At 67.2% G+C, this 92,811-nt stretch carries 72 protein-coding genes and 4 CRISPR repeat arrays; of the genes, 29 read left to right on the forward strand and 43 right to left on the reverse strand.

What is annotated here, in order from left to right; all coding sequences use genetic code 11:
* Window positions 1-59: 59 nt before the first annotated feature.
* Window positions 60-305, reverse strand: a complete 246-nt coding sequence (locus Amac_RS33350; protein ID WP_155358407.1) for a hypothetical protein — start codon at window positions 303-305, stop codon at window positions 60-62.
* A gap of 170 nt (window positions 306-475) precedes the next feature.
* Between Amac_RS33350 and Amac_RS33355 the strand changes: the two genes are divergently transcribed.
* Window positions 476-976 (forward strand): beta-class carbonic anhydrase, encoded by a 501-nt coding sequence (locus Amac_RS33355; RefSeq protein ID WP_155358408.1) that lies wholly within the window; start codon window positions 476-478, stop codon window positions 974-976.
* Between the two features lie 18 nt (window positions 977-994).
* Here the strand turns inward: Amac_RS33355 and Amac_RS33360 are convergent, their stop codons facing one another.
* Window positions 995-1,249 (reverse strand): hypothetical protein, encoded by a 255-nt coding sequence (locus Amac_RS33360; RefSeq protein WP_155358409.1) that lies wholly within the window; start codon window positions 1,247-1,249, stop codon window positions 995-997.
* A 166-nt stretch (window positions 1,250-1,415) separates the two neighbouring features.
* Entirely contained in the window at window positions 1,416-3,482 is a 2,067-nt protein-coding gene (locus tag Amac_RS33365) for a DNA gyrase/topoisomerase IV subunit B (protein WP_174900249.1), read from the reverse strand.
* 250 nt (window positions 3,483-3,732) lie between these two features.
* Here Amac_RS33365 and Amac_RS56585 point away from each other — a divergent pair, with 250 nt between their 5' ends.
* Window positions 3,733-3,963 carry a DUF7455 domain-containing protein gene (locus Amac_RS56585; RefSeq protein WP_155338533.1) on the forward strand — a complete coding sequence of 77 codons (231 nt, stop codon included), beginning with the start codon at window positions 3,733-3,735 and terminating at the stop codon, window positions 3,961-3,963.
* Between the two features lie 54 nt (window positions 3,964-4,017).
* Here the strand turns inward: Amac_RS56585 and Amac_RS33375 are convergent, their stop codons facing one another.
* On the reverse strand, window positions 4,018-4,740 hold the full coding sequence (locus Amac_RS33375) for a GNAT family N-acetyltransferase (RefSeq protein WP_155358411.1): 723 nt from the start codon (window positions 4,738-4,740) through the stop codon (window positions 4,018-4,020).
* A 53-nt stretch (window positions 4,741-4,793) separates the two neighbouring features.
* Between Amac_RS33375 and Amac_RS33380 the strand changes: the two genes are divergently transcribed.
* On the forward strand, window positions 4,794-5,543 hold the full coding sequence (locus Amac_RS33380; RefSeq protein WP_155358412.1) for a YaaA family protein: 750 nt from the start codon (window positions 4,794-4,796) through the stop codon (window positions 5,541-5,543).
* Here the strand turns inward: Amac_RS33380 and Amac_RS33385 are convergent.
* From Amac_RS33385 to Amac_RS33400, 4 genes are all read right to left on the reverse strand, one after another.
* Window positions 5,533-6,432 carry a hypothetical protein gene (locus Amac_RS33385; RefSeq protein WP_246268876.1) on the reverse strand — a complete coding sequence of 300 codons (900 nt, stop codon included), beginning with the start codon at window positions 6,430-6,432 and terminating at the stop codon, window positions 5,533-5,535. The two genes, Amac_RS33380 and Amac_RS33385, sit on opposite strands and share 11 nt — an antisense overlap.
* Window positions 6,433-6,630: 198 nt before the next feature.
* Window positions 6,631-8,316 carry an RNA polymerase sigma factor gene (locus tag Amac_RS33390; RefSeq protein ID WP_155358414.1) on the reverse strand — a complete coding sequence of 562 codons (1,686 nt, stop codon included), beginning with the start codon at window positions 8,314-8,316 and terminating at the stop codon, window positions 6,631-6,633.
* A 218-nt stretch (window positions 8,317-8,534) separates the two neighbouring features.
* A complete protein-coding gene (locus Amac_RS33395; RefSeq protein ID WP_155348728.1) occupies window positions 8,535-10,628 on the reverse strand; it encodes a SpoIIE family protein phosphatase in 2,094 nt (697 codons plus the stop codon).
* Window positions 10,629-10,819: 191 nt separating this feature from the next.
* On the reverse strand, window positions 10,820-11,383 hold the full coding sequence (locus Amac_RS33400; protein ID WP_155358415.1) for an HhH-GPD-type base excision DNA repair protein: 564 nt from the start codon (window positions 11,381-11,383) through the stop codon (window positions 10,820-10,822).
* Window positions 11,384-11,690: 307 nt separating this feature from the next.
* Here Amac_RS33400 and Amac_RS33405 point away from each other — a divergent pair, with 307 nt between their 5' ends.
* The 5 genes from Amac_RS33405 to Amac_RS33425 all read left to right on the forward strand — a co-directional run bounded on the left by Amac_RS33405 (window position 11,691) and on the right by Amac_RS33425 (window position 16,272).
* Complete coding sequence (locus Amac_RS33405; protein WP_307729787.1) at window positions 11,691-11,984, forward strand: hypothetical protein; 294 nt, start codon at window positions 11,691-11,693, stop codon at window positions 11,982-11,984.
* A 200-nt stretch (window positions 11,985-12,184) separates the two neighbouring features.
* The gene (locus Amac_RS33410; protein ID WP_155358465.1) at window positions 12,185-13,684 is read left to right on the forward strand and encodes a hypothetical protein; all 1,500 of its coding nucleotides are present in this window, start codon (window positions 12,185-12,187) and stop codon (window positions 13,682-13,684) included.
* A gap of 78 nt (window positions 13,685-13,762) precedes the next feature.
* Window positions 13,763-14,521, forward strand: coding sequence for a LamB/YcsF family protein (locus Amac_RS33415; RefSeq protein WP_155358416.1), 759 nt, complete (start codon window positions 13,763-13,765; stop codon window positions 14,519-14,521).
* Window positions 14,518-15,141, forward strand: coding sequence for a 5-oxoprolinase subunit B family protein (locus tag Amac_RS33420; protein WP_155358417.1), 624 nt, complete (start codon window positions 14,518-14,520; stop codon window positions 15,139-15,141). Before Amac_RS33415 ends, Amac_RS33420 begins: the two co-directional genes overlap by 4 nt.
* 231 nt (window positions 15,142-15,372) lie before the next feature.
* On the forward strand, window positions 15,373-16,272 hold the full coding sequence (locus Amac_RS33425) for a 5-oxoprolinase subunit C family protein (RefSeq protein ID WP_218041441.1): 900 nt from the start codon (window positions 15,373-15,375) through the stop codon (window positions 16,270-16,272).
* On the opposite strand, the gene Amac_RS33430 is transcribed toward Amac_RS33425, so the two are convergent.
* The 14 genes from Amac_RS33430 to Amac_RS33495 form a co-directional block, all read right to left on the reverse strand.
* Complete coding sequence (locus tag Amac_RS33430) at window positions 16,236-17,906, reverse strand: ABC transporter family substrate-binding protein (RefSeq protein ID WP_246268878.1); 1,671 nt, start codon at window positions 17,904-17,906, stop codon at window positions 16,236-16,238. The genes Amac_RS33425 and Amac_RS33430 overlap by 37 nt on opposite strands.
* Window positions 17,907-17,926: 20 nt before the next feature.
* Window positions 17,927-20,005: a dipeptide ABC transporter ATP-binding protein gene (locus tag Amac_RS33435; protein ID WP_155358418.1), complete on the reverse strand. Its 2,079-nt coding sequence runs from the start codon at window positions 20,003-20,005 to the stop codon at window positions 17,927-17,929.
* Window positions 20,002-20,313, reverse strand: a complete 312-nt coding sequence (locus tag Amac_RS33440; RefSeq protein WP_155358419.1) for a hypothetical protein — start codon at window positions 20,311-20,313, stop codon at window positions 20,002-20,004. The genes Amac_RS33435 and Amac_RS33440 overlap by 4 nt, the downstream gene beginning before the upstream one ends.
* Window positions 20,310-21,128 carry an ABC transporter permease gene (locus Amac_RS56590; protein ID WP_246268880.1) on the reverse strand — a complete coding sequence of 273 codons (819 nt, stop codon included), beginning with the start codon at window positions 21,126-21,128 and terminating at the stop codon, window positions 20,310-20,312. Before Amac_RS56590 ends, Amac_RS33440 begins: the two co-directional genes overlap by 4 nt.
* A 635-nt stretch (window positions 21,129-21,763) precedes the next feature.
* Window positions 21,764-22,732, reverse strand: coding sequence for an ABC transporter permease (locus Amac_RS33450; RefSeq protein WP_155358469.1), 969 nt, complete (start codon window positions 22,730-22,732; stop codon window positions 21,764-21,766).
* Window positions 22,733-22,799: 67 nt separating this feature from the next.
* Window positions 22,800-23,753, reverse strand: coding sequence for an ABC transporter permease (locus tag Amac_RS33455; RefSeq protein ID WP_155358420.1), 954 nt, complete (start codon window positions 23,751-23,753; stop codon window positions 22,800-22,802).
* 174 nt (window positions 23,754-23,927) lie between these two features.
* A complete protein-coding gene (locus Amac_RS33460; RefSeq protein WP_155358421.1) occupies window positions 23,928-24,866 on the reverse strand; it encodes an ABC transporter permease in 939 nt (312 codons plus the stop codon).
* Window positions 24,863-25,894: an ABC transporter ATP-binding protein gene (locus tag Amac_RS33465; protein ID WP_170322788.1), complete on the reverse strand. Its 1,032-nt coding sequence runs from the start codon at window positions 25,892-25,894 to the stop codon at window positions 24,863-24,865. Before Amac_RS33465 ends, Amac_RS33460 begins: the two co-directional genes overlap by 4 nt.
* Window positions 25,891-26,898: an ABC transporter ATP-binding protein gene (locus Amac_RS33470; protein ID WP_170322790.1), complete on the reverse strand. Its 1,008-nt coding sequence runs from the start codon at window positions 26,896-26,898 to the stop codon at window positions 25,891-25,893. The genes Amac_RS33465 and Amac_RS33470 overlap by 4 nt, the downstream gene beginning before the upstream one ends.
* Window positions 26,898-28,643, reverse strand: a complete 1,746-nt coding sequence (locus Amac_RS33475) for an ABC transporter substrate-binding protein (RefSeq protein ID WP_155358423.1) — start codon at window positions 28,641-28,643, stop codon at window positions 26,898-26,900. The genes Amac_RS33470 and Amac_RS33475 overlap by 1 nt, the downstream gene beginning before the upstream one ends.
* Before the next feature lie 72 nt (window positions 28,644-28,715).
* Window positions 28,716-31,058: an AAA family ATPase gene (locus Amac_RS33480; protein WP_155358424.1), complete on the reverse strand. Its 2,343-nt coding sequence runs from the start codon at window positions 31,056-31,058 to the stop codon at window positions 28,716-28,718.
* A gap of 96 nt (window positions 31,059-31,154) precedes the next feature.
* Window positions 31,155-32,114, reverse strand: a complete 960-nt coding sequence (locus tag Amac_RS33485) for an isopenicillin N synthase family dioxygenase (protein ID WP_155358425.1) — start codon at window positions 32,112-32,114, stop codon at window positions 31,155-31,157.
* Window positions 32,115-32,402: 288 nt separating this feature from the next.
* Window positions 32,403-33,110 (reverse strand): DoxX family protein, encoded by a 708-nt coding sequence (locus Amac_RS33490; RefSeq protein ID WP_170322791.1) that lies wholly within the window; start codon window positions 33,108-33,110, stop codon window positions 32,403-32,405.
* 67 nt (window positions 33,111-33,177) lie between these two features.
* Window positions 33,178-34,740, reverse strand: a complete 1,563-nt coding sequence (locus Amac_RS33495; RefSeq protein WP_155358427.1) for an MFS transporter — start codon at window positions 34,738-34,740, stop codon at window positions 33,178-33,180.
* 154 nt (window positions 34,741-34,894) lie between these two features.
* On the opposite strand from Amac_RS33495, the gene Amac_RS33500 reads away from it, so the two are divergent.
* Together Amac_RS33500 and Amac_RS33505 are read left to right on the forward strand one after the other, a co-directional pair.
* Complete coding sequence (locus tag Amac_RS33500) at window positions 34,895-35,914, forward strand: alpha/beta hydrolase (protein ID WP_246268882.1); 1,020 nt, start codon at window positions 34,895-34,897, stop codon at window positions 35,912-35,914.
* Between the two features lie 217 nt (window positions 35,915-36,131).
* Window positions 36,132-37,736 (forward strand): pyridoxamine 5'-phosphate oxidase family protein, encoded by a 1,605-nt coding sequence (locus Amac_RS33505; RefSeq protein WP_174900250.1) that lies wholly within the window; start codon window positions 36,132-36,134, stop codon window positions 37,734-37,736.
* Here the strand turns inward: Amac_RS33505 and Amac_RS33510 are convergent.
* From Amac_RS33510 to Amac_RS33525, 4 genes are all read right to left on the reverse strand, one after another.
* The gene (locus Amac_RS33510) at window positions 37,733-39,034 is read right to left on the reverse strand and encodes a GH1 family beta-glucosidase (protein WP_155358429.1); all 1,302 of its coding nucleotides are present in this window, start codon (window positions 39,032-39,034) and stop codon (window positions 37,733-37,735) included. The two genes, Amac_RS33505 and Amac_RS33510, sit on opposite strands and share 4 nt — an antisense overlap.
* Window positions 39,031-40,014, reverse strand: a complete 984-nt coding sequence (locus Amac_RS33515) for a LacI family DNA-binding transcriptional regulator (RefSeq protein WP_218041442.1) — start codon at window positions 40,012-40,014, stop codon at window positions 39,031-39,033. Before Amac_RS33515 ends, Amac_RS33510 begins: the two co-directional genes overlap by 4 nt.
* Before the next feature lie 14 nt (window positions 40,015-40,028).
* A complete protein-coding gene (locus tag Amac_RS33520; protein ID WP_155358430.1) occupies window positions 40,029-42,806 on the reverse strand; it encodes a glycoside hydrolase family 3 protein in 2,778 nt (925 codons plus the stop codon).
* 157 nt (window positions 42,807-42,963) lie between these two features.
* Window positions 42,964-44,175, reverse strand: a complete 1,212-nt coding sequence (locus Amac_RS33525) for an ROK family transcriptional regulator (protein WP_246268884.1) — start codon at window positions 44,173-44,175, stop codon at window positions 42,964-42,966.
* A gap of 226 nt (window positions 44,176-44,401) precedes the next feature.
* Here Amac_RS33525 and Amac_RS33530 point away from each other — a divergent pair, with 226 nt between their 5' ends.
* The 3 genes from Amac_RS33530 to Amac_RS33540 are packed head-to-tail and all read left to right on the forward strand — an operon-like array spanning window position 44,402 to window position 47,932.
* Entirely contained in the window at window positions 44,402-46,048 is a 1,647-nt protein-coding gene (locus Amac_RS33530) for a type 2 periplasmic-binding domain-containing protein (protein WP_155358431.1), read from the forward strand.
* Window positions 46,035-47,039, forward strand: a complete 1,005-nt coding sequence (locus Amac_RS33535) for an ABC transporter permease (protein WP_155358432.1) — start codon at window positions 46,035-46,037, stop codon at window positions 47,037-47,039. Before Amac_RS33530 ends, Amac_RS33535 begins: the two co-directional genes overlap by 14 nt.
* The gene (locus Amac_RS33540) at window positions 47,036-47,932 is read left to right on the forward strand and encodes a carbohydrate ABC transporter permease (RefSeq protein WP_155358433.1); all 897 of its coding nucleotides are present in this window, start codon (window positions 47,036-47,038) and stop codon (window positions 47,930-47,932) included. Before Amac_RS33535 ends, Amac_RS33540 begins: the two co-directional genes overlap by 4 nt.
* Before the next feature lie 15 nt (window positions 47,933-47,947).
* On the opposite strand, the gene Amac_RS33545 is transcribed toward Amac_RS33540, so the two are convergent.
* The 3 genes from Amac_RS33545 to fxsA all read right to left on the reverse strand — a co-directional run bounded on the left by Amac_RS33545 (window position 47,948) and on the right by fxsA (window position 51,043).
* Window positions 47,948-49,933: a tetratricopeptide repeat protein gene (locus tag Amac_RS33545; protein WP_155358434.1), complete on the reverse strand. Its 1,986-nt coding sequence runs from the start codon at window positions 49,931-49,933 to the stop codon at window positions 47,948-47,950.
* The gene (locus Amac_RS33550) at window positions 49,930-50,793 is read right to left on the reverse strand and encodes an SIR2 family NAD-dependent protein deacylase (protein ID WP_155358435.1); all 864 of its coding nucleotides are present in this window, start codon (window positions 50,791-50,793) and stop codon (window positions 49,930-49,932) included. The genes Amac_RS33545 and Amac_RS33550 overlap by 4 nt, the downstream gene beginning before the upstream one ends.
* Window positions 50,794-50,872: 79 nt before the next feature.
* The gene (fxsA, locus tag Amac_RS58115) at window positions 50,873-51,043 is read right to left on the reverse strand and encodes an FxSxx-COOH cyclophane-containing RiPP peptide (protein WP_155358436.1); all 171 of its coding nucleotides are present in this window, start codon (window positions 51,041-51,043) and stop codon (window positions 50,873-50,875) included.
* 232 nt (window positions 51,044-51,275) lie between these two features.
* Here fxsA and fxsT point away from each other — a divergent pair, with 232 nt between their 5' ends.
* Window positions 51,276-53,813 (forward strand): FxSxx-COOH system tetratricopeptide repeat protein, encoded by a 2,538-nt coding sequence (gene fxsT, locus Amac_RS33560; protein WP_155358437.1) that lies wholly within the window; start codon window positions 51,276-51,278, stop codon window positions 53,811-53,813.
* Here fxsT and Amac_RS33565 read toward each other — a convergent pair.
* The 3 genes from Amac_RS33565 to sthA all read right to left on the reverse strand — a co-directional run bounded on the left by Amac_RS33565 (window position 53,810) and on the right by sthA (window position 57,881).
* On the reverse strand, window positions 53,810-55,135 hold the full coding sequence (locus Amac_RS33565; RefSeq protein ID WP_155358438.1) for an HEXXH motif domain-containing protein: 1,326 nt from the start codon (window positions 55,133-55,135) through the stop codon (window positions 53,810-53,812). The two genes, fxsT and Amac_RS33565, sit on opposite strands and share 4 nt — an antisense overlap.
* Complete coding sequence (locus Amac_RS33570) at window positions 55,132-56,334, reverse strand: FxsB family cyclophane-forming radical SAM/SPASM peptide maturase (RefSeq protein ID WP_155358439.1); 1,203 nt, start codon at window positions 56,332-56,334, stop codon at window positions 55,132-55,134. The genes Amac_RS33565 and Amac_RS33570 overlap by 4 nt, the downstream gene beginning before the upstream one ends.
* A 143-nt stretch (window positions 56,335-56,477) precedes the next feature.
* The gene (sthA, locus tag Amac_RS33575) at window positions 56,478-57,881 is read right to left on the reverse strand and encodes a Si-specific NAD(P)(+) transhydrogenase (RefSeq protein ID WP_155358440.1); all 1,404 of its coding nucleotides are present in this window, start codon (window positions 57,879-57,881) and stop codon (window positions 56,478-56,480) included.
* Window positions 57,882-58,041: 160 nt separating this feature from the next.
* On the opposite strand from sthA, the gene Amac_RS33580 reads away from it, so the two are divergent.
* Window positions 58,042-58,389, forward strand: a complete 348-nt coding sequence (locus tag Amac_RS33580) for a peptidylprolyl isomerase (protein WP_155358441.1) — start codon at window positions 58,042-58,044, stop codon at window positions 58,387-58,389.
* 54 nt (window positions 58,390-58,443) lie between these two features.
* Here Amac_RS33580 and Amac_RS33585 read toward each other — a convergent pair whose 3' ends face one another.
* The 7 genes from Amac_RS33585 to Amac_RS33615 all read right to left on the reverse strand — a co-directional run bounded on the left by Amac_RS33585 (window position 58,444) and on the right by Amac_RS33615 (window position 67,807).
* Window positions 58,444-59,679: an FAD-dependent monooxygenase gene (locus Amac_RS33585; RefSeq protein ID WP_155358442.1), complete on the reverse strand. Its 1,236-nt coding sequence runs from the start codon at window positions 59,677-59,679 to the stop codon at window positions 58,444-58,446.
* Window positions 59,680-59,725: 46 nt separating this feature from the next.
* A complete protein-coding gene (locus Amac_RS33590; protein WP_218041443.1) occupies window positions 59,726-60,580 on the reverse strand; it encodes an alpha/beta fold hydrolase in 855 nt (284 codons plus the stop codon).
* Window positions 60,577-62,412, reverse strand: coding sequence for a dipeptide ABC transporter ATP-binding protein (locus Amac_RS33595; RefSeq protein ID WP_155358443.1), 1,836 nt, complete (start codon window positions 62,410-62,412; stop codon window positions 60,577-60,579). The genes Amac_RS33590 and Amac_RS33595 overlap by 4 nt, the downstream gene beginning before the upstream one ends.
* Window positions 62,409-63,281: an ABC transporter permease gene (locus Amac_RS33600; RefSeq protein WP_155358444.1), complete on the reverse strand. Its 873-nt coding sequence runs from the start codon at window positions 63,279-63,281 to the stop codon at window positions 62,409-62,411. The genes Amac_RS33595 and Amac_RS33600 overlap by 4 nt, the downstream gene beginning before the upstream one ends.
* Window positions 63,278-64,282 (reverse strand): ABC transporter permease, encoded by a 1,005-nt coding sequence (locus Amac_RS33605; RefSeq protein ID WP_155358445.1) that lies wholly within the window; start codon window positions 64,280-64,282, stop codon window positions 63,278-63,280. Before Amac_RS33605 ends, Amac_RS33600 begins: the two co-directional genes overlap by 4 nt.
* Window positions 64,279-65,820, reverse strand: a complete 1,542-nt coding sequence (locus Amac_RS33610; RefSeq protein ID WP_170322792.1) for an ABC transporter substrate-binding protein — start codon at window positions 65,818-65,820, stop codon at window positions 64,279-64,281. The genes Amac_RS33605 and Amac_RS33610 overlap by 4 nt, the downstream gene beginning before the upstream one ends.
* A 235-nt stretch (window positions 65,821-66,055) precedes the next feature.
* Window positions 66,056-67,807, reverse strand: a complete 1,752-nt coding sequence (locus tag Amac_RS33615) for a gamma-glutamyltransferase family protein (protein WP_174900251.1) — start codon at window positions 67,805-67,807, stop codon at window positions 66,056-66,058.
* A 190-nt stretch (window positions 67,808-67,997) separates the two neighbouring features.
* Between Amac_RS33615 and Amac_RS33620 the strand changes: the two genes are divergently transcribed.
* The 3 genes from Amac_RS33620 (at window position 67,998) to Amac_RS33630 (ending at window position 70,916) form a co-directional block, all read left to right on the forward strand.
* Complete coding sequence (locus Amac_RS33620; RefSeq protein WP_155358448.1) at window positions 67,998-68,441, forward strand: cupin domain-containing protein; 444 nt, start codon at window positions 67,998-68,000, stop codon at window positions 68,439-68,441.
* A 128-nt stretch (window positions 68,442-68,569) separates the two neighbouring features.
* Window positions 68,570-70,003 carry an MFS transporter gene (locus tag Amac_RS33625; protein WP_218041444.1) on the forward strand — a complete coding sequence of 478 codons (1,434 nt, stop codon included), beginning with the start codon at window positions 68,570-68,572 and terminating at the stop codon, window positions 70,001-70,003.
* A gap of 187 nt (window positions 70,004-70,190) precedes the next feature.
* Window positions 70,191-70,916: a GntR family transcriptional regulator gene (locus tag Amac_RS33630; protein WP_155358449.1), complete on the forward strand. Its 726-nt coding sequence runs from the start codon at window positions 70,191-70,193 to the stop codon at window positions 70,914-70,916.
* Window positions 70,917-71,814: 898 nt separating this feature from the next.
* Here the strand turns inward: Amac_RS33630 and Amac_RS33635 are convergent.
* Together Amac_RS33635 and Amac_RS33640 are read right to left on the reverse strand one after the other, a co-directional pair.
* Window positions 71,815-72,645, reverse strand: a complete 831-nt coding sequence (locus tag Amac_RS33635; RefSeq protein WP_155358450.1) for a phosphoribosylaminoimidazolesuccinocarboxamide synthase — start codon at window positions 72,643-72,645, stop codon at window positions 71,815-71,817.
* Window positions 72,642-73,406 (reverse strand): GntR family transcriptional regulator, encoded by a 765-nt coding sequence (locus Amac_RS33640; protein ID WP_155358451.1) that lies wholly within the window; start codon window positions 73,404-73,406, stop codon window positions 72,642-72,644. The genes Amac_RS33635 and Amac_RS33640 overlap by 4 nt, the downstream gene beginning before the upstream one ends.
* 268 nt (window positions 73,407-73,674) lie before the next feature.
* Between Amac_RS33640 and Amac_RS33645 the strand changes: the two genes are divergently transcribed.
* From Amac_RS33645 to Amac_RS33660, 4 genes are all read left to right on the forward strand, one after another.
* Window positions 73,675-73,920 carry a hypothetical protein gene (locus tag Amac_RS33645; protein ID WP_155358452.1) on the forward strand — a complete coding sequence of 82 codons (246 nt, stop codon included), beginning with the start codon at window positions 73,675-73,677 and terminating at the stop codon, window positions 73,918-73,920.
* A gap of 3 nt (window positions 73,921-73,923) precedes the next feature.
* On the forward strand, window positions 73,924-74,976 hold the full coding sequence (locus Amac_RS33650; RefSeq protein ID WP_155358453.1) for an ATP-binding protein: 1,053 nt from the start codon (window positions 73,924-73,926) through the stop codon (window positions 74,974-74,976).
* 904 nt (window positions 74,977-75,880) lie between these two features.
* Window positions 75,881-77,737: direct repeats of the CRISPR family, unit length 28 nt; unit sequence GTGCTCCCCGCGCACGCGGGGATGGTCC.
* Between the two features lie 395 nt (window positions 77,738-78,132).
* Window positions 78,133-78,405: direct repeats of the CRISPR family, unit length 28 nt; unit sequence GTGCTCCCCGCGCACGCGGGGATGGTCC.
* Window positions 78,406-78,818: 413 nt separating this feature from the next.
* Window positions 78,819-79,316, forward strand: coding sequence for a type IV toxin-antitoxin system AbiEi family antitoxin domain-containing protein (locus Amac_RS33655; protein WP_218041445.1), 498 nt, complete (start codon window positions 78,819-78,821; stop codon window positions 79,314-79,316).
* Window positions 79,316-80,215 carry a nucleotidyl transferase AbiEii/AbiGii toxin family protein gene (locus Amac_RS33660; protein ID WP_155358455.1) on the forward strand — a complete coding sequence of 300 codons (900 nt, stop codon included), beginning with the start codon at window positions 79,316-79,318 and terminating at the stop codon, window positions 80,213-80,215. The genes Amac_RS33655 and Amac_RS33660 overlap by 1 nt, the downstream gene beginning before the upstream one ends.
* 490 nt (window positions 80,216-80,705) lie before the next feature.
* Window positions 80,706-80,978: a CRISPR direct-repeat array (repeat unit 29 nt; unit sequence CGTGCTCCCCGCGCACGCGGGGATGGTCC).
* Window positions 80,979-80,990: 12 nt separating this feature from the next.
* Here Amac_RS33660 and Amac_RS33665 read toward each other — a convergent pair.
* On the reverse strand, window positions 80,991-82,346 hold the full coding sequence (locus tag Amac_RS33665) for an alpha/beta hydrolase (protein WP_246268885.1): 1,356 nt from the start codon (window positions 82,344-82,346) through the stop codon (window positions 80,991-80,993).
* Between the two features lie 38 nt (window positions 82,347-82,384).
* On the opposite strand from Amac_RS33665, the gene Amac_RS33670 reads away from it, so the two are divergent.
* Window positions 82,385-82,936, forward strand: a complete 552-nt coding sequence (locus Amac_RS33670) for a helix-turn-helix domain-containing protein (protein ID WP_155358456.1) — start codon at window positions 82,385-82,387, stop codon at window positions 82,934-82,936.
* 306 nt (window positions 82,937-83,242) lie between these two features.
* On the opposite strand, the gene Amac_RS33675 is transcribed toward Amac_RS33670, so the two are convergent.
* Window positions 83,243-83,653 carry a hypothetical protein gene (locus tag Amac_RS33675; RefSeq protein ID WP_155358457.1) on the reverse strand — a complete coding sequence of 137 codons (411 nt, stop codon included), beginning with the start codon at window positions 83,651-83,653 and terminating at the stop codon, window positions 83,243-83,245.
* Between the two features lie 383 nt (window positions 83,654-84,036).
* Here Amac_RS33675 and Amac_RS33680 point away from each other — a divergent pair, with 383 nt between their 5' ends.
* From Amac_RS33680 to cas5e, 6 genes are all read left to right on the forward strand, one after another.
* Window positions 84,037-84,306, forward strand: a complete 270-nt coding sequence (locus Amac_RS33680; protein WP_155358458.1) for an ATP-binding protein — start codon at window positions 84,037-84,039, stop codon at window positions 84,304-84,306.
* Window positions 84,307-84,954: 648 nt separating this feature from the next.
* Window positions 84,955-85,714: a CRISPR direct-repeat array (repeat unit 28 nt; unit sequence GTGCTCCCCGCGCACGCGGGGATGGTCC).
* A gap of 176 nt (window positions 85,715-85,890) precedes the next feature.
* On the forward strand, window positions 85,891-88,806 hold the full coding sequence (gene cas3, locus Amac_RS33685; protein WP_218041446.1) for a CRISPR-associated helicase Cas3': 2,916 nt from the start codon (window positions 85,891-85,893) through the stop codon (window positions 88,804-88,806).
* Complete coding sequence (gene casA / locus Amac_RS33690; protein ID WP_155358459.1) at window positions 88,796-90,496, forward strand: type I-E CRISPR-associated protein Cse1/CasA; 1,701 nt, start codon at window positions 88,796-88,798, stop codon at window positions 90,494-90,496. Before cas3 ends, casA begins: the two co-directional genes overlap by 11 nt.
* Window positions 90,493-91,143 (forward strand): type I-E CRISPR-associated protein Cse2/CasB, encoded by a 651-nt coding sequence (casB, locus tag Amac_RS33695; protein WP_155358460.1) that lies wholly within the window; start codon window positions 90,493-90,495, stop codon window positions 91,141-91,143. Before casA ends, casB begins: the two co-directional genes overlap by 4 nt.
* Complete coding sequence (cas7e, locus tag Amac_RS33700; RefSeq protein WP_155358461.1) at window positions 91,143-92,339, forward strand: type I-E CRISPR-associated protein Cas7/Cse4/CasC; 1,197 nt, start codon at window positions 91,143-91,145, stop codon at window positions 92,337-92,339. Before casB ends, cas7e begins: the two co-directional genes overlap by 1 nt.
* Window positions 92,336-92,811, forward strand: a 476-nt coding sequence (cas5e, locus tag Amac_RS33705) for a type I-E CRISPR-associated protein Cas5/CasD (protein WP_155358476.1), incomplete at its 3' end; no start/stop codon positions are given. The genes cas7e and cas5e, both read left to right, overlap by 4 nt.

Genomic DNA, 92,811 nt, shown 5'->3' on the forward strand with positions numbered 1-92,811 from the left:
GGCGGAGCCCGGGGGGAAACAAAGGGAGGGTGGGTGGGAGAACCACGCCACCCACCGGATCACGCCTCGGTCAGGAGTTGGAGGAGGTTGGACGGTTCCCCCCAAGGCCAATGGCGGAGAACCTCCTCGATTTCGGGCAAGTCAGGGAGGGGGTCGTCCGTGGGGAGGGATTCCACGTAGCAGGCGGCGTCGAGGAGGGCGAGGGCCAGGCGGGCGTTGTGGCCCTCGTCGCGGGGGTCGACGCGGTCGAGGCGGCGGCGGGCCTGGGTGCGGAGGTGGTCGGCCAGCGTCTCGGTGGTGGTCATGATTTTCTCCTTGGGACTCGGTGAAACGCCACCGTCATGGCGTACAGTCACCGATCTTGCACTTTGGGTCACGACATCATCACCCAAGGTAACCAGTGATCGTGCGATCTTCGGCGTATTGGTAGCCCCCAGAAAGGCCAATGAAATCGCCGTAAGGGAACATTAGGGTCATGACTGGTGCCTTCGATGACCTGCTAGCCGCCAACGCCACGTTCGCGAGCACTTTCGCCGGCTCCCAGCTGACCGGCCGGGCCGCCCGTGGCCTGGCGGTCGTGACCTGCATGGACTCCAGAATCGACCCGCTCGGGCTCCTCGGCCTCAAACCCGGCGACGCCAAGATCCTGCGGAACGCGGGCGCCCGGGTCACCGACGACGTGCTGCGCACGCTGGTGCTGGCCGTATTCCTGCTCGGCGTCACCCGGGTGCTGGTGATGCCGCACACCGACTGCGGGATGGCGAAGGTCACCGACGAGGACGTGCACGCGCTGGCCCGGGCGCACGACATCGACACCCGCAGCCTGGAGTTCCGCACCGTGCCGGATCAGGACGCGGCGCTACGCCACGACCTGACGCGGATCAAGGCCAGCCCGTTCCTCATCGAGGAACTCGCCATCGGCGGCGCGATCTACGACGTGCACACGGGCAAACTACAGCCTGTCGAACTCCCCTAGCATCGACCAAGCCGCCGGTTAGGAGCCGCTCAGCCGCGCTGCCCACAATGAACCCGCAGCGGGACAACCACACCACTTGTTGTGGTCCACCTCGGCCACGCCGCAGCGATGAACGCACGGCCGGGGCACCACGTCACCGCCCATCAACAGGCCGAATACGTCGATGCGGTCGCGGTCGACCTCAGCCGCGCTACTCACGATGAACTCGCGGCGGGGAGCCACATCACTGCGAATCAGCAGATCAAAGGCCTCAATGTGATCCACCTCGGCCACACCGCAACGATGAGCGCACGGCCAGCGCACCACACCACTGCCCACCAGCAGGCCGAAGGTGTCGATCAGGCGTCGATGTGGTCGCGGTCGACCTCGGCCGCGCTGCTCACGATGAACTCGCGGCGGGGAGCCACGTCACTGCCCATCAGCAGGCCGAAAGCGTCAATCAGGCGTCGATGTGGTCGCGGTCGACCTCGGCCGCGCTGCTCACGATGAACTCGCGGCGGGGAGCCACGTCACTGCCCATCAGCAGGTCGAAGATCCGCTCCCCGGCCTCGACATCCTCGATCCTGACCCGCCGCAGCACCCGGTGGCGCGGATCCATGGTCGTCTCGGCCAGCTGGTCGGCGTCCATCTCGCCCAGGCCCTTGTAGCGCTGCGGCGGCTCCTTCCAGCGCTTGCCCTTCTTCCGCAGCCCTTCGAGCACCTTGTGCAGCTCAGCGTCGGAGTAGCAGTAGACGTACTTCTCCTGCCCCCGCCCGGGATTGGTCAGCTCGACCCGATGCAGCGGCGGCACGGCCGCGAACACCCGCCCAGCCTCCACCATCGGCCGCATGTACCGATGGAACAGGGTCAGCAACAGGCACCGGATGTGCGCGCCGTCCACGTCGGCGTCGGCCATCAGGATGACCTTGCCATACCGGGCCGCGTCCAGATCGAAGGACCGGCCGGAGCCCGCGCCGACCACCTGGATGATCGCGGCGCATTCGGCGTTCTTGAGCATGTCGCTCACCGACGCCTTCTGCACGTTGAGGATCTTCCCCCGGATCGGCAGCAGCGCCTGGAACTCCGAATCCCGGGCCAGCTTGGCCGTGCCGAGCGCCGAGTCTCCCTCGACGATGAACAGCTCGCTGCGGTCCACGTCGTCGCTGCGGCAGTCGACCAGCTTGGCCGGCAGCGCGGAGTTCTCCAGCACGCTCTTGCGCCGCTGGTTGTCCCGGTGCTCCCGGGCCGCGATCCGCGCCTTGGCCGCCGCGACGACCTTCTCCAGCACCGACCGCATGGCCTGCTTCTGCGCCCGCTTCGGGGTGGCGAACAGCTCCTTCAGCTCCCGCGAGACCACGTGCGAGACGATCCTGGTCGCCGCCGAGGTGCCGAGCACCTCCTTGGTCTGCCCCTCGAACTGCGGCTCCGGCACCCGCACGGTCACCACGGCCGTCAGACCTTCGAGGATGTCCTCCTTGGTGACCGGATCATCCCCGTTCTTGAGCAGCCGCGTCTCCCGCAACTGCTCATTCACCGTACGCACCAGAGCCCGGTCGAACCCGGCCACATGGGTGCCGCCCTTGGGGGTGGCGATCACGTTCACGAACGACCGCACGGTCGTGTCATAACCCTTGCCCCAGCGCACCGCGACGTCCACGGTCAGCTCGCGCTCGACATCGGTGGGCGTCATGTGCCCCTGCTCGTCGAGCACCGGCACGGTCTCCCGGAAGTGCCCGACCCCCTGCAGGCGTAACACCTCGCACAACGCCTCGTCCCTGGCCAGGAACTCGGTGAACTCGGAGATCCCGCCATCGAAGTGGAAGGTCTCCTCGGTCACCTCCTCGGTACGGCTGTCGCGCACCATCAGCGTAAGACCGGGCACCAGGAAGGCGGTCTGCCGCAGCCGCACGTGGATCTCGTCCAGCGACACCTCGGCCTCGGGCAGGAAGATCTGGTGGTCCACCCACCAGCGCACCCGGGTCCCGGTGATCTTCTTGGTCAGGCGCCCGCCATCCCGCAGGCCCGACTTCTTCCGAAATTTCGCAGTCGGCCCGTCGCCCTCGAACACCCCGGGCACGCCGCGGCGGAAGCTGATCTCGTGCACCCGCCCGTCCCGGTCGACCTCGACGTCCAGCCGCGAGGACAGCGCGTTCACCACGGAAGCGCCAACCCCGTGCAGACCGCCGGAAGCGCCGTAGGACCCGCCGCCGAACTTCCCACCGGCGTGCAGCTTCGTATAGACGAGTTCGACCCCGGCCAGACCGCTCTTGGGCTCCACGTCCACCGGAATGCCGCGACCGTTGTCGCGGACCTCGATGGAGCCGTCCGCATACAGCTCGACCTCGATGCGGGAGCAGAACCCGGCCAGCGCCTCGTCCACCCCGTTGTCCACGATCTCCCAGAGGCAGTGCATGAGCCCCCGGCTGTCCGTGGACCCGATGTACATACCCGGACGCTTGCGGACGGCCTCAAGCCCCTCCAGCACCGACAGGTGACGAGCTGTGTAACCCGTCTCCGCTACCGTCACACCAGCTCCCACGCTCACGAGTCGAACACGCGTACGCAGCTTAGCGTGCGTCACGATTTCCCGACTACATAGCTTGCCAGGGATCCCGGCATGCACGTTACCTCGCGTGTGATCCGCATCACTTTTCGGAACATTCCGCTCTCGGCGTAGCCAGGGGGTGATTGGGAACGCCCTCATCGGGTTAGATGTTGTCCCAAGTGACTGTGACGCCAACATCCCCGCTCAGACGGGGTGACCCGAAAGGCGATACGTGACTGGAGCTCTCGCCCCCGCTAAGCCGCTGACCGCTCTGGACCGGTGTGACCGGTGTGGCGCTCAGGCCTACATTCGCGCGACGCTGCAGGTTGGTGCGGAACTTCTGTTCTGCGCCCACCATGGGCGTCAGCACGTGGCCGTCCTGCGCGACAAAGGTGCCGAGATCCAGGACGAGTCAGCACGACTCTCTGAAACCCCTGCGACGGCGATGGCCGACGAACGTTGATCATACGCAACGGCGCGACCGGGTTCACACCCGATCGCGCCGTTGTCCATATCTTTATGAGGCCACGCGATAGTGGTACCGGCCTGAGATGACGAATCCGGCTTGTTCATACATGGCCCGCGCCGCGGTGTTGGCCATGGTGACGACCAGATAGGCGCGCCGGGCACCGTTCTCGTGTCCCCATCCGAGCAATCCACGGAGTATGGCCGTCCCGTTGCCCTTGCGGCGCGCGGACGGCCGTACTGCCATGCAGTAGATCCCCAGCCAGTCGCCCTGGAGCACGCCTCTTCCCACGGCGTCGGGCCCGGCGGAGGCGTACCCGGCCGGAACCCCGGTCAGGATGCGCCGGCCCCAGTCCCGGGCGTCGGGGATGTCCGGATGGCGGCCGCCGTCCACGTCCCACCAAGTGCTCAGCCACTCCTCCGACGGAGTGTCCGCGATCTCCGCTCCCGCCGACGGCGAGATCTCCGCTGTCATGATCAGCGTCGGATCGACCACTTGGTAGCCACGCGCGTCCAGTTCCGCGTCCAGGCCCTTCTCCGCCCCGGGACCGATGGCGAACACGCTGGGCCGCCCCAGGCCGCGATAGAAGCGCTCAGCGTCGTCCACGCGGCTCCAGGAGCCCGTCCCGCCGAGCGGGAGGACGGAATTGGCGCGCTTTGTCACCCCGGCCGCGTAGCGATAGATCCAGGAGCCGGCAGATATCTGCTCAGGCGCGGGCCAAGCCTCATGGACCAGCCGATCGAATATCTGGTCTTCCCCGCCGAAGGTACCCATCCCGGGACTTTAACCCCTCCGGCCTGCGGGTTCCCTGGCGATAGGGTGAGCGCGTGCTGATCCTGCTGCCGCCCTCCGAGGCCAAGTCCGCCGCCAAGCGCGGGCCCGCGCTGGACCTGGCGGGCCTCAGCTTCCCCGAGCTGACCTGCCACCGCGAGAAGGTGCTCGACGCGCTCGTGCAGCTCTGCCACACCCCGGCGGCCCAGCAGGTCCTCGACCTGACCGACGGGCTGGCCGGAGAGATCACCAGGAACCGCGGTCTGCGGACGGCGCCCACGCTGGCGGCGGGAAAGCTCTACTCGGGGGTGCTCTACGACCATCTGGGACTGGCGAGCCTGCCCGCCGGTGCCCGGCGCAGGGCCACGCAGCGCATCGTGATCATGTCAGGTCTGTGGGGGGCGCTCCGGCTGACCGACCGCGTTCCGCCGTACCGGCTCTCGATGGGGGTCCGGCTGCCGCCGATCGGCGGGCTCGCCGCGTACTGGCGACCGGCTCTCAGCCCCGTCCTGGACGCGGAGCCCGGCTTGATCGTGGACCTGCGCTCGGCGACGTACGGCGCGGCGTGGAAACCCCGGCGCGAGGCCAAGCAGCGCGTGATCGCGGTCCGGGTGCTCCAGGAGGCGAACGGGAAACGCACGGTGGTCAGCCACATGGCGAAGGCGACGCGCGGTGCGGTCGCGCGCTCGCTGGTCGAGAACACCAAAGCTCCGGCCACGCCGGAGCAACTCGCCCAGGTGCTGACCGGACTCGGCTACCGCGCCGAACTCGCGCCTGGACGCCTCGACATCATCATCAGTTCGTGATCACGTTCAGCTTGCCGCAGGCCCGCTGAAACTGGCTCTCCGGATCCCCGAGATGGGCCCAGGGCACCCGGCTGTAACGCCCGCTGGTCCTGACCAGGTGACCGCGCGCGGGCCGCCGGAGATCGGCGACGTAGAAGGCCGCGCCGAAGGCGTTGTGCGCCTCGATCGAACGCGGGTGCGGGGGCCCGATCCGGCGTTCCGACCACTGGCCGGCCGCCGACACGATCTCCCGCTGCACATCAAAGGAAAACCAGCCGCCCCTGGACATCGGCGTGCGTTCCGCGGCGACATTCTCGAAATGCGCCAGCGGCAGCAGCGCCGGCAGCGGGCTGCCCTCCGGCGCCCGGGACGCGGTGGTCCTGGCGAATTCAAACATCTCCTGCGCGGTGCCGCCCCAGCCCGGGGAAAGCGTGACAAGCCTCGCCACATTCGCCGAATACAGCGTCGGCCACCGCCGCGCGCACTCGAACCACACCGAATCCTTGTCGGCCCTGGGCCGCTCAAGCCCCAGCGCCAGCCACAACATCGACTCCCACGGCACCGGATCGTTCGGCGCGAGCCCCGCCGCCGTCAGCAGCGGCTGCCTGGCCTGCTCCATCGCCGCGTGATAGGCCTCCAGCCGGTGCGCCTGCACCGCCCTCGCCTTCACCTCCGGCTTTATCTCCCAGGCTTCCTCTATTCTGGTGCGGCCCAGCCACAGCCACAGATCGGCGTTGGTCTGGTCTCTGACGATCAGGCTCTCGATGCCCTTGCTCATCCCCACGGCCGCGCGGGCGAGCGCTTCCACCCGGAGCGCCCGGACTTCGGGATCACCCCGGGTGGCCGCAAGCGCGGGCAGGCCCGCTTCGAGATTTCGACGATGGACGGCGGTTACCGTCTCATCCAGCATGATGTCCGCCCAAGGGCGGTCCGGGATCACTCGTGGCCCCCGAGCACGTGCCCGATCCACTTCGATAACTCCCACGGGGCGGAGCCTAGGCCCTCCCCGTGCTTCTGGCGCTAAAACCACGTTACGCACACGTTAACGGCCCCACTTTCGCCAAATCCAAAAGTGAGGCCGTAAAACGCTTTGCCCAGGTAATTCCTGTTAGTCCAGGTAATCCCGGAGGACCTGGGAACGCGACGGGTGGCGGAGCTTCGACATGGTCTTGGACTCGATCTGGCGGATCCGCTCCCGGGTCACGCCGTAGACCTTGCCGATCTCGTCCAGCGTCTTCGGCTGGCCGTCGGTGAGGCCGAACCGCATGGACACGACGCCGGCCTCGCGCTCGGACAAGGTGTCCAGAACGCTGTGCAGCTGCTCCTGGAGCAGCGTGAAGCTGACGGCGTCGGCCGGGACGATGGCCTCGGAGTCCTCGATCAGGTCGCCGAACTCGCTGTCGCCCTCCTCGCCGAGGGGGGTGTGCAGGGAGATCGGCTCGCGGCCGTACTTCTGGACTTCGATGACCTTCTCGGGGGTCATGTCCAGCTCGCGGGCCAGCTCCTCCGGCGTGGGCTCGCGGCCCAGGTCCTGCAGCATCTGCCGCTGGACGCGGGCCAGCTTGTTGATCACTTCGACCATGTGGACCGGGATGCGGATGGTCCGCGCCTGGTCGGCCATGGCCCGGGTGATCGCCTGCCGGATCCACCAGGTGGCATACGTCGAGAACTTGTAGCCCTTGGTGTAGTCGAACTTCTCCACGGCGCGGATCAGGCCGAGGTTGCCCTCCTGGATCAGGTCCAGGAACAGCATGCCGCGCCCGGTGTAGCGCTTGGCCAGCGAGACCACCAGGCGGAGGTTGGCCTCCAGCAGGTGGTTCTTGGCCCGGCGGCCGTCCTCGGCGATCCACTCCAGCTCGGCGCGGACGTCCACCGGCAGCTGCTCGCCGTCGGTGCCGAGCTGCTCCTCGGCGAACAGGCCGGCCTCGATGCGCTTGGCGAGCTCGACCTCCTGCTCGGCGTTGAGCAGCGGGACCTTGCCGATCTGCTTGAGGTAGTCCTTGACCGGGTCGGCGGTGGCGCCGGCCGCGGCCACCTGGGCCACGGGCGCGTCGTCATCGTCGTCGGTGAGGATCAGCACCTCTTCCTCGACCTTGGCGACGGCCTCCGGCTTGGGCTCCTCCTCGGCCTCCGCGTCCGCGTCGGCCTCCGCCTCTACCTCGACTTCGATCTCGACATCCTCGATGTCGAAGTCCTCGATCTCGACATCCTCGATCTCGATGTCGTCCTCGTCCTCGGGCAGGTCGGCCGACTTGGGCTTGGGCTCGGCCTTGGCAGCCCCCGCCGCCTTGGGCGCCACCGGCGCCGTCGGCTTCGGCGGACCGGGCTTCGGCGGGCCGGGCTTCGGCACGGCGGCGGTCTCGGCCTTCGGCTTGGCCGGAACCGGCTTCTTGGCCGGAACCGGCTTCTTGCCCACCGGCTTCTTCGCCACCGACGGAGCGTCGGACACCGGATCGTTCACCACGGCGGTGACGGTTTCCGGGTGCGACTCCTTGGCGGCGGCGGCCTTGGTGGTCTTCTTGACGGGCGCGGCCTTGGCGCGGCTCTTCGCCGGGCCCTTGGCCTTCTTGGGCGCTGCGGAGTCCTCAGCCGTGAGCCTCACGATGATGCCCTCTTTGCTGAGGCTGCGCAGGATTCCGGCGACTTGCGGCAGCGGGATATCCGCTTCCTCGACGGCCCGGCGGACATCCTCAGATTCGAGGAAACCCTGCGAGCGCCCACGCTCGAGGAGCTGCTGAATCACTGGCTCGTTCAGCTCCGACGGCTTCGAGCGAGTCGAACTTGCAGGCGACACGAACACCTCTCGAACGAACGCATGGCGAGAATGGACCCAGGTGGTTGCTTCTTTTCCGATGGCGTGGCCGCGCGGACCGCGACATGCCATTCTCGCACGCCACGACTGCCCGTACGGCCACCTCCGGCCGGTTGCTCTCCACCCTAGGCCGACCGAGACAGTAGTGCGTACGGAAGTCGGTCACCGATACCCGAAAGCAACCGTTATGACTGTTTCATTCAGTCACTCTTCGTGGCTGCGGGAACGTGGACCGCGAGCACCGTCACGTCGTCATCCTGCTCATACCCGGACAACATCCTGTCCACCAGGAAATCCAGCAACATATGCGGACTTGTCACAACTTCTTCGGGAGCTTCGGCCACGACGGCCGCCAGTTCCCTGAGTCCGGCGTCGAGTCCGCGCTTGCGGTTCTCCACCAGACCGTCGGAGTAGAGCACCGCGGTGTGCCCGGGCGGCACGGCGAAGCGGAACTGCTTGCGGCTGGTCGCCCAGCCCAGCGGCGTGCCGGGCTCGGTTTCGTAAAGGATCGCCGTACCTTGCGGGGAGACCAGCAGGGGCGGCGGGTGACCGGCCAGCGCCAGCGTGCCCTCCCCGGTGCCGGGCTCGACCACCATGTACGCCAGGGTGGTGACCTGCTCTTCCTCCTCGGTGGCCTCGAACACCCGGTCCAGGCCGGTGAGGACCGCCGCGGGCGGCGGGTTGGTCAGCGCCAGGGCACGCATGGCGTTGCGGATCCGGCCCATCCCGGCCGCCGCCTTGACGCCCTTGCCCATGACGTCGCCGACCACCGCCGCGACCCGCCCGTCCTGCAGGACGAACGCGTCATACCAGTCGCCGCCGACCTGCACATGCCGCGAACCCGACCGGAAACGCTGGGCCAGCACCAGGCCGCGCACCACCGGCAGCCGGTCCGGCAGCAGGCTGCGCTGGAGCGTTTCGGCGGTCTTGTGCTCCCGTTCGAACAGGGTGGCCCGCTCCACGGCGAGCGCGCACTGCCCGGCCAGGGCCTCCAGGAAGACGCCGTCCTCCTGGGAGATCTTCTGCGGCCGGGTGAAGGAGAACCGCAGCGCGCCGAGGGCTCGCCCGGCGGCCAGCAGCGGCAGGCCCACCCAGGCCCGCTCCTCGGTGTGCGAGAGGAACCCGTTGATCTGGGCCGCCTCGCCGCCGGCGTCGGTGAGCTGGGTGCGCAGGCTGTCCGGCGACTCGGCGAAGACCGGGCGGCGGCTGTTCACCGCCATGGTCATCACGCTGGACCTGGACAGCAGGATGTCCTCGCCCGGCGCGCTCGGCACGTCCGGGATGCCGCCGCTGTTGATCACTTTCAGGCTGGCGCGTTCCTGATCGAGCAGGGCCACCGCCGAGTGGTCGGCGGCCAGTGCCGTACGCCCCACGTCGATGATGACCTGGACTACCTGCTCCACGGTCAGCGCCTCGGCCAGCATGGCCGTGGCGCCCTGGAGGCGGGCGGTGCGCAGCGCCGCGGCGCCGAGCTGGTCGGTGAGGCGGCCGCGCATCTCCTCGGCCTCGCGCTGGGGCGTGACGTCGGAGTTGGCGCCGACCCACTCCACCACCCGGCCGTGCCGGATGATCGGGACGGCCCTGACCTCGAAGTGCCGGTAGCCGCTGGCCCGGGTGCGGACCCGGTAGCTCCACTCGAACATGGTCCGGCCGCGCAGCGCCTCCCGCCAGGCCTCCTCGGCGGCCGGGCGGTCGTCGGGATGGACCGCGTCCAGCCAGCCGTGCGCGAGGTATTCCTCCAGGCCCTGGCCGGTGATGGCGCGCCACTGCGGCGCGTCCTCGATCACGGCGCCGCTGGGCGAGGTGATCCAGACCAGCTGCTGCTGGGATTCCACCAGGGAGCGGTAGCGCTCCTCGCTGCGGCGCAGGTCCTCCTCGGTGAGCTGGCGCTCGGTCACGTCCACGCCGAACAGGGCGGCGCCCAGCGGCGCGCCCTCCTCATCGCGCATGGGGAAGAAGGCGACGGTCCAGTGCCGGGTGTCGCCGTTCTCCGCGCGGGTCCTGAGCCGCTGGTCGGTGACCGGGAGCCCCTCCTCCGCGATCCTGCGCAGCGCGGAGTCGATCAACGTGGCCAGATCCGCCGACAGAAGATCAGCGGGAATACGATCAATATGCCGCTCGACAGGGTGCCCGGTCAGCTCGGTAAAGGTTGAGTTGACACGGACGAACCGACCAGACGGGTCGAAAAACGCGAAGGCGAACGGCGCCTCCGACATAAGGCCTTGAAAGAGGCCAGAGTCTGAGATGTCCAAACCCGACTCCCGGGGACGGGGCACGGAGGTTTCGGCGCTCATGGTCGGCACCTCCGTCGCGTGCCAGGGTCTCCCACGAGGCACATCTCCATAACTGTGTTGAGTAGCGCAGGTCTGCCCTACATCATCGGCGATGGGCATGCGCGGACGGAAGCCCCGCCCGGCATGCGGTCAACGCATCCTGTCAAAAAAGCGCCACCTCGCGCAGCAAGATCTGACGGCTTACCCCACGACTACTTGGCAGCTCGCTTCGCTTCCTGCTTCGCCTCGCGCACTTTCGCCAGGCTGTCGGGGTCGACCACGTCGGCCACCGACCGGTGCACCCCCTCCTCACCGTACGGCCCGGCCGCCTCGCGCCAGCCCCGGGGACGGACCCCGAGCTGCTTGCCCAGTAAAGCCAGGAAGATCTGTGCCTTCTGCTTGCCGAACCCGGGCAGCGCCAGCAGGCGGCGCAACAGCTCGGCGCCGTCGTCGACATCGGTCCAGATCCCGTCGGCGGAGCCATCGTAGTGCTCGACCAGATAGGCCGCCAGCAGTTGGATGCGACCGGCCATCGCGCGGGGATAACGGTGCACCGCGGGCTTGGCGGCCAGCAGGGCCTCGAACTCCGACGGTTCATAGGAGGCGATCGCGGCCGCGTCCAGATCGCGGCCCATCCGCGCCTCGATCGTGTACGGCCCCGCGAACGCCCACTCCATCGGAATCTGCTGGTCAAGCAGCATGCCGAGGAGCAACGCCAGCGGGCTGCGACCGAGCAGCGCGTCGGCGTCCGGCTGCTGGGCGAGCTGGATGCGCATGGGTCCAGCTTCGCACGCGGCGGCCCGCCGGGGAGCGAGGACGGCCGATCGTGGGGAAAGATCACCCTTAATCCGGTCAGAACCAGACCACAATGAGGCTTGACACCAGCGCGGAAAGTTATGGAATGAGAGACGCACGACCCCCCATATCAATGAGAAAGTTGTGATCTGGACAGCCGCGGCCCTGCGGCTGGCTGCGGGACGGGTTTCTCGTTGATGACAGTGCCCCGTGCGAAGTTTCGGACATCTTCGGAAATCGAGCGCCTGTCGGCCATAGAGCCCCAACCAGCGAGGAGTGCATCTACCCATGCCGGTTCTCGCCCCACGCAGTCCCAATAATCCCAGCATTCCCGACATTCCCGGCAAAACCGATATTTCCGGCGTTTCGGGTGGGTCGGAGCAGCGGCTGACGCAGCCGGTCAGCGCCGTGCTCGCGGCCGAATTCACCGCCGTGCCCCGTCCGACCGTCGAGCGATGTGTCGCGGATGTGCTGGCTTGTGCGGAACACCTTGGAGTTGAGGTGACAACAGCTATTATCGAACGGATCGCTCGCGAGCACCTCCTCGCGATGATCAACTCTGCCCCGCCGAGCAGCAGATAACGGGGTAGTCACCAGCCCGCGTTCCGGATGCCGTTTCGCGCCATAATGCGAGAAGGTAGAGGCGTGAGTGAGCGGAACGAGCGAGCCGACTGGAACGGCAGTCGTGACGCGGGGAACGACGGGCGGACCGAGGAGCCCCCGTGAGTCGAAGACGGCGACGAGATCCCCGTGAGAATCCGCCCGACGACGTTTTCGCGGAGATGCTGCTGGCGGCGCGCGAACTACTCGCCGTAAGGAGCCCGCTGGACGCCGAGCTCATGGTGTCCGACATGCTGGGCGCCTGGTGGGGGAAGCGCCTGCGCGGCGGCGACGTCGAGCAGATCCTCGGCGAAGGGCTGGTCGACTACGCCGCCAAGGCGGGCAGCCCGGCCGCGCTCACCCTGCTGATCTCGGTGGCCTACCTGGGCACCGCGCGCCAGGCGGCCAAGGCCGAGGGCGCGGCGCTGGCGCTGATGGAGTCCGACGTGGCCAGGCCGGGCTGGGCCGAGCGGGTCGGCGCGGTCAAACCCGCGGGCTGCTTCGTCTCGCGCGACATCTACGGCGACCAGGACACCGTGGTGTGTACGTTCGCGTACAACGGCGAGGACACCCACGCGCTGGTGATGGTCGTGGACTACAACATGCGCGGGATGGCCCGGGACGCCTGGGTGTCCACCCAGGTCGACAAGCTGCTGGAGCAGGCGGGCCTGGAGGCGGCCGGCAATCCGATGCTGCGCTTCGAGGAGATCGAGCCGCAGCAGGCCAGGGCGCTGCTGGAGTTCGCGATGAAGGCGACCAAGGAGGCGTACGACCGGAAGGCCCCCAAACTGGTCAGCGACAGCTACAGCGCCTACCACGCGTTCGCCCGGTCCCGGATCAAGGCGTTACCGCCCGGCCGCAAGCGCCCGGCGCCGCCGCACAGCGAGGCCCCCTACACCCGGGAGCGGCGGGCCATGCTGGCCGCCGAGTTCCTCAGCTCGGACGCGGCCGAGAACCTGTCCGACCCGTCGGCGGCCTCCCGCTGCGCCGACCACATCATCGACTACGGCTGCGACCAGGACTTCGGCCGGCCGCGGCGGGTCAGCCCGACCAAGTGCGAGACGTTCCTGCTCGACTGGCTGCCGCGCAAGGTCATGCTGAGCCCTGCCGAGCAGGACGCGATGCCGCACGTGCTGTCCGCCTGGGTGCGGTTCGCCGGTTACCGCATCGGCCTGTCCGAACACGCGGTACGGGCGACGCTCGACGCGGTCTGGGAGGCCACCGGCCGTTTCACCGAGGCCTACCGCGACCCGACCACCTTCGGGCTGGATCGTTCGCTGGTCGAACGCCTGCTCCCGGACGGCGACCTGTCGGCGCTGGCCCGCCGGGCCTTCGTGTTCCCGATGTTGCAGGGCAAACACGGCGACATCGACCTGGACGCCCTGAACCCCGCCGACGAGGCCGACCGCCGGATCCTGCTGGAGATCGACCACGCCAGCGAGTTCGACCGGCCGGACTTCGCCGAGCACCTCGCCTGGCACCAGGAGATCGCCGGGCGGCTCTGGAACGGCGACCCGCCGCAGATGTGGGAGGCGGCCCAGCGCCTGATCGACCTCGGCCACGACCGCCACGACGTCCTGCACGTCCTCATCGAGATCGCCGAGCGCATCGGCGACCATCCCGACGAGCTCGCCGCCGCCCTGGACGACATCGCGGACATCCCGGACGAGCCTCCGACCTGACGGAACATCACCTTGACGGGTGCAAAGCCTGGGGAGTTCCTGAGGGCGGCGAGCTCCCGCGGCGGGCATGATGTGACGATGATCGATCTCAACGCCGACCTCGGCGAAGGGTTCGGCGTCTGGAAACTCGGCGACGACGCGGCCCTGCTGTCCGTCGTGACCAGCGCGAACGTCGCCTGCGGCTTTCACGCCGGCGATCCGGTCACGATCCGCGCCACGTGCGTGGCCGCGGTGGCCCGGGGGGTTGCCATCGGCGCCCAGGTCTCCTATCGCGACCTGGCCGGGTTCGGCCGGCGCGAGATGGACGTGCCGCCGGACGAGTTGCGCGCCGAGATCCTCTACCAGGTGGCCGCCGTCGACGGCATCGCCCGGGCGGTCGGCGGGCGGGTCTCCTACGTCAAGCCCCACGGCGCGCTCTACAACCGCGCCGTGCACGACGAGCGGCAGGCCGGAGCCCTGCTGGCCGCCGTCGCCGAATACCCGGCGCCCGCGCCGCTGCCCGTGCTCACCCTTCCCGGCTCGGTCATCCTCGACATCGCTCCTCGTTACGAGGTTCCGACGGTCACGGAATTCTTCGCCGATCGCACCTACACTCCGGCTGGCACGCTGACCTCCCGGCGGGAGCCCGGCTCGGTTCTGCATGACCCCGCCGAGGTGGCCGCCCGCGCGGTGCGCATGGCCACGGACGGCACGGTCGTGACCACCGACGGCGGCGAACTCCCCATGCGGGCGCGCTCCATCTGCGTGCACGGCGACACTCCCGGCGCGGTGGCCCTCGCCCAGGGCGTGCGAAGCGCGTTGACCGATGCCGGGATCGAGATCGGGCCCTTCGCATGACCGGCGCGATGCGGCGGGTCGGGGAGGACGCGCTGCTGGTGGAAACGGGTTCGCTGGCGGAGTCGCACCGGCTGGACGCGGTACTGCGAGGCCGGCGGCTCGCGGCGGTGGAGGAGATCGTTCCGGGCCCGGAGAGTGTGCTTGTCGTGGCTTCTGGTGGGAGTTTTGGGGAGATTTGGGCGCAAATTGAAGAGGCGGTCTCGGAGCGGGGCACGCAGGGTCAGGCCGGTGCGCCCGGAGCGGCCGAGGTGGTTGTCGAAGTCGAGTACGACGGGGTGGATTTAGAGGTGGTCGCGGAGTTAACGGGGTTGCGAGTGGATGAGGTGATAGCGCGGCACTGCGGGTCGCCGTTCGTGGTGGGGTGGCTGGGGTTCGCGCCGGGGTTCGCCTATCTGGTGGGGCTTGATCCGGCTTTGGAGGTGCCTCGGCTGGAGGTTCCGCGCACATCGGTCCCGGCGGGGTCGGTGGCGATCGCGGGGGGTTATTCGGCGATATATCCGGCGGCATCGCCGGGTGGGTGGCGGCTGCTGGGCCGTACCCGGATGCGGGTCTGGGACGAGCACGCCGAGCCGCCGTCGTTGTTGCAGCCGGGGACGCGGGTACGGATGGTTCCGGCGTGATCGAAGTCGTGGAGCCCAGGCCCATACGCCACCGTTCAGGATCTAGAACGGCCGGAAACGCGAGTGCGGATGATTTCGGCGTGATCGAAGTCGTGGAGCCCAGGCTCATACGCCACCGTTCAGGATCAAGAGCGGCGGAAACGCGGGTATGGACGGTTTCGGCGTGATCGAAGTCGTGGAGCTGGGGCCATGCGCGATCGTTCAGGATCTGGGGCGGCCGGGGATGCAGACATGGGTGGTTTCGGCGTGATCGAAGTCGTGGAGCCGGGGCCGTACGCCACCGTTCAGGATCTGGGGCGGCCGGGGTATGCGCATCTGGGGGTGCCCCGCTCGGGGGCGGCGGATTCGCGTAGTGCGGCGCTGGCGAACCGGCTGGTTGGGAATCCGGAGTCCGCAGCCGTGATCGAGCTCACCTTCGGAGGGGCGGTCCTCCGGTTCGCGCGGGGGGTCTGGGTGGCCATCACCGGTGCGTTCTGTCCCGTCGAGGTTGAGGGGCGGACGGAGGGGATGTCGGGGCCGGTTTGGGTGCCCGCCAATGCTGAGCTCAGGATTGGGATGCCTTCTTGCGGGTTGCGTACCTATGTGGGGGTCAGGGGTGGGATCACCGTGGAACCCGTTCTGGGGAGCCGTTCCACGGATTCGCTTTCGGGGTTGGGGCCCCGGCCACTGCAGCGGGGAACGGTTCTCCCGGTGGGCAGCACCGGCGCGATGTTGTCGGTCGATCTCGCGCCGGTCGCGCCGTTCGCCCGGCAGCCGGTCGTCGGGGTGATCAGAGGGCCGCGGGACGACTGGTTCACCCCGGATGCCCTCCGTGACCTGTGCGCCGAACCCTACGAGGTGACCTCGGAGAGCAACCGGGTCGGGCTTCGCCTGTCCGGCCGCCCCCTGATCCGGAGCCGCCAGGGGGAACTGCCGAGCGAGGGCATGGTGTCGGGCGCGATCCAGGTCCCCCCGAACGGCCAGCCGATCGTCTTCCTGGCCGACCATCCGCCGACGGGCGGCTATCCGGTCATCGGGGTCGTCCGGAGCTCGGACCTGCCGGCCGTCGCCCAGTGCCGCCCCGGGACCCGGATCCGCTTCCGCCTCACCGGGGCTCAGGAATGGCCGCCGACGAAACCGATGTCCGCGTAGTCCAGGTCCCGGAAGCCCCTGGCGCCGACGTTGGCCAGGTTGGCGCGCACGGCCACGTTCTGCGGGCGCTGGTAGAGGGTGAGCACGTTGACCTTCTGCCAGACCAGCAGATCGGCGGCGTTCAGGTGCGCCCTGGCCCGGACGGGATCGAGTTCGGCCGCCGCCTGGCGCAGCGCGGCGTCGATCTCACGGCTGCCGCTACGGCCCAGGTTGGCGTTCCACACGATGTCGTCCCCAGGACCGATGACCCCATTCGCGTAGGTCCCATAAGCCGATGAAACCGGAAATGGCGTGCCTACGTAAGAGAAGGGCGCGATGTCATAGTTGCCGGGGATGACGTATTTGGTGAAGAAGTCGCCGCTCGGGACTGTCTGCAGGGTGATCCGTACGCCCAGCGGGCGCAGCATCGCCTGAACGAGCTCCCCCTCGGATTTCGCCAGCTGCAGGCCGGACGGGATGACGAACCGGATCGCCAGCTCCCTGCCGTTGCGGGCCCTGGTCGCGCCGCTCATCTTCCAGCCCGCCTCGTCGAGCAGCCGGGCCGCCCGCACCGCATCCGGCTTGCCGAGACTGCCCGCGTTCGCCTGGTACCCCTCCTGGCTGTTCATCAGGAAGTGGTTGTCCAGCAGCGTCGTCGGCCAGTTCAGCCCCTGCAGATCGGACTGCGCGATCACCCTGCGATCCACACTGAGCGCGATTGCCTGCCGAACCCGCACGTCGGACAGCATCGGGCTTTCCCCATTGAAGGTGAGATGCCGGAAATCGGGCGCGGCCGCTTGGCGTACGACACCGCCCTGGGTGCTTCTGGCGCGCGCGTAGTCAGGCGCCGAGGGCCCGATGTCGAACACGTCGAGTTCCCCGTTGGCGAAGGCCCCGATCCGCGCGTCGGATTCCAGCCCTCTGAAGATGATCTTGTCGAGCTTGGCCCGATCACCCCACCAGGCATTGTCCCTGGCGATCGTGACCGTCTTCGCGGTGTGGTCGAAGGCGGCGAACTTGAACGGCCCCGCCGTCACCGGGATCCTGCTGGTCCAAGCGCTGTTGAACGCCTCCGGCGTGGCGTTGGCCGAGGCCGGATAGAGCGGGGAGAACAGCGACCGCCAGTCCCCGAAGGGCCGCGCGAAGGTCACGACCACCTGGTAGGCGTTCTTGCCTTTCGCGATGCCGGTGATGTCCTGATATCCAGTGACAGTGGCCACCCGATAAGCGGTGTTGACCCCTCGCAGCGCCTGCCATTGCGCGACATAGTCCGTATACGTGATCGGCTTCCCGTCCGACCACTTCGCCGCCGGATTCAGCGTGTACGTGACGACCTGCCGCGGCGTGGTGGCCGTGACCTCAGCCGAGATCACGTAGTCCCGGTCGACCCGGATGTTCGCCCGCTCGTCCGACCGGAACGCATGCGGCAGCAACGCGTCCATCACGGTCTTCACGTCCGCGTGATTCCCGTCGATATGGTGCTGGTTCCACTGCACCGGATACTCCGTCAGCCCCCACCGCAGCGTCCCGCCGTCACTCACCCGATCCCGCGCGACCGGATTGATGTCGGACGCCTTGAGCGCGTCCCCCGCCCGCATCGTCGCGTTCGGCGGACCCCCACAGGCCGTCACCACCAGCAGCAGCCCTGGCAGCACTGCCCCGATCCATCGTGCTTTCAACGTGTTCCTCCAGAAGGGTGGTGGCAGGCGGCCCCATCCGCCCCGCCAAGCTCGGGCTCCTCGCTCACGCACCGGGATCCCAGCGCGCCGGACAGCCCCGCATACACGGGACAGCGACTCCGGAACCGGCAGCCGACCGGCCCTCCGGCCGGCCCACTAACCGGCCCTCTAGCTGGCCCTCTAGCTGGTCGGAGCGGATCATCTCCGGGCGGATCCCCGCTGAGCGGCACGCGCGTCCGGGCTCGCTCCCGCACCGGATCGGGCACCGGCACCGCCGCAAGCAAGGCCCGCGTGTACGGATGCCGAGGCTCCGCGAAAATCCGCTCGACCGGCCCGATCTCCACAATCCGCCCCGAATACATCACCGCGACCCGATCGGCGATCCTCCGCACAACGGCCAGATCATGCGCAACAAACAGGTACGAAATCCCCAGCCGCGCCTTCAACTCCGCCAGCAACTCGATGATCTCCGCCCGAATCGACACATCCAGCGCCGACACAGGCTCATCAAGCACCAGCAACCGCGGCGCCAACGCCAACGCCCGGGCGATAGCGATCCGCTGCCGCTGCCCCCCGGAAAAATCATGCGGATAACGCGCGGCATGCCCGGCCTCCAACCCCACCAGCCGCAACAACTCCGCCACCTGCCCAATCGGCAACCCATGCGTACGCAGCGGCTCGGCGACGATGTCATGCACCGTCATCCGCGGATCCAACGACGCCATCGGATCCTGAAACACCACCTGCACATCCCGCCGAAGCGCCAGCCGCTCCCGCCCCGTCAACTCCGCCGTATCCCGCCCCAGCACCACGACCCGCCCTCCCTGCGGCGGCGCCAGCGCGAGCAACTCCATCAACAACGTCGTCTTCCCACACCCCGACTCCCCCACCAGCCCCAGCGTCTCCCCCGCCCGCACCTCAAAACTGACCCCATCCACCACGGCCACACCCCGCCCATACCGCTTGACCAGCCCCTCCACCTCCAACACCAGCTCCCCCGACCGCTCAGCCACTCCCGGAGCAAACCCACCCTGACCGGTCTCGAAGGGCTGAACGGCATGCCGCGGCTGGGACCGGCTGAGGCGAGCGGATTGACCGAGCGGCTGCTGCCGAGCGTGCCGTCCGGGGTGCTCGGGATGGTCGGGGCGCTCGGGGTGCCCGGGATACTCGGGGTGCCCGGGATACTCGGGGCGCTCGGGATAGTCGGGGTGCCCGGGATGGTCGGGGCGCTCGGGACACTCGGGATACTCGGGGCGCTCGGGATAGTCGGGATGGCCGGGGTGGGGACGCGTCTGCGGGTCTGGGTCGTCGATTCGGGGTACGGCCGCGAGGAGGGTTCGGGTGTAGGGCGTGCGTGGCCGGTAGAACAGGTCGTCGACCGGTCCGGTTTCCACTACGTGGCCGGAGCGCATCACCAGGACGCGATCGGCGAGTCCGGCCACGATGCCGAGGTCGTGGGTGACGAAGAGGATGGCGGCGCCGGTCTCGTGGCGGGCGGTTCTGAGCACGTCGAGGATCTGGGCCTGGACTGTGACATCGAGGGCGGTGGTCGGCTCGTCGCAGATGATCAGATCGGGGTGGTTGGCGATGGCCATCGCGATCATCACGCGTTGGCGCATTCCGCCGGAGAACTCGTGCGGGAATGCGCGTGCCCGCCGCCCAGGCTCGGGGATGCCGACCAGGTCGAGCAATTCGATGGCACGTGCTCGGGCGTTCTTCCGGGACACGTCCTGATGCGCCCGAATCGCTTCGGCGACCTGATCCCCGACCCGATACACCGGCGTCAGCCCGGCGAGGGGATCCTGGAAGACCATCGCCATCGCCTTGCCACGCAGCGCGGTGAGCTCTTTCTCCGGCGCGCCGAGCAACTCGCGCCCATGCAACCGGACCGACCCGGTCACCACGGCCCGAGGCGGCAACAGCCCGAGCACGGCCAGCGCGCTCACCGATTTCCCGGACCCCGACTCCCCGACTATCCCAAGCACTTCCCCGCGCGCGACTTCGAACTCGACCCCCTGGACGGCCAGAACATCCCCGAAGCGAACCGCCAACTCGCGCACTTCCAGCACCGTCACCGCCGCCCCCCATTCGAGGTGGGGCCGAAGGCATCCCGCAACGCGTGCCCGCTCAGATTGACCGCGAGGATCATGAGCACCAGCAGCCCGACCGCGAACCAAAACGTCCCGGACGCGTACGACGCCGTCCTGGCGCCGTCCGCGATCAAACCCCCAAGGGACACAACAGCCAGGACATCCCCGAAGCGGACTGCCAACTCGCGAACCTCCACCACCGTCACCGTGGCCCCCATTCGAGGTGCTCCCAAAACGTCCAGCAGCGCGTCCCCGAAGCGAACCGCCAGCTCGCCCATTTCCAGCACCGTCACCGCCGCCCCCCGTTCGAGGTGGGGTCGAAGGCGTCCCGCAACGCGTCGCCGATCAGATTGACCGCGAGGATCATGAGTACGAGCAGCCCGGCAGCGAACCAGAACGTCCAGGGCGCGTAGAGCGCCGTTCTGGCGCCGTCCGCGATCAACCCGCCGAGGGACACGTCCGGCGGCTGCACGCCGAACCCGAAATAGGACAGCGACGTCTCGGTCAGGATGGCCGCGCTGACGTTGAGCGTCGCGTCAACGATCAGCAGTGACGCCATGTTCGGAATCACATGCCGGAAGATGATTTTGTAGCCGGGCACGCCCATGAATCGGGCTGCCAGCACATACTCCCGTTCCTTGATCGAGATGGTCATCCCGCGGACCACTTTCGAGGTGACCATCCACATGAACGCCGCCAGCAACACCACCAGCGCCGGCCACGCCCCCGGCCCCAGCGCCGGGGACAACACCGCCACGATCAGGAACGCCGGCAACACCAGCAGCAGATCCGTGACCCAGCCGAGCACCCGACCGGTCCACCCCAAGTAATAACCAGCAAACGCCCCCACCACGGCCGCCACCGCCGTGGAAACCACCGCGACCAGCAACCCGATCAGCAACGACTTCTGCATCCCCCGCAACGTCAACGCGAAGACATCGCCCCCGGTCTGCGTGGTCCCCCACCAATGCGCCCCCGAAGGCCCCTGCAGAAACGCCAGAAAGTCCTTGTCCTTATACGACCAATCCCCCACAACCGGCCCCACAAAGGCCAGCAGAAACAACCCCCCCACCAACAAAACCCCAACCCGCCCACCCCAAGACCCCACAAACCGCCCACAAACAACCCGCCACCGCGAAAGCACAAGGGGACCGGAATCCTCCCGGCACTCCACCTCGCCACCCGCGAAACCGTGGGGGCCACCCTCCGAAGTCACGCGACCATCACCGAGCGCGTGGGGCGCCCGAGTCTCGCTCACAGAGCCCGGGCCGAAAGCCGACGCCCCGGTCTCGGCTCCCCACCTCACGCACCCATTTCCAGATGGATCCGACGCAGCGGACACGATCCCCGGACCCACCTCCGGCCTCGACCGCCCATCGCCACCCGGATCAGGCGCAGCGGACACAGTCCCCGGACCCGCCTCCGGCCCCGGCCCACCACCAGCACGCGGATCCAGTGCAGCGGACACGATCCCCCGACCCACCTCCGGCCTCAACCGCCCATCGCCACCCGGATCAGGCGCAGCGGACACAGTCCCCGAAGCCGCCTCCGGCCCCGGCCGACCACCAGCACGCGGATCCGGCGCGGTGGACGAGGTCCATGGAGCCGCCTCCGGCATCGACCGTCCGTCGCCATGCGGATCCGGCGCGGTGGGCACAGTCTCCGGACCCACCTCCAGCCCCGGCCGGCTATCGCCACCCGGATCAGGCGCTGTGGACGCGGTTCCCGTGACCGCGTCCGACATCATGTCGTCCTCACACGTGGATCAAGCGCTGCCTGTAGAAGGTCGGCGGCAATGGCGGCAATCAGCAGGGCCAGGGCGGCCAGGCAGCTGATCGCGGCGACGGTGTTGACGTCGTTCGTGCGGATGGAGGCCACTAGTTGGTGGCCCAGGCCGTACCACCCGAAGATGGTTTCGGTGATTGTGGTGCCGACGAGGAGGGCGCCGAAGGTGAATGCGAAGTAGGTGACCACGGGGATCAGTGCGACGCGCAGGGCGTGGCGGGTGTAGGCGGTGCGGCGGGGGAGGCCTTTGGCGCGGGCGGTGCGGACGAAGTCGGAGCCTAGGACGTCCAGGAGCATGTTGCGCTGGTAGCGGGAGAAGATGGCGGCCATGCCGAGGGCGAGGGTGAGGGTGGGCAGGGCCAGGTGTTGGACGCGGTCGAGGGTCGACTCGACGCCGGGGGTGGCCTCGCCGCTGACCAGGAAGATCTTTATGCCGGTCAGCTCGTTGAACCAGACGGCGCCGATGATCAGCATGTTGGCCAGGACCACGGTGGGCACCGCCAGCACTCCGAAGGACGCGACGGTCGACAGGCGGTCGAACCAGCCGTATTGCCCCACGGCCGCGCACGCGCCCACCGCGACGCCGGCGATCGCCCCGAGCAGCAGACCTGCCACGACCAGGCGCAACGTCACCCCGGCCCGGCGGCCGAGGTCCTCGTTCACGGACGAGCCGTTCCAGGCGCGCCCGAAATCGCCGTGCAGCACTCCCGCGGCCCAGGTGAGGTAGCGGGCGACCAGGGGTTCCTTGTCGTTGAGGTTGTAGGCGGCGAGCTGCGCGTCGACCGCCGTCTCGGGCGGGCGCGGCATACGCTCGGCGTAGTTGGCGCGCGGGTTCAGCGCGGCGGCGGCCAGCAGGTAGGCCATGCTGGTGGCGACGGCCACCAGCACCACATACCCGATCAGCCGCCGGGCCAGGAACCCCGCCACCGAATCGCCTCCCGTCACCGAAGAAAATCAACAGTCCGCAACAGACTAGCGACTCTGAGTGACAGTTTCAGGCCAGCCGGACCCGCGGATCGAGGAAGGAGTAGGCGACGTCCACCAGGATGTTGGCGATCACGATGAACGCCGACGCCAGGATCGCCGCCCCGATGATCACCGGCAGGTCCCCGTTCCGGACCGAGCGGATCATGAGCTGGCCGAGTCCCTGCAGGCCGAAGACCGACTCGGTGACGACGACGCCGCCGAGCAGGGTGCCGATGTCCACGCCGAACTGCGTGACGACCGGGGTCAGCGCGGCGCGCAGCCCATGCCGGTAGGTGACCCGCCGCTCCGGCGCGCCCTTGGCCCGGGCGGTGCGAATGTAGTCCTCACCGAGCGTGTCGAGCATGGATCCCCGGGTGAGCCGGACGTAGACGGCGGCCTGCACGACGGCCAGGCAGATCCACGGCATGATCATGACCTGCAGGAACCCGGCGAAGTCCCAGAGCGGCGACACGTACGGCCCCGGCTGGAGCCCTGACCACGGGAACACCGACAGGGCCAGATAGATCATCAGCATGCCGAGCACGAACGTCGGCAGCGAGATCCCGGCCAGCACCAGCACGGTCGTGACCCGGTCCCGCAGCCCGCGCGGCTTGGTCGCGCTGAGCACTCCCCCAGTGATCCCGGCGGTCATCCACAACACCGCCGCCCCGAAGACCAGCCAGAGCGTGCCGGGCAGGCTCTGCGCGATCAGCGTGGTCACCGGAGTCTGGCTGATGAAGGAGACCCCCAGGTCACCGTGGAGCAGCTTGCCCAGAAAGGACAGGTACTGATCCCACAACGGCCGGTCGAGCCCCAGCGTGTTCCTGATCTGGTTGATCACTTCGATCGGGGCGCGCGGCCCGGCCAGCCGCCGGGCGACGGTGTCGGCGGGCCCGGCGAAGAAGAGCAGGAAGACCGTGGTGGCAACCAGCCAGAGGACGAGCACGCCGAACAGCACTCGGCGCAGAAGGAAACGCGACATCAGCGGCCACCTTCCCCACGCGAATCAAGGGCGTCAGTACCGAGCAGATTGAAGGCCAGCACGGTCAACAGCAAAAGGAAACGTGACATCAGCGACCACCCTCCCCACGCGGGTCAAGGGCGTCGCTACCGAGCAGATTGAATGCCAGCGTGGTTAGCAGCAAAAGGCGTGACATCAACGGCCACCCTCCCCACGCGGATCAAGCGCGTCACGGATCCCGTCGCCGAGCAGGTTGAAGGCCAGCGTGGTCAGCAGCAGCATGACGGCAGGGAAGATCAGCAGTCCCGGCGCCACCCGGTAGTAGTCCACCGAGTCGGACAGGATCGCGCCCCAGCTCGGTGTCCGCGGATCCACCCCCAGGCCGAGGAAGGACAGGGTGGCCTCGAACACGATCGAGGTCGGGATCAGCAGGGTGGCCAGCACGGTGACCGGCGCGATCAGGTTCGGGACCACGTCCACGAACATCGTGCGGGGCTTGCTCGCGCCCATCGATCGGGCGGCCTCGATGAACTCCCGTTCCTTGTAGGTGATGGTCTGCCCCCGTACGACCCGGGCCATCGCCGCGAACGAGAAGAACGCGATCACGAGGATCATCAGCGGCACGCTGGCGCCAAGCACCGCCACCAGCACGATCGCCACCAGCAGGTACGGAAAGCTCAGCACCACATCGAGCACCCGGGCCAGCACCCCGTCCACCCAGCCGCCGTAGAACCCGGCCACCATGCCGACCACCACCCCGAACAGCGTCGCCAGCAGGGTGGACAGCAGCCCGACCAGCAGCGAGATGCGCGCGCCGTACAGGATCCGGACGAACAGGTCCCGGCCGAGGCTGTCGGCTCCCAGCCAGAACCCGGAGCCGGGGCCGACGGGCAGCCCTTCCGGGGTGAGCCCGGTCGCCGGGAACGCCTCCTGCGGGCCGTGCCCGGTGATGGCGGCGAAGACCGGGGCGAGCAGCGCCAGCAGCACGATCACGGCGATCACCCCCAGCGACACCATGGCCGCGCGGTCCCGGGTCAGCCGTTCCCAGGCCAGCTGCCAGGGCCCTTTGCCGCGGACCGCTTCCGCCTGCTCGGGAATGTGCTCGGCCTCGGCCGACGCCTCGGTCAGGCTCATGTTCCACCCCCTTTCTCCAGGTGCGGCTCGGTGGATTCCTGCTCGATCTGGGCCTTCTCCGAGCCGAGACGTTCGCCCGGTTCCACCGGAAAATGACAAGCGGCGAGATGCCCGCCTTCGGGACGCCCTTGCGCGAGCAGCCGCGGATCATCGGTCACGCACTTCGGCATCGCCTTCGGGCAGCGCGGATGGAACCGGCAGCCCGATGGGGGCGCGATCGGGGACGGCACATCCCCGGTCAGGACAATCCGCTCGCGCCGGGCCGAGAGGTCGGGGTCCGCCACGGACGCGGCCGACAGCAGGGCGTTCGTGTACGGATGCCGCGGCAACTTGTACAGATCCTCCCCCGCCGCCGTCTCCACGATCCGGCCGAGATACATCACCGCCACCCGATCGCTCACATACCGCACGACCGACAGATCATGAGCGATGAACACGTAGGTCAGCCCCAGCTCCGCCTGCAGGTCCTTCAGCAGGTTGATGACCTGGGCCTGGATCGATACGTCCAGCGCGGACACCGGCTCGTCGCAGACCACCAGCCGGGGCCGCAGCGCGAGCGCCCGCGCGATCCCGATCCGCTGCCGCTGCCCCCCGGAGAACTCGGCGGGGAACCGGTTGAAATGCTCGGGATTGAGCCCCACCAGCTCCATCAGCTCCTGAACCCGGCGACGCCGTTCCGCCTTGGTCCCCACGCGATGGATGACCAGCGGATCCGCGATGATCGACCCGATCCGCCGCCGCGGATTCAACGACCCGTACGGATCCTGAAAAATCATCTGAACCTCGCGGCGCGGATCCCCATCGAACTCGATGGACCCCGACGTCACCGGATACAACCCGGTGATGCACCTGGCCAGCGTGGACTTGCCGCAGCCGGACTCGCCCACGATGCCGAGCGTCTCCCCCGCGCGCACCTCCAGGCTCACTCCGTCCACGGCGTGAACCCGCCCGACCTCCTTCTGGACGAACAGCCCCTCCCGGATCGGGAAATACTTCCGCACATCGGTAACCCGCAGCAGCGGCCTCACGAGGACTCCTCCTCCCGCCGCCGCGCAGCCTCGGGACCGAGCCCGACCACGTCCAGGGGCAGCCAGCAGGCCGATTGATGACCGGGTTCTCCCATCAAGGGCGGTTCCTCCCGCCGGCATCGGCTCATCACGTACGGACAGCGCGGATGGAAAGTGCAGCCGCTCGGCGGCCGGAGCAGGCTCGGCGGCTGGCCGGGCACCGGCTTGAGCCGCTCCTTGGCGCCGGTGGTGCTGGGAACCGACTCCAGCAGCCCCACCGTGTAGGGGTGGTGCGGCCGGTAGTAGAGGTCCCGCCGCCCGGCCCGCTCGACCGGCTTGCCCGCGTACATGACGAGCACCTCGTCGGCGATGTCGGCGATCACCCCCAGATCGTGGGTGATCATGATGAGCGCGGTGTCGAACTCCTTCTGCAGCCGCATCATCAGATCCAGGATCTGCGCCTGCACGGTCGCGTCGAGCGCCGTCGTGGGCTCGTCGGCGATGATCAGCTTCGGGTTGAGCGCCAGCGCCATCGCGATCATCGCCCGCTGCCGCATACCGCCGGAGAACTGGTGCGGATAGTCGTCCACCCGCCGCTCCGGCTGCGGAATCCCGACCAGCCCCAGCAACTCGGCCGCCCTCTTACGCGCCTGCGCTTTCCCCACAAAGGGCTCGTGAATCCGGATCAACTCCACGATCTGCCACCCGACCGTGTAGAGCGGATGCAGGCTCGACAGCGGATCCTGGAAGATCATCGAGATCTCGGCCCCGCGCAGCCGCCGCAGTTCTTCCGCCGGCATGCCGATCAGCTGGCGCCCCTCGAACAGCGCCGATCCGGCGACCTCGGCCCCCCGGACCAGGCCCATCAGCGCCTGCGTGCTGACGCTCTTGCCCGACCCGGATTCACCGACGATCCCCAGCGTGCGCCCCCGCTCGACATCGAAACTCAGTCCGCGTACGGCCTGCACCGCGCCGTCCGGGGTCGGGAACGACACGGTGAGCCCGGAGACCTCCAGGAGCGCCATCAGCCCAGCCACAGCTGCGTGTAGTCGAACTGCTGCGACATCGGCGAGTAGAGCGCGTTCTGCACCCGGCTGGAGTGGAAGGTCGGCACGTTCTGGGAAATCAGCGGCACGATCGGGGCATCAGCCATGATCATGGCGTTGGCCTGCTTCCAGGACGTCTCCGCCGCGCTCGCCGACCCGGCCGTCAGGGCTTTCGCGATGGTCGCGTTGACCGCGGGGTTGTTGTAGGCGCCATAGTTGGTGGAGCCCTCCGCGTAGTTGGCCCCGTAGAACAGCGGCACGACGATCGACCTGCCGTTGTTGCCGTACCAGTCGGGCAGCCACGAAGGCCCGCCGATATCCCATTTGCCCTCACGGCTCTTGGCCACGCTGGACAGGTACCGCCCGTAGAAGTCGTCCGGCGAGGTGGCGATCAGCGTGGTCGCGATCCCGCACTTGGTGAGATCGGCCGCGATCGCCTGCGCCACCTTCGGGTGATTTCCGGTGGTCCGGTAGGGAAACTGGAACGTCAGGCCGGACACTCCAGCCTCGGCCAGCATCGCCCGGCACCTGGCGGGATCGCCGACGTGCCCCGGCGTCGTATACGGCTTGACGTCGACGTCGAAGCCGATGCTGCCCGGCGGGATCGCGCCGTCCAGCACCGTGTTCAGCCTGGGCCCACCGTAGATCTGCGCGATCGCCACCTTGTTGATCGCGAAGTTGATCGCCTGCCGCACCTTCGCGTTGGCGAGCGCCCGGTTGTTGTTCGGGCTCTGCAGGTTGAACACCAGGAAGGGATTGAGCGAGGAGCCCTCGAACACGTGGAACTCCGGGTCGCCGTTCATCCGCTGGATCGCCGACGTCGGCACCGGCTGGTCCCAGGACAGGTCCGCGGTCCCCGCCTCCAGCTGCTGCTGCACGACGTCGGCGCTCTCCTGCCCGAGCATGATCTGGATGCGCTCGACGTGCTGGCGCCGGACCGGGTCGGCCTCCTGCTTCCAGGCGGGGCTGCGGTTCAGCAGGATCGCCCGCCCCGCCTGATAGGTGGTGATCTGGTACGGCCCCAGCGAGATCGTGTTCTGCCGGAACTCCGGCCCGTCGGGCACGTACTTCTCGTACTCCACCGGAGCGGGTGAGGCGAACGGCAGCGCCATGATGTTCAGGAAGTCGCTCGCCTTCGTGGTGAGCCTGATCTCCAGGGTCTTCGGGTCGACCGCGCGCACGCCCTTGATCTGGTTGCGCGCCATGAACTGCGCGATGCCGGCCGCGGTCTTGGGCGCCTTCTGGAACGCGGTGAAGAACTCCTGCATCCCCTCGATCGTCCCGGTGTAGTACGAGATCCCGCCGGACGGCTGCACCGGGTTGGCCAGCCGCTTGAGCCCGCGGACGAAGTCGGCCGCGGTCACCTGCCGGGCGGGCGTGGTGTTCCAGCGCACCCCGTCGCGGATCTTGAACGTGTACGTGCGACCGTCCGCGCTGATCTCCGGCAGCGCCTCGGCCACATCCGGCACGATCGTGATGGCCTTGTTGAAGTCATTGCTCGCCGGATAGGTCACCAGCTGCCGGGTCCAGGTCCGGTTCAGCGTGTAGGCCACGGTCGTATACGAGGAGGCCGGGTCGAGATGGTCCACATCCCCCGACCCGATGACCTTGAGCGTGCCGCCCTGCACCGGGGCCGTGCCGTCGCCGGGAGCGACGCCGGGGCCGCAGGCCGTCCCCACGAATATCAGGACCGTCGCGAGCGCCATGCCGTCGCGGATCTTCACCGAGCCCACCCCCCGGCATCAATAGTGTGATCCGGTGTGGAGCGGTAATGCCACGAACAGGCAAAACTCTGTTCAGGACAGCTCGTCGACCGCCGAGCGAACGTCCTGACTGGTGATGGTGACGAGCTCGGCCGCGCTGGCGCTGCTCTGCTCGGCCAGCCGCACGTCCCGCCGCAACGCGGCCCGCTCGTAGAGCGAGCGAGCGAACCGCCCGTTCCCGAGCCCGTCGATCAGCCGCTCCTGGCAGACCCACGCGAACACGTCGGCCAGGTCCCGGGTGGCCGCCAGGTCGAACCGGTCCCCCGCCGTCGCGGCGGTCATCGCCGCGATCTCGGCCAGCTCGTCCGGCGAGTACGAAGGGAACGCCACCCGCTGGTTGAACCGGCTGGCCAGCCCGGGGTTGGTGGCCAGGAAGCCGTCCATCTCCCGCTCGTAACCCGCCAGGATGATCACCAGCCGGTCCCGGTCGTCCTCGGCCCGCTTCAACAGCGTCTGTACGGCCTCCTGGCCGAACGCGTCCCCGCCCGAGTAGCCGGTGTTGGCCAGGCTGTACGCCTCGTCCACGAACAGCACCCCGCCGATGGCCCGATCCACCAGCTCGTTGGTCTTGATCGCGGTCGCCCCCAGGTGCTGCCCGACCAGGTCGGCCCGGGACGCCTCGACCACGTCGGACTTGGCCAGCAGCCCGAGCGCCGAGAAGATCCGCCCCAGGATGCGGGCCACCGTCGTCTTCCCGGTGCCCGGCGGCCCGGCGAAGACGAAGTGCCGCATCTGCGACTGCACCGGCAGCCCCTGCTCCTCCCGCATCCGGGCCACCCGCAGCTGCGCGGTGATCGCGTGCACCTGCCGCTTGACCGGTTCGAGCCCGGCCATCCGGTCCAGGTCGCGCAGCGCGTCCTCCAGCGTCGGCGTGGCCTGGTAGCCGCGGAAGCGCGCGGTGATCTCGTGGAACGCCTTGGTCACGTCGGCCGCCGTGGTGGTGACCAGGTCCTCGCCCCGGGGCGCGCCGCCGGCGCTGACCACCCGGACGTCCCTGGCCTGCGCGGCCGCCTCGGCGACGCTGCGGGCGAAGCGCGCGTTGCCCAGCTCGTCGACCAGGCCGCGCCGGTGCACGTCCTCGAACAGGCCGCGCAGCACCGGCCGCGCCTCGGGGTCGAGCCGGTCGCCGCGCCCGGCCTGGAGCGATTCGGTGATCGCCAGCAGCTCGTCGGCGTCGTAGCTGGGGAACCTGACCCGGCTGGAGAAGCGGCTGGACAGCCCCGGGTTGGAGCCCAGGAACGTGGCCATCTCCTTCTCGTATCCCGCCAGGATGATGATGAGCCGGTCCCGGTCGTCCTCGGCCCGCTTCAGCAGCGTCTGCACGGCCTCCTGGCCGAACCGGTCCGGCTGCCCGTCCCCGGAGTTGATCAGCCCGTACGCCTCGTCGATGAACAGCACGCCGCCCAGGGCGCGGTCGATCAGCTCGTTGGTCTTGATGGCGGTGGCCCCGAGATACTCGCCCACCAGGTCCGCGCGCTGCGCCTCGACCACGAACGGCGTCTCCAGCAGCCCGAACGAGTAGAAGATCTTGGCCAGGCTGCGGGCCACGCTGGTCTTGCCGGTGCCGGGCGGGCCGACGAACACGAAGTGGCGCATCGGCGGCTCGGTGTTGTAGCCCGCCTCCTTGCGCAGGCGGGCCGCTTCGATGGAGGCCGCGATCGAGCGCACCTGCTCCTTGACGGGGGCCAGGCCGATCATGCCTTCCAGCTCGCCGAGCGCCTGCTCTACGGTGATCGGCGGCGGCGGCTTCGGCCCTCGGTCGCCGGGAGCGGGCTGGAATCCGCCCGCGCGGCCGCGCTGCTGGACCGGTAGCTCCTCCACCGGCAGCTCCGCCTTCACGCGCCGGGCTTGGACGAACCGGAAGACCAGGGCGACGCCCGCGACGCCGTAGGCGCCACTGATGGCAGCTGTGAGGGAGATCGAGGAGATCGCGAAACAAACGACGGCGGCGGGTGCCAGCGCGGCGAGGGCGGTCAGCCAGGGCGGCACCCAGCGGATCAGGTGCGCCGCCGCCGCCACGAGGATGCCCAGCAGGAGAAGCATGAACAGTACGTAGGGGGTCGCGCCCTGGCCGCTGAGCGCGTGCAGCGCCAGGGGGGACACAGCGGTCCACCCGGCCAGCACCAGCGTGGTCGCGGCGGCGCGCGGGAAGCGCAGCGCCAGCGCGGCGTATGCCAACAAGATCACCGTGACGAAGAACGTGTTCCACAGATCCCAGCTAAACGCCACACCCAATGCGAGCGCGCCGATCAGCACGCCGATGAAGACCGCCCGTCTGGCGAACGGCGGGAGATGAAAATAGCGAAGTCGCACCTGTTCGAACAGGTTCCGTGCTGCCGCGCGTCCCGTGGGACGGGCCCGGCCATCCTCCCGCATGACGCCTCCCCGGTCCGCCCCCGGTTATATCGCACCGAAGCGCCGAATGGACGCCCCAGCGAGTTTCGGCGCGTCTTCTCCGCTGCCCCGAATCCGTCAGTCCAGTACGTCAGCCCGGAGTTGCGGAAATACCTTGGCGACTTTGGACAGAAGGTAGTCGCCATATGTGCCGGTGAAAGCCCTGAGATCCTGTCCGTCCCAGCGGGCTCTGCCCCCGTCCAGCCGGGGACGGGACGGCAGGGGTGGCACTTCGCTGTCCCAGCCGGGATCAAAAAAGAACGGGAAGGACAGCCGCTCCCGGCCGCTGGCGTTGCGGACCCGGTGCGGCGTGGAGCGGTAGTGGCCGCCGGTGAGCTTGTCGAGCATGTCGCCGATGTTGCAGACGAAGGTGCCGGGGATCGGCGGCGCGTCGATCCAGCCGCGCGCGCTGTGCACCTGGAGTCCCGCGTTGTCGTCCTGGAGGAGCAGGGTGAGCAGCCCGTAGTCGGTGTGCTCGCCGACGCCCCACCCTTCGTCCGCCGAAGCGGGCGGATAGTGAAATATCCGGAACAGGATGGTCGGGTCGGCCGTGTAGCCCGTCGCGAAGTAGTCCTCGTCCAGCCCCAGGCTCAGCGCGACTCCCCGCATGACCGCCTGGGCCACCTCGGTCATCACGTCCAGATAGCGCAGCACCGACGCCCCCAACTCGGGCACCTCATCAGGAAAGAGATTCCGGCCACTCAGCGGACGCCCATCAGGCTCCCGCTCCGCTCCGAAATAGATCCCTTCCTTGAGATCGGGCCGCCCCGAGGTGAGCTCCCCGCCCACCGGGAAGAACCCCCGCCAGGCCCGCCCTCCATGCGCCATCGAAATCTTCATCTTGGCGTCCAGCGGCAACTCGAAGAACCGCCGGGCACTCACGTCCATCCGGGCGATCAGATCAGCCGACACCCCATGGCCGCTGATGTAAAAGAAGCCACTATCCACGCAGGCCGCCTCAATCTGCCGAGCGACAGTCGCGGCAGACTCCCCGGCAAGCAGCGGCGAAACATCAATAACCGGCAGTTCGCTACCCATCACGCCATTCTCTCCGCTTCGACCACCAGCTGCCGCCTTCCGGGGTCGTCTAGAACGCCCAATGCCGGTGCCGCCTCAACGTCTCCACCACGACCCCCAGGTCCCTGACTAAGCCGCTTAGAACGCCTGATGCTGGTGCCGCTCTTGGCGCCGGTGCGGTGCGAACCATCACCTGCGTGAACGGCGCCGGATAACGGCGAGCAAGCCGACGACCTGCCATTCTGTTGGACGCATAGCCGTGGTGTGACCGCGCTGGTAGCCATCGCCGCCTTGGCGGAAAGAGCAGCCCTAGTCCGCCTTTCCGGTGCGGCGGCCGGCCACCAGCGTGTCGCCCGATTCGCCGCCGGTCGGGCGGGAGACCTCCGCCGGAGCCTCGGTCTTGCTCTCGGTGGTCTCCTCGGCCCGCTTGGAGCGCCGGGCCGTCCTCGGCTTCGGCAGCGCCTCGGTGACCTCCTCGGAGGTGCTTGAGGACGCGGGGAACGTGACCGGGCCCTTCGGGTCGGGGTCGGTCTTGGCGCGGGGCTCGCGGAGAGCGTTGATCACCGCGTCGGCCTCGGCCTCGGCCGCGAGGTCGTCCGCCTCCTCAGCGTCGCGCCGCTTGATGACCACCATGTGGTCCACCGAGAGCCGCCCGCCGCCGTTCACCGACAGCAGCACGGAGGCCGCGCCCAGGCCGACGATAAGGTTGATGTCGCCGCCGGTGAGCGGCAGCCCGGCGTCGCCGGCGGTCAGGATGAACACCGCGAGCGCCTCGGCGAACAGCAGCATGCCGACGAAGGAGACGGCGAGACCGGCGATGAGCAGGGTGCCGCCGACCAGCTCGATGAGCATCGTGGCGCCCGCCCATAACCGCGGGGCGGGCGCGCCCAGCTGGGCGAACTGGCCGCCGGTCTCGATCAGGCCGGCCTCCAGCTTCTGCCAGCCCTGGGCGAAGAAGATCCCGCCGACGCCCATCCGGGCCGCCAGCGAGGCGAGGTCGTGGAGTGTTCTGTTCACGGGGACCATTCTGGAGCTCCTCGGGGACGCTTCCTATGCATTTCTCCCCATAACCGGCACGGTCATGTCAGGCGGCGACGCGTTCACGCTCCCGCGCCGCGGCTCGCGCGGCCTGCCGCCGGGGCAGCAGCACCGCCACCGATACGGCCGTGACCAGCAGGAACAGCACGCTCACGAGCACGGCCGCGTGCAGCCCGGAGACGAAGGCCAGCCGCGCCTCGGCCAGCAGCGAGGCCCCGGCCGGGCCGCCGAGCTCGGTCGCCACGTGGGCGGCGGCGGCCAGCGACTCGCGGGCCAGCACGGCCAGATCGGGCGGCAGCTCGGCCGGCACCAGCAGCGCGGGCGCGTAGACGATCGTGGTGATGGTGCCGAGCACGGCGATGCCCAGGCCCGCGCCGAGCTCGTAGGCGGTCTCCTCGATCGCCGCCGCGCCGCCCGCCCGGGACTCCGGCACCGAGGCCATGATCGTGTCGGAGGCGGCCAGCAGCGCCACCTCGACGCCGAAGCCGATCCCGACGAAGCACAGCGCGAGCGCCACCGGGTGGTCCTCGGCCCCCCAGCTCAGCACCGGCATCAGGGCCAGCGCGGTGAGCGCCAGGCCGCCGCTCATGGTGGCGCGCAGGCCGATCAGGTCCAGCAGCCGGGCCGCGGTCAGGCCGCCCACGATGGCCGCGACCATCAGCGGCACCATCCGCAGGGCCGCGCCCAGCGGCGACAGGCCGAGCACCAGCTGCAGGTACTGGGCGAGCATCAATTCCAGGCCCACCATCGCGAAGATGGCCAGCAGCACGCAGGCCACGCCGGTGGCGAAGCCGCGCTGGGTGAACAGGCCGATGTCCAGCAGCGGCGTGGCCAGGCGGCGCTGCCGCCTGGTGAACCACACCAGCAGGGCGACGCCGAGCGCGAAGACCAGCAGGGCGGGGCCACGCCCGATCGTGTGGCCGTATCCGGCCTCCTTGAGGCCGAAGGCGAGGGCGAGCAGCCCGGCCACCGAGAGGGCGGCGCTGAGGGCGTCCCACGGGTGGGCGCGCCTCGTGGTCGGGGGCAGCAGGCGGATCGCCAGCGGGAGGGCGACCAGCAGCAGCGGCACGTTGATGAGGAAGACCGCGCCCCACCAGAAGTGCTCGACCAGCACCCCGCCGAGCATCGGGCCGACCGCCGCGCCGCCGGCCGCCACCGCGCCCCACACGCCCAGGGCGATCGCGCGTTCCCTGCGGTCGGTGAAGACCTGCCGGATGATGGACAGGGTGGCGGGCATGATCATCGCGCCGCCGACGCCGAGGCAGGCCCGGGCCAGGATCAGGGCGATCGGGGTGGCGGCGAACGCGGCGGCCAGCGAGGCCACGCCGAACACGACGTAGCCGCCGATGACGAAGGCGCGCCTGCCGTACCGGTCGCCGAGGGTGCCGAAGGTGACCAGGAGGGGGGCCACGACCAGGGAGTAGATGTCGATGATCCACAGCAGCTGGACCGCGGAGGGCTCCAGCGCGGCGGTCAGCGCGGGCACCGCGATGTGCAGCACGGTGGCGTCTACGGCGACGAGCAGGAGGCTGAAGCAGAGCAGCGCCAGGACCGACCACCGGTTCGCGCGCCGCCCGGCCCCGCCGATTTCGCGCCCAAAAATGATCATAGGTCGCTCAGGGGGTCATGGCCCGGGTGGACATGCGTGGCAGCTTAGGTGATTAGGCGAAGGATCCTCAGGCGTTCCGGCAAACAGTCAAGTCACACATTTATGGACGAGATTGGCCACATATCGTGAGGCCATGATGCCTTGGAGTCCTGAAATGTCCGGACGCGTGGAGAAGGTCACGATCGTCAGCGAGCAGCTGCGCGGCAACGCCCTCGGCGACCCGTACGAACGGCCGCTCTGGATCTACCTGCCCCCGGGCTACGACGACACCGACGCCCGCTACCCGTCGATCTACGTGCTCCAGGGCTACTCGGGGCAGGTGACGATGTGGGGCAACCGGTCGGCGTGGCGGCGCAACTACCCGGAGCTCCTGGACGAGCTGTTCGCCTCGGGCGAGACGCCGCCCGCGATCGTCGTCTTCGTCGACGCCTGGACCCGGCTCGGCGGCAGCCAGTACGTCGACTCCCCCGGCCACGGCCGCTACCACTCCTACCTGTGCGAGGAGATCGTCCCGTACGTGGACGCCCGCTACCGCACCCTCCCCGAAAAACAGCACCGCGCGATCACCGGCAAGTCCAGCGGCGGCTACGGCGCGATGATCACCCCCATGCTCCGCCCCGGCCTGTTCGGCGCGCTCGCCACCCACGCGGGAGACGCCCTCTTCGACGTCCTCTACCTGCGCGACTTCCCCAAAACCGCCCGCACCCTCCGGGACGAGTACGACGGCTCCTGGACGAACTTCCTGGACCGTTTCTTCGCCACCGGCGGCCGCTGCCCGGGCCACGACATGATCCTCCTGTACGGCAACGCCGCCTCCTACTCCTCCAACCCCGACGGCACGGTTGACATCCCGTTCGACGACCTCGGCCACCTGCTTCCCGAGGTCTGGGACAGATGGCGGGAATATGATCCCGTGACCATGGCGACGGAGCGCCCCGAGGCGCTGCGCGGCCTGCACTCGATCTGGATCGACGCGGGCACGAGCGACGAATACTTCCTCGACCTGGGCGCGACGGCCTTCCACCGCGCCGTCCAGGCCGCCGGCGTCCCCGCCGAGGACGTCGTGTTCGAACTCTTCGACGGCACGCACAGCAACCTTGAACATCGGTACGTCCTGGCCGTCAAGTGGCTCGCTCCCCGCTTGACACCTGAGAACCTCTCTAGAGAGATATAGGTATATGTCCGACACCTAGGCAATCAGGGACAGGCGGCGGATCATGCGTTGGGTGGGGAACGATGCCGAGGAGTCATCCGCGCGTGCCCGGCGCGAAACCGGTTCCGAGGACTCGGCCCCGAAAGACAGTGCCGACCCTCGGTCCTGGTGCGCGGTTGCGGCTACCAGGCTCGGCCGCGACCAACCAGAGGCGGCGCTGGAGGCCGCTCGTCAGGCGGTGGATCGTGAACCGCACGGCGAGTGGGGGCACCGCCTGGCGAGCCTCGCCCTGGAGCGCCTGGGCCGCGCGCGGGAGGCAGTCGACTCGGCCCAGGAGGCGGTGCGGCTGGCGCCGGGCTCCTGGGCCGCGCGGCTGCGCCTCGCCGGCGCGCTGCGGCGCATTCCGGGCCGCTGGCGCGAGGCGTGGGCGGAGGCCCAGAAGGCCGTCAGGTACGCCCCTGAGGAACCCGGCCCGCATTCCCTCTCCGGGGATCTCGCGCTGGCGCGAGGCGACCACAGGCGGGCGGCTGCGGCATATCGGGCGGTACTGCGCCGCGATCACGACCACGTCGGGGCCCGGGTGAACCTGGGCCTCACCTTTCTCGGCTGGGAAGCCCCGGACGTCCACCACGACCCGGCCTGGGAGGTCGACCCGGCCGAGACCGGCCAGGCGAGAAGGGCGTTGCAGGTCTGGTCCTGGCAGGTCAGGGGGCTGTTGGCGATCGCCATGACGGCCGTGGCCGTGGCCGCCCTGGGTTTCGACCTGCACTTGCAAGCCCAGATCGGCGGCGCGGTCGTGCTGGGCGGCGTGCTCGCGGTGACGCTCCGGCAGGCCGGAAAAATCCGGATCTGGTCGCACGTCCCCGCCATGCTCGGCCGGGATCTGTGGCTGAGCGTCGCGGTCTCCGTGGCGTTCTTCGTGATCGCCGCGTACGTGGTCGGCCTGGCCACCCTGCCCGAACCGGACACGATCAGCTGGGCGTGGTCCGGGGCGCTCGGGCTGGTCGTGTTCAACCCCGTGGCCGTCGGACTGCTCTGGCTGCTGGTGGAGGCGTGGCGAGGACGGCCGGTAAAGGCGCTGACCGAGTTCGCCCTGGCCTCCAGCTCGCGGGTGGCCCGGCGGAACATGGACGTGGCGTTGTGGATCATCGCGGGCCGCGCCTGGTGGGGGCTGCTGGTCTTGTCGGTGCTGCCGGTCCCCTGGATCGCGCTGGCCGCGCTGGCGGTGCCGGTGGCGATGGTGCTGGTCGGGCGCAGGGCCAACCTGCGCGGGGTGGTCCGCCGGGACCGCTGGCTGGTGGGGGCGCTGGGTTTCCTGGTGGCGTCGGCGATCTCTCTGGCGGTGGCGGGCGTCGTCCCGGGGATGGCCCGCGCCTGGCAGGGGGCCTGGCTGGCGCTGCTGGCCGTGGCGGTGGCGTTCTGCGCGCGGGCGGTCCGGGCCAGGTGGCGGGGCACGCCCGGCCCGTGGCGGGCCGCGCTGACCCGGGTCGAGCTGCCGACCGGGGACATCAGCCCGTCCTCGGACCTGACCGACGAGGTCAGGCACGCGGTCACCTTCTCGCGCAGCGTGGTGCTCTCCTACACCGGCCCGGACGGCCCCCGGTCGATCGCGGTGAGCGCGGTGACGTCGGTGAGCCGGTCGGGCGAGCTGCGGGTGATCGCGGGCGAGGAGGCGTGGGAGGCGGTGGAGCGCGACCCCCGGGTGGCCATCTTCGTCGGCGACCCCCGGTTCTGGGCGGAGGTGACCGGGGTGGCGATCGCCGACAACGAGGTGCTGCGGATCACGCCCAGGGACGTGGTGGTGCGCGAGTACCCGGGCCGGCAGGCCCGGGTCCGTACCTAGTCCAGGCCGTTTCTGGCGATGACCTCGCGATACCAGTGGGCGCTGTCCTTGGGGAGTCGTTCCAGGGACTCGTAGTCGACGCGTACCAGACCGAAACGCTTGTGGTAGCCGCGGGCCCACTCGAAGTTGTCCAGCAGCGACCAGACCAGGTAGCCGCGCAGGTCGGCGCCCCGCTGGATCGCGTTGTGGGCGGCCCGGAAATGGCCGTCGAGGAAGGCGATGCGGTCGGTGTCGGGGACCCGGCCGTCCTTGACCACGTCGTCGTAGGCCGCGCCGTTCTCGGTGATCATCAGCGGGGTGCCGGGGTAGTCGCGGCTGATCCGCAGCAGCAGCTCCTCCAGGCCGGAGGGGACCACCTCCCAGCCCATCTCGGTGGGCACGCCGTGCGGGGGCAGCCAGGCGATGCCCTCGCTGCCGGGATACTCCTCGTGCCCGGGCGAGGCGGGGTCGGCGGCCAGCCGGGCGATCGTGTAGTAGTTCACGCCGAGCACGTCGATCGCCTCGAACGGCAGATCGTCCAACCCAAGATCAGTAAATTTCGCGATATGGGCGCGGATGTCGTCGGGGTAGGCGCCGCGCAGGACCGGGTCCAGGAAGAGGCGGTTGGCCAGGCCGTCGATGAGCGTGGTCACCTCGGGGTCGCCGACCGTCGGCGTGAGGTTGAGCGTCACGCTGACCTCGCCCGCGCCGCCCGCGCGCAGGACCTGCGCGCCCAGCGCGTGCGCGCGCAGCAGGTGGTGCGCGGCCGTGAACGCGGCGGCCGGATCGGTCACCCCGGGGGCGTGGCGGCCGGAGCCGTACCCGACGAAGGCCGAGACCCACGGTTCGTTGAGGGTGGTCCAGGTGGCGACCCGGTCCCCCAGGCGGTGGTGGACGATCTCCGTGTAGTCGGCGAACTTGGCGGCCGTGTCTGGGTTCCGCCAGTCGAGTTCGGCGGGGAGGTCCCAGTGGTAGAGGGTGGCGATGGGCGAGATGCGGCGGGCCAGCAACTCGTCCACAAGCCGGTCGTAGAAGTCCAGGCCGGCGGCGTTGAACGTGCCGCCGGGCAGCACGCGCGGCCAGGACACCGAGAACCGGTAGGCGTGCAGCCCCAGGTCCTCCATGATCGCGACGTCCTCGCGATACCGGTGGTAGTGGTCGCAGGCGACGTCCCCGGTGTGCCCATCGGCCACCTTCCCCGGTGTGTGGCTGAACACGTCCCAGATGGATGGTCCCCGGCCGTCCTCGCGCACCGCTCCTTCGATCTGGTACGACGCGGTGGCCGCACCCCAAACGAATCCTTGGGGGAAGGTCGTCAACGTGTGCTCTCCCTGATCGTGAGTCGTGGTTCCAGCAGCATCGAATCGGCAGGAAGGCCGTCGAGCTTGGCCATCAGCAGCCTAACCGCCTGATGCCCGACATCCTCGGCCGGAATGAGCACGGAGGTGAGCGCGGGACTCGCCCGTTCCGCGACGTCATCCGGGCAGATCGCCACCACGGAGACGTCCTCCGGAACCGATCGGCCGAGCGCGCGCAACGCGGCCAGGACGTGCCCGACCGCCGCCTCGTTGTGCACCACCAGACCGGTCAATCCGGGATGCTGGTCGAAGAGGATCTTCACGGTCTCGGCGACCTCGTCGTAGGTCTCCTCGCACGGCACCGCGACCGATTTCAGGTCCTTCGCCGCGGCCGTGAACCCGGCCAGCGTGCGCTCGGCGAAACCGGTCCCCCGCTCGTAGACCACGCGCGGCGCGCCCAGCAGCGCGATCTCGCGATGCCCGCCCGCCGCCAGATGTTCGGCGCACAGCGCCCCCGCCCGCGCGAAGTCCAGGTCCACGCAGGTCAGCCCCTCCGCGTCGGCCGGGAACCCGATCAGCACGCTCGGCTCGCCCAGCTCGCGCAGCAGCGGCACGCGCGGATCGCGCACCTCCACGTCCATCAGCAGCAGCCCGTCCACCAGCGCGCTCGCCGCCACCCGCTGCAGCCCCTCCGGGCCCTCGTCGGCGGTCATCAGCAGCACGTCGTGGTCGAACTGCCGGGCGGTGGCCACCACCGAGGTGGCGAACTGCATCAGCACCGGCAGGTTCATGCCCGCCCGCAGCGGCAGCACCAGCGCGATCACGTTCGCCCGCTTGCTGGCCAGCGCCCGCGCCCCGGCGTTGGGGTGGTATCCCAGCGCGCGCACGCTCTCCAGCACGCGCTGCCGGGTGGTCGCGGATATCGCCCGTTTGCCGCTCAGCACGTACGACACGGTGCTGACCGCGACTCCCGCGTGCCTGGCGACGTCGGCGATGGTCACCGTACGCACCTTCCTCACCGGCCGAACCCGAGCGTGCGCACCGTGACTCCCTCGTTCTCGAACACCACATAAAGATCGCGCACACCGGTCGCGGGCGAAAGAGCCGTGGCCGCCTCGACGAAGTCGTGACCGCCCGCCGTCGGCCTGACCGTGACCGTGCCGAGGACCTCGCCGTGCAGAGGATCGTCCAGGCGCAGGGTCAGCACGCCGCCCTCGGTGCTGGCCGCGCTCAGCACGGCCTGCTCCGGCTTGCCGTCCAGGTCGGCGTCGCGGAACACGATCCAGGCGCCTGGCCCGGCCGAGCGCACGGCGTCTCCCCGCTCCCTGGCGGCGTCACACAGCACTATTCCGTCGTACTCGTCATGGTCGGCCGCGTCCAGTGCGCGCAGGTCCCGGGGCGGCACGCGTTCGCCCTTCACGGTGAAGGGCGCGCACAGCCGGATGTCCCGGCTGGAGGAGCCGACGTGCACCTTGTGGGAGGCGTCCTCGATCGCGAAGCGCCCCCGGGTGACGTCCCAGAACGCCAGGTCCTCGATCGGCACCGGGATCTCGACGGTACGGCTCTCGCCCGGCGCGAGCCGTACCTTCCGGAAGCCGCGCAAGGCGCGGACCGGCTGTTTGACGCGGGAGCGCTGCTGGTGGGTGTAGACCTGCACGACCTCCTCGCCCGCGCGCCAGCCGGAGTTCGTCACCGTGACCTGGACGGTCAGAGTGTCGTCGGGGGCCAGGTCGTCGCTGGACAGACTGAGGTCGGAATAGGTGAAGCGGGTGTAGCTGAGGCCGTGGCCGAACGGGTAGAGGGGCGTGCCCCGGTAATACAGATATGTCGCGTCGGTGGCGATGATGTCGTAGTCGAACAGGTCGGGCAGCTCCCCGGCTGAGCGGTACCAGGTCTGGGTGAGGCGGCCGCCCGGGTCGGCGTCGCCGAACAGCACGTCGGCGAGGGCGTGGCCGTATTCCTGGCCGCCGTGCGAGGACCAGAGGATCGCGGGCACGTGCGCGTCGGCCCAGGTGACCGCGAACGGGTAGCCGCTGGAGACCACCAGCACGGTCGCCCTGTTCGCCTCGTGCACGGCCCTGACCAGCTTCTCCTGCCCCTGGGGCAGGGCCAGGTCGGCCCTGTCCTCGGTCTCCCTGCCGTTGACCAGCGGGTGGTCGCCCACCACGACGACGGCCACGTCCGCGTCCGCGGCGGCCCGGGCGGCCTGCGCGGCGCCGCTCTCGACCAGGTCCACGACGAGCAGGGTGGCCGCGTCCGGGTCGTCGGTGAGGCGGAGCGTGCCGCGATCGGCGGTGACGTACTGGTCGGTGGAGATGTGGCGGAGCACGACGCCGCGGAAGCGCTCCTCCATCCGGAAGGTCTGCCTGACCTCCCAGCCGTTCGGGCCCGGCTGGTCGTTGACCAGCACGCCGTCCTGGCCCACGCTGACGTGCCGGCCGTTGGCGACGCTGCGGAACGCGTACGCCCCGCCGCCCCAGTCGAACACGTCGAACTCGGCCGAGGCGCCGATGCCGAGCGGGCCGCCGGTGTAATCGGAGGTGGCGCTGACGTAGCCCTCCTCGGCGCGCAGCGTGATGCGGTCCACACCCTCGCAGTAGACCGTCTCGCACCGCTCGGCGATGCCGTTCCTGGCCGTCACCCGGTACGGCAACGTGCCGCTGTACCAGTCCTCCAGCAGCACGTCGGCCAGCGGGCCGATCACCGCCACCCGCTTGGGCGCGCAGAGCGGCAGCAGGCCGTCGTTCTTGAGCAGCGTGATCGACTGCCGGGCCGCCTCCCGGGCCAGGCGCTGGTGCTCGGCGCAGTTGACGACCTCCTCGCTGATCTCCTCCTGCGGTTCCACCGGGTCGAACTCGCCGAGCCTGGTCCGGATGGACAGCGCGTGCCGGACCGCGGTGTCGATGTCGGCCTCGGTGATCAGGCCGCGGTCGAGGGCGGTCCTGAGGTGACCCAGGGTGGCTTCGGGGTTCGCGTCGTCTTGAGTGAAGCTGTCCAGGCCCGCTTTGAGCGCGTGTGCGTACGCCTCGGCGGGGTCGGCGTGGTAGGCCTGCATGCCGAAGAGGTTCGCGGGGGCGTACGCGTCGCTGACCACGAGGACGTCCTCGCCGGTCCACGTGCGCAGGACGTCGTTGATCAGCGGGGACAGGTGCGCAGGGCGGCCGTTGACCAGGTTGTAGCTGGGCATCACCGCGACCGCCGCGCCCGACTCGATCGGGGGGCGGAAGGCGCGCAGCTCGTACTCGTGCAGCACCCGGGGTGGCAGGTTGCTGGAGCTGACGCAGCGGTCGGTCTCGTTGTTGTAGGCCAGGAAGTGCTTGAGCGTCGGCGCGGTCTTCAGCACGGGCCCGTCCCCGCGCAAGCCCGTCGCGTACGCGGTGCCCAGTACGCCGGTCAGCCACGGATCCTCGGAGTAGCCCTCCTCGTTGCGCCCCCAGCGCGGATCGCGGAGCGGGTTCACCACCGGAGCCCACACGTTGCGGCCCGCCCCGGCCGGATCCTTGCGGTGGAAGGCGAGCACCTCGTCCGCCGTCGCCGCGCCCACGCCGCGCACCAGTTCCGGGTTCCAGGTGCTGGCCAGGCCGATCGCCTGCGGGAACACGGTCGCGGGGCCGAGCCAGGCCAGGCCGTGCAGCGCCTCGGTGCCGGTCCGGAACGGCTTGAGCCCGAGCCGGTCGACCGGCGCCTGGTACTGGTGCAGCAGGCCGATCTTCTCCGCCAGCGTGAGCCGGGCGACGAGGTCGCTGACCCGGGTCCGCGTGGGCAGGCCTGGATCGCGGAACGGCTCGGTCATGTGGATCCACCATCCTCATGTGTCGAAGCGCTTCGATGGACGGGCAAAAGAAGGCGCTTCTGTCGAAGCGCTTCGATAGGTTTCACCCGGATAAAATCGGCCTCACAACCGAAGGGTCCCGCCTGAACAACCTCCGGTCAAGACCCATTTGTCGGGGCTAAGTCAGCGCGGGCAACCGTCCCGAGTCGACGGAATCGAGGACCCGGGCCGCGGCTCCGAGCGCGCCCGCGCCGTGGCCGAGCGTGGAGACGACCAGGCGGCAGCCGCCGCCTCCGGGCGCGATCGAGCGGCGGAACATCTCCTCCTCCGCGCGCTTGTGCACCCAGGGGGCCAGCGTCACGAAATATCCCCCGAGCACGATGACCTCGGGATTCAGGGTGTTCGCCACGATCGCCACGCCCTTGCCGAGGTTGTGGCCGACCGAGTCGAGCAGAGCGAGGATCTCGGCGTCGCCCGCGCGGGCCCGCCGCAGGACCTCGTCGAGCTCGGGTTCCAGCTCCGACGGCGACACGCCTGGCGCGAGCACCGCGCCGATCCCGGCCATGGCCTCCAGGCAGCCGTGCCGGCCGCACTGGCAGAGCGGGCCGCTCGGGTCGATCTCGATGTGCCCGATCTCGCCGGTATAGCCCTGCCCGCCGCGCCGCAGCCGTCCATCCATGATCACGCCAGCGCCGACGCCGACTTCGCCGGTCAGGTAGACCAGGTCGTTCACGCCGCCGTGCGGGCCGAAGCGGAGCTCCGCCAGCGCGCCCAGATTGGCGTCGTTGTCGACCATCACCGGAAAGCCCGGATCGCGCATCGCCTTGGTCAGGTCGCCGCACAGATCGACGTCGCGCCAGCCGAGGTTCGGGGCGAGCCGCACTGAACCGTTCACGTCCACCAGGCCCGGCACCGCGACCGTGAGGCCGAGCACCTGGCGGGCCTCCTTCGCCATCCGGCTCACCACGCGGCGGGCGATGGCGGCGATTCCGGCCACCGCCTGGCCCGCGGAAGCCGTACCTCCCGAGAAGGATCGGCGCCAGGACAGCAGCTCCTCGCCCTTCAGGTCGACCGCGACCGCCGTCAGGTAGTCGACGTTGACCTCGATGCCGATCGCCGCGTACGGCGAGCCGTCCAGCACCAGCATGGTCGCCGGGCGGCCCACCCGGTTCTCGGTGAGGCCGGTCTCGCGGAGCAGGCGCCGGTCGATGAGATCGGCCACGAGGCTGGAGACCGTAGCCTTGTTCAGGCCGGTGGACGCGGCGATGTCCGCGCGGGAACAGGGTGAGTTCTCGCGGACGAACCGCAGGACGACGGCCAGGTTGGTGGCGCGGACGTCGGTGAAGTCGGCCGGCTGAGGCCCATGGTGCGATGTCTGCGGTGTGATCAAAAGTCAGCCCCGTTCCTGCTCGGGCTCATCATGCCTCATGTGCCCCCGATCCGGCCTCTGTCATCAATCTGTGATCGGGTCCCGGGGGTCCCGCCGGGGCGAAACCTTGTGGTAACCGCCACCCTGGACTAATTTGTTTGGTCGAAAGACGAACTAACTCTATCGCGTGGATGTCGTTCTCCAAAACCCTCTTCGCACGTACGAACCTAAAGGAAGGGAGCGCGTCGTGACGCAATCCCCCACCAGGCGCGGGTTCTTAGGGCTCGTCGCCCTTACCGCCCTATCCGCCTGCGCGGCCCCCGCCGGGCCCAAGCCGGGCGCGGCCAAGGCCACCGCCGCGGCCATGGACAAGCTCACCGCCCTGGTCCCCAAGTACGTCCCGCTCCAGGTCGTCAAGCCCGACATCACCAGCAGCGTGCCGGGCTTCGGCCGGGACGGCTTCCTCAAGTATCCGGCCACGCTCGTCGACTCGATCACCGCCAAGCCCGGCAAGGGCGGCAGCTACAAGGTCATGGTGCCGACCTGGAGCCCCTTGCCGCCGCCGCTGGGCAGCAACTCCTACTACGACGCCGTCAACACCGACATCGGCGCCACCATCGACTTCAACTACCTCGACGGCATGACCATCCACGAGAAGCTGCCGACCCTGCTGGCCGGAGGCGACGTCGCGGACGTGACCACCGTGCCCGGGTGGGCGCTCACCGCCGTGCCGGACTACTCCAAGGCCGTGGACGGGCTGTTCGAAGACCTCACGCCGTACCTGGCGGGCGATATTTCTGCGAAATATCCGGCTTTGGCGGCGATTCCCACGCTGGCCTGGCAGTACTCGGTCTTCGGCGGCAAGCTCAAGGCGGTGCCGGCCTGGCCGACGCCCATGTTCGGGCTGGTGCTCTTCCACCGCAAGGACCTCTGGGACAAGCACGGCCTGACCGCCCCCAAGTCCGCCGACGAGCTGTTCGAGATGGGCAAGCAGGTCACCGACCCCAAGGAGAAGCGCTGGGCCTTCGGCGACATCTTCGAGATCATGCGGGAGATCTTCCGGGTGCCGCGCAAGTGGCGTAAGGAGGGCGGCAAGCTCGTCCACGCGTACGAGACGCCGGAGTATGAGGCCACGGTCGCGTGGATGCGCAAGGTCGTCGACAACGGTCTGGTGCACCCCAACGTGCTGTCCGCCAAGCAGGCCGCCGACGCCAAGGAGCTGTTCAAGTCCGGCCAGATGCTGGTGACCTCGGATGGCTTCAGCTTCTGGGCCGAAACACTGATCCAGATGTCCAAGGAGAACCCCGACTTCTGGATGGAGCCCGTCCCGATCTTCGGCGGGGACGGCGGGAAGCCCGAATACCGGGTCAACCAGGACCCGAGCTACACCTTCATCAAGAAGGGCACCCCCAAGGAGAAGATCGAGGAGCTGCTGGGGCTGTTCAACTACTTCTCCTCCCCCTTCGGCACCCAGGAGCAACTGCTGTTCAACAACGGCGTCGAGGGCAAGCACTTCACCCGGGACGCGACCGGCGCGCCGCAGCAGACCGAACTCGGCCCCAAGGAGATCGTCGGCAGCTACGTCTGGCTCGGCGGCCGGGTCGACCCGATCTTCGAATCCCAGGCCCACCCCAACTACGTGCAGGCCGCCACCACCTGGTGGAACTCCGCCGTCCAGGTACGGCACCAGGACCCGTTCGACGGCATCCGGGTGCAGGAGCCCGGCGACTTCACCGCCGCCGTGAAGCCCTTCGAGGACAAGGTGACGGACATCATCCGGGGCCGCCGCGACGTGAGCACGCTGGCCCAGGCCATCGACGAGTGGCGCAAGGGCGGCGGCGACGCGGGCCGCGAGTTCTACCAGAAGGTCCTCACCGACAATGGCCGTGCTTAGGAGCCGCTCGCGGAGCCGTACCGACTCGGGACCGGCGGGTGACCTGACCTCACCCGCCGGCCCCGGCCCTCGCCCTGGAAAGATGCCCTTCCTCGCGCGGCTGCGGCGGGACTGGCAACTGCTGGTGATGACGCTCCCGGCCCTCGGCCTGGTGCTGGTCTTCCACTACGTGCCGACCCTGGGCAACGTCATCGCCTTCCAGGACTACACCCCGTACGACGGGATCAGCAGCAGCCCCTGGGTGGGTCTGTACAACTTCCAGTGGCTGCTGTCCGACCCCGAGTTCTGGCAGGCCATCCGCAACACCGTCACGATCACCACATTCCAGCTGATCTTCTACTTCCCCATCCCGATCGCGCTGGCGATCCTGCTGGACAGCGTGCTCTCCCGGAAGCTGCGCCTGTTCATCCAGGGCATCGTCTACATGCCGCACTTCTTCTCCTGGGTGCTGGTGGTGAGCCTCTTCCAGCAGATCCTCGGCGGCGCCGGACTGCTCGCCCAGACCCTGCGGCAGCACGGGCACGAACCCTGGGACATCATGACCAACCCGGACGCGTTCATCGTCCTGGTCACCGCCGAGTCGGTCTGGAAGGACGCGGGCTGGGGGACGATCATCTTCCTGGCCGCGCTGTCCGCCATCAACCAGAACCTCTACGAGGCCGCCGCCGTCGACGGCGCGTCCCGGTGGCGGCGGATGTGGCACATCACCCTGCCCGGGCTGCGCCCGGTCATCCTGCTGCTGCTCATCCTGCGCCTGGGCGACGCGCTCAACGTCGGCTTCGAGCAGTTCTTCCTGCAACGCGACGCGGTCGGCTCGCACGCGGCCGAGGTGCTCGACACCTTCGTCTACTGGCGCACCCTGATGACCGGCGCGTGGAGCTACGGCGCTGCGGCGGGCCTGTTCAAGGGCGTCGTCGGCCTCATCCTCATCGTGATCGCCAACAAGGTGGCACACCGGTTCGGCGAACAGGGAATCTACAAACGATCATGAATAACCGACCGACCTGGCAGGAGCGGCCCACCCTCTTCGGGCTGACGCTCAAAGGCTTCACGCTGACCGTCATCGTGCTGGTCATGATCTACCCGATCTACGTGGTGATCCTCACCAGCCTGTCCACCGCTTCGGCCGTCACCGCGGCCGGCGGCCTGGTGACCCTGCCCACCGACCTCTCCCTGGACGCCTACCGGGAACTCTTCGGCGGCGGCGTCGTCACCCGCGCCGTCCTGGTCAGCACAGGCGTCACCCTCGTCGGCACCACCGTCAGCCTGGGCCTCACCATCCTGGCCGCCTACGGCCTGTCCCGTACCAACTCGCTGTTCCACCGCCCGCTGCTGTTCCTGTTCCTGCTGACCTTCCTGTTCACCCCCGGCATGATCCCCACCTACCTGATGGTCCGCGAGCTCGGCCTGATCGACAGCTACTGGTCGCTGATCCTGCCGTCCGCGATCAGCGCCTTCAACCTGGTCGTGATGCGCGCCTTCTTCATGAACATCCCCGGCGAGGTCATCGACAGCGCCCGCATCGACGGCGCGGGCGACTTCCGCATCCTGGGCCGCATCGTCCTGCCCATGTCCAAAGGTGTCACCGCCGTCATCGGCCTCTTCTACGCCGTCGGCTACTGGAACGCCTTCTTCAACGCCGTCCTCTATATCAACGACAACTCCAAGTGGCCCCTCCAGCTCATCCTCCGCCAGTACGTGCAACAGGGCATGGACCTGGTCCCCAACACCCGCACGTACGACTCCGCCGCCGGCGCCCTCCCCCCGAACCTGGCCATCAAGATGGCCATCATCGTGGTCGCCCTGATCCCGGTGCTGATCATCTACCCCTTCGTCCAGAAACACTTCACGAAGGGCGTGATCATCGGCGCGGTGAAGGGGTGACTACGCCGGACCCGATCAGGCGGGTTCTCGGGCCAGGAGCAGGGCCTGCTCGCGCAGGTGCGACGGCAGCCCAGGTTCGGTGGCTTGCAGAGCCTGGGTGACGTAGTCATGAGATATCCCGCTACGGCCGAGGAGCGCATAGACGCGGGCGGCGCGATGCAGGACCGGGCCGTTGGCGGAACCCGGAGCCGTGGCGTCGAGGATCTCCTGCTCCGCCGCGTCGAATCGCCGGACCAGGGCAAGGGCGAGGGCTCGGGCAGCCAGGGTGCCCGGCTGCTGGTTCCGCCGCACCGCGGTTCGATCGAGATCGCGTAGCGCCGCCTCCGCCTGTCCCATGTCGGCGAGGATCTCGCCGCGAAGGGCCAGCGCCGCGACCGGCGGCTGATCCGACAACGCCAGCGCGCCGTTCAGATGGGACAGCGCGGCGCCGGGCTGTCCCGCCGCCCACAACGCCTCGCCGAGCGCGAGCTTGGCCTGGACATTGTTGCTCTCCCACGCCTGGACCGTCTTCAGCCGCTCGATCGCGGCCTCCACCTTCCCCTGCGCGAGGAGCAGCTTGCCGTCGGCGGTCAGCACCCGCGCGACGCCGCCGAACTGCTGTCGCACGGCGAACATCTCCAGCGCCTTGTCGAAGTGGGCATGGGCCGCTTCGACATCCCCCTGTGCGGCGGCCACCGCGCCGTAGATCTCGGTGGCCTCCGCGTGAATCCAGCTGCCCTGGTCACTCGCGACCCGGATCGCCTCTCCCGCGAGGGCGCGAGCCGTCAGCCAGCTCTCACGCTCGAGGGCGTCACGGGCTTCCCGCAGGTAGACGGTAGGTGTTTCGTGCTGTTTGATCGGGCCGATCAGCCGGTCGTGCTGGAGCTCGTACCAGCGGATGCCCAGTCGATGCTCGGCCCTCAGCACATGCCTGTCCTCCAGCGCACGGGCTATCGAATTGGGCATGCCGGCGGTCTCACGCAGCCCTTCGTACGCGGTGCTGCGCGTGCCGTGTTCGGTGATGAAGGTGTTGCGCAGCCAGAGCAGGATCTCGCCGGCCAGCACCCGGTGCTCCTCGGCCACCTCGTCGATCACTGTCTTGCAGAAGCGCACGAGGAATCTGTCGACGTCGGCATAGGCCCTGGCGTGATCCGGAGTGATCTGGACAACCTCCGGGGGCAGCGACGTCCAGAGCGCGGAGCACACCACCTGCAACTGGACCGGCTCAACGCTGTCCAGCGAGAGGGTGGTCTCAACGCCGTCGTCGTTGGTGAACAGAACCGTGCTGAGATCGGATACCAGCAGCTCGGCGGCGCCGGAGACGAAGGACCTCCCCGTTCCCTCCAGCGGGTTGACCACGGCCTGCAGGGCGGCCTCGCGGCTGAGCGGCTTCAGGTGCAACCTTGATCGCGTACCCTGACCGAGGACCTGCTCATGCGGAAGGACCGCGTACAGATACTCCTCGCGCAACGCGAGAAGCAAATGCAGACCTTCGTGTGTACGCATGGCCGCGGCCAGTTGATCGAGAAACTCGGCGCGCTCGTTCTCCCTGAACGTCGGACCCTGGAATATCTCCTCAGCCTGGTCCACGGCCGCCAGAACCAGCACGGGATCGCCATAGCGGTCGACCTTCTCCGGCCGGAGGCTCAGGAAGTCGGAGATCGTCATGCCGGCGAAACCGGAGAGCGGGACATCCGGTGCCCACGAGGCGAGCAGGGCCAGGACATAGGGATTCCCCGGCTGGGCGGCATGGAGAACCCGGCCCGGTGAAACTCTGCCCACGGGCAGCGCGTCGGCCCGTTCCGGATCGAGCCGTGGCAGGACACCGGCGTGCAGGAGGGATGTCTTGCCGACGCCGGAGGCGCCGTACAGCACGCTCAGGCCGGTGGCCTGCCACATCGTCGCAACCTCACGTGCCTCGCTTTCCCTGCCGTAGAAGAGGTTGTGATCGTCCCGGTAATAGGGGCGCATCCCCACGTAGGGATTGCTGGGCCGTCCATCAGCGCGCCGCACGGGTGTCATGTCATCCTCGCTCGCAGTTCTTCGCAGAATTGGCTGGCCGTGCCAATGAAGATGGAGATGTTCCAGCCGTCCAGGTAGTGCGTGAGGTACTTGCGGGCCTGCTCGTAAGCGTCCGGCACCGAACTCGCGATCTCCGGTATGAGCTGGACGCTGACGTGCCTTCGCTTGTTACTCCGGGGAACGTTGCGAGCCAACCCGTTGAACAGCACATTGAACGTCCAGTCCTGGAGGCTGTAGCCGATGAAGAGCAAGGGCTTGGCCGTCATCGCGTCCACCACGGCCCTCGGCAGGGGATGACGACTTCCCCGCGACTGAGCCTCCACGATATTGATCAGATAAGTAATGTAGTCGAAGTCCGTCAGGACCAGCGATTTCGGCATCGACCAGCTGCCGTGCAAGTGGCAGACGAGCGGCTCGGCGCTGGTCGGCTCAGCGAGCGGGGTCTCGTCAGGAGCGACTTCCCACCATTTGGCGATCTCGGCCTGTGGACGCCGACCCGCACGTGTGAGCGCCCGGAAAAGAAAGTCATCGTAGTTGGTAGTGAGGTATGTGGTAATCGGAAACTCGGCGAGAAGCATGTGGGGCTCACTCGACGCGTCGTCCGGCACGCCAAAGGACTGCAGGTGGGCACAGAGGAGATGCTTCAGTTCAACGGGATCCTTTACCACCGACGTCACCCACTGCATGACCCGCGAAAGGTTGGTGACGTCCGGGAAGGGATAACCGTATTCGCTGGCATACTTCCTGCTGAGATCAGACCCGGTGGGAAGCGTTCCAGCGCAGGCGCCCGCGCCGAGAAGCGGCGTGCAGTCTCCCCTGCGGAGCTGGTTGATCAGTCGTTCCCAGTCCGCATCGTCCACAGCGCCATCCCGATCCTCGCGAGCGGGTTACCCCCAAACACGTTATGTGTACAGGATGGCAGATATAAGCGGAGATCGGCTATATAGCCGATTGGAAGCCCGCGGCCGGTCCGGAGTCCGTGTCCTCAACCAGCCGTCGCAGCGCATGGTTCAGGGGTGTCGATGGAGCGATCCCGTCAAGGTCCTTCAGGCTCAAACCGGTCACATCTACCAAACCAGCGCCATACTCAACGGAACGTTCCTTGGACATCCGATACTCCCTGAACCGCTCTCGAGGTTGATAGACCTACCCTTTCACGATATTGACACCCAGGGCAACTACGGCTACGGCGTGGCGGCGACACCACCGCGACGACGTCCATCCGGACCCTGATTCCGCCCGGTCCAAATCGGGGAACGCATTCTACCTTCGATAGAGCTAAACCCTGGTGCACATTCGGTCTATGCTGTTCCCAAAAAACAGGCCAACGTAAGGCGGTCGCGTGTCTATTTCGCAGCCTTCCACGGCGGCCAGGATTCCTGGGCGCATCCCGGAGGTCTGGGGCAAGGTCCCCCAGCAGAACAAGAACTTCACCGGCCGTGACGACCTCCTGGAGAAGCTGAGGAGCGGCGTCGTCTCCGATGATGTGACCGCTGTCGTCCCGCATGCCCTGCATGGCCTCGGCGGCGTCGGAAAGACCCAGGTGGCTATTGAGTACGCCTACCGCTATCGCCATGAATACGACCTGGTGTGGTGGATTCCCGCGGACCAGCCCATGCTGGTGCGTTCATCGCTGGCCGGCCTGGCGCCCCACCTCGACCTGCCCACCGCCGCGATCGCCGGTATCGAGGATGCCTCGGCAGCCGTCCTGGACGCCCTAAAGCGGGGCAAACCCTACTCAAGATGGCTCTTGATCTTTGATAACGCGGACGAGCCCGAAGAGATCAACGAGATCATTCCTCGCGGTCCCGGCCATGTTCTCATCACTTCCCGTAACCACAGTTGGCAAGGCGTCGTGGACACCGTTCCCGTTGACGTCTTTACCCGGGAAGAAAGCATCGAGTTCCTGGTCAAAAGGGCACGTGCGGTGAGCACGGCCAAGGCGGCGGTGCTTGCCGAGGAACTCGGCGACCTTCCGTTGGCCCTGGAACAGGCCGGTGCGCTTCAGGCCGAAACTGGAATGTCGGTCGATGAGTATCTTCGTCTGCTGGCCGTCCACACCGCACAGCTTCTCGACATCAACAAACCCTCCGACTATCCGCTGTCGATGACGGCGGCCTGGTCGTTGTCGGTGGCACAACTGTCGGCCAAGCTCCCCGAGGCCGTCGATCTGCTGCGGTGTTCCGCCTTCTTCGGGCCTGAGCCGATTCCGCGCGACGTCTTCGGGCCGCCTTCGGAGAAGTTCCCGCCCTCGCTCAAGCTGGGCAGCCTGCTCGCGGATCCCATCCTGCTCAGCCGCGCCATCCGGGAACTCGGCCGCTACGCCCTGGCCAGAATCGACTCCGTGAGCCGCACCATCCAGGTGCACCGGCTCGTCCAGGCGCTGTTGCGCCAGGAACTGCCGCCCGACGAGCAGGCCGCGTTCCGGCGGGAGGTCCACCTGCTCCTCGCCTCGGCGGCGCCGTACGAGCCGGATGACAATGCCTCCTGGTCTCGCTACGCGGAACTCCTCGGCCACGTGACTCCAGCCGACGTCGCATCCAGCCAGGACCCTCTCGTCCGGAACTTCGCGCTCGACATCGTCCGCTACGTGTATTCCTCAGGCGACTTCGAGTCAGCTCGTGACCTGGTTCAGAATTTCATCTCGGTGTGGCGCGAGCAGAGTGGCGGGGACGATCCGGCCGTTCTCTCCGGGCAGCGCCATTTCGGCATCATCATCAGGGAGCTGGGTGACTTCCAGACCTCGTTCGAGCTCAATCAGGCCACCATGGCGCGCATGCGTGAAGTGCTCGGCCCCGACGATGCCGAGACACTGCTGCTGACCAACAGTCACGGCGCCGACCTGAGGGCCCGGGGGGATTTCGCGGCGGCCCTGCAGCACGACCGCGATTCGCTGAGCCAGCACGAGGCGGCTTTCGGGCCGGATCATCGCCGCACGCTCCGCGCGATGAACAACCTCGCGCTTGACTACCTCCTGCTGGGTGACTACTCCTCAGCCCAGGAGCTGCAGAAGAAGACCTACATGATGCAGAGTCGCGCGGGGTCGGGGTCCAGCAAGCAGAACGTGCTCTCCTCCTGGAACGGCCTGGCCCGTGTCGTCCGGCTGCGGGGTGAGTACTTCGAGGCGTGCGACGTCGGCGAGGAAGCCTACGAGTACGGCGTCCAGGAACTGGGCGCCGACCATCCGTGGACGCTGCGCACCGCCAAGGACCTGTCCATCGCCAAACGCAGGGCAGGACTGGTCGAGGAGGCGCTGGAGCTGGCTCAGCGCACCTATGAGCTCCAGGAGCGCATCTTCGGCAAGGAGCACCCCGACACGCTCGCCGCGGCGCTCTGCCTGGCCAACGCCCTGCGGACGAACAACCAGGTCGTCGAAGCGCTGCAAGTGCTGAGAGAGGCGGCCCAGCTCTTCCCTCGAATGTACGGCCAGGATCACCCGTTCAAATTCGGCTGCGACACCAACCTCGCCCTACTGCTGAGAGTCAACGGGGAAGCCGAAGAGGCCAGAGCGATCGACGAGCGCGCGCTGGCCGGCTTCGACCTGAAACTGGGGCGTGAGCATCACTACTCGCTGACGTGCGCCATCAATCTCGCCAGCGACCTGGCGGCCGAAGGCGAGGCCGCGAACGCGACGAACCTCAACGAGAACACGCTGCAGCGCCTGAACGAGGTGCTCGGAACCGACCATCCCCTCACTCTCGCCTGCGCCGTGAATCTCGTCCTCGATCTGGTGTCCGTCCATCGCGAAGACGAGGCGGACGCACTGCGCAGCAGCACAATGGCCAAATACGAACGGGTGCTCGGCCCTGACCACCCGGACACCCGGGTCGCCAGGGACGGCGGGCGCCTCGACTTCGACTTCGATCCTCCGGTTCTCTAATCGACGAGCCGGCGTTCTCCGTTGCGCTCCTGCCATCGAGTGCGATGACGTTTCGCGGCGGCCTCGGCCACCGCCCTGGCCTGATCGGGAATCGGCTCCCTGGCCAGGAGGCCGAGGCTGCCCTTCATGCCTTCGACGAAGCTGGTCCCGTCGCGGGTCAGCCGCCCGCTCCGGATCAGGGTGTCCGCCACCAGGCTGGCGGCGTCGCGCCAGCGGGCGAACTCGACATTCGCCTTCAGGGACTCCTCGCCTCGGGCCACTTCACGTTGCCGGCGCCAGAAATCAGCGACCCCAAGAAATGCGTACGAGCCTTGCAGAAGCCCGGACACGGGACGAGGATCCTCGCGCCAGGGCGCGTAATAGCGTGATCCGTCGTCCGGCTCGGTCAGCCGGACGATGTCGAGCAGCGCGGAGAGCTTGGCGTGCTGAGTTTCGTGGGCGAGCGTGACGGCCAGCGAAGTCGCGTCGGGGGGCGTCGACAACGCCACGCTGCCGAAGGTCTCTCTTGACGACGAGCTGGACGTCCCCTGGGGCGGGGCGACCAGCGGGGTCAGGACGCTGATGGCTTCGCGCACCTCGTCGGCGACGGTGGTGTGGTGGTTGACGAGGAGATCCCAGGCCTGGGTGAGCACGGTTCCCCAGCGATCGGTCTCCGGTCGCGACAGCCGCCCACCCAGATTGTCCAGACCTGGCATGCGATGCGGGTCAAGGTCGTCAACGACGACGGTAAGGCCCATACCAGGCGATCCGGCAGCGAGTGTCCGGAGCCCGGACCACCCTGGCGCGTCCTCGCCCGTCCTGCTGGGGAGCCTGATGAAGCTGCCCGCCAGCTCCGCTTCCGCGCTGCCGTCCCGGCAGTGGAACGTCGCGACCCTGACTCCGCCAGGCACCAGGAGCTGTCCCAGCGAGGGAAGGGTGATGAGGCCATCGACCGCCGGCACATCCACGTCCACGCGCGCGCCCGCCCGGATCGCGGCCGCAGCCGCTAACGCGGCGAGCTGGCCAGGCGCGGCCGTGCTGTCGTGGGAGTCCAGCGCCTTGACCGTCTGACGCGCCCAGGCGCCCACGGCCGGATGGCACAGCACACTCTTCACGGCGTCCGGATGGTCGATCTGAAGAGACGCGAGCAGGTCATACGCCCGCCGTGCGTCCGCGGCGGCGGGGTGATTCCTCGCCCGCGCCGTGTCCACCACGCCTCGCACGAGAATGATGTGCTTGCTGTGCTGACCGGCACTCAGCAACGCGACCGCCGCGGCCCCACCAGCGCCCGCGGCCAACTCGGAGAACACCTGTCCGGAGATCCGGTGCTCGGTGAGGGTCATGGCGATTCCTTCATTCGGGCCGACACGTCGGCTTGGACAACGTCTCTTATATAGCCAATGAGGCGCATTAAATCAGGACAAAACACCGATGGGTTTGCGAATCCGGCACCCTGCTGGTACCGGTGGGCATAAAGGCCGCCACCGCAGACCGTGCTCACCGCGCAGGCGAGACAGGTCGGAGCGAGCGCACGACGGCCAATCTGACGAGCGACATTCGAGGGAAGCGTCAGCAACGCGTCAAATTCATCGGAGTCAACATGGAATCCGGTCCTGGTGGCTCCCTCGAACGCGGATTTCAAGATATCGGACTGCTCGATTTCCCCATCGGTCTCGATGACCACCATGGCGGCGGGAGACAACCCGATCTGCTCGCTCGCCGACCGCCCCCCGATCAGCAGGTGGATGATCTCGGCGAACAGCCGTACCCGGGTGACCTGCCGCGGCGCGCCGTACCAGCGGTCGAAGACGGGAATGAGCCAGTCAGCGTACGGAGTGACCTCGGCATCCGCGACCCGGCCTGGAGGTGGCGCCGACCAGTTGCCGTGCGGCAGCAGGAAGTCAATGGCAGGCGGCGAGAACGCCAGTAACGCCTCATATGCCGTGACGGGGTCGTTTCTTAGATCGACCGTGGCGAGCAGGCCGCGGTAGAGGTGGCGGAAGCGTGGCTGGATCAGCAGGCCCAGGGCCCGGGCGACTGCCGCGTAGCTTCCCCTGCCGGCCGCCGTACGCCTGTTGCGGTCATGCATGGCCTCGTCGCCATCGAGGCTCACCCCTACTCCGACCTCCAGTTTGTCGAAGAGTTCGAGGTAGGGGACGTCGAGGAGGGTGGCGTTGGTCTGCAGGACGACTTCGACGCGGACCCTCCGGCCGACGGCCGCGCGAATGACGGTGACGGCTTCTTCGATCGTCTCGCGGCCCGCGAGCAGCGGTTCACCGCCGTGCAGGATGATCTCGATTTCGGTCAATGCGTGGTGGTGGGCGTGCTCGGCGATCCTGAACGCGGCAGCCTTGATCGTTTCGCTGGCCATTCGCTTGGGACGCGAACGCCAGCTCTGATCTGCCATTTCGTACATGTAGCAGTACGAACAGGCGAGATCACACCGACTGTGGAGTTTTAGGATGAATTGGCGGAAAGGTGTTGGTTGCCATCCTTCCGAGAGCAATACTCCGACGTCGAGTGTCGACGGCCACTCACCCATCCCCGCTCAGCCTCCACGTTGAGACCTTGATACTGCGCCCGCGTACAGGCGCAGTCCAGTCTTACCGGATCATCAAGACCGGACGCAGCACAACAAGATAGAGAATCGACAGTGTTTTCCCGCCTCGGAAGACCACCGGCGTTCTAATCGGCGAAGCGGGCTACGCGGCGGAGTTTGTTCATGGCGTCGAGGGCGGCGACCTTGTAGGACTCGGCGAGGGTGGGGTAGTTGAAGACCGCGTCGACGAGGTAGTCGATGGTGCCGCCGCAGCCCATGACGGCCTGGCCGATGTGGATGAGTTCGGTGGCGCCGGTGCCGAAGACGTGGACGCCCAGGAGGGAGCGGTCCTCGGCGGAGACCAGGAGTTTGAGCATGCCGTACGTGTCGCCGATGATCTGGCCGCGGGCGAGTTCGCGGTAGCGGGAGATGCCGACCTCGAAGGGGATGCTGGCATCGGTGAGCTCGTCCTCGGTGCGGCCGACGAAGCTGATTTCGGGGATGGTGTAGATGCCGATCGGCTGGAGCAGGTTCATCGCGTTCACCGGCTCGTCGCAGGCGTGGTAGGCGGCCAGCCTGCCCTGCTCCATCGAGGTGGCGGCCAGGGCGGGGAAGCCGATGACGTCGCCGACGGCGTAGATGTGCTTGACGGAGGTGCGGTAGAACTCGTCGACGGTGATCCGGCCGCGCGGGTCGGCGGCTAAGCCGGCGGTCTGGAGGGCGAGGTTCTCGGTCATGCCCTGGCGGCCGGCCGAATACATGACGGTCGAGGCGGGGAGCTTCTTGCCGCTCTCCAGGATCGTCAGCGCGCCCCGCTCGCGGCGTTCCACGGCGGCCACCGTCTCGCCGAAGCGGAAGGTGACCGCGAGGTCGCGCAGGTGGTATTTGAGCGCCTCTATCACCTCAAGGTCACAGAACTCCAGCATGCGGTCGCGCCGTTCGACCACGGTGACCTTGGTGCCGAGGGCGGCGAACATGGAGGCGTACTCGATGCCGATCACGCCCGCGCCGACCACCACCATCGAGTCCGGCACGTGCTCCAGCTGCAGGATGCCGTCCGAGTCGATGATCGTGTTGCCGTCGAACTCCACCGTGTCCGGGCGGGCCGGACGGGTGCCGGTGGCGATAATGATCTTGTCGGCGGTGACCTTCGTCTCCCGGTTGTGCTCGTCGATCACCGCGATCGTGTGCGGGTCCACGAAATGCCCTGATCCGGTGAGTACGGTGACGTGGTTGCGGGACAGCTGGTTACGAATCACCTCCACCTCGCGGCCGACCACGTGCTGGGTCCTGGCCGTGAGGTCGGCGACGGTGATCTCTTCTTTGACTCGGTAGTTGCGGCCGTACATCTCGCGCTGGGTGAGGCCGGTCAGGTAGAGCACGGCCTCGCGCATGGTTTTGGAGGGGATCGTGCCGGTGTTGATGCACACTCCCCCGATCATGTTCCGTCGTTCGACGATCGCCACCCGGCGTTCCAGCTTGGCCGCAGCGATCGCGGCCTTCTGCCCACCGGGCCCGGAACCGAGAACAAGCACATCAAAGTCGCTCACACCGCAAGTGTGAGCCGTGAGCGCAGTAGGGTGAAGACCCTGACCGCCCTTCACCTGACGAATGACGATGTGTGAGTCGGTAGCAACTTCGTTGGAAATATCCGGCGGGTGCAATCGAGGGACAAGCAATCGTCAAGCGCGTACCGGAAAGATCCCAGCTATGTGGAGAGACACCCCTGAATACCTCGGCGAGCTGCTCATCTGGGAGATCGAGGACTACCTCACCGCTCAGACCGCCCAGCCCGAGCGGGCTCGGGTGGCCTTCATCCGGCTGGCCGACGAGTGGGCGGCGGCTTCGATCGGGGCCGAACTGGAGACGGGCGGAAGCTTCTACGCGGCCGCCAAGCGCGCGGACTCGCTCGGGATGACGATCCCCGGCGACATGTTCGGCGTGGTCACCCGCGACGAACATCCAGAAATCTTCAAAGCCGTCCCCGGCACGACGTTCCCTCCGATCCCCGACGGTGACGGATACGTCATCATTCGGTTGGTCGCCTTCGAGCCCTAGAACCTCCCTCTGTCAGAACCACTTTGCGGACGGTCGAGGGGACCCGATTCGCACTCATCCGACCTTCTGACGCGGCTCTGAGCGGAGCTCGGGAAGGATGAAGGCGTTTGACGCCTCTCGGGTTGCCCGGCCCAGGATCCCCCCAAGCCCGAGACGTTTGAGGATCGGCAGCAACCGGAGGGTCCGATTGCGTTTGCGGAGCGCCTTCTTTGTGCGAGGAAGGATGGTCGAACGGCTGTGCAACGCGAGATTCTGGCTCTTGACCATGAAATCGCGACACTGCCGCTCGTATTCGGCGAACGCGGTCTTATGGTCCCGTTCGCTGGCCAGCTCGGTGGCCAGCACATAGCTCCCGATAAGGGCCATGCTTGTGCCTTGTCCCGACAAGAAGGCAGGGGCGAAGCAGGAGTCGCCCACGAGGGCGACTCGTCCGCGTGTCCACTCGTCCATCCGGATCTGGCCGACGTTGTCGAAGTAGAGATCTTCGGTGCTCGGCAATCCCTTGAGGATCTCTGGAATCTTCCAGCCGTCGTCCGCGTAGGCGCGTGCGATCATCGCGCACTGGCCTTCGAAGTCCGCCTCCCTGACCGATCCATGGTCTTGTTGGGCGAAGGCCAGGAATGCCTGCGCCGGCCCCCCGGGAACTTGGGTGCCAAAGCCCGCGACCCTCCCGGGCACGTTGTAGACCGTTGGTGGCAAATCGTACGCCGGGTTACTGGGGAGTTCGAAGATCGCGACCGCGTAGCCGAGGTGAAGGCTGAACTGCTCCTCAGGACCGAACACCAAACGACGGGTGTTGGAGTGAATTCCATCAGCCCCGATGACCACATCAAAGGTGCGTGGCGCGCCCCGGGTGAAAGTCACCTCAACACCGTCAGCACGCATGTCGAGAGATTCGATGGAGTCATTGAAGACGTACTCGACGTCATCCTTTGTGTGAGCGTAGAGAACGCTGGTGAGATCACCGCGCGCCATCTCGATGTCGTCAGGATTCACCTGACTCACGTAGTCGTCCGTGTTCAGCGACGCGACCTTCTTTCCAGACTTGTCGACGAAGGTTATCGTCCGGGCTTTCACGCGTGCGGCACTCAGCTCGGGGTAGATCCCCATGCGCTTGACGACATCGATTGCCGTGCCGCGGATGTCGATCTGGTATCCGCCGTGGCGCACTACTGCTGATCTCTCCACCACCGTGACCTCGAAGCCGTAGCGATTGAGCCAGTAGGCCGTCGCCGGTCCGGCGATGCTCGCACCGGAAATAAGGACTCGCCGCGGCATTGCGCCTGTCATCTTTCATTCCTTGTGGTCGTCGTGGATGTGGCCTCTGTTGGGTCCGTCATTGGAGCGTGGGGTGTGTGTGGACGAACTCCCGCACGATTCCCGCGACGAGATGCGGGAACTCCGTCGCGATTCCGTGGCGTCCGCCGTTGATGAGCTCGAGCCGCGCGTCGGGTATCCGCTTGGCCATCTCCTCGGCGGCGTCGGCTCGGATGAGCGGATCATCGGTGCCCTGGACCACGAGCGCCGGCATCTGGAGGCCGGCCAGCCGGTCGAGGCAGTCGTGCGCGGCGACCGCGTTGTTGCGGCGCGTGTTCTGCTCGTCCGAGCGTGGCGTGAGAACGCTGCGAGCCCGGTCGACGAGGGCTGGGTTCTCGGCTTGTCCTTGGGGCGAGATCAATACGTCGAGCATGAAGGCCCGGCGAGCGGCTGGCTCCAGCTCCAGCATCCGGTCCAGTGCGGGGCCCGTGAATGACCGGTTGGGGGTCGTCGCCACCAGAGCGACGCTCTGAATGCGCTCCGGATGGTCCAGTGCGGCATGCATGGCCACCATTCCCCCGAACGATGTGCCCAGCACGTGGGCCTTGTCGAGGCCAAGGGATTCGACCAGGCCGGCCAGATCCGCGCCTAGGTCGGCGATGGTGTAAGGCTCATCCGAGTTCACGGTGTCGCCCGTGTCACGTTGGTCGTAGGAAATCGCGCGGATGCCAGGACCGAGGAACGGCCGCAGGGCGTCGAACTGCCCGCGATCGCTTTCCCCACCGTGAACGAGGATCAGAGGCTCTCCCTCGCCCGAGTCGGTGTAGGCAACCGTCAAATCTCCGACGGGAATCCGACGTGGGGTCTCAACGGCCATGACATCTGGTGTGGGGTGCATTGCTGAAAGCTCCTTCGGGCGAACCGTGGCGGTCATCCGGTGATCATCGATTCGACGTGCGGGATCGAGCCGATGAGACGTTGCGTATAGGGATGCTGTGGATCGTCCAGCACCGTTTCGGTACGTTCGTGTTCGACCACCTCGCCGTCCTTGAGGACGTAGATGCGATCGGTGATCTGCCGGACGACGGCCAGGTCGTGGGTGATGAACACGTAGGCCAGACCGAGGTCGGTCTGGAGCTCACGCAGCAGGTTGAGGATGTGCGCCTGAACCGACACGTCGAGCGCGGAGACCACCTCGTCGCAGACGACGACCTGCGGATCTCGGGCGAGCGCCCGAGCGATCGCGACTCGTTGACGCTCTCCGCCGGAGAGCTGTGCCGGCATCCGCGAGGCGTACGCGGACGACAGCCCCACGCGTTCGAGCAGCTCGTCGGTGCGTCGCCTTACCTCGGTCTTGCGGGACAACCGCAGGCCGTCGCGCAAGGCCGAACCCACCGATCGCTGTGGGTTCAGCGTGGAGTAGGGATCCTGGAATGCCATCTGGACGGTGGAGCGAACAGTGCCCCAGTCCTCGCGCGACACCCGCTTCGCCGCGAGATCGATGCCGGCCACGCGCACCTGACCCGAGGAGGGTTTCGTGAGCCCGACCATCATGCGCGCGAGCGTGGTCTTGCCAGAGCCGGACTCGCCGACGAGTCCGACGCTCTCACCGGCGAATACGTCGACATCCGCACCGATCACGGCCACCTTGTCGCCGTACACTCGGCGGGCCGATCGGGTACTGATGATCGGGAGGGATCCGTCTCCGGTCCTGACCGAGGAGACCGCTGTCTCCCGATGGCGCCGAAGGTCCCGTGCGAGCTCTGTGGCGATGTCATCGGCACGGACGCAACGGACCGCATGGCCCGGCGGAGTCTCCTCCAGTTGCGGGTGACTCGCGGCGCAGGCTGCTGTCGCCCATCGGCAGCGCGGGGCGAATCGACATCCGGTCGGACGCGATCCCGGAGCCGGAACGGAGCCTGGGATGCTCGCAAGGGACGCCACGCGACGATCGATCGGCGGATCGGCCTGGATGAGGCTCGAGGTGTACGGGTGGCGAGGAGCGACAACGAGATCGTCGGGGCGCCCAGTCTCGATGATCTCGCCGGCGTACATCACATAAACGCGGTCGCAGAACGAGAAGGCGACGCGAAGGTCGTGCGTGATCAGGATCAGCCCGAGACGGTGCGTGTCGCGCAGTCTTCTGAGCAGCTCCAGGATTTCCTGCTGCGTGGTCACGTCCAACGCTGTCGTAGGTTCGTCGGCGATCAGGACGCTTGGGTTCTCCGCGATCGCGGCGGCGATGGCGACCCGCTGCCGCATGCCTCCGGACAACTCGAACGGATACCGGTCCGCTACCGCGGGATCGGTGATCCCGACTTCGACGAGTCGCGCCCGAGCCTGCTCACGCCTGGCACGTGCCCGCAGCCTCTTCCCGTTCTCGTCACGAAGTGTCGCGGTGATCTGGGCGCCGCACCGCTTGAGGGGGTTGAGCATCGTGAAGGGGTCTTGCATGACGAATGCCAGCACGGTGCCACGCAGTTTGTGCCGGGCACGCGCCGACATCCCCGCGAGCGACGTGCCGCCCACCTCGACCGAGCCCGCCGCACTCAGACCCCGCGGGAGCAGGTCGAGCATCGCGCGAGCGGTGATGGACTTGCCGCTGCCGGACTCCCCGACAATGGCGATCGACTCCCCGGGACGCACCTGGATGTCCAGGTCGTCGGTGATCGACACGGGCTGGCCCGCACGGTAGCCCCGAACCGCGAGTCCGTGCGCCTTGATCGCCGGTCCTGTTGTCGTCATCTTCTCCTCGACCTCGGTCATCGTGATCGTCCCGCCTGTTCGTACTTGGTGTAGAGCCAGTCGCCGATGAGGTTCGCCGACACGGCGAGCGCGACCAGACAGAGACCTGGGCCGGCCGTGGCCCACACGTTGGACGAGAGCGCCGACCTGTTCTCGGCCAGCATCCGGCCCCAGTCCGGCGAGCCCGGCGGCACGCCGAGGCCGAGGAACGACAGCGACGACAGCTCGACTATCGCGAAGGTGACCTGAAGGAAGAAGGAGGTCACGATCAGGGGACTGATGGCCGGGACGAGCTGGGTCACGAGGATCCGTGGAGTCGATACACCCAGCGTCCTGGCGGCCTCGATATATGGCAGATGGACTCGTTCCAGGACTGCGGCGCGCAGGAGTCTGATGTTCGCCGGCAACGCGAAGATCATGAGCACACAGATCGAGAGGGCGAACCCGCCCCCGGTAACGCCGACCACGACGATCGCGACGGTCAGGGACGGAATCGAGTAGAGCACGTCGTTGACCCTGCCGATGACGCCGTCGACACGTCCGCCGGCGTATCCGGCCAGCACCGCGAGGGCGGTGCTGATCAGAACGGTGCCGGCGGCGAGAAGCAGGGGCGCCAGCACGGCCGTTCGTGCCCCGGCGATGATCCGGGACACGATGTCACGACCGAGTTGGTCAGTGCCGAGCAGATGCTCCGCGCTCGGACCCCTGAACGACTCGGCCGGATTGATGAAGGAAGGGTCATGAGGCGCGATGAACGGTGCGCAGACACACAGGACCGCAACGGCGAGGAAGACCAGGGAGATCACCACGGCGATCGGCACCTTGGGGCGCCAGAGCGAGCGGCGCGGGCGTGGCAGACGCTCGACGAGCAGGGTATCGGCGCCGGTCATGCCTCTGTCTCCAAGCCCTTGCGCAACCTGGGGTCGACGACGAAGCAGAGCACGTCGACAACAAGGTTGATGAGAACGACCAGGACCGCGACGACGAGCGTCACGCCTTGCACGATGGGGATGTCGCGCATGGTGATCCCGGTGATCAGCAACGTGCCGATCCCGGGCAGCCCGTAGACCTGCTCCACCACCACCAGCCCTCCGGTCATCGCCACGAGCACGGCCCCGGCCAAGGTGATCATCTGCACCGCGGAGTTCTTCAACACGATGGTCCGCACGATGTACTGCGAGGAAAGCCCCCGGGCGCGCGCGAAGGTCACCTGGTCCTCGTCGAGCACCTGACCGAAGCGCACCCTGGCGAACCTCGTCGTCGAAGCCAGCAGGACCACCGTGGTCGTGAGGACGGGGAGCGCGAGGTGCCGAACCGTGTCCAGTCCCCCGTCGCCCACACCCAGAGTCGGGAGCCAGCCGAGTCGCACTCCGAAGATGTACGACACCAGGATTCCGGTGGCGAAGACCGGGGAGCTCGCGCCCACCACCGTGAAGCCCACCACGGCGCGGTCAGCCCGGCTTCCCTGCCTGCGCGCCGTGAACAAGCCCAGCATCGCGCCCAATATCGTCGAGAGGACCCAGGTCGCAAGCAGCAGTGGCAAGGTGACGCCGGCTGCCGTCGCGATGGACGTCGCGACCGGCTCGTTCCGCGTGTATGACGTACCGAGGTCCAGGTGTGCGAGGGATACGGCGTAGCGCGCGTACTGCTGCCACAGCGGATCGTTCAGGTGGTTCGCCTCCCGGATCGCCTCGAGCTGTTCCGGCGTGGCCTCCCTCCCGGCGATCGCCTGCTCCGGACCGCCGGGCGCCGCGTGGATGAAGGCGAACACCACGACAGTCACGATGAGGAGGACCACGGAGGCCGACAGCAGCCGCCGGACGATCATCCGCACCAATGGGGGCAGCTTCGGCCGCGCGGGCGTGTCCGGCTCCACGAGTTGGACGGTCATGACGAGGTGGTGATGTTGTCGATCCAGCGCGTCATATACCAGAACGTGTCGAAGCCTTTCAGCGTCATGCCGTCCGCCAGGAAGGCATAGACCTTGGGAGTGAAGAGGGGAACCACCGCGGCGTCCTCAGCTGTGATCGCCAACGCCTGAAGAAGCATGGTCACCCGCGACGGATCGTCGGTGTCCTTCTTCTGGTAGTCGGCGAGGAGGGCGTTCACTCTGCTGTTGTCGTACTGCGACGCGTTGCCGAACAATCCGGGTGTCAGCGTGTTGCGCGGGATGTTGATCGGGTCGGGCGTCCCGCCGTTCCACGAGTCGACCGACAGACCGTCCGCGGTGTGCTTGAAGTAGACGGCGTCGCCGAAGCCCTGCTCATCGAGGGACTTCACGTTGAGCGTGATCCCGATCTTGGCAAGATCTTGAGCCATGGTCTGCACGATGAGGGACTGGTTCGGATCGCCTTGCGTCACCGGTACCTCGACCTCGAACCCATCGGGGCTGTTCGACTGCTTGAGCTCGGCGCGGGCGGCGTCGAGGTCGAACGTGAGACCCGCCGCAAAGCCCTCATACGCTTTCTTGACCTCCGCGGCATCGCCGACAGCGGCCATGATCGATTCGGGCACCATGGTCGGTGCCAGCTCGGCCCGGTTGCCGAACACGCCCTCGGCGAGTGCCTTGCGGTCGATGGCATGGGTGATTGCCCTGCGCACATGGACGTCGTCGAAAGGCGCCTTCTTCATGTCGAAGTTCACCCGGTAGTACGCCAGGTCGGGCGCCTCCTGTCCGGAGAAGCCGTCGAGTTTCTCAAAGGAGTCGATTTGGCTGAGGGGCGCGTTGAGGACGCCGTCAGCCTCGCCGGACTGCAGCGTGAGGACCCGGGCGGCGTCATCCTTCGCCGTCTTCATGGTGATTTTCGCGTACGGTGGCTGCTTGCCCCGATAGCCAGGGCTCGCCACCAGCGTGGTCTCGGACTGGGGAACGAACCGGCTGAAGGCATAAGGCCCGGTCCCGATGTTGGGAACGTCCGGCGTACCCACCTTGTCGCCGTTCTTGTCGTAGTACGCCTTGCTGACGATGCCCGTCTTGGCGATGGTGTACTGAAACTGAGGATCGGGTGCCATCAACGTGATGGTGACCTTGTCGTCGCCGCTCGTCTCGATGCTCTTGACCCGCGCCCAATATGCGGCGCTGTAGGAGGGTGAATCCTTCGCGCTGTGCAGTTCGTAGGAGAACTTGACGTCCTCCGCCGTCAGCGGAGTCCCGTCGGAGAACTTCACGCCAGGACGAAGCGTGTACTCGTACGCGGTTGCCGACGGACGCGAGACCTGCTCCGCGAGGTTGGGAACTATAGAACCGTTCTGCTGGTATGCCATGAGCGGCTCGTTGACCAGCAGTTGTCCGGCGAGGAGCGTGGAGGCGGTCTGACGCGTGTCCCATAAGGCCGGCGTCAACGGCACGATCAAGCTCAGGTCGTTCTTGTCTTTGTCGCCCGAGCTTGAGCCCGAGCACGCCGTGGCGAGCATCGCCACGAGGGTCATCGCAGCCGCCAGCGCCTTGGCTCGTCTGGAGTTCATCCATGTCCCATGCATCATTCGGTTCCTCTGTGAGATCTGCGGCCGGCTGACTGGGGCTGGTTCAGACGACGAGCATGAAGAGCAATATGGAGATGATTGCATCCCATTCTGGGTTTGTCGATGACGAAACAGAGACTTAACTCGATCTCTTAGCCGGTGTCCTCGGCCAGCTCATCGCTGGTCGAGGGCTCTCGACCGATCACCGCCCGACGGCGTAACCCTGCGCGCCTCGGGGGTTGGCCGCCGCGGACAACACGCCGGACACCGGGTCTCGGCTAACGGAGGAAAGCCTGCCCAGAGCCCAGTCGCCGGCGCGCGTCACGACATGACCGCGCGCGATCAGAGCCTCGATGACGTCGCTGCCCAGACGGTCCTCCACGACCACGCCGCCCGGTGTCCACGTGCGCGGCCAGAAGCTCCCCGGGAAGCTCGTCGTGTGAAACGTCGGCGCCTCGATGGCTCGTTGCGGGCTCAACTTGGCGACCAGCGTGTTCACGAGGTACACCACCTGCCACTGATCCTGTTGGTCGCCGCCGGGAGTGCCAAGCGCGCTGATGACGGCGCCGTCACGGACGAGCAGCGTCGGCGTGAGTGTGGTTCGCGGACGCCTCCCCGCGCGAAGAGCCGAGGGGCTTTCTCGGTCGAGCCATGACATCTGCAGCCGAGTGCCGATCGCGAAACCCAGACCGGGGATCGTGGGCGAGGACTGCAGCCAGCCGCCGGAGGGTGTCGCCGATATCGCGTTGCCCCAGCGATCGATGATGTCGACATGGCACGTATCGCCCTGGGTCGCGCCGGAGACCGACACCGTCGGCTCACCGACGCTCGTGTGAAGGGCCGCTAGATCATTCGTGAGCTCGAATGGCATGAGCCGAGGCTGAGCACGGCCGCCGAGCCGCCCGGGACGGATCTCGTGGGACGCCGTCGAAGTGATCAGCCCACGCCTCTCCCGCGCGTACTCGGCGGACAGCAGGTAATCCAGGTCGGCCGCCGACAGGTCCTCGCCGTAGTACGCCTCCCGGTCGGCCATCGCCAGCTTGAGCGCCTCGACGACGTGGTGCACCCCAAGGTCTGTGGATAAGTCGAGCGCGTCATCACGGAAGCCGTCGAGGATGGCAAGTGTCTGAAGGAGCACCGGGCCTTGCGACCAGGCGCCCGCCTTGAGTACCTGCGTTCCCCGGAATGTCCCGGTCACGGGCGCCTCGTACGTGGCCGTGAACGCTGACATGTCGTCGGCGGTCAGCACACCGCGATGCACGGATCCTGACGAGTGCAGATGCGGCGTCGATCTGACAAACGCATCGATACATTCGGCCACGAACCCAGATCCCCAGATCGAACGTGCGCGATCGATCCGATCGACGCGACTCGCCGATGGTCCCGCCGCGACGGAAGCCTCCGCCACGAGTCGGGACATGGTGCGCGCATACGACTCGTTGCGGACGACCTGCCCGGGCTCTGGTGGCACTCCGCCCGGCAGCCACAGCTCAGCCGAGGTCGGCCAGCTGTCGCGAAACAGTGGCGCCACGACGGCGAGCACCTGCGCGGCGCGGGCAATGATTCGATGACCAGTCGAGGCGTAGTGAATGGCGTAGTCCAGTACGTCGCAAAGCTCCCACGTTCCATGGTCACGAAGCAGGAGCAGCCACGCGTCCACCGCCCCCGGCACGGCCGCGGCGAGCGCTCCAGCACCGGGAACTATGTCCAGCCCCTCGGACTTGAAGTGCTCGATCGACGCACCTCGCGGAGCTGGGCCCTGCCCCACCAGCACCCGTGCCGGCGCTCCCACCGGCGCGACCAGCGCGACCATGTCGCCACCCGGTCCGTTGAGGTGCGGCTCAACCACGTGGAGCACGAAGGCCGCGGCAACGGCCGCGTCGAACGCGTTGCCACCTCGCTCGAGCACAGACTGCGCGGTGGATGAACCCAACCAGTGGGTCGACGCGCACATGCCGAAGGACCCACTCAGGTCGGGGCGAGCCTGGAAGGCCTCATCGGAGTTCCTCGTCACTTCTTGTCCCTTCGCAGGATCTGCATCTAAAGTGCACTATATTGGATGCAATAGTAGCCACATCGAAGTGACGACAGATGTTCACCGTGCTCGTCACGGACCCGTCGAAACCTCCAAAGGAGCAGGATCCATGACGGACGCCGCAAACAACGACTCAGTGTCGGGCTTCCCCACCACCCCCGGTGACGAGCTGATCTTCGAGAACGACCGCGTGCGGGTATGGGCCATGAACCTCGAGCCAGGAGGGATGTTCGACTTCCACGTGCACGAGCACGACCATCTGATCCTGTGGCCCGATGCCGGTCGCGCGCAGGGACAGGAATACGGACAGGACGACTGGCACATCATCCAGAACGCCGAACGAGGCTTCGCGATCTTCAAGACATTGGGACGAAGCGGCCCCCTTCCCCCGCACCGTCTGCGCAACCTCGAGGACCACGCCGTCACGCACTACATCATCGAGCTGATCAGCGAGGAGTCCCCCTCCGAAGGTCCGCTTCCCACCCAGACCAATGGCCGGGGAACCACCACTCGACCGCACACTGTCGTGACGACCGACGCCGACGGCCGCTGAGCGTGCGCTTTCCACGCGTCCACGGACGTTCCGCGCCGCCCACCGTGGGGTGCACGGCGTGAAGCGGATCGCGGCATAACCCGGTGTCCGCTTGCCGGGGGAAGCCCAGCCATCATCTGACCTTCGCCGTGCTCGCGGTCTCAGTCACCGGCTTCGCACTTCTTCAGTCCCTCGTGACGCCAGTGCTGTCAGAGATCCAGGCGAATCTGCACACCGATCAGAAGACCGTGACGTGGGTCCTGACCGGCTACCTGCTGGCGGCGTCCATCTGCACTCCCATCGTGGGCCGCGTCGGCGACAGAGTCGGCAAGAAACGCGTGCTGGTCACCGTGCTCGTCGGCCTGTCCATCGGATCACTCGTGGCCGGCCTGGCGACCAGTATCGGCCCCATGATCATCGGCCGCGTGATCCAGGGCGTCGGTGGAGGTGTGCTGCCGCTGGCATTCGGGATCGTCCGCGACGAATTCCCAGAGCGGAAGATCCCAGGGGCGGTCGGCATCCTTGCCTCACTTGGCGCGGTCGGCGGCGGTATCGGCATCGTGCTGGCCGGTCCGATCGTCGACACGCTCGGGTACCACTGGCTCTTCTGGCTGCCCATGATCGTCACAATCCTCGCGGCGATCGTCGCTCATGCGATCATCCCCGAGTCGCTCGTCCGGACCCCCAGCAAGATCAGCTTGCTCCCCGCGCTGCTCCTGTCGACGTGGTTGGTCTGCCTGCTGCTTGCCCTGAGCCAGGGCGGCGACTGGGGCTGGACCTCTGGCCGTACCATTGCCTTGACCGTCGCCTCACTCGCGGTGGCGGCTGCGTGGGTGTGGGTAGAGAAACGCTCAGCGTCGCCGCTCATCGACATGGACATGATGCGGCTGCCGGCGGTCTGGACAGCCAATAGCGTCGCTCTGCTCGTCGGGTTCGCCATGTACGCGGCGTACGCGTTCCTTCCCCAGTTCGCCCAGACACCCGGCACGGCCGGCTACGGCTTCGGCGCGTCCATCACGGAGTCCGGCCTGATCCTGCTGCCCATGGCAGTCACGATGTTCGTCGTTGGTCTGCTATCCGGCACGCTGGTGCGACTGATCGGTCCCAAGGTAGTTGTCGTGACCGGTTGCCTCGTCTCCGCCTCGTCAATGGCAGCCCTGGCGTTGGCGCACGATGAGAAGTGGGAGCACTACCTGGCCAATGCGATCATAGGGGTGGGCGTCGGGTTGGTGCTCTCCTGTCTGTCCAACCTCATCGTCGCCGCGGTACCGCAGGAGCAAACTGGTGTCGCCAGCGGGATCAACGCCAACATCCGGACGATCGGCGGCTCCATAGGCGCCGCGGTCATGGCCGGCCTCGTCACGTCCAGCCTTCTCCCGAACGGCTTGCCGCGAGAAGCCGGCTACACCAACGGCTTTCTCGCCCTCGCGGGTGCGTTCGTCCTCGCGGCCTCCGTTGCCCTGCTGATCCCACGCGCCGGCCGACGCGGCGTCGAGAAAGACCTCACCGGTGAGCCCGAGCACCCCGAGCTGGGGCTGGTCGCTGCCGAACCTGCGGCTGGCGGAAGCCCGAGCAGTGGCTGATCAATGTGGCTGATCGATGGCGAAAGACCCTGGGTACAGCTGAGCCCGCTACCCCTTCCGCATCTCGTACGTTCATAATTGGATGCATCATCGTCGCCCGCTGCGGCCAAACGGGATGTCCTGGTCGAGCGACCGGCAGCGATACCGTTTCGCCGACAAAGCAGTCAACTCTTCTTAAAGGGACCCCATGGCAACTTTTCCATCTGCCAACTTTTCGCAAGGGCCTCCGGGAGAATCCATCAGCGACCGCATCGTCGCGGTCCTGCAACGCCGGATCCTTGCCGGGGAAATCCCCATCGGCGCGTGGCTTCGTCACGGAGCCCTCGCCGAGGAGTTCGGCATCAGCCGAACGCCCGTGCGTGAGGCGTTGCGGATCCTGAACGCGCAAGGCATCGTGACGATCGATCTCCATCGAGGTGCCAGGGTCAACGGGCACTCAGGAAAGGACATCCGGGAGATCGGCGCGGTCCGCGCGGAGCTGGAGGGCTACGCGGCCGAGCTTGCGACCGAGCGGATCAACGATGCCCAGCTGAAGCGGATGCAGGAGGCATGGCAGGGATTCGGAGAACTGATCCAGCAGTTCGACGGCACTGAGGAGGACCAGCAGCGTCAGGCGCAACAATGGGCGGAGTCAAACCACGCTTTCCATTCCGTCATTGTTGAAGCCTCCGGAAATCACCAGCTTGAGCTGACCATCGCCGAGCTCAGGCGACGCCTTCCGCACAATCTGTCTTACGCCGCGTACGCCGGCAACGCGCGCCTGCTGCGCCGCAATCTCGAGCAACACGAAGGCATCGCCGCCGCGATCATCGGCCACAACGCGCGCCTTGCGCGAAAGCTGATGACAGCACACCTCCGAGCATCCAATGAAGCCACCGCGCGGTGGGTGGAGAACAGAGGGTCCCGCGTCTGAGAGCGATCCCTTGCCACGTACTTGATGCTCAGCCAGCGCGCGCACAGCCCCACCTACTGAGCATGCTCCTTTTCCAGCGATGGGTGCGGTGGCGTGGGGGTTGCGTCCACGGGGGTGGTGTACGAGTTTCCACTGGTCGTAGGCGTGACGTCGGAACCCCACGCACGCGGGGATGGTCCCTACCATGAGTAACGAAGTGCGGGCATGCCGTGCTCCCCGCGCACGCGGGGATGGTCCCACCGAGCCGCCGGGGGAATTCACCCTCACCGTGTGCGCCCCGCGCACGCGGGGATGGTCCCGTGACCGCGATCAACCCACAGGCTGAACCGTCGTGCTCCCCACGCACGCGGGGATGGTCCCACACCAGGGCTGGTGGGGATCTGGACGTGATTGTGCGCCCCGCGCACGCGGGGATGGTCCCCTTCGCGTGGCCATGAACGGCGGCGTCGTGACGTGCTCCCCGCGCACGCGGGGATGGTCCCTCCGAAGCCACCAGCGCATCGGCCGCCACCTTGTGCTCCCCGCGCAGTCGGGGATGGTCCCAGCGCAGCAAATGCCTGGATGAGGTCCGATGCGTCCCGCCGCGCACGCGGGGCTGGTCGGCCGTCGTCCCCTGCTCGTACCAGCCGGTCAGTTGCGGAGATCTAGAACGGTTGACGGCAGCCGGACCGGGGGCTTATCGGTATGGCTTCGGCGTTCGGTCCAAGGTTTCCACAACGTCCATAGCGGGCGTAACCGCCAACGCCCGGAGAAGTTGCCCTGCACCTGCTGCCGCGTCGCCAAGATGCCCTTCAGTCAAGGACGGCTCCAACCCGCGTTCACGGAGAAGTACGGCTACTTCCTCGATTAGATGATATGGGTTGTAGTACTGGCGTTCATCGCTCATGAGGTTTCTCCTCTACCAGGTTTTGCCCGTAATACGCTCGTAAGCGTCGATATAGCGGGCTCGGGTCGCGTCCACGATCCTTTGGGGAACTTCCGGTGCAGGCGCTTTCTTGTTCCATCCAGTTCCGGCAGCCCAGTCACGAACAAACTGCTTGTCGAACGCAAATTGCGTTCGTCCAGGTTCCCATTCGGCCAACGGCCAGAATCGCGAGGAGTCCGAAGTTAGAACTTCATCGCCGAGCACCAGATTGCCATCTGGATCGCGCCCGAACTCAAGCTTCGTATCTGCGATAATGATGCCGCGCGCAAGGGCTATTTCGGCCCCGCGCTTATAGATGCCAAGCGTGATCCGACGAAGTTCTTCGGCCGTAGCCGTACCCTCCTGTGCTATGACGTCACCGAAGGTAACGAACTCATCGTGTGCGCCAATACTGGCTTTCGTGGTCGGAGTGAAAACTGGTTCGGGAAGTCGTGAACCTTCAACCAAGCCAGCTGGAAGCGGAACGCCTGATATAGAACCGTCCCGTTCGTATTCCTGCAGGCCAAGACCGGCAAGGTAGCCCCGGGCAATGCATTCGATCTGGACCATGTTCAAGCGTCGACACCGAATGGCGCGGCCTTTGAACTCATCAGGCACGTCATTCGCCGAAATGACGTGGTTTGGAACTAGGTCTGCCAGCTGCTCGAACCACCAGAGCGAGAGCTGAGTCAGTATCTTTCCCTTGTCTGGAATTGGTGTGGGGAGAATTACGTCGTACACCGACACGCGGTCTGATGCTACGAGGATGACGTCGCCGTCATCCTCGTAGACATCGCGGACTTTCCCAGAGTGAATCAGCTTCAATGTGCCACCTCTTCCGTTAGTGCGTATTCATATGAGGACCAGCGTTCGCCAATGGTTACGTACTCGCCATATTCAATGACCCCGCCGTCTTGGTCGTACAACCAATTGCGCCCTCGGAGGACCGGCGTTCCAGCTGGGATACCCAGATCGGCAGAATCCTGCTCCGTAGCCGCGTCCGCGCAAAGCTGGTCACGACCCGAGACCGCGATCCGCCCTGTTTGCTCTTGGATATAGCCGGGCGTCCCCTGGATAAGCCGCCCCAAATGAAGGAGCTTGGGTGCAGCCTCGACCAGAGCTCCATCGAACCATGACACAGACGCAGATACCGGCGTCTCTGTGTCTGTGTTCAAGGTGACGCGATGGCGACGGATGACGGGTCCCCCGGTGATCACACCAAGAGCGTTGGCAACTTGTTCGGATGCCGTCACAAGTTCGGCCGACGTGATTCGTGCTGCCTCGTTCGCCGGATAGATCCGCCCGGTACGGCGCATAGATCGGAAGCGATCCTTCGGCGCGGTGTGTTGGCTCTGGATCGTGCTCACGACGGTCCCGATGCCAGGGACTGCCTTCACCAGCCCCTCAGACCGCAGGCCAGCAAGGACCTTGGTAGCCGTGGCAAGCGCGATCCCCCAGTCCTTGGCGATCTGGCGCGCGGAGGGGATGGCTTGGCCGTCCTTGATTGCGCCTGACTGGATCTCTCCCCGGATGTGATTGATGACCTGCACGTATATCGGCTCCTGTCGCTGGATCTTCGGTGGCATGCTGCCCTCCTCGAATCGGTCAGTCGTGCGTTCTAGTACACCGTGCCCCACCAGGGTAGTCCATGTCGCGAGCTGGCAAGAAAGGAGGGGCCTAGAGATGCGTATCAGTTGACGGTGTACTAGAACACAACTTACCTTTCTTACTAGCTGCCGGATGCGGAAGCACACTCAGGCGCCTCGGTGCGCTTCGACGGACGGGCCACGAAAAGACCCTGGCGGGATCGCACCCCGGCCAGGGTCAACCATCGATCAGCTAGGAGACCTCTCGATGTACAACCACGCTACTTCAAGGGACCTTCAATCCGCCCCGGTCCATGGGCTGAACAGCCCCGACGCGGCGCGGGTCTCGGTCGGCCTGGTGCTGGAACTCACCCAGAAGAAGGCCGCCGCTGAGATGGGGAACTTCTCCATGCAGGTGACGGGCGGCCGTTCAGCGGTCACCGGCGAGGACGCGCCAGGCGACGTCGCGACCCTGTACGGCATCGGGACCTCGACTGTGGAACCGAGGTCCTGACCAATGACGAAGGCCAACGCCATTGGACGGTCACCAGCCCTCCTGCTTGGGGCAATCGACCTTCCTGGAAATTCCGGGTCCGTCCCCGCAGCGCGTACCTATGTCCAACAGTTGTTAAGCGGGTTGGACATCGAACGGCTCCATATCGTGTTATTGCTCGTTACCGAGCTGACCGCCAACTCGATCCGCCACTCGGATTCGGGCCGCAACCCTAACGGGCGGGTGAGGGTGGAGGTCACCATCGAGAACGGCGTCATCAACGTCGATGTGACTGATGAGGGATCGGCCACCAGCACACCGCACATACGAGCGCAGACGAACGTGCCAGGTACCGACGGGTACGGGCTACAGCTGGTCGATCGGCTCGCCGACGACTGGGGCCACCACGAAGTGGACGGCGGCCGGGTGGTCTGGTTCCAATCCGACCCGCCGCGGCCCGAGCCGGAGGTACCCGAGAACCCCAGGAGCAGAAAGCGGCCGACCCGGACTGGCATCACCGGCGAGCCTTCGACCGACGGGACCGCCGAACTCGCCTCGAACGGAGGGCTCCCGCACCCGCTCACCCCGCCCACTCACGTGACCGCCCTTGGAACCGGCGGAGGCACGCCTACCCCATCCGCGCAGGCCAAACGAGCACGCGGAGCGCCGATCGCCGTACGCCGTCAAGAGATCATCGACCGGTTGGCCGAACAGATCGCGTCGGGCGAGTTGGCGGAAGGGGCGCGGCTCCCGAGCATTCCCGAACTGGTGGACACCTATGCCATTCCCGGCTCCGCCGCACGCTTCATCCAGCGTGAGCTGCGGGACCGGCGGCTGGTCCGGCTGATGCCGGGCCGCAGCTACCTGATCGGCACCCCTGATGACACGCCTGCGCTCCAACGGGCGCACGTGCAGGATCGGATCACCGAGATCTGCACCCAGCTGGTCGCGAAAATCCGTGGCGGGGAGATCCCCCCGCGCACGCGCGTCGCCTCGCAGCGGCAGCTCATGAAGGACTACGGCGTCTCCCGGTACACCGCCCAGGCGATCCTGGCCCGGCTCCTCGGCCGGGGCTAGGCCTACGAGAACTCCTCCAATGGAGGCGTCTACGCCTCCCCCATCAGCACCTGGCCTCCGCCGGACACCTCGCTCGGTCCACCACTCATCCCCGCCGATCACCTCCCGAAGTGTCAACTTCCCAAAGCCGGAAAGACCCGGCGGCCCGACACCGAATCCACGCCGAACAGACATAGACCCCCACCGTCTGCCCGAGACCGAACGCCTCCTTCCGCCCATCCGGCCGGCCCGGATGGCACCCTCGCCCCGATCCTCGAAGATCGTCGATGGCTGATCGCCTGATGGCCTTCCGCCACTATGACAACCGGCGGCCTGGATGCCTTTCTCCCTGGGGACAGCGATTTCCAGATCATTCGCCTGGGTGATCGCGGAATAGCGAGGAAATTCGCGGGTGACACAGGAAGGAACAGCACTGCCTTCACCTGCGCCGCCGCGCTAAGGCCGACTGGCCTCGATCGTCCTGCCCAGAAATGGTGTCCGACCCTCGCTGTCCAGACGTTGCCTCGTATCCTCGATACGCCCCGCGCCGAGGAGCCACGCCCGAAACACCCTGCAAGCACGCGCGGTGCCCAGCCACCTCAGGCGATACCCCCTACGACCCTCGGCCGCGACGGCCACGACGTCATCCGGTTGGTCACCAGCGAGTCCAGGCGCCTTCCTCGGGTCGACACCACCCTGAACCCAGGACCGCCAAGCCTGATCTGAACCACCTGGAACCGACCAACCGCTCCCAACATGCGGCAACGCCGGCGCACGCTGGGCCAGCGACCATCGATATCCTCTGAGCCTGGGACCCGGCAACCAAGATCAGTTCCACCAATGACCAATGATGTGCGAGATGTCCGATTCTTTGGAAGTGCTCAAAATGCGCCATCTTGACGATTAACCGTGCAGGTCAGCGAGTGTGCTCCCCGCGCACGCGGGGATGGTCCCCAAGAAGATCGGCCCGCTACCGGTCGGCGTGTGTGCTCCCCGCGCACGCGGGGATGGTCCCTGGCCGAGCTGATCGCCACGGAGCCCCCGACGGTGCTCCCCGCGCACGCGGGGATGGTCCACGCCCGGCTGCGGGCCCGGTTGGCGAACGCGGGTGCTCCCCGCGCACGCGGGGATGGTCCGGTCGATTGGGTGGATGAGGACGCTCACGGCGCGTGCTCCCCGCGCACGCGGGGATGGTCCCCGGCAGCCGGCGTACCTGGTTTCGATTGCGGCGTGCTCCCCGCGCACGCGGGGATGGTCCCCACACGAACGGGCGCCGGTTCACGTAGGCGGCGTGCTCCCCGCGCACGCGGGGATGGTCCCGGGCGTGGCGGGTGGTGTTTCACGTCGGCCCGGTGCTCCCCGCGCACGCGGGGATGGTCCGACGTGGATGATCGGAGACGGGATTCCTGAGGTGTGCTCCCCGCGCACGCGGGGATGGTCCCGGATGCTCGACTGGATGACCGGCGAAAACCTCGTGCTCCCCGCGCACGCGGGGATGGTCCCGCCCCGCTCGCCGCGCTCCGACCGCTCATGGAGTGCTCCCCGCGCACGCGGGGATGGTCCTTCTGAGCGGGGGCAGGTCATCGGGGTCCTGCTGTGCTCCCCGCGCACGCGGGGATGGTCCCTGTCACCAGCTTGTCACTACACGCCAGGCCACGTGCTCCCCGCGCACGCGGGGATGGTCCATGAGGCGGTGATCGGGCGCACCGGACGGGGCGTGCTCCCCGCGCACGCGGGGATGGTCCCCATCCGCCATCACCACGTCGTCTCCCTTGTACGTGCTCCCCGCGCACGCGGGGATGGTCCCACCGGCTCGTCGAACGGACCGGCCGTCATCCGGTGCTCCCCGCGCACGCGGGGATGGTCCCAGAGCGCGGCGTGTCGTAAAGCCTATGGAGGCGTGCTCCCCGCGCACGCGGGGATGGTCCCTTGGCCAAGTCCATCGGCTCCTTGCCGATGATGTGCTCCCCGCGCACGCGGGGATGGTCCCCATCCCGACGGGGGCACCTAGCATGCCGCTCGCGTGCTCCCCGCGCACGCGGGGATGGTCCCTGGACGCGGCCCTGGATTCCCTCGAATTTACGGTGCTCCCCGCGCACGCGGGGATGGTCCCTCATCCACGCCATTGCGGTCACCTCAGGCGGGGTGCTCCCCGCGCACGCGGGGATGGTCCCAGGCCAACAACGCCCTGCTGTACCCGGGGTTGGTGCTCCCCGCGCACGCGGGGATGGTCCCAGCTCGCGGCCGTGGTGGGACCAAATGTTGTGGTGCTCCCCGCGCACGCGGGGATGGTCCCGATCCCGCGCCTCCTGCGAGCAGCGCGATCACATGCTCCCCGCGCACGCGGGGATGGTCCCGACCAGCTGAAGGCGAAGAACGCCGCGCTCAAGTGCTCCCCGCGCACGCGGGGATGGTCCCCTCTTTGGCCGAATTGTGAGCCGACTCACTTCGTGCTCCCCGCGCACGCGGGGATGGTCCTGGTGGCGATCGTGTGCGAGTCCGGGGACTGGTGCTCCCCGCGCCCGCGGGGATGGTCCCAGCCATGAGGCAGGGTGCGCACGTGAAAGCAGGTGCTCCCCGCGCACGCGGGGATGGTCCCCCGGACTCCTCGATCCACCAATTGACTGGGCCGTGCTCCCCGCGCACGCGGGGATGGTCCCGACCACGAACACGACGTCGCCGCAGGCGCATTGTGCTCCCCGCGCACGCGGGGATGGTCCCTTCACACCGCGCCTGACCAGCTCTTTCTCGATGTGCTCCCCGCGCACGCGGGGATGGTCCACTGTTGAGAGCGGTCATCAGGAAACCCAGACTCACGGTCGCGTGGGTCCTGCCAGGCGGACACCAGATTCCGGGCCAGCGGTCAACTCTGATGGCCGCCCGCCTGGAGGGACAAAGCCCCGGCGCCGTGGTGATGAGGGCCGTGACGATCGCTTGCGGTGGTTGAGCACCGGTGATGGCTGGGGCGATCGGCGCCGTGTGCCTCCTTCGTCGGCCCACGCCATCGTCGTCGTGGGCTCTCATCTCACGGTAGAGAGAGGCCACGTGCCGGGATGTGAGATGGCCGTCAGCCGTCATGTCACGTGACCATGCACCCAGACCCCGCCGTCCGTGGATCAGGAGAAACTGATGACCGCTAGCACACTGTGTTCGCATCCTTTGAGCGCGCACGCTGTTGTGCTCCCCGCGCACGCGGGGATGGTCCCTGGCCGAAAGCTTTCGCCGTCTTCTCGTACTTGTGCTCCCCGCGCACGCGGGGATGGTCCCCGCGCAGCCGCCAGCACGAGACGGTGGACATGGTGCTCCCCGCGCACGCGGGGATGGTCCCGTCATGGGCGCGAAGCGGATCGACGAGCAGCTGTGCTCCCCCGCGCACGCGGGGATGGTCCCTTTGGGGAACATCCAACATGCCATTAGAGGTAGTGCTCCCCGCGCACGCGGGGATGGTCCCGCATGCGCGTTGGCGCACGTCATCCAGGCGCAGTGCTCCCCGCACGCGGGGGTGGTCCGCCCGGAGGAGGCTGCCGCTCTGGCGCACGTGCGTGCTCCCCGCTCACATGGGGGTCCCTTTCCCCGTTTCGCCCAGAATCGCCGGGGCGGTGCGACGACAGCGCCGCAAACCGCTTCAACCGCACAGGATGTGATAAGCCCGCTGTTCGGCCACTGGCCTCTCTTATCCAACAGAGCGCACCTCTTGATGGATCAAATCCCACCCCTCAGCTAGGTTGATGGGTAGGATTTGATACACGGAGGCAGAGGAGGATCGGACGTTCGAAGTACGGCTGGCGGCCTTGCCGCCCACGTTTACCGCTGCCCAAGCGCGTCGTGCCGGGGTCTCATCCCATGGCCTTGCCCTGCTGGTAGTGGGTGGAAAGCTCGATGAACTGTCGCGAGGGGTCTACCGCCAAGCGGACGCTCCCGAAACCGCTCACCTTGATCTGCTTGCCGTGTGCGCGCGGGCGCCCCGCGCGATCATCTGTGGGGAGTCGGCCCTGGTACTCCATGAGCTCATCGACGACATACCTTCAGCTGTCCACATCGCTGTGGCCCGCGGTAGCCATCGCCCATCGATTTCCTATCCCCCTGTTGTGGTGTCCCAGTACGCGGCCAGCACCTTCGACCTCGGCTGTGAAGAGTTCCAAGCCGCCCCCGGAGAAAAGATTCCCGTGTACAGCGCACCTCGGAGTGTGGTCGACGCGATGCGGCATCGCCATCTGATCGGAGAGAGCTTGGCGCTCTCCGCGCTCGGCCGGTATCTACGCACCCGCGGCGGTTCCGCAGTCAATGAACTTCAAGATATGGCCGAAAGACTGAACGCGATGCCAGTGATCCGTCCAGCGGTCGAGGCGGTGTTGGCCTGATGCCCAACCCGCCCCGTACTAATGTCGCCGGCCAGGTATACAACGACCTACGTGCCCTGGCCCGCCGCGAAGGCCGGTCCACTGACGAGATCATGGTCGAGTACGTGCTCGAACGGTTCCTCTTCCGGTTGGCTGCCTCACCGCTCGGTGGGCGGCACTTCGTCCTCAAGGGCGGCCTGCTTCTGGCCCAGTTCGGCGCCCGCCGCATGACGAGGGACATCGACATTCTTGGTCGTGCTTTTCCCGGCGACGACGCCGAGATCATCCGGCGGATAGCGCGGATAGCCGAAACAGTTGTCGAGGATGGTGTGACCTTTGACCCGACCTCGCTCAGGACAGTACCCATACGCCAAGACGATGAGTATCACGGGCTCCGGCTCTCCATGGCCTCGAACATCGCCCGCGCCCGGTTGAAGCTCCAGCTGGATGTCAGCTTCGGTGATCCGATCACACCCGCACCTCAACTCATCGACTATCCCCAGCAGTTGGCCGGTGGGAGCTTCCAGGTGTACGGATACCCGCTCGCCACTGTCATCGCCGAGAAAGCGGTCACGGCGGTATCCCTGGGCGCTCTCAATACTCGGGACCGGGATTACGCAGACATCTACCGGTTGATCTCGCTCAATAACTTGAACGGTGACGAAATCACCGCCGCGGTCAGCGCCACAGCCGAACACAGGGGCGTGGTTCTTGAACCGCTGAGTTCTCGAATCAGCGATCTACCCGTGCGACGGCAATCCTCGTACTCGGCCTGGATACGACGACAAGGCCCGGCCGGCGCCGCTCACCCGCAGAACTTCGCCGACGTGGCAGATCTTGTCGTCGCGTTCGTGGACCCTGTCGTAGAGGGTCAAGCTGCTGGGCGTACCTGGGAGGCAGAACGCAAAACATGGAACTGAGCCTGGACCCACACCCGCATCGCATCCGAGCGATCTCTGGCCCCCACACACGTAGAGATGGTCCCTGCGCAGTCGAACAGATCAGGGCCCACTGGGTTTCCGTGGCTCGGTAGTCAAGACCTCGTTCAGTTCACCTACGGCCGGATGGTCACGGTGGTCCATGGGGACGGCTCGCAGCACCATACGTCCGGTCTCTATCACATGGTTACTGCGATGGGCCGCCGGAAGGTTGGCGATCAATGCCGCAGCCTGCTGTGCACCTTCACGGATCCCACCTTTAACGACCGTGCACATGGCCCCGTGCAGGGCCACGCCTCCAACATGCGTGCAGCACCGGTGCACGTTAGGCCAGCGCCATCGATATTCTCCGAGCCTGGGGTTCCGGCAGCCAAGGCATGTTCCACCGATGACCAAGAATGTGCGAAATGCCCGCTTCTTTGGAAGTACTCAAAATGCGTCACCTCAATGGCTAACTGTGCAGGTCAGCGAGTGTGCTCCCCGCGCACGCGGGGATGGTCCCGGTCGAGCGCCACACGCCCGGCCGCCAAGGCCGTGCTCCCCGCGCACGCGGGGATGGTCCCGCGGGTGACAGGTTCTCCGGCTTAGCCCATGCGTGCTCCCCGCGCACGCGGGGATGGTCCACCGCGTCGGCGGTGTAGATCCCGGTGCCAGCCGTGCTCCCCGCGCACGCGGGGATGGTCCTCTGGGCGACAAGTACGCGACCCGCTGGCCTTCGTGCCCCTTGCGCACGCGGGGGTGGTCCCGACGACAGCTGTCAGTGCTTGAGGCGCTTGACGCTGGTAACAAATCGAGCGATCTTCCCCTGGTCTGGTGTCAGCCACTCGGCGACGTCAGTGATGACGGCCGCATCGACGTGCTGGGGCGCCTCGTAGTCCGCGGGCGTGGACGGGCCTGTGCCGGAGAAGAACATGTGGTCGTCGGCGTCGTAGACGCGGATGGTGACATCCGGCCGGTGGGCTAGGCCAGCCTGCCACCGCGACAGATCGTCTTCGACGGTCACCTGGTAGTCGCGGCCGCCCTGAAGGATGAGCATCGGCTTGTCCAACGCGGCTGCGGTCGCCACGGGGTCGTAGCCGCGCAGGTCCAGCCAGTACGCTCCCGAATAGCCGAATGGCAGGTCCGCGGTGGGAGTGGCGGCCGACAAGTGGGGGCTGTCGACGAGTGCGGCCTGTCGCGTGATCGCCTCGACGGCGGACTGGGCGGCCGGGCCGGGATTGACCGTGGCGAGATGGCGGACGACGCGCACAGCAGCGTGATGCATGGGCTGGGTATCACCGGCCAGGAGCACCAGGCCAGCCACGGATGGCTCGGCGGCGACGACCCGCGGGGCGACCTTGCCGCCCATGCTATGGCCTGCGACATGCACCCTCCCCGCATCGACGGCCGGGTGGCGCTGGAGCAGGTGGATGGCGGCGACGGCGTGCGGGATGTACTCCTCGCTCATCGTGAAGTCGGGCCTTGCGGCCACCTGCTCGGCGTGCGCGCAGGTCACCTTGTCGAAGCGCAGCACCGCCACGCCACGACTGGCCAGCCCCCAGGCCAGGTCCTTGAGCGGCTTGTTGGGGCCGCTCGTGGCGTCGCGGTCGAACGGTCCGCCGCCGCTGAGCAGCACCACGCCGGGCCATGGTCCGCGCCCGCGCGGCAGGCTGAGCGTGCCGGGCACGGCCAGCGCGCCGGAGCCAACGGTGACCTCGTGCTCGTCGAACTTCTTGCGGCGGGCGTACGGCGGCGGCGTCCATTGCTCGGTTAGCGCGGGCGCGAGCTGCATTCCCTGCAGCAGGCCGGTCTCGTCGACCGACATGACCACCGTCAGCCCGCCGCGTTCGTACGTCACCGGGACGCTCACCTTGACCAGCCCTGCCTTCCCCGATGCGGTCACCCAGCTCCCGGGGGCCGGTTCACTGATCGGCATCCCGACCGCGGAGATCGCCCCGATCCTGGAGATCTGACTCTCCCAGGCGACTTGCAGCGTCTCAGCGGACACCACCGCTCGCAGCGGCGGGGCGAACAACTTCTCGATGTCTGTGAAGCGTCCATTCCGCGCCATCTCGACGACCGCCGTGGCGGTCTCTACCGGATCGGCTCCCATTGCCGCCCCCTGCTTTCTCATTTTTTGAGAAAGGTAGCACAATGTGCAATCGTAGGGGGATGGACCCGTTGGAGCTTCTGGGACACCCGGTACGGCTACGCATCGTGCACGCGATGCGCGGCGGTCGAACACTGACCACTTCCCAGCTGTGCGACCGGATCCCCGAGGTCTCAAAGGCCACCGTCTACCGACACATCGACCTGCTCTCCGCCGGAGGCATCCTCCAGGTCACCGACGAGCGGCGAGTACGTGGTGCCATGGAGCGTCACTACCAACTAAGGCAAGATCGGGCGGTGATCGACACCGCCATGATCGAGTCATTGACCCTGGACGATCACCGGCGCGGATTCGCCGTGGCGATGACCGCGCTGCTCGCCGAGTTCAACGCCTACCTGGACCGGGATCACGCCGACCCGGCGGCAGATCTCGTGGGCTACCGCCAGCACGCCGTCTGGCTCAGCCGAGACGAGCTCCTGGAGATGATCAGTCAACTGCGCCACGCGATCGCACCCCGGCTGGCGAACCCACCCACGCCGGACCGCACGCAATACCTGCTCAGCCCGATCCTGTTCCCGATCGATGAACCACCCGCCGACCCCCAGGCCGGTTGAGATACTGCCGACTCACGCTGCGTGCTGACCATCCTGCTCGGAGAAGCCGTCGTACGCTCAGCGTCCCCGTTGGCCTGGTTCCTGCTGTTCCGGAGTGAGGTCCATCCCCGCGCCTGCGGGGATGGTCCCGGCCAGACGAGCACACCCCGGTCGATCCCCGCGTGCTCCCCGCGCACGCGGGGTGTCAACGGCGGGCCAATCGTGACGCCTTGGCCGCTCTTGGAGATGCATGCGCATCCCAGGAGCGGCCCTCCCCGTATGAAGCGATCAAGAAAAGAGTCTGGCGAGCCTCTGTCCGAGGTCGTGCTAGGCGCCCTTCGTCACAGGGGGCACGGTGTCCTTTGACGTCGGAGTCTTCAGGTTCTGCCCGGATTCATCGTCCCCCGGCCACGGGGGCAGGTCCGGTACCTCGACCGGGTCCGGCCCGCAGTTGGACTGGCAGGGGGGAATGTTGGGCCAGCCTGGGCCTGGGTCTTCCTCGAATTCCCCCGGCCAGGTGGGCTCGTCCGGCAGTTCGACCGGTTCCGGGCAGAGAACCTCGTACGTCTCGCCTGGGTGTCCAGGTATGGGCATCTCGGCACCGCACGGGGGCAGGGCCCCGATGCGGGTCGCTGCGGAACCCGTGGTCAGGAAGGCGGCGATGGCGAGGCCAAGCACGGCGAGCATGGCCAGCGGCCGTCGTCGCGTACGGACCCACGCGGCGCTTGTTGAAGTCATTGACTCCTCCACGATGGATTGTTTCGCTTCGGGCACTGATGCACCCAACGCACCTTTCGATCTCCATAAGATCGTTTTCGCAGCTCGCCGCCCAGAGCCACTCACCTCGAAAGGCGCGGTCAGAGTGGACCCACGGCGGCAACTCCTGGCGGTCGCGTGCCGAACATGAAGCGGTTCGGACCGCCCCGTGCTCAAGCGCATCCCGCGCGGATCTGCGCGCGACTCCGAAGCACAGCACCGAGGCCTCGATGTGGAAGCGAGGGTCCTGATCGATGACGAACGCTAAGCCGTTGGACGATTCACCAGCTCTCCTGCTTGGGGCCATCACTTCCGGAAATACGGCGTCTGTCCGGCAGCGCGTACGTATGTCCAGCAGCTGTTGACTGGACTGGACATCGAAAGAACTCCACATCGTCCTATTGCTCGTCAGCGAGCTGGCCGCCAACGCCACGCAGCACTCGGAATCGGGCCGCAACCCCAACGGGCAGGTGCGGGTGGAGGTCACCATCGAGGATGGCGTCATCAACGTCGATGTGGTCGATGAGGGATCGGCCACCAGCACACCCCACGTGCGGGCGCGGACGGATGTGCCGAGTCCCGACCGATGCGGGCTGCAGCTGGTCGATCAGCTCGCCGACGGCTGGGGCCACTAGGAAAGGACCGCGGCCGGGCCGTACGGTTCAATCCGACCCGCCGTGGTTCGAGCCGGAGGTGCCCGAGAACACCGAGAACGGTGAGCGGGCGGCCCGGGCTGGCATCACCAGCAAACCTTCAACCGGCGGGACGGTCGAACTTGCCTCGAACAACAGGCTCACCGCCCGCTCACCCCGCCCAAGCGCGGTACCGCTCCTGGAACTGGTGGAGGCACACCTTCCCCGTCCCAGCAGGCCAATGGATCGGCGGGGCGTCGATCGCCGTGCGGCGTCAAGAGATCATCGATCGATAGGAGGCGACGCCCGAACACGGCGATCGCCCTGCAAGCACGCGCGGTGCCCAGCCACCTCAGGCGATCACCCCTTACGATCCTCGCCGGCGACGGCCATGACATCATCCGGATGGTCGCCAGCGAGTCCAGGCACCTTCCTCTGGTTGGCACCACCGCGAACCCAGGACCGCTTCGACCAAGCCTTAACACCGGCGCACGCTAGGCCAGCGACCATCGATATCCTCTGAGCCCTGGGACCCGGGCAGCCAAGATAGGTTCCACCAATGACCAATGACCAATGATGTCCGAAATGTTCGATTCCTTAGAAGTGCTCAAAAAGCACCATCTTGACGGTTAACCATGCAGGTCAGCGAGTGTGCTCCCCGCGCACGCGGGGATGGTCCCAGGCCGACTACCTTGAACTGCATCGCGTCCTGGTGCTCCCCGCGCACGCGGGGATGGTCCCCCAAGACGATCAAAGGCCAGAAGGAACAGCCCGTGCTCCCCGCGCACGCGGGGATGGTCCCTTGGCGAGCGTCCCCCGAGAGCACCCAATCTTGTGCTCCCCGCGCACGCGGGGATGGTCCCGAGCCGGACTCCTACGACCACGTACGTGACCTGTGCTCCCCGCGCACGCGGGGATGGTCCCCCACAGGATCTCATCGGCTCGGCATCCTGCCTGTGCTCCCCGCGCACGCGGGGATGGTCCCGGCCGCCAGCTCGGGCAGAAATGCCCACGGCTGTGCTCCCCGCGCACGCGGGGATGGTCCGCGGGTCCCCTGGCTGGAGCGCGGGAGGCTGGCGTGCTCCCCGCGCACGCGGGGATGGTCCGCAGGTGTAGTCGCCACCAGCGATCCCGATCAGGTGCTCCCCGCGCACGCGGGGATGGTCCCACGGCGGGCCTGCGGGAAGAGGTCGGCGTCCTGTGCTCCCCGCGCACGCGGGGATGGTCCCCTGTCCGCGTGCACGGACTCGCGGTGCACGCAGTGCTCCCCGCGCACGCGGGGATGGTCCCCTGTGGCTGAATCCCGCCCACGGGCCAAAGCTGTGCTCCCCGCGCACGCGGGGATGGTCCTTGCATCAGCCTGTCGGGGTCCTTTTCGCGAGAGTGCTCCCCGCGCACGCGGGGATGGTCCCTCGTCGGACGGTTCATGGAAGAACTATGGTGATGAGCACCATACGCTGTGGACATATCGGACATTACGAATTAACAGTCCACCCGAAGGGATAATTTGCCCGCTTCGTCTCGATTCGATAATGATGTTGGAGTTGTCGCAAACATAGCGAGGTGGAAGGTCTTAGATAGCTCTTTGTGATCGACGACACGGTCCGCGGTCGGTTCGCTGATGGAATTTCGGCTTCCGCGCGTACGGTCTGGGCCAAGCACGATCGAGATGCCGATGGGTGGCTGCCGTTATGGCGGCACCTTGCTGACAGTGGTGCTGTGGCGGGGCAACTCTGGGATCATTGGGTTCCCCTTCAAGTGCGGCGAATGATTGCCGATGTTCTTCCTGGCGGGAATGGCGATGCGCGTCGGCTCGTAGTCTGGTTGGCGATGACGCATGATATTGGGAAGGCTACGCCGGCCTTCGCGTGCCAGGTGGAATCACTTGCCGAAGGGATGCGGGCAGTTGGTCTGACGATGCCAGGCTATAAACAACTGCCCGATCGTCGGATTGCTCCGCATGGTTTGGCTGGGCAGGTTCTCCTGCAGGAATGGCTGATCGATCGGCATGGCTGGACTCGGTCTGCCGCACTGCAGTTCGTTATCATTGCTGGTGGACATCATGGAGTTCCGCCGACGAGTGCCGACATCCGCGAGTTGGCCATCCGTCCAGAATTACTGCGCACCTCTGATAGCGCGTCAGTGTGGCGAGACGTACAAGGGGAGCTTCTCGATCGTTGTGCGAAAGTTTGCGAGGTTGGTGATCGCTTCGCTGACTGGCAGGCGGTCAAGCTTTCGCAGCAGGCGCAAGTATTGTTGACCGGGCTGGTCATTGTCGCTGATTGGATTGCTAGTAATCCGGACTTGTTTCCGTACTTTCCCGAAGGGAGGAAAGCGAGCGATGCGGAGCGAGTAGCGGCAGCGTGGCGTGGTTTGAATTTGCCGAACCCGTGGCAGGCGGTGGACCAAGGTGAGGAACCAGCCGAGTTTTTCTCTTCTCGGTTTCGGTTGCCGCCGGGGGCGCGTGTCCGTCCGATTCAGGAGCGTGCGGTTCAGGTGGCACGGGGTATGGCGCAGCCTGGGCTATTGGTGATCGAAGCTCCGATGGGTGAAGGGAAGACCGAGGCGGCCTTGGCCGTCGCCGAGATATTCGCGGCACGTTCTGGAGCGGGGGGCTGTTATGTCGCTCTGCCGACCATGGCCACGGGTAATGCGATGTTTCCACGTCTGCTGGATTGGCTGCGCCGAATCCCGGATGCAGAGCCTGACCGCGGGCCTCGTTCTGTGCTGTTGGCCCACTCCAAGGCGGCGCTCAACGAGGAATACACCGGTCTCGTGCATGCCGGCCGACGGGCGGCACGAGGGATCGAAGCCGATGGGCATGGGGATCAGTGGCGACCGCGCGACGACCGCCGGGTGTCCTCCGCGGAGCTCGTCGCGCATCAGTGGCTTCGGGGCAAGAAGAAGGCGATGCTGGCCTCGTTCGGGGTGGGAACCATCGACCAACTCTTGTTCATGGGCTTGAAGAGCCGTCATCTTGCGCTACGACACCTCGCACTTGCGGGCAAGGTCGTCATCATCGACGAGGCGCATGCCTACGACACGTACATGAACTCGTACCTGGACCGGGTGCTTTCTTGGCTGGGTGCGTATCGCGTTCCGGTTGTGGTGCTGTCGGCGACGCTTCCGGCCGGACGGCGGCGGGAACTTGCCGAAGCTTATGCGGGTGCTGCTGGGGACAGCGCCGCTTTTGCCGACTTGGAGACGGCGGATGGTTACCCGCTGCTGACATCAATCGAACCGGGTGGTCTGCCCATAACGGAGGCTGTGGCGCCTTCGAGCCGGAGCGCGGAGATCAACCTTGAGCGTTTGAGCGATGACCTTGTCGAGCTGGGGAATCGGCTTGCCGAGGAGCTGGTTGAGGGCGGATGCGCGCTGGTCGTTCGCAATACCGTTGGGCGTGTTCTGGAGACCGCTACGTATTTGGGTGAGCGGTTCGGCTTCGATCGAGTCACTGTGGCGCATGCCCGTTTCCTCGACTTGGACCGAGCGGGCAAGGATGCCGATCTGCTCGCACGCTTCGGGCCGCCGGAAAAATGTGCGGGGCGCAGACCTACCGACTTGCACATCGTGGTGGCCAGTCAAGTGGCGGAGCAGTCCCTCGATGTCGACTTTGACCTCCTGGTGTCAGATCTCTGCCCTATTGACCTTTTACTGCAGCGGATGGGCCGGCTCCATCGGCATATGCGCGGCGAGGATCAATGTGACCGTCCGTATCGTCTACGTACGGCGCGGTGCTTGATAACGGGTGCGGATTGGACGGCGGCTCCGGTTGAGCCTGTCAAGGGTTCCAGGCGCATCTACCGGATGCATGCGCTGCTTCGATCTGCCGCTGTGCTGGAGCCGTATTTGGCGGGGACCGCTGAGACCGGTCGTGTCGTGCGGTTACCGCAAGACATCAGTCCTCTTGTCCAACGCGCGTATGGGCCTGACCCAGTCGGTCCCGAAGACTGGCAGGAGGCGATGATTCGAGCATCTGATGAACAGGAGCTTCATCAGCGAGAGCAGGTCAAGAAGGCACGCGACTTCCAGATCAAAGATGTCGGCAAGCCAGGGCGCGCGCTCATCGGCTGGGTGGATGCCGGGGTGGGAGATGCCGATGACACGCGCTCCGGGCGAGCACAGGTTCGCGACGGAGTAGAGGGCCTCGAAGTCTTCGTCGTGCAGCGTCACCCGGATGGAACGTTGGCCACGGTGCCCTGGCTGAGTAAAGGGCGTGGCGGGCGAGAACTGCCAACGGAAGCAGTGCCTGAACCGGGGCTGCAGCGCATCGTGGCTGCTTGCGGGTTACGCCTGCCCTATCAATTCTCGATCCCGGCGACCCTCGATCGGGCGATCGAGGAGCTGGAGGCCGAGTGCATCCCGGCATGGCAGTCCAAGGAATGCCACTGGCTGGCCGGGGAGCTGATTCTCATGCTCGACGAAGATTGTCGGACCCGGCTGGCAGGCTTCGACTTGCATTACTCGCCTGCCAATGGACTGGAGGTGTCCAATGCCGGGTGAACCGGCTCCACAGTCATTTGATTTGACCCGTCGGCCATGGTTGCCGGTGCAGTACAAGAGCGGTGCAGAAGGCGAGTTGTCTCTCCAGGATGTCTTCGCCCGGGCCGGAGAGTTGCGGCGGCTGGTAGGAGATATTCCTACCCAGGAGTTCGCGCTGCTGAGGCTCCTGCTGGCGATCCTGCACGACGCGATCGATGGCCCATGTGACCTCGACGATTGGCAGGAACTGTGGGAGAACGGGCTCCCTGCCGACGTCATCACCGGCTACCTGGATGGCAGCGATCGTTTTGACCTCCTTCACCCGACCAGGCCGTTCTTTCAAACTGCCGGTCTGAACACGGCCACAGGTGAGGTCAGCTCTCTGGACCGTATCGTGGCCGACGTACCCAACGGCGCGCCGTTCTTCACGATGCGCGCCCGCGGCACACAACGGCTGGGCTTCGCCGAAGCGGCCCGATGGCTCGTGCACGCACACGCGTTCGACACCTCGGGCATCAAGACCGGCGCGGTCGGCGACCCCCGGGTCAAGGGTGGCAAGGTGTATCCGCAAGGCGTCGCATGGGCCGGCACGCTTGGTGGAGTCCTCGTGGAGGGCAAAGATCTGCGCGAGACGCTTCTGCTCAACCTCGTCGCCTTCGACACAGACAATCTGCGGATCGATTCCGAGAATGACCGCCCCGCTTGGCGCCGCCCATGCCCAGGCCCGAGTCAGGCGGCACCACTGGAACTGAGCAAACGCCCTGCGGGCATGCGCGACCTCTATACCTGGCAATCGCGCCGCATCCGCCTGGCCTACGACGCACAAGGTGTGTACGGCGTCATCCTCGCCTACGGAGATCCGCTCGCGGCGCACAACAGGCATCAGCACGAACCGATGACGGGTTGGCGGCGAAGTGCCGCGCAGGAGAAGAAACTCGGCCTGGCCCAGGTTTACCTTCCGCGAGAACACGACCCCAGTCGAAGCGCATGGCGTGGACTGGGCGCGTTGATCGCCGGTCGCGCGCAGGGTGCCGACCAGCGCGATGAGGCTGCGGCAATCGTGCGACCTCGAATACTCGATTGGGTGGCGCGCCTAACCGTAGAAGGCCCGCTGCCAGCGGATTTCCCGATCCGCGCCCGACTGTACGGTGCGATCTACGGCACCCAGCAGTCGGTCATCGACGAAATCGTCGATGACGAGATCGCCATCGCCGTGGTGCTGCTCCATGACCGAGACAGGGGCCTGGGCCAGGCCGCCATCGACGGGGTGAGCGATGCGGAGAACGCGGTGACCGTCCTAGGGGACCTCGCCGCTGACCTGGCCCGCGCGGCGGGCGCCGAAAGCGAACCGCCCAAGACCGCGGCCCGGGCGCTCGGCTTCGCGACTCTCGATGGATCGTTCCGAGACTGGCTGGCCGGGCTCCGCTCCGGCGATCTCCCCGAGGAACGGCGAAAGGCATGGCAGCAGCAGGCGCTGCAGCTCATCAAACGGCTGGGAACCGAACTCGTGAAATCAGCGGGAGACGCCGCATGGAGAGGCCGCCTCATCGAAACGCGTAAAGGACACGAACTGTGGCTGACCGCGGCGAGGGCTGACCTGACATTCCATGCCCGTCTACGGAAGGCCCTGCCCATGGCCGTGGAAGACAATCCGACCCGTGGCAGGCGAGACGTCGAAAGCGAGTCGCAGAACGTGGAGGCACCGTCATGACCTCAGCCATGCCAACTGCTCGGCGTCCGATAAGGGACCTGGTCGGCGAGGCCGCAGGAGGTTACGTCACCGAGCTCCAGCAGGGTTACCTGAAGGACCAGAGCGGAGCCGTCGCGGCTCTGGCCCAGCTCAGACGCGGTGCGGGCAAGCTGCCTCAGGATGTGCCGGATCTATGGGGCATGTTCGGCGCGGAACGCCTGCACAGCGAGCAGACCTTGTCGGAAAGTGACGCGATCAAAGCCGAAGCCGCGCTGTTCCTCGCGGTGACCCTGTATGCGCTGCACCAGCAATCACGGTCCGAACAGAGAATGCATCGCCCAGGAGTCCAGTTGGGCGAGGCGGTGCGCCGCCTCATGCCGGAGGGTTCCATTGACGACACGATTCGGCGCCGCTTCGTCCGAGTAGGAAGCGCCAGCACTCGGGAAGCGCTCGCCTATCGGCTCAGAGAGATCATCTCCCTGTTGCGACGGGAATCGATCCCACTCGACTACGCGCTCCTGGCTCGTCAGCTTTACCAAGCCCAGATTCCGGGCGGAATGCTCCTGGTGCGCCAGAACTGGGGTCTGAGTTTCCACGCCTACCAAGCCGACACCTCCAAAGCCGAGACTCCGTCCGGCGAGGACTCGCCTACCGACAAGGACATCTGATGACGCGGACCATTCTTGAAGTTCACGTGCTCCAGACGGTTCCGCCGAGCTGTCTGAACCGTGATGACACGGGGACCCCGAAGACTGCCATGTACGGCGGGGTACGGCGCGCGCGTGTCTCCAGTCAGGCGTGGAAACGAGCGACACGGCGTGCGTTCCACGACTCGCTGGACCCCAGCGAGTTGGGTGTCCGTACCAGGCGGGTCGCCGAACTTCTGGCTGAGCGAATCTTGGAGCGGGATGGCTCCATCGAGCAGGCCCAAGCGTGGGCCCTGGCCGCCGAGGCCGTTCAGACGGCGACAGGTTCCAAAATCGAGGTACCAAAACGAAAGGCGGAGTCCAAGAGCAAAGAAGGCCCCGAAGCCGCGCCGGAATCCAAGTATCTGATGTTCCTCAGCGCCAGCCAGCTCGATGGCCTGGCCGAGCTCGCCGTCAAGGGACATGGCGCCGGCAAGGACTTCTTCAAGGACAAGGCGACCAAGGATCGCGCCAGGCAAATCGCCAGCAGTCGCCACTCGATCGATATCGCCTTGTTCGGGCGCATGGTGGCCGACGATGCCGACATCAACGTCGACGCGGCGGCACAGGTCGCGCATGCCATCAGCGTGCACCAGGTGGACAACGAATCCGACTACTACACGGCGGTGGACGACTACAAGATCCGGGAGGACGACGATCTAGGCGCGGGCATGATCGGCACCGTTGAGTTCAACTCCGCCACCCTCTACCGGTACGCGGCCGTCGACATCGATCTGCTCCGCAAGAACCTCGGCAAGGGGCTACAAGAAGACGAACCGCTAACCGAGCCCCTCCGCCGAGCGACGGAAGCGTTCGTCGAATGCTTCCTTACCTCGCTCCCCACCGGAAAGCTCAACACTTTCGCTAACCATACGCTCCCCGACGCGGTGGTGATCAAGGTGCGCTCGGCACGGCCTATCAATTTCGTGGCGGCGTTCGAGGAACCCTGCCGCGTTGAACCGGAGATCGGCGGGCACCTGCGCCAAGCGTCCGAGCTGCTGGCCGCCTACATCCCCGAAGTCGAGACGGCGTATGGAATGCCCGAAGACACCCCGACGTGGGTGCTGAGAGTCGGAAAGAACACCGAAGCGCTCTCCGACCTTGGTCGTGAACTGCCGCTCGGGGAAATGGTGGCTTCGATCGGCGCGGAGATCGTCCGGCGGCAGGGTGGGGCATGAGCGTTCTGCTTATGCAGCTCGCTGGGCCTTTACAGTCCTGGGGAGCTTCCTCGCGCTTCGCCCGGAGGACCACGGAATCTGCACCCACCAAAAGCGCAGTGGTCGGATTGCTGGCTGCGGCGCTGGGGCGGCTACGGTCTGACGATATCTCTGATCTCTCCGGTCTTCTCTTCGGCGTACGCGTCGATCAGCGTGGCACCCTGCTTCGCGATTTCCACACCGCGCACCGGTTCGTCAGCGGGGACGCGATGCCCGTCTCGGAGCGTTTCTACCTGGCCGACGCCGTTTTCGTAGCGGCGGTCGAAGGCGAGAAGGACCTCATCGAACAATTGCACCAGGCGCTCCGTAGGCCAACCTTTCTTCCCTACCTGGGACGACGTTCCTGCCCACCCACCCGCCCGATCGATCTGGGTGTCCACCACGATCGGACACTTGAAGAAGCTCTTCGTCAGGAAGAGTGGCGGGCCTCGCG

The sequence above is a fragment of the Acrocarpospora macrocephala genome (assembly GCF_009687865.1).
Lineage (GTDB): Bacteria > Actinomycetota > Actinomycetes > Streptosporangiales > Streptosporangiaceae > Acrocarpospora > Acrocarpospora macrocephala.

What these genes read in the sequence shown, in the direction of transcription:
- Amac_RS33455 (WP_155358420.1), bottom strand. Translation starts at nt 23,753, where the DNA reads ATGTCGCGTTTCCTTCTGCGCCGAGTGCTGTTCGGCGTGCTCGTCCTC.
- Amac_RS33405 (WP_307729787.1), top strand. Translation starts at nt 11,691, where the DNA reads ATGCCGGTTCTCGCCCCACGCAGTCCCAATAATCCCAGCATTCCCGAC.
- Amac_RS33670 (WP_155358456.1), top strand. Translation starts at nt 82,385, where the DNA reads ATGGACCCGTTGGAGCTTCTGGGACACCCGGTACGGCTACGCATCGTG.
- cas7e (WP_155358461.1), top strand. Translation starts at nt 91,143, where the DNA reads ATGACGCGGACCATTCTTGAAGTTCACGTGCTCCAGACGGTTCCGCCG.
- Amac_RS33610 (WP_170322792.1), bottom strand. Translation starts at nt 65,820, where the DNA reads ATGACCCTCGTGGCGATGCTCGCCACGGCGTGCTCGGGCTCAAGCTCG.
- Amac_RS33480 (WP_155358424.1), bottom strand. Translation starts at nt 31,058, where the DNA reads ATGCGGGAGGATGGCCGGGCCCGTCCCACGGGACGCGCGGCAGCACGG.
- Amac_RS33565 (WP_155358438.1), bottom strand. Translation starts at nt 55,135, where the DNA reads ATGACCCTCACCGAGCACCGGATCTCCGGACAGGTGTTCTCCGAGTTG.
- casA (WP_155358459.1), top strand. Translation starts at nt 88,796, where the DNA reads ATGCCGGGTGAACCGGCTCCACAGTCATTTGATTTGACCCGTCGGCCA.
- Amac_RS33520 (WP_155358430.1), bottom strand. Translation starts at nt 42,806, where the DNA reads ATGACCGAGCCGTTCCGCGATCCAGGCCTGCCCACGCGGACCCGGGTC.
- Amac_RS33385 (WP_246268876.1), bottom strand. Translation starts at nt 6,432, where the DNA reads ATGCTGGATGAGACGGTAACCGCCGTCCATCGTCGAAATCTCGAAGCG.
- Amac_RS33620 (WP_155358448.1), top strand. Translation starts at nt 67,998, where the DNA reads ATGACGGACGCCGCAAACAACGACTCAGTGTCGGGCTTCCCCACCACC.
- casB (WP_155358460.1), top strand. Translation starts at nt 90,493, where the DNA reads ATGACCTCAGCCATGCCAACTGCTCGGCGTCCGATAAGGGACCTGGTC.
- Amac_RS33485 (WP_155358425.1), bottom strand. Translation starts at nt 32,114, where the DNA reads ATGGGTAGCGAACTGCCGGTTATTGATGTTTCGCCGCTGCTTGCCGGG.
- Amac_RS33355 (WP_155358408.1), top strand. Translation starts at nt 476, where the DNA reads ATGACTGGTGCCTTCGATGACCTGCTAGCCGCCAACGCCACGTTCGCG.
- Amac_RS33595 (WP_155358443.1), bottom strand. Translation starts at nt 62,412, where the DNA reads ATGACCGAGGTCGAGGAGAAGATGACGACAACAGGACCGGCGATCAAG.
- Amac_RS33640 (WP_155358451.1), bottom strand. Translation starts at nt 73,406, where the DNA reads ATGCCACCGAAGATCCAGCGACAGGAGCCGATATACGTGCAGGTCATC.
- Amac_RS33350 (WP_155358407.1), bottom strand. Translation starts at nt 305, where the DNA reads ATGACCACCACCGAGACGCTGGCCGACCACCTCCGCACCCAGGCCCGC.
- Amac_RS33600 (WP_155358444.1), bottom strand. Translation starts at nt 63,281, where the DNA reads ATGACCGGCGCCGATACCCTGCTCGTCGAGCGTCTGCCACGCCCGCGC.
- Amac_RS33645 (WP_155358452.1), top strand. Translation starts at nt 73,675, where the DNA reads ATGTACAACCACGCTACTTCAAGGGACCTTCAATCCGCCCCGGTCCAT.
- Amac_RS33395 (WP_155348728.1), bottom strand. Translation starts at nt 10,628, where the DNA reads ATGAGCGCCGAAACCTCCGTGCCCCGTCCCCGGGAGTCGGGTTTGGAC.
- Amac_RS33580 (WP_155358441.1), top strand. Translation starts at nt 58,042, where the DNA reads ATGTGGAGAGACACCCCTGAATACCTCGGCGAGCTGCTCATCTGGGAG.
- Amac_RS33660 (WP_155358455.1), top strand. Translation starts at nt 79,316, where the DNA reads ATGCCCAACCCGCCCCGTACTAATGTCGCCGGCCAGGTATACAACGAC.
- fxsA (WP_155358436.1), bottom strand. Translation starts at nt 51,043, where the DNA reads ATGTCCAAGGAACGTTCCGTTGAGTATGGCGCTGGTTTGGTAGATGTG.
- Amac_RS33410 (WP_155358465.1), top strand. Translation starts at nt 12,185, where the DNA reads ATGCTGCTGGCGGCGCGCGAACTACTCGCCGTAAGGAGCCCGCTGGAC.
- Amac_RS33665 (WP_246268885.1), bottom strand. Translation starts at nt 82,346, where the DNA reads ATGAGAAAGCAGGGGGCGGCAATGGGAGCCGATCCGGTAGAGACCGCC.
- Amac_RS33570 (WP_155358439.1), bottom strand. Translation starts at nt 56,334, where the DNA reads ATGGGTGAGTGGCCGTCGACACTCGACGTCGGAGTATTGCTCTCGGAA.
- Amac_RS33470 (WP_170322790.1), bottom strand. Translation starts at nt 26,898, where the DNA reads ATGGCGCTCCTGGAGGTCTCCGGGCTCACCGTGTCGTTCCCGACCCCG.
- Amac_RS33400 (WP_155358415.1), bottom strand. Translation starts at nt 11,383, where the DNA reads ATGCGCATCCAGCTCGCCCAGCAGCCGGACGCCGACGCGCTGCTCGGT.
- Amac_RS33535 (WP_155358432.1), top strand. Translation starts at nt 46,035, where the DNA reads ATGGCCGTGCTTAGGAGCCGCTCGCGGAGCCGTACCGACTCGGGACCG.
- Amac_RS33585 (WP_155358442.1), bottom strand. Translation starts at nt 59,679, where the DNA reads ATGACAGGCGCAATGCCGCGGCGAGTCCTTATTTCCGGTGCGAGCATC.
- Amac_RS33425 (WP_218041441.1), top strand. Translation starts at nt 15,373, where the DNA reads ATGGGTGGTTTCGGCGTGATCGAAGTCGTGGAGCCGGGGCCGTACGCC.
- Amac_RS33545 (WP_155358434.1), bottom strand. Translation starts at nt 49,933, where the DNA reads ATGACACCCGTGCGGCGCGCTGATGGACGGCCCAGCAATCCCTACGTG.
- Amac_RS33495 (WP_155358427.1), bottom strand. Translation starts at nt 34,740, where the DNA reads ATGATCATTTTTGGGCGCGAAATCGGCGGGGCCGGGCGGCGCGCGAAC.
- Amac_RS33460 (WP_155358421.1), bottom strand. Translation starts at nt 24,866, where the DNA reads ATGAGCCTGACCGAGGCGTCGGCCGAGGCCGAGCACATTCCCGAGCAG.
- Amac_RS33590 (WP_218041443.1), bottom strand. Translation starts at nt 60,580, where the DNA reads ATGACCGCCACGGTTCGCCCGAAGGAGCTTTCAGCAATGCACCCCACA.
- Amac_RS33415 (WP_155358416.1), top strand. Translation starts at nt 13,763, where the DNA reads ATGATCGATCTCAACGCCGACCTCGGCGAAGGGTTCGGCGTCTGGAAA.
- Amac_RS33540 (WP_155358433.1), top strand. Translation starts at nt 47,036, where the DNA reads ATGAATAACCGACCGACCTGGCAGGAGCGGCCCACCCTCTTCGGGCTG.
- Amac_RS33605 (WP_155358445.1), bottom strand. Translation starts at nt 64,282, where the DNA reads ATGACCGTCCAACTCGTGGAGCCGGACACGCCCGCGCGGCCGAAGCTG.
- Amac_RS33375 (WP_155358411.1), bottom strand. Translation starts at nt 4,740, where the DNA reads ATGGGTACCTTCGGCGGGGAAGACCAGATATTCGATCGGCTGGTCCAT.
- Amac_RS33650 (WP_155358453.1), top strand. Translation starts at nt 73,924, where the DNA reads ATGACGAAGGCCAACGCCATTGGACGGTCACCAGCCCTCCTGCTTGGG.
- Amac_RS33675 (WP_155358457.1), bottom strand. Translation starts at nt 83,653, where the DNA reads ATGACTTCAACAAGCGCCGCGTGGGTCCGTACGCGACGACGGCCGCTG.
- Amac_RS33420 (WP_155358417.1), top strand. Translation starts at nt 14,518, where the DNA reads ATGACCGGCGCGATGCGGCGGGTCGGGGAGGACGCGCTGCTGGTGGAA.
- Amac_RS33630 (WP_155358449.1), top strand. Translation starts at nt 70,191, where the DNA reads ATGGCAACTTTTCCATCTGCCAACTTTTCGCAAGGGCCTCCGGGAGAA.
- Amac_RS33500 (WP_246268882.1), top strand. Translation starts at nt 34,895, where the DNA reads ATGTCCGGACGCGTGGAGAAGGTCACGATCGTCAGCGAGCAGCTGCGC.
- Amac_RS33615 (WP_174900251.1), bottom strand. Translation starts at nt 67,807, where the DNA reads ATGTGCGCGTCGACCCACTGGTTGGGTTCATCCACCGCGCAGTCTGTG.